Here is a 115343-nt window from a genome sequence, read left to right as displayed (position 1 = left end):
CATCTACGACGCCGTGACGCTGTACGACGGCTTCAACGCCAACTTCTCGGACATGTGGAACCGGCGGCACTACTCCGGCAATGACTACTACGACTCCGCCAGCGGCCGCGGCTACTACCTGGCCAACCCGGCGGACGCCTACGCCTCGCCCGAGGGCGTGAACCAGACGGACACGATCGTCACCCGCCTCAACGATGTGACGCCCGACGCGAACTGCCGGCTGCGCATCGGCATGTCATTCGTCACCACCGGGCGCCCGGAGCTCCTCGCGCAGGTGAAGCGCTACCGGGCGGGAGGCTGCGCCGTCTGGATGGTGGTGGGTGGGAACTCGACCGACGGCATCAGCATGCCGCAGTCGGTCTACAACGAGCTGCTGGGCGCCGGCGTCAACATCCGCAGGAAGGACAAGGTCCACGACAAGTTCTTCCTGGTCTACGGCAAGTACGGCACCAGCTACGCCTACCGGGTCTACAGCGGCTCGCAGAACTGGTCGCAGGACGCGCTCAACGAGAACGAGGAGATCTTCGTCAAGATGGCGCCCGAGACGGGCACGGTGCACCCGCTCTACGACGGGTTCTACAACCACTTCAACGACGCCTATAACAGCGGCGTCACGTGCACCAAGGCCAACTTCCCCTGCCGGTAGCGGGCATGCGCTGACACCCGCGGCCATCAATTCCCCCCGCAGCCATTTCCCCCGCGGCCATTTCCCCTCTCCCTCCGGGAGAGGGACGGGGTGAGGGTGTCGGGTGAACCCGGGTTGAACCCCCTGCCCCCACTGCGGGCCACGGATTGAAGAACGGGCCCGGGCACCCTCACCCTGACCCTCTCCCGAGGGGAGAGGGGACAGAGGGCACAGAGGGGCTTAGATGCGCCCTTCCGACTTCTGCTGGCGCTCGATGCTCTCGAACAGGGCGCGGAAGTTGCCGCCGCCGAAGCCCTGGTCTCCCTTGCGCTGGATGATCTCGTAGAAGAACGGGCCGGCGTGCGGGTCCTTGTAGAGCGCCGCCGCGTCCTTCATGAAGATCTGCAGCAGGTAGCTGTGCTCGCCCCCGCCGTCCACGAGCACCTCCAGGTCGCGCAGCACCTGGATGTCCTCGTCGATCTTCTTGATGCCCAGGTCCTGGATGCGCTGGGGCAGCGCGTCGTAGTACGTGCCCGGGGTGGGCATGAAGGAGATGCCCGCCTTCTCGCGCATCTCCTTCACCGCGGTGAGGATGTCCTTCACCACCAGGGCCAGGTGCTGCACCCCGTCCCCCTTGTGGTCCTCGTTGAAGATGTTGATCTGCGAGGCCTTGAAGAAGGGCCGCAGCGGCTCGTTGTTGGCGAACTTCACCCGGCTCACCGGGTCCCACATCACCTCGGAGCGCAGCCCCGAGCCGTGCGCGCGCTTCTGCTGCGCGGCCACGTCGTCGGTGTGGAATTGAATCTCCCAGAACTTCTCGAAGCCCATCACGTGCTCCATCCACAGGAGCATGGGCTTCATGGTCTGGAAGTTGGACGTGATGTGGTCGATGTGCGTGAAGCCGTAGCGGTTGCTGCCGCCACGCGGCTTCTCGTGCTGCACGAAGCCCGGGAAGAGGGCCTTGTAGCCATCGCGCTGGATGAAGCGGAAGGTGGTGTCACCGAAGGGCGTGGTGATGGAGAACTGCGCCAGCTTGCCGCCCTTCTCGTCGGTGTGGCGCTGGATGTCGGTGATGAAGGTGGCACCGCGCTGCTCCAGCAGGCGGTACGTCTTCTCGATGTCCTCCACCTGGTAGTTGAGCGTGCCCACCCCGTCCGGGTGCTTGCGCAGGAAGCGCCAGGCACGGCCGCCCTCGCCCACCGGCTGGCTCACCACCAGCACGACGTTGCCCGCCTGGAAGACGGCCGACTTCTGCCTGCCCTCCTTCTCCAGCTCCGGCGAGGACACGCCCTGCTCGGCGAAATCCAGGCCCTCCACGTAGAAGCGGCGGCTGCGCTCCAGGTCGTGCACGTACCAGTGCACGCTCTCCAGCCCCTTGATACCCAGCGACTCGAGCTTCGCCATTCGTCGACTCCCTCCGTTCAAGCCGGCACCGCGTCGGGCTGCCGGTCCGCATGTGCCGCCTGGAAGGCGGGAAGGTTGGCGCACGCCGCTTCGATGCGGGTGAGCAGTGCGTACCGCTCCAGGTCTACCCCGAAACGCCGCGCCCCGTAGAGTTGGGGCACCAGACAGATGTCGGCGAACGACACTGCCTCGCCCAGGCAGTACGTGCCCGCCGTCTCCTGCACGGCCGCCTGGAAGGCCGTCAGGCCCCGGTCAATCCAATAGGCGCTCCAGGCCTTGTCGTCCGCCTTCAGCTCCCCCTTGATGCGCTGCATCACCGACAGGTTCTGCAGCGGTTGAATCCCCGAGTTCACCATCTCGGACAACATCCGGCAGCGGGCCCGGAGGAAAGGATCGCCCGGTAGCAGGGCGGGCGAGGGGTAGCGCTCCTCCAGGTACTCGAGGATGGCCATCGACTGGCCCAGGTGGTGCACCTTGCCGCCCTCGCGGAGCTCCAGCGTGGGCACCGTCCGCATGGGGTTGATGGCGCGGTAGGCCTCCGAGTGCTGCTCGCCCCCGTCCTTCACCAGGTGCACGGGCACGTACTCGTAGAACAGGCCCTTGAGGTTGAGCGCGATGCGCACCCGCCAGGAGCACGACGAGCGCCAGTATCCGTAGAGCTTCATGGCTTCACCACCTTCTGGGAAATACGTCCGAAGAGGCTCTGGCCTTCCGGACCGAACATCTCCACCTCGATGGTGTCCCCCACCTTCATGAAGGGCGTCTGGGGGGAGCCCGTCTCGATGGTTTCGATCATCCGGCGCTCGGCGAGGCAGGAGATGCCGCGGGCACGCTCCTCGTTGGACACGGTGCCGCTGCCGAGGATGGTGCCGGCGGTGAAGGCGCGCGTCTTGGAGATGTGCTGGAGCAGGTCGAAGAAGGAGAAGTGCATCTCCGGGCCGGCGTCCGTGTCCCCCACCACCTGGCCATTGAGGGTGGAGCGCAGGCGCAGGTGCACGCGGCCGTCCTTCCACGCGGGGCCGAGCTCGTCCGGGGTGAGCGCGAAGGGACTGAAGGAGCTGGAGGGCTTGCCCTGGAAGAAGCCGAAGCCCTTGGCCAGCTCGTTGGGGATGAGGTTGCGCAGGGTGACGTCGTTGCAGAGCATCACCAGCTTCACGTGCTTCTCCGCGTCCTTCGCCTGGGTGCCCAGGGGCACGTCGCCGAGGATGACGGCCACCTCGGACTCGAAGTCCATGCCCCAGGCCTCGTCCACCAGGGGAATGTCCTGCGTGGGCGCGAGGAAGGTGCCCGAGCCGCCCTGGTACACGAGCGGATCCGTCTTCAGCGTGGGCGGGGGCTCGGCGTTGCGCGCCTTGCGCACGAGGATGACGTGGTTGAGGTAGGCGCTGCCATCCACCCACTCGTAGGCACGGGGCAGCGGCGAGAGCAGGGCACTCACGTCCAGGGGGCGGCTCTGCACGCGGCCGGCCTCGAGTTCCTCGGCCAGGGCGCGCAGCCGGGGCTCCAGCTCGTCCCACTGGTCGAGCGCGGCCTGGAGCGTGAGAGCCACGTTGGTGGCGAACGCGTAGGCGGAGTTGTCGCGCTTGACGACGATGAGCCGTCCATCGCGGGTTCCGTCATTGAGGGTGGCGAGCTTCACGCGTCGGACTCCAGGTGGCCGAGGGGAAGAAGCGAGGCGGGCCGGCGCCTTGGCCCCGCGCTTTTCGGTGCCGGAGCAGGGGGTGTCAAGCGAAGGCTGCCCCGCACCGCGTCATGCCGGGGCCCCCACCCCGAGTAAAGGTTGGCTACTCAGCCCCTACCCGGAGTCCCGTTTTCTCGACCCGGCGGGTGGTACCGGTAAGCTGTCACTCCAGCCATGCCCTCGAACAAGACCGAGCTCGCCGCCCGCATCGCCCTCACCCGGCCCACCGACTCCGTGCGGGGGCTGTTCTTCCGGGTGGTGTTCGACCTCATCGAGCGCAAGGGAGGCGCTCAGGCGCTGCGCCAGGTGCGTACCGGGGCGCTCGCCAAGGACATCGCGGACCTCCGCACCTACCCCGCCTCGGACTACCTCACCATGCTCTACGGCGCGGCGGACGTGCTCGAGCAGCAGCTCGGCGGCGAGAACACCGTCTTCAACGCCTGTGGCAGGGCGTGCGTGCAGAACTTCTCCAAGGGCCCGGGCCAAGTCGTCTTCGGCATCCTCGGCAAGGGAGACCCGCAGCGGCTCTTCGCCCAGACGCGGGTGGCCTTCAGCACCGTGGTGACGTACGGCAAGCGCGAGCACCGCGCCGCGGGGCCCAAGGCGTGCATACTCAGCTACCGCGGCGACATGCAGCCGCCGGCCTACCACGTGGGCATCTTCGAGGGTGCGCTGGAAGCCCTGGGCTTCAAGGGCTTCGTGAGTGCCCACACGCTCGGCCTCGACTCGGTGGACTACGAAATCTCCTGGGAGTGAGGCTCACTCCAGGCAGGTGAGCGTCAGCTCCATCACGCCCACCAGGCGCTCCCCCACCGAGGCCCAGCAGTAGAAGCGGTGGTCCTTGCCCTCCACGCCGTGGAGGTGGGAGCCGAACGTCACCGACTCGCCGGCATAGGCCAGGCTGTCGGCGCGCACCTCGCCGTGCTTCACCAGGTAGCGCGCGGACGGGTTGCCCACCAGCTCGCGCAACAGCGAGCCCGCCAGCCCGGACAGGCCGCTCATCACCACCGCCACCGGCATCACCGGGTGCAGCGCGAAGTGGCCCTTGCACAGCTCCGCGCTCACCGGGCCCAGGGTGGCCTTCAGGCAGTCCCCGTCGCGCACGTAGCCATGGAGCGGCGGCGGCTCGCGGTGGGGGTTCGTCCGCAGGGCGGCGAAGTCCGCGGACGTGTTGCGCGGACCGCGCTCGGCCCGGGGCTCGCGGCGCATGTCCTGGCGTGCCCCCTGGAAGAGGCGCAGGAAGGCCGCCGCGGACAGCACGTTGTAGTCCACCTCCAGCGAGAAGAGCGCCTGGCCCCGCTCGTCCGTCAGCCGCGTGTGCGCCGTCGCGGTGCGCTTCTCCCGGAACTCCGCCCGCGCCGTCCCGAGCAGCAGCCCGGTGGCCCGGGGCAGCGGGCCCGCGTGGAGCCGCTCCAGCCGCGCGCGCCGCGCCAGGTAGTAGTGCTGCCCCTCCTTGGGGTTCACCTGCGCCGCCGCACACGAGCCGAGAATGGCCAGGTGCCTGCCCACCTCCGCGGCGTTGATGGGCGAGGCCTCGCCGCCCGTCTCCTGCTCCACCGGCACCCGCGCCGTCAGCTTGCCCTCTCCCGCCACCCGCACCTCGCTCAGCGCGAAGTACGGGTCCCTCACGCAGATGCGCGCGAACAGCTCCGGCCGGCTCAGCTCCTCGCCCAGCCGCGGCTCCTCCTGGACGACAGGGGCCCGGTCTCCCCAAAGGGTGGTCAGGGCCGGCGTGGCCAGGGCCGTGATGGCCGAGGAGGAGGATCGCGCCGACCGGGGGGGGACGGCCACGAACGACTGCAGTGCGTTACCCATGCGTCTTCCCTCGTGTTGGAGCCTCCAGGGGGCGAGAGGACTCTTGGGACACAGAGAGGTGTCGGTTCCGACACACCATGGGTGCACCCTAACCCACTCCCCTTCGGTCAGGTAGGGGGAAACTTTCCTGTGACTGCGAATCTCGTTGTAGTCCACACAGCAGGTCGGGAAAGCTGCTGGGTTCTCGGAGCTTTCCCGACCTGGTGTCACATGCCGGACATCACGGCAGGGAGATGCCGGCGCTCACGCGGATGCCGAAGCCGCACGAGGCGGTGTTGCCGGAGCTGTCCGTGGCGGTGCAGGTGACATTCGTCAGCCCCAGCAGGAAGAGCGAGCCGGAGGGGCGCGAGCAGGTGACGGTGGCCGGGCCGCAGTTGTCGCGGGCCGAGACGGCGTAACGCACGGAGACCCCGAGGCTGCCGAGGCTCAGTCTGGCGTCCACGGACAGGGGGCAGGTGATGGTGGGCTTCGCCGAGTCCACCACGGTGACGATGCCCACGCACTGCGCGCTCGCCTCGCCGTCGAAGGCCGTCAACGTGACGGGGTGGCTGCCCGGCCCGAAGGACGCATCCGGAGACTGCGACACGGAGAGCGGTGCCGGGCCGTTGTCCGGGTCATGGCTGCCGTTGTCCACGCTGGCGCGGCCCTGGCACGAGGCATCCGCGGGGACGGTGACGTCACGGCAGAGGGCCACCGGCGGCAGGTTGCCCACGGGCGCCTCGCACGTGAGGTCCACCGTGGCGGAGGCGGTGTTGTTGTCCTCGCGGCACTCGGTGTCGCGGCCCGTGCCCGTGCCATCGTCGTCCACGCGGGCGAAGAGCTCGGCGGTGCCGGAGCCCGGGGAGGTCACGAAGAGCGAGACGAGGACGTCCGCGCCCGCGGGCAGCGCCTCGGCGAGCCGGGCCACGCCGAGCAGCGTGCCGCCCGAAGCCGGGTCACCCGAGTAGAAGGCCACCTTCACGCCCGCCGCCGCCACGGCCTGCCCCTCGTTGCGCACGCGCGCGGAGAGCCCGAGCGTGCCCTCGCCGTCACACGTGGCGGACACCTCGGACACGGTGAGGTCCGCGGCGGAGAAGGGGCCGGGGCCCTCGCCGAAGTAGTTGGCCACGTTGGCGTGGAAGGCGTTGAGCTTCGGGTGCAGCCAGTGGCTCGCCGGGCGCGCCGGGATGGTGCCGTCGTCGTTGACGTTCGTCACCGCGTAGGCGTGCTGGTTCCAGATGCGCCGCGTGCCGGCCCAGTCCTCCTCCCGGTCGTGGAACACGCGCAGGCCGTGGGTGCCGCCCGGCGACGCATGGTTGTTGGAGACCACCACGAGGTCCGCCGCATGGTCCCCATCCACGTCCGCGATGACGGGGTTCTCGTGCGTGGTGGACGAGCTGTTGGGAATCTCCCAGCGCACCGCGCCGGTGGCGGCGTCGTAGATGCGCAGCGCCAGCTCGTCGGCGAAGACGACCTCGAGCCGGCCATCGCCCTCGAAATCGAAGGTGGTGGAGCCGGTGCGGCCGGAGCTGTAGTCCTGGATGGGGCTGGACCACTTGACGCTCCCATCGGCCTCGAAGACGGAGTAGGCCCACTCCCCGGGCAGGCCGATCTCCAGCTGGCCGTCCCCATCGAAGTCCGCGATGTTGGGCGAGCCGCCATGGCCCCCGCCGGGGACGTCGACGCTCCACACCAGCGAGCAGTCGTCATCGAGCAGGCTCACCTTGCCGTGGCCCGCCACCACGACCTCACCGGCCGCGTCGCCGTCGAAGTTGGCCACCCCGGCGAAGCCGTGGGGAATCTCCGTGTTGACGCACTTGAGCGTGCCGTCGGCCCGGTAGATGGCCCGGTCGTTGATGACCTCCTGAATCCCGTCCTGGTCGATGTCCGCCGCGAAGGACACGGGGCCCGTGTACAGGGCACCGCCCATGCCATCCGAGCCCACCCACTTCAGCTCGCCGGTGTGGCTGTAGACGCGGTTGCCGTCGAGGATCTCCACGGTGCCGTCGCCGTCCAGGTCCGCCAGCGAGGGGCCGCCCCACTCGTTGTAATCGTACGCGCCCTCGGCCGAGCGGAACTTGAAGGTGCCATCGTTCTCGAAGCAGAGAATGCCGCGGCCGTTCTCGGGAATGCCGCAGAGCTCCACCAGACCGTCACCGTCGATGTCTCCCGCGGCGAGGCTCGCGGCGGGCTTCACCCGGGCCTCGGGGTCGGTCACGCTCCACAGCTCGCGCCCGTCATCCCCGCTGACGGCCCGGAGCACCCCGTCCACGCTGTAGTGGGCTCCCGCGAAGGTGCTGAAGACGATGTCCGGAACGCGGTCCCCGTTCACGTCCACCACCACGGGCGTCATCATCACTTGATTGTGCCCGGGCATGACCTCGCTGCCCGTCCACGCCCACTGCAGCTCCGGCTCGAAACCACCCGTGGCGGGCGGCCGCACCTCGCAGCGCTCCGAGAGGTGACCCTCGCCCCGCGTCTTGGGGTCGTCCTTCGAGTCCGTGGTGCCGCACGCCCCCGCCCCGGACAGCACGCCCAGCGCGATGAACAGCCGTCCACACCGGAACCTCGTTCCACCCACACGGCCCTGCATGCCGCCTCGCGTCTTCATGTCGCGTCTTCCTCCACTCGAGACCCGAAACCCCCATGCCTGGTGGGGGCTCCTGGACTGGAATTGAGGGGAAGACCGGGGAGTGGATCTTCGAGTGCTCACTTCTTCCCGGGCAACCGCAGCCAGACGCCCCGGAAGCGCTTCTTCGCCGCCTCCGGCAGCCGCTTGCACTCGACGCCGTCGATCAAGCTGCTCCCGTCATCGCTGAGGACGAGGATCTCCTCCTTGTCCTCGAACGTGACGAAGGCCTCGGGGTTGAGGCCGGTGAAGTCGGCGCCCGCCACCGCCTTGGGCTCTCCGGACCCGCCATCCCAGGAGAACAGGCGCGAGCCTCCGTGACCGGAGATGGGACCTCCGATGAAGAGGTACTGCCCCCGCCACCAGGAGATGGCTCGAATCCCCAACCCACCGAGGTCCAGCAGCCGCGCGGGCCCCAGACGCGCCCTCTTCCCCTGCAGCAGCTCCGTGGGATTCAAGAGCACGACGGTGAGGGCCTTGCCCTGGGGAATCGGATTGCGGAAGCCGATCAGGATGGACGTCCCGTCCTCCATCGCCGTCATGCCCTCGATGTTGAGGCCGCCCTCCTCCTTGGGCGCGCGCGTGGCGGCCGGGGACAGGCCGAACCCCTTGAGCTGCGGGGCCGCGAGGAGGTCATCGAGCAGCCACGTGTAGGGCTTTCCCTCGAGCCGGGTCGTCCCATCCTCCAGGGTGCGGGTCGCGAAGAAGCGGAAGCGGTTGGCGTCCAGCTTTCCGGAGCTCTTGCGTCCATGGGAGGTCAGCCAGAAGGAGAACGGGGGAGCTCCGTCGCGGCCTCGATGTCCGTCTCGGGAGCCCGCTTCTTTCCCGCGGGAAGCGCCAGCGCCGCGGACAGGTCGGAGGTCCTGACCGGGCCCCCTCCGCTCTTGCCATCGTAGACGCGGATGACGTTGTCCTCGTCATCCGCGACGGTGAACATCCACGGGCCCTGCACCACGGCGCCCGACGCGTCACACGCGCCCTCGAAGGTCACGGTCTTCATGGCCGGGGCCGGAGGGGGTTGCGTGTTCTGGGGAGAGGAGCCCAGGAGGGCGGTCACGACCCATGCGGTCTTGAACATGCCGCGAATCATAAACAGCCGGGCCTCTGCCCGGACCCGCCCGTGTCCGCTCGGAAATATTTCGTCATCCCACCGAAGCACTCCGTTAACAACTGGTGGGCATCTTCCAGGATGCGACCCGGGAGCAAGCGTCCAGCCTTTCCGTACCCCTCCAATTGCGCCCGGGTCGTATCTTCTAGCGCTGAGCCTCTTGGGGCGGACGGCACAGCGGGAGGAGAGAGACGCGCATGGACCCGACGACACACTCCACCACGGACGAAGGAACCATCCAGGTGTTGCTGGTGGAGGACGACGAGCGCCTGGCCCGGCTCACCAGCCGCTACCTGCAGGAGCACGGCATCATCGTCACCGTCGCCCGCACCGGCCCCGAGGGACTGGCGGAGGCGAGCCGCCATGCCTACGACGTGCTCCTGTTGGATCTCATGCTCCCCGGGCGGGATGGGATGGAGGTGTGCCGCGAGCTGCGCACGCGCAGTGATGTCCCCATCATCATGGTGACGGCGCGCGGGGAGGAGGCCGACCGGGTGCTCGGCCTGGAGTCGGGCGCGGACGACTACCTCGCCAAGCCCTACTCCTCGCGAGAGCTGCTCGCGCGCATCCGCGCCCAGGTGCGCCGGGCCCGCGGGCGCACCGGTCCCTCCTCGCAGCCCATCCAGGCGGGCAAGCTGTCGATGGATCCCCGCAGCCTCAGCGCCACCCTGGATGGCAAGGTGCTGTCGCTGACCTCGTACGAGTTCGCGCTGCTGCGGGTGCTGGCCGAGCGCGCCGGACGGGTGCTCAGCCGCGAGCAGCTCCTGGACCTGGTGAAGGGCAACGCGGACGAGGTGTTCGACCGCTCCGTCGACGTGCACATCTTCCGCATCCGCCAGAAGATCGAAGAGGACCCTCGCAATCCGAAGCTGCTCAAGACGGTGCGCGGCGCGGGCTACCTGCTCGCCACCGGTGACGAGACATGAGCACCCGGCGCACCCGGCTTCCCGGCCGCCTGCTGCTGCGCATCTACCTGGTGGGGCTCGCGCAGTTGCTGCTCATCACCTTCGCGTTCAACCTGGCCCGCCGGTACGCCGAGGAAGGAAACCGGCCGCGATACTCCGAGCGGGTCGCGGCCTACGCCGTGTCCAGCTGGGCCCTGTTCCTGGACCAGCCCGGGAAGTTGCAGGAGGTGGTGGACCAGGCGGGCCAGCAGCTCCGAATGCAGGTGACGCTGCGCGCCGCCGATGGCCAGCTCCTCGCCTCCAATGTCTCCCCGCCCCACCCTCCCCTGTCCGCCGAGGAGCTGCGCCGGCTCGAGCAGGAGCGCATGCGGAGCAACCCCGAGCCGCCCCACCTCGTGAGGGTGGCCATCCCGGAGACAGGCGCGCCGCGGGCCTACGCGATCATCGACCTGCCCAAGCCGCCCGGGCCTCCGCGCGATCTCGGGATCATGCTCGCCGTGGTCCTCGGGTGCACGGCCATCACGTCCATCGTCTTCGCCCGTTCCCTGGCCTTGCCCCTCCAGAAGCTGGCCGCGGCGGCGCGGGCCTTCGGTGCGGGCACGCTGAGCGCGCGCACGGGCGTGCGCCGGCGCGACGAGCTGGGACAGGTGGCCGAGGCCTTCGACGAGATGGCCGAGCGCCTCACCCACCTGCTGCGCTCGCAGAAGGAGCTGCTCGCCAACGTCTCGCACGAGCTGCGCACTCCGCTCGCCCGCATCCGCGTGGCGCTGGATCTGGCCAACGAGGGGGACGCCACCCTGGCACGCGAGTCCCTCGCGGACATCGCCGAGGACCTGAACGAGCTGGAGCGGCTGGTGTCGGACGTGCTCACCGCGGCCCGGCTGGATCTCACCGCGGAGCAGACTCCCGGCTCCACCCCACCGCTGCGCCGGGAAGCTCGTGGAGGCCCAGACGTTGTTGGACAAGGCCGCCGCGCGCTTCCGCTCCACCCACCCGGCGCACCGGCTGGAGGTGCACGTGGACGCGGGGACGATGCCCGTGCTGGAGGCGGACCCGGTGCTGTTGCGGCGCGCGCTCGACAACCTGCTCGACAACGCGGGCAAATACTCCGAGCCCCAGAGCACGGTACGGCTGCTCGCCCGCCCACTGGAGCACGGCCTCCAGGTGGAGGTGCGCGACGAGGGCATTGGCATCGAGGCGAAGGACCTGCCCCATCTGTTCACCCCGTTCTTCCGCAGCGACCGCAGCCGCGCCCGGAAGACGGGCGGCGTGGGGCTGGGGCTCGCGCTGGCGCGCCGGATCGTCGTCGCCCACGGGGGCACGCTCACGCTGGAGAGCCAGCCCGACCAGGGCACCACGGTCCGGGTCACGCTCCCCTCGGCTCCGGAGGCAGGGCAACCACTGACTGGCACGTAGGGCTCGCGTCCTCCGGGCTCTGTGCAGTGGGCGCCACTCGCGTGCATGCGGCTCGCCCCTGTCGAAGCCATGGCAGCTACCGTTTACGCGAATGTCTGTACCCCTACCGCTCCGCCTGTCCCTCGTGGTGCTGCCCGTTCTCGGGGGATGTACCATCAACCACTATCTGCCGCGTCACTTCGACTTCGTGACCGTCGTGGAAAAGACCGAGCCAGGACCAGACGGCTGGCGTGCGGCCTGCCTCCATGTGCCCGTCATCCACACCCCCAACCTGGATTCGTTTGTTTGTAGATTTGGTGTCGAGATGCCCATCGAGACCAGGGTGGATGGATATATTTCCGTGACGCTGGCACAGCGCATCGCCGCCGACTGCGCCAACGAGGCCGGGAGAATCGTGCTCAGCGCGCCCTCTTCTCCGAGTCCCGGCCTCGTCTGTGAGCAATTCAAGACGAAGTTCAACGAAATCCTGGATCGTGCCGTACGCGGCTCGATGGTCACGAAGTCGTGTCACAAGAAAACAACACCCACGATCATCAACTTCAACCTGTAGCCACATGCCCCATTCAGCGGAAGAACTGCTTTCCATTGTCCGGAACTATTTCCGTCCGGACAAGGACTTCAACTACAGGCCAGAAAACAGCCCCGAGGAAGACAGGTTCTCGGAGCAATGGGAGCAGGAAATCAAGAAGATGGATCAATGGCGGGCGTTCCTGCGTGAACTCAGGGGAGCGCTACCGGACTTCGACATCGGCAACGCCACGGCAACGTGCACTCCCAGTTTCCGCTGCGCCGCTTATCCCAAGACACAGCCCGCAGGCGCGGCGGTCGTCGGCTGTCTCAGTATTCTGGCGCCCGTCTACACCGTCTACGGCGTGCAATACACCTACAGGGGCCGGGAGCGGAGCCACCAGGTCTTCCTCCATTCGCTGCCGCCCGAGATGCAGGGACCCGCTTCCCTCATCGCCAGGGGAATCGAGGCGGCCTTCGGGGCCGAGCCCCTTCCTCGTGAGCTCGCCGAGATTCGAATCCCGCTTATCGTGGAGCCGCAGGAGCCGCCCGATACCACCCTGTTTCATGCCCTGTTCATCAGTGAGCCGCACAAAGTTCCCTGAGCAGAGAGGCCTGCCTCGGCCGCCCTGACGCAGGGCAAGCGGCCATGATGGCGGACCTGTCCCGTCATCTTTCGTAATAGAGACGAGATTCATCGAAATGTCGCGGGGCGTAGATCTGGGCCCATGAGGTCAACGACCGAGTTGCCGCGACACGAAGAGCAGTCCCGTCCCCTCCAGCCCAGGCCCGTGCCGGTGGAAGCCACCCGGCGCTGGCACCTGCCCGCCCGGTGGCCCCTGTGGCTGACCCTCATCGCCGCGGTGGTGGCCGCGGGCGTGTGGCTGCTCCGGCCCAAGGCGAAGGACCCGGCCGCCAGCTTCGAGACGGCGGCGGTGCAGCGGCGGGATGTCGAGTCACGCGTGACGGCGACGGGCACGGTGTCCGCCCTGGTGACGGTGCAGGTGGGCAGCCAGGTGTCCGGCCGCATCCAGGAGATCCTCGTCGACTACAACTCGCCGGTGAAGAAGGGCCAGGTGATTGCCCGCATCGACCCGCAGCTCCTCCAGGCGGCGGTGGAGCGGGCCCGGGCCAACCTCACCGCCGCGAGGGCCAACGTGCAGAAGGCGCGTGTGGAGGCGGAGAACTCCCGCCGCCAGGCCGAGCGCTCCAAGACGCTGCGCGACCAGCAGTTCATCTCCCAGTCGGAGCTGGACACCGCCGAGTCCGCCGCCCAGGTGTCCCAGGCCCAGGTGACCTCGTCCGAGGCCTCGCTGGCCCAGGCGCAGGCGGCGCTCAACGAGACGGAGGTGAACCTGCGCTACGCCACCATCGTGTCGCCCACCGACGGCATCGTCATCTCGCGCAGCGTGGACGTGGGCCAGACGGTGGCGGCCTCGCTGCAGGCCCCCACCCTGTTCACCATCGCCGAGGACCTGCGCAAGATGCAGGTGAACACCAGCGTGGCCGAGTCCGACGTGGGCCGGTTGCAGGACGGCATGCGCGCCACCTTCACCGTGGATGCCTGGCCGGGCGTGAACTTCGACGGCTCCATCCGGCAGATCCGCAACGCCTCCCAGACGGTACAGAACGTCGTCACCTATGACGCCGTCATCGACGTGGAGAACCCGGAGCTGAAGCTCAAGCCGGGCATGACGGCCAACGTCACCTTCATCACCGCGCACCGGGAGAACGTGGTGACCGTGCCCAACGCGGCGCTGCGCTTCCGGCCCCCGGAGCCCCCCGCGGGCGCGGCACGGCAGGGCCCCGGCGTGGGCGGCTCGGGAGCCCAGGCGGGCGCGGGTGCGAGGGAGAAGCCCGCGCCCGGCACCAAGACGGTGTTCGTCCTGCGCGAGGGGCAGCCCCGGCCCGTGCGCGTGAAGCCCGGCGTGACGGATGGCTCGTACACGGAGGTGGAGGGCGAGCTGCGCGAGGGCGATCAGGTCATCACCGCCACGGCCGCGGGTTCGCAGTCCTCGCAGGGCGCCAGCTCCGGTCAGAGACCGGCGGCGGGTGGCACCAGGGCCGGTGGCGGATTCCGTCCCCCGGGGCCCTTCTAGGTCGGTGGGAGGCGCGACATGGGTGTTCAGCGAGAGCAGATGCCGCTCATCGCCCTGCGGGGCGTGAGCAAGATCTACCAGACGGGAGACGTGGAGGTGGCGGCCCTGCGGGGCGTGGACTTCAACGTGGAGACGGGCGAGTTCGTGGCCATCATGGGCTCGAGCGGTTCGGGGAAGTCCACCCTGATGAACATCCTCGGCTGCCTGGACCGGCCCACCGCGGGCCAGTACTTCCTGGACGGCCAGGACGTGTCGCGCCTGGACCGCAACGGCCTGGCCATCGTGCGCAACCGCACCCTGGGCTTCGTCTTCCAGAGCTTCAACCTGCTGGCGCGCACCAGCGCCCTGGAGAACGTGGAGCTGCCCATGCTCTACGCCGGGGTGCCCGCGCGCGAGCGCAAGCGGCGGGCCCGCGAGGCACTCGAGCGGGTGGGCCTGGGCGCACGCCTGGACCACCACCCGCGCCAGCTCTCCGGTGGCCAGCAGCAGCGCGTGGCCATCGCCCGGGCGCTGGTGAGCCAGCCCCGCGTCATCCTCGCCGACGAGCCCACGGGCAACCTGGACTCGCGCACCAGCGTGGAGGTGATGGCGCTCTTCCAGGAGCTCCGTCACGAGGGAATCACGCTCGTGCTGGTGACGCACGAGCCGGACATCGCCAGCCATGCCAGCCGCGTGGTGGTGGTGAAGGACGGGCGCATCATCTCGGACAAGCGCCAGCAGCCCGTGCCCGCCGAAGTGCCCCCGCTCGAGGAGGCCGTGTCATGAACGTGCTCGAAACGATGTCGCTGGCGATGCGCTCGCTGCTGCGCAGCAAGATGCGCTCCTTCCTCACCGCGCTGGGCATCATCATCGGCGTGGGGGCCGTCATCGCCATGGTGGCCATTGGCGATGGGGCCCGGGCCAGCGTCCAGAAGGTGTTCGACTCGATGGGCACCAACCTGCTCATCCTCAGGTCCGGCTCCACCAACTCGGGCGGCGCGCGGGGAGGCTCTGGCAGCCAGCCCACCCTCACCTGGGATGACCTGGAGGCCATCCGCACGCAGGTACCGAGCGTGCGCGCCGCCGCCCCGGAGATGCGCACCAGCTCCCAGGTTTTCTCCGAGGACCAGAACTGGTCGACGAGCGTGACGGGCACCACGCCCGACTTCTTCGACGTGCGCGGCTGGACCATCGCCACGGGCCGGCGCTTCACCGAGGCGGACGTGGAGGCGGGAGCCAAGGTGGCCGTCATCGGCCAGACGGTGGTGGAGATGCTCTATGGCGCGGGCTTCGACCCGGTGGGCCAGGTCATCCGCATCAACAAGACGCCCTTCACCATCGTCGGCATGACGGCGCGCAAGGGACAGTCGCCCATGGGGCAGGACTACGACGACAGCATCCTCGTCCCCGCCACCACCTTCCAGCGGCAGCTCCAGTCGCAGAGCCTGGGCAAGTACCTCACCGGCATCATCTACGTGCAGGCGGATGCCACCGCCGGCACCGCGAAGGCCCGGCAGGACGTCAGCGCGCTGCTGCGCGAGCGGCACCGGCTGGGCGAGAACGCCGACGACGACTTCGACGTGCGAGACCTGTCCGAGCTGGCCAACAGCCGCCAGCAGAGCACCGAGACGCTCAGCCTGCTGCTGGCCTCCATCGCCGCCGTGTCCCTGGTGGTGGGGGGCATCGGCATCATGAACATCATGCTGGTGAGCGTCACCGAGCGCACCCGGGAGATTGGCGTGCGTGTGGCGGTGGGCGCGAGGCCCCGGGACATCCTCGCCCAGTTCCTCATCGAGGCGCTGGCGCTGGCACTGCTCGGAGGGCTCATCGGCGCGGCGGTGGGACTGGGAGTGGCCCGGTTCCTCGCCACCCAGTTCCAGTGGCCCCTGTTGGTCCGCCCGGATGTCATCTTCATCGCGCTCGGCTTCAGCGCGCTCGTGGGCGTGGGCTTCGGCCTCTACCCCGCGCGCAAGGCGAGCCAGCTCGATCCCATCGACGCCCTGAGGTACGAGTGATGCGAACCCTTCTGCCCCTTCTCGCCCTGTTGCTCGCCGCCAGTCCGGCGTGGGCCCAGCCACGCGTGCTCACCCTGGAGGAGGCCCTGCGCACCGCCGCCGAGCGGCAGCCGCAACTGCGCCAGGCCCAGGCCACCACCTCCGCGGCCAACGCCCGCGTGGACCAGAACTTCGCCCCGCTGCTGCCCCAGGTGAGCGCCAACCTCTCCTACCAGCGCTCGCTGTCCGAGGGCGAAACCGTGAACACGGCGAACCCCTCCGGCTTCATCAGCCGCGAGGGCTTCAACATGGGTGCGTCCGTCAGCCAGCTCCTCTGGGACTTCGGCCGCACCACGGGCCGGTGGCGCTCGGCCCAGCAGTCCGCCCAGGCCCAGCGGGAGACGGAGAACCAGACGTTGGTGGACGTGATGGCCAACGTGCAGACCGCCTACTTCAACGTCCTGGCGCAGCAGGCGCTGGTGCAGGTGGCCCAGGAGACGCTGGAGAACGAGAAGGCGCGCCTGGGGCAGGTCAACGCCCAGGTGCAGGTGGGCACCCGGCCGGAAATCGATCTGCTGCAGCAGCGCACGGCGGTGGCCAACGCCCAGGTGCAGCTCATCCAGGCGCGCAACAACGCCGCCACCAGCAAGGCGCTGCTCAACCAGGCCATGGGCCTGGAAGGCCCCACCGATTACGCCGTCCAGGAGGCGGTGGTGGGCCCCGTGGACGGTGAGGCCCTGGCCGTGGACGCACTGGTGGACGCGGCCATCCAGGGCCGGCCCGAGCTGGCCGCGAGCGAGCACCAGCTCCGTGCCCAGGAGCATCAGATCTCCGCCACGCGCGGCGGGTACTGGCCGAGGCTCTCCGCGTCCGTGTCGGGCTCGCAGGCGGGCGCGGACCCGGCGAAGCTGCAGTGGGGGCTGAGCGGTCAGGTGGGGCTGAGCTGGCCGCTGTTCGAGGGCGGCATCACCCGCGCCCAGGTGCGCGAGCAGCAGGCCAACCTGAGCAGCATCGAGGCCCAGCGTGACGCGCTGCGCCAGCAGGTACGGCTGGAGGTGGAGCGCGCGCAGCTCGCGGTGAACGCCGCGCAAGAGAGCGTGTCCGCCGCGGAGGAGGCGCTGACCAATGCCCGCGAGCGGCTGCGCCTGGCCGAGGGCCGCTACCGCGCGGGCGTGGGCAACATCATCGAGCTGTCCGACGCGCAGCTCTCCGCCACCAACGCGGCCGTCCAACGTGTCCAGGCCACGTACAACCTGGCCACCGCGCGCACGGAGCTGGCGCGCGCCCTGGGCCGGCAGCCTGGCCCCACCGGGTGAACAGTCACCCCGGTTTTTGATGGTGTGTCTGTATTAAGCGGGAATTCTTGGTGGTAGGGTTTTCGCTCGCCCTCCCGGCGGACGGGCGGGCGTGAACCCCCATCCAGGAAGTCCCCATGAACATCCGTACGGCAGTCCTCGCGGCGACGGCCACCGCCGCCCTCCTCGTGGCCCCCGAGGCCTCGGCCACCAACTACACGCTGTGGATCCACGGCAAGAACGGCGGCGGCACCCAGCGCGGCAACTACGCCGACTTCTCCAACTGGGGCCCGACCACCGCGGCGGCCGGCGTGAACAAGAAGGCCGTCAACTGGGATGGCCGGCAGCGCATCTCCGTGGAGAACTTCCGCGTGCGTGACGCGCTCGACTGCTTCTGCACCGGCACCAACTGGTGCTACATCGCCGTGCACAGCGCGGGCGACCTGCAGATCGGCTACGCGCTGTCCATGTACGGCGGCTCGGCGCGCTACAAGAAGAACGCCGTCCCCAACGCCTCGGGCGTGTGCGGCAACACCGACGGCACCACCCAGGTGGGCTGGAACATCAAGTGGGTGGACGTGGCCTCCGGCGCTGGCGGCGGCAGCGAGCTGGCCGACAAGGGCGAGTGGGCGACGAGCGACCCCATCGTGGGCGACCTCGTCACCTCCACGGCGCGCGGCATGTACAACCACAACACCACGCGCGCCATCTGGTTCAACATGTTCGCTGGCGCCAAGGGCACGGCCTACTCCGGCATCCTCTCCGGGCAGGACGACGAGGCCGTGGCCTACCACTCCACCGGCGGCGTCTCCGTCAAGGGTGGCTTCTGCAACCCGGGCGACTGGTTCTGCGACGGCACCCTGAACACGGGCACCGCCGCCACCAGCAACGGCAAGGCCAAGTGGAGCTACCACACCGTGAAGTTCCGCGATGACGGCGAGAAACACAACCACTACCAGAACGGCAACTGGGAGAACATCGTCGGCGTGGTGCGCGCCGACGTGGCCACCTACGCGTACTGAGTTGTCCTGAAGCTCAGGCCACCTCGCGCCGCTCGCCGGTCCCCGCGGCTCCCGCTAACGGAGCCGTGGGGGCTGGCTCGGTGAGGTGCTCGCGGAACGTCTCGGCGGAGAGGTACACGGAGACGAGGGTGACGAGCGCCAGGCCCACCATGTAGAGCGACACGGGCCAGGGCTTGCCCCCGGACTGCGACAGCAGGAAGGTGGCGGTGAGGGGCGACAGGCCCCCCGCGAACACGGAGGCGAGCTGGTAGCCCAGCGAGGCGCCGCTGTAGCGCACGCGCGTGCCGAAGAGCTCCGAGAAGAAGCTGGCCTGGGGCCCGTACATGGCCGCGTGGGCGATGATGCCCAGCGTGATGGCCACCACGATGAGGGCCGTGGAGCGGGTGTCGATGAGCCAGAAGAAGGGGAAGGCCAGCAGCGCGCAGCCCGCGGCGCCCGCGAGGTAGACGGGGCGGCGGCCCACCACGTCCGAGAGGGCCCCGAAGACGGGGATGGCCACCAGGTGCACGGCGGTGGCCGCGAGCACGCCGTTGAGCATGGTGGCCTTGTCCAGCTTGAGCTGCTCGGTGCCGTAGGTGAGGACGAACGTGGTGACGATGTAGAAGAAGCCGTTCTCCGCGAAGCGCGCCCCCATGGCGAGGAGGATCTGCCGGGGGTAGGTGCGCAGCACCTCGAGGATGGGGAGCTTCTCGCCAGCGCTCGCGGCCTGGGGCGCCTTGTGGGCGGCCTGCTGCGCGCGGAAGGCGGGGGACTCGGCGACGCTCACGCGGATGAAGACGCCGATGCCGATGAGCACCACGCTGAAGAGGAAGGGCACGCGCCAGCCCCACGAGACGAACTGCTCCTCGGGCAGGCGGGAGAAGAGGGAGAACACGGCGTTGGCCACCAGCAGGCCCGCGGGCGCGCCCATCTGCGGCCAGCTCCCGTAGAAGCCGCGCCGGTGGGCGGGGGCATGCTCCACGGCCATCAGCACCGCGCCGCCCCACTCGCCGCCCAGACCGAAGCCCTGGAGGATGCGCAGGAGCACCAGGAGGATGGGCGCCCACACGCCGATGGTCTCGTAGGTGGGCAGCAGGCCGATGGCGAACGTGGCCAGGCCCATGATCATCAACGTGGCGCTCAGCATGGACTTGCGCCCGAGCTTGTCGCCGAAGTGGCCGAAGATGATGCCGCCCAGCGGCCGCGCCACGAAGCCCACCGCGAAGGTGGCGAACGCGGCCAGCGTCCCCATCAACGGATCGAACGACGGGAAGAAGAGGCGGTTGAAGATGAGCGCCGCCGCCGTCCCGTAGAGGAAGAAGTCGTACCACTCCACGGCCGTGCCGATGAAGCTCGCGGCGGCCACCTTCCAGATGTTCGTGTGCTGGACCTGCTCGGGCGCCTGGGAGGCGTTGGGTACCGTCACGGTGTTTCCCCTGTCATGAAGTGGTACGGGTGCTGCGTCTCAGCGGGCCGTCCAACCGCAGTCCATCACCTGCGCGGCCCCGGTGATGCCACCGGCGGCCTCCGAGCACAGGAAGGCCACGTAGGCCGCGACTTCACTCGGCTCCAGCAGGCGCTTCACCGCCGCCGGGGCCAGCATGATGCGCTCGATGACCTCCGTCTCGGTGAGGTTGTGCACGCGGGCCTGGTCGGCGATCTGCTTCTCCACCAGCGGCGTGCGCACGTAGCTGGGGCAGATGGCGTTGACCGTCACGCCCTTGTCCGCCGCCTCGAGCGCCACCGTCTTCGTCAGCCCCATCAGCCCGTGCTTGGCGGAGATGTAGGCCGACTTGTACGGCGACGCCACCAGCCCGTGCAGCGAGGAGACGTTGATGATGCGTCCCCACTTGCGCGCGTACATCAGAGGCAGGGCGTACTTCGTCAGCAGGAAGGGCCCCACCAGCATGATGCGGATCATCTGCTCCCAGCGATCCTCCGGGAACTCCTCCACCGGAGACACGTGCTGGAGCCCGGCGTTGTTCACCAGGATGTCGAGCCGGTCCCACTCCTTCCCGGCCCGGTCCACCAGCGCCCGGCACTCCTCGCGCGAGGACACGTCGGCCCGCTGCGCGACGGCGCCCGGAATCCCCGCGGCCACCGCGCGCGCCCCGGCCTCGTCCAGGTCCGACACCAGCACCCGGGCGCCCCGCGCGCCCAGGTCCTCGGCCACCGCCCGGCCGATTCCACTCGCCGCGCCCGTGACGAGCGCGCTCTTCCCAGTCAGCTCTCCCATGGCCGTGCCTCTCAGAGAATCATGCGCAGCGTGAGGAAGCCCGACAGGTCGCGCTCCTTCAGCTCGGGCTTGCCTTCGATGTCACGGGCGTAGGTGGCCACGCGCGCACCCAGCGCCACCTGATCGAACATCCACCACGTCGCGCCCACGTTGAAGTAGGTCATGTCCGTGCTGGTGACGGGCTCGCTGGCCTCGGTGCCGCCGGTGCCGCCGGTGCCGGGAACGTAGTAGGGCGTCTGGTCCGCCACGCGCACGACGTTGAACCCCACGCCCGAGCGGCCGAAGAGGAAGACATCCAGGCCACCCGACAGGGTGAGCGCATTGAAGGGCGTCTGCAGCCGCTGGTTGGCGATGACCGAGTTGAGAACGTCGTTCTCCACGCGCGCCACGTTGAAGAAGGGCCTCACCTCGAAGGGCAGCGCCGGCACCATGCCCTTGAGCTTGAGCATCACGCCGCCACGCAGGTTGTAGCCCTCGAGGGGCGGATCCTGCGTGGAGGTGGTCTGGTAGTTGACGCTGAAGAGCTGGGCCATGGCCTTGGCCTCGAACCAGGGATGCTCGTAGGAGAGCGAGGGGCTGATGACCCGGAAGTGGTAGTCGTCATCCGGCTGGCCGTTGCGGAAGTTCCCCAGCGGCCGCTCCCAGAAGCGGCTGTTGCCAGCCAGGGAGCCACCCACCATGTAGGAGGCCGAGGAGCTCAGCGGGTTGGCCTCGGTGTAGCTCAGGCCGGCGGTGAAGCCCCAGCGCGTGTAGCGCGCCTGCACGCCCTGGCCGCGGTTGAAGCCGCTGTAGAGCAGCGGATCACGCGTGTACTTGTCCGCCAGGAGCACGTCTCCCATGTGCGCGGAGAAGTAGTCCACGCTGGCCGGGTCCAGGATGATGCCCGCCTCCACCGTGGCGCCCCACCGCTGCAGGCGCAGCACCTGGTCGCGCACCGACATGGAGGCCGTGCCCTCCCAGATGCCCGAGCCGTGGCTGCGGATGTTGCGCTCGAACTCGCTGCGGAAGGTGACGTAGGGGCCCAGCCGTCCCTCGGCGCCGAAGCGCGCGAGCGCCACCGTGGTGATGCGGCTCTCCCGCTCCGGGTTGGGGTTGACCAGCAGGTTCTCCGAATGGATACCACCCGCGATGGAGAGCACCGGGCTGATGAAGTACGTGTCGCTGCCCAGCGCGAAGAGCGGCCGGGTCGCGGGCGTCGGCGCGCCCAGCACCAGCGCCTCCGGGTCCTGCTTGGCCTCGGCATCGGGCTTCGCGGGAGCCTGCGGGGTGAGGGCGGGAGCGGCCTGCGCGACGGGCGCGTCACCCGGGGCCGGAGCGGCGGCCTCGGTGGTCTGGGCCCCGGCGGGAGCCGACAGCAGGGCGGAGGCCAGCGTGCACACGAGCGCCACGCGGGACGCGGTGGGGAAGGAGGGGGTCATGGCGGGGGGAGACTTTCTTGGGCTGCTCTTCCAGAAGGGAACCGCCGCCCGCGCAGCAGCCACGGGCGCGGGCGGCGGAGCAAGACTGCCAGCAAGCGCGGCTACTTCGCCAGATACCCCATGACGAGCTTCAGGCCCGCCGCCGAGCGCAGGGAGCCGAAGTGGTTGGCGATGAAGCCCTTGTTGAAGTAACCGCTGGTGTCGTAGTCGTTGAGCGTCGTCAGCTTGTTCACCGAGCAGTCCGACAGGTCGATGCGCGAGGCGTTCTCGGACACGTAGAAGTCCTGGTAGTTGGCGCCCTGAGCGATGTCCGTCATGGTGATGGTGTAGTACTTCACCACGTTGCCACCGCACTGGCCCGTCTTGCCGAAGGCGTAGTCACCGTCCGCGCACGGCGTGGCGAACAGGTCGCGAGGGCCGTTGAGCGGCTTGTGGAAGTACGTCTGCGTGTAGTTGGAGCGGCTGCCCATCTCACAAACGATGGTGCCACGCATGGTGGGGTTGGCCGTGCACAGCCCGCTGTCGTAGGTGGACACGCCGTGGTTGGCGCCCGAGCCGAGGATGACGTGGCTCACCCGCGTGAAGGGGTTGACGGACTCCGGCTTGCCGTCCACGTGCTCCACGTACAGCCGGCGCAGCGCATCGCGCACCACCGTCACGCCCAGCGAGTGGCCGATGAGGGCCACCTTGCGGTCGGGGTTGTTGAGCATCACCGCCTTGACGAGGGACTGGAGGATGGGCGTGGACCAGCCGTGGTCGATGTTGCCCGCCGCGTTCTCCGTGCCGCTGTTGCCGGTGGGGTCCACGGTGGCGATCAGGTCCGTGCGGAAGTCCACCGCGATGACGCGGAAACGCTCGGCGATCAGCGCCTCGGCGAGCTGCTGCCGGGCCTCGGTGTCCGGGCTGAACTGCACCTTCTCGACGGAGGAGTCGATGGAGGAGCCCAGCGGCAGGAGGAACTTCTCCCAGGAGTGCGGCCGGGTGGAGTTGCCGTGGACCAGGATGACGATGGGCTTGCTGGTGTCCTCGTTGGCCTGGGCGTACTCCTTGGCGGCGCAGGGATAGCCGGGGATGCGGGCCACGTCACCGTCGATGTGGTTGGCCGCCCGGTTGGGGCCACCGAAGACGCCCGCACCGGTCCACTTGCCGTCGTTGTTGCCATCCTTGTACGGCGTGGTGCCGGTGGTGTTCGCCTTGTCGTAGTAGAGGTTCTCGATGGAGCAGCCGGGGTGGTTGCTCAGCGGGCGGTACTTGCCGTCGTACAGCTTGTACGTCGCGGGCGTCTGGCGCTCGGTGAGGCCGGGATCCGCCATCTCGGGCGCGTCGCGGAAGGACCAGTTGGCCACGTCCACTCCGGCGGCCACCAGCTCGTCCTGCCGCGCGGCGACCTGCTTGCGGCACTGCTCCGGCGACACGACCTGCTCCTCCTCGTCGGGGTTGCCGTTGCCGCCGCCGTTGGGCTTCTCGCACGCGAGCAGCGCGCACGCCGCGAGACCGGTCGCGTAGAAGCGGAGGGAGAACTTGGACATCCTCATGTGTGGCTCCTGTGGGGAAGACGAGAGGCGCTGGGGGACTGCACGTATCGGGAGGCGCCTGCTCTGGGCCGGCCATCGGGGCGGCGGCGGCATCCTACCGTAACATGAAGCCGGACTCATGTTTGTATGATGCCGGGTTCATGTTCTCCCGGCCGAAGCCGCCTTGACGTCGCGCGTCATACCCGGTGGCGCCACCTGAAGCCGGGTTCATGTCTTCATGATGCTAGCTTCATGTTCGCGCGGGTTTGACCTTGCGCGTCATGTTCAGCGCGATTCCCTTACACAAGTCCGCATAAGCAGCATTCAATGCATCATGGTAAGGGATTACCTCCCCTTTCCCAGGCAGGACCCCATGATGAAGCGTCGTTTCGCAGGAGTAGCGGGAGCACTTCTCACGCTGACGGTGCTCGGGTGCGAGGGCATGGCGCCCCCCGAGGAGGCGCTCCCCCTGGAGGAGCTGGGCGTGGCCGAGAGCCCGTTCACGCAGGTGACGAGCTTCGGCACCAACCCCGGCAACCTGAGGATGTGGAAGTACGTGCCCGCCAACATGCCGGCCAATGCCCCGCTGGTGGTGGCGCTGCACGGCTGTACCCAGCAGGCCAGCGCCTACCCCAACACCGGCTGGAGCGCGCTGGCGGACCAGCTCAAGTTCTACGTGCTCTACCCGGAGCAACTGAAGGAGAACAACCAGAACATCTGCTTCAACTGGTTCGAGCCGCAAGACATCGCGCGCGGCCAGGGCGAGGCGCTCTCCATCAAGCAGATGGTCGACAAGATGAAGCTCGACCACTCCATCGACGGGCGCCGCGTCTTCGTCACGGGCCTGTCGGCGGGGGCCGCGATGACGCTCGTCATGGCCGCCACCTACCCGGACGTCTTCGCCGGGGCCGCCCCCATGGCCGGCGTCCCGTACAAGTGCGCGATGACGATGACGGATGCGTTCTCCTGCATGGCGCCGGGCGCGGACAAGACGCCCGCGGCCTGGGCGAACCTGGTCCGCAACGCCTACGCCGGCTACACGGGCCCCTATCCGAAGATCTCCATCTGGCACGGCACGGGCGACTACGTCGTGAAGAACACCAACCAGACGGAGGCCGTGGAACAGTGGACGGCGGTGCACGGCATCGACCTGACGGCGGACGTCAACGACACGGTCGCCGGCTACCCCCACAAGGGCTACAAGGACGCCGCGGGCAACGTGCTGGTGGAGACGTACGCCCTCACCGGCATGGGCCACGGCACGCCCATCGACCCGGCCACGAAGTTCCCCGGCGGCACCGCGGCGTGCGGCACGGCGGGCGCGTACATCCTGGACACGGACATCTGCTCCACCTGGCACGTGGCGAAGTTCTTCGGGCTCGACAACTCCGACACGGTTCCGCCCACGGTGAGCCTCTCCGCGCCGGCCAACGGCGCCACCTTGAGCGGCACGGTGAACGTGACGGCCACCGCCACGGACAACATCGGCATCGCCAAGGTCGAGTTCTCCATCGACAACACCCTGGTGGGCACCGACACGGCTTCGCCCTTCGTCTATAGCTGGAACACCTCGGCGGCCACCAATGGCACCCACACCCTGGTGGCCCGGGCCTATGACGCCGCGGGCAACACCGCCACCTCCAGCACCGTCTCGGTCACCGTGACCGGCGGCATCTCCGACACCACGGCCCCCACCGCGGCCATCACCTTCCCCACCGCCGGTGCCACCGTGGCCGGCGCCGTCACCATCGCCGCCACCGCCTCCGACGACACCGGAGTGACGAAGGTCGAGTTCCTCATCGACGGCCTCGTGGTGGGCCAGGGCGTCGCGTCGCTGCAGGCCGGGCCGTACACGTATAGCTGGAACACCACCGCGTACTCGATGGGCGTCCACAACCTCCAGGTGAAGGCCTACGACGCCGCGGGCAACACGGCCACCTCGGCCACCGTGTCCGTCACGGTGGACCAGAACTCCGTGCGCTTCACCGAGCGCTTCTCCAACGCCGGCCCGGACAACGCGGGCTGGAGCATCACCGAGTGGGCGCTGGACCCCACCGACCAGACCGGTGTCACCGGCAGCCAATCCATCCTGGGCTCGGCCACCCCGGCCTTCAACACCGTCACCCGCACCGCGAGCGTCAGCGTGACGCTCACCTCCAACCCCCGGCTCACCTACTGGCGCAAGTTGGACCTGTACGGCGCCAACACCATGGCCTCGGCCAGCTTCAAGGTCGTCGTCAACAACGGCACCGACAACGTCGTGGACTCCGTGACCAGGACGGGCATGGGCACCATCACCGAGGCCAACTGGACGCAGCGCTCCGACATCGACCTGTCGGCGTATGCCAACCGGACCGTCATCCTGAAGTTCATCGTCACGGCGACGGACACCGGCTCGAACATCAGCCGCGCCAAGGCGTGGGTGGACAGCATCTCCGTGGGCCCGCTGAGCGCCTCCACCGACACCACGCCCCCCACGGTGAACGTGACCGCCCCGGCCAACGCCGCCACCGTCAGCGGCACCGTCGACGTGACGGCAAGCGCCTCGGACGCCACCGGCGTGAGGAAGGTCGAGTTCTACATCGACGGCTCGCTGGCCGACACCGACACGGCGGCGCCCTATGTCTTCACCTGGAACACGGCGGGCGTGGCCAACGGCAGCCACTCGCTCATGGCCAAGGCCTATGACGCCGCCAACAACGTGAGCACGGACAACGACACCTCGGTGACCGTGAGCAACACCACCGGCGGCACCACCAGCATCTCCTTCCCCAGCATCGCGGCGGATGACGGGTACGTGAAGGCGAACGCGGATGGGACGCTCCCGGCCGTGGGCACCATCAGCACCCCGGCCATCGGCAAGGGCACGGACGCGAAGCTCAACCGGGCCTTCTTCTCGTTCGACACCTCGTCCATCCCGGACACCGCCACCCTCGTGCGCGCCTCGCTCAAGGTGACGCTGTCCTCCGCGGGCGGTGACCCATGGGCCGACCCCGCGGCCGGCAACACGCTCGTCATCGACGTGAAGAACGGGACGTTCGGCACCGCCGCCATGGAGACCACCGACTACGCCGCGGCCGCCACCGCCTCCGCCATCGCGGAGATCATCAAGTTCACCACCGGCAGCCAGAGCTCGGCCGACTTCAACGCCTCGGGGCTCGCCTCCATCAACAAGGTGGGCAAGACGCAGGCCCGCCTCCAGTTCAAGCAGAACCCGTCGGGCACCTCCTACCTCTTCCTCACCGAAGGCACCGGCGCCGTCCTGACGGTGGAGTACAAGTAGACCGTACCGCGGTACGTGAGCCCCTCTCCGGGTGACGCCGCTGTCTCCCGGAGGGGTGGCCCGCCCGCTCCTCTGCTCTCCAGACGACAGCACGGGCCCCCGTGCCCATACCCGGGGGGATGCGGAAGTGAGCCCGCCTGCTCATTTGAAGCACCCTACCCTTTGGCGCATGAGCCGCCTCGCCCCCCTTGGCACCGCACTCTGCGGTCCCAAGCTTGTCGATGACGCGCCGACCCCACCACCATCGGTGGTGCGACCAGAGGGGGAGGGCATTGATGGCGGAGGGCTACGAACAGGCTGGACCCTCTCTGGAAGGGGCGCATCCCGGCAGGCGGCTGGGCAACCGCTTTGAGTTGACCCAACGCATCAAGCAGGGCCGTGGCATCACCACGTGGCTCGGGGTGGACCTGCACACGGGGGCCCGGCTCGTCATCAAGACGACATCCGCCGTCTCCCTGGTGCCCACCGCGCGCCAGCGCCTGGAGCACGAGGCCGGGGTGCTGCGCTCCCTGCACAGCCCCTACCTGGTGCCCGTCCTGCACTTCGGGAGCGGGGGAGACCTGCTCTTCCTGGTGACGCCCTTCGTGCCCGGAGTGTCGCTCCAGGAACGGCTCGCCAGTGGCACCCTGTCCGTGCCCGAGGCGCTCATCGTGGGCCAGTGTGTGCTGGCCGCGCTCGCCGAGACGCACGCCCACGGCATCTTCCACCGGGATGTGAAGCCCTCCAACATCGTCGTCGAGGGCCGCCCCACCCTCACCCGCGCCACGCTGGTGGACTTCGGTCTGGCGCGCAGTGAACGGTTGGACCCGTCCCTGCGCGACCTGCCCGTGGGCACCGCGCGCTACCTGTCGCCCGAGCAGGCCGGGCTCCTCAACCGCCCGGTGGAGGCCACTTCGGACCTGTACGCGGTGGGCGCCGTGCTCTTCGAGGCGCTCGCGGGCCACCCGGCCTTCGACGGCGCCTCCGTGGGCGAGGTGCTGCGCCAGCACCTCACCACGCGGCCCCGGCTGCGCACCACCGGCGTGGAGGTCCCCCGCGCCTTGGAGGAAGTCGTCGCGCGCCTGTTGCAGACGGATCCGCAGGACCGCTACCAGTCCGCCGAGTCCGCGCGCGAGGACCTGCGTGCCATTGAAGCGGCCCTGGCCCGGGGCGAGCAGGATCCGGAGCTGGTGGCGGGCGCCCATGACATGCGCCACAGCCTCACCGAGCCCTCCTTCGTGGGCCGTCATGAGGAGCTGGCGCTGCTGGAGCGCGAGCTGGAACGCGCCCGCCATGAGCCGGGGCGGCTGCTGGTGGTGGAGGCCGAGAGCGGCGGCGGCAAGAGCCGGCTGCTGGAGGAGTTCGCCACGCGCGCCCGCCAGCACCGTGCCTGGCTGTTGCAGGGCCAGGCCGTGGCCCAGTCCGCGCAGCGGCCCTTCCAGCTCTTCGCGGACGTGGCCTCGGGCATCGCCTCGGCGGCCCTGGAGCGGCCCGCGCTGGCGGAGCTGCTCAGAGACCGGCTGCAGGAGCAGGCCGCCTCGGTGTGCACGGTGCTCCCGCAATTGCAGCCGGTGCTGCGCCCCGCGCAACAGGGCCTCGGCCCCGAGTCGCTGGGCGAGAGCCGCGGCATCTGGGCCCTCACCACGCTGCTGGGCGCGCTGGGCACGGAGACGGAGCCGGCCGTGGTGCTGCTCGAGGACTGCCAGTGGGCCGATGAGCCCACGCTGCGGTCCCTGGAGACCTGGCAGCAGGCACGCCGCAGCGTGGGCGGCCACGTGATGATCGTCGTGTCCTTCCGCAGCGAGGAGGCGGGCCCCGGGCACGTGCTGCGCCGGCTCAACCCGGCGGCGCACCTGCGGCTGACGGCCTTCGGGCCCGCGGACGTGGCGCGCATGCTGGAGTCCATGGCCGGCACACTGCCGCGCGAGGCCATGGAGCTGGTGGTGCGCCTGTCCGAGGGCAATCCCTTCATGGCCTCGGCGGTGCTGCACGGACTGGTGGAGGACGGCGCGCTGGTGCCGGGCCCGCGGGGTTGGCAGGTGGACCCCGAGGCCATGGCGCACGTGCGCTCCTCGCGCCAGGCGGCCTCCTTCCTGGTGCGCCGGCTGAAACTGTTGCCGCCGGAGTCCCTGCGCCTGCTGTCGGTGGGCGCGGTGCTGGGCAAGAACTTCGACCTGGAACGGGTGACGAGCCTGTCGGGGACGCCGCGCGAGCGGGTGGTGGCGGGGCTGGTGGAGCCGCGGCGCCGGCACATGCTGTGGGAGGGCAGTGGCGGCCGCTACACCTTCGTCCACGACAAACTGCGCGAGGCGCTGCTGGGCCTGCTCAAGCCCGAGGAGCGCCGGGAGCTGCACCGGCTGGCGGCGCGCGCCATCGCGGCCAATCCGCCGGCGGACCCCTTCGAGCTGGCCTACCACTTCGACGCCGCGGGCGAGTACGCCCAGGCGCTGCCCTACGCGCTGGTGGCCGCCGAGCGGGCCCGGCAGCAGTTCGCCCTGGAGACGGCGGAGCACAACTACCGCATCGCCGAGCGCGGCGCGGCCGGGGCCGACCCCGGCATCCGCTTCCGCATCAGCGCCGGCTTCGGCGACGTGCTCATGCTGCGCGGCCGCTATGACGCCGCCCAACAGCAGCTCGCGCTCGCCCAGTCGCTCGCTTATGACCGTCTGGAGCAGGCTCGCACGCTGGCCAAGCTGGGAGAGCTGGCCTTCCGGCGCGGCAACGTGGACGAGGGCAACGCGGCCATGGAGCAGGCCCTCCGGCTGCTCGGCCGCTTCGTCCCGCGCTCGTCCGCCGCCCTGACCGTGGCGGCCCTCTGGGAGGCGGGCATCCAGGCGGGCCATACCCTGCTGCCGAAACTGTGGCTGGCACGCCGTCCCCTCGACAAGAGCGAGGAGGACCTGCTCGCCGTCCATATCTACAGCCGGCTGGCCTACAACTACTGGTACCTGCGCGGCCGCATGGCCGTCATCTGGGCGCACCTGAGAGACCTCAACATCGCCGAGCGCTACCCGCCCACCCCCGAGCTGGCCCAGGCCTACTCGGAGCACTCCCCCGCAATGACCACCCTGCCCTGGTTCCGCCGGGCCAATGCCTACGCGGAGAAGTCCCTGGCCATGCGCCGGCAGATGGGTGACGTGTGGGGACAAGGACAGACCTTGCACTTCTACGCCCTGGCCCTCTACGCGGAGAGCCGCTTCGAGGAGAGCATCGAGAAGTGCCGCGAGGCGGTGCGCCTGTTGGATCGCACCGGCGACCGCTGGGAGGTCAACAACGCCACCTTCAACACCATCATGTGCCTCTACCGGCAGGGGAAGTTGAAGGAGGCGCTGGAGGCCAGCCAGCGGCTGCACGGCGAGGCGCTGGCCATTGGTGACCGGTACGCGGTGCGGCTGGCACTGGAGGCCTGGGGCAAGACCTCGGGAGGCCGCATCCCCCGGGGCCTGCTCGAGGGGGAGATCTCCAACCCGGAGGCGGATCCCCAGTCGCACTCGGGCGTGCTCCAGGCGGAGGCCATCCGCCAGTTGCGCGAGGGAGATGCCGAGGGCGCGGTGCTCACGCTGGAGGAGGCGCAGCGCATCGCCGAGGCGGCGCACCTGCATTCGGAGTACGTGTCCCCTATTCCGGGCTGGCTGGCCACCGCCCTGCGCCAGCGCGCCGAGCAGGTGTCGCCGCTGGCCCCGCAGGAGCGCAAGGCGCTGCTGAAGCGGGCCGAGCACGTGGCCCGGCGCGCCCACGACGTGGCGAACACCTACCGCAACAACCTCCCCCACGCCCTGCGCGAGCGGGCCCTGCTGGCGGCCATGACCGGCCACCCGCGCCGCGCTCGCCGCTGGATGGAGCAGAGCCTGAGCGTGGCCGATGAGCTGGGCATGCGCCATGAGCGCGCCCAGACGCTGCTCGCGCGTGGACAGGTGGGCCGGGCACTCGGCTGGCCGGGCTCCGCCGTGGACCTCGAGACGGCCACCCGCGAGCTGCAGGAGCTGGAGCAGGGACTGGGACAGGAAGGGCCTGGGAAGCTCGGAGCGCTCGGACACCCTGTCCCTGGCGGATCGCTTCCCCCGCGTGCTGGACGCGGGCCGGCGCATCGCCTCCGCCCTCACCCGCGAGGCGGTGTTCGACGCCGCCCGGCGCTCCATGATGGAGCTGCTGCGCCCGGAGCACTGTGTGGTGTTCGACCCGGAGGCGTTGCTACCCGAGGACGAGCTCGCGGCGGCGGGCGTGGGCCGCACCGCCATCGGCCGGACGCTGGAGACGGGGCGCCCGGCCGTGATGGGTCAGGGCATGCCCGGCGGGGTGAGCGAGAGCATGGAGCTGTTGGGCGTGCGCTCGCTGCTGTGCGCCCCCATCCAGGTGCGCGGCAAGACGGTGGCGTGCGTGTGCGTCAGCCACCGGCAGGTGGGGAGCTCTTCGGCGAGGACGAGGAGCGGCTGGCCTCCTTCGTGTGCATCCTCGCGGGCGCCGCCCTGGAGAACGCCGAGGGTTTCGAGCGCATGGCCGCCCTCTCCGAGGAGCGGGGCCGGCTCTACCGCGAGGAGCAGGAGGCGGTGCGCCGCCGCGACGACTTCCTCTCCATCGCCGCGCACGAGCTGAAGACGCCCCTCACCTCGCTGCAGCTCCACATCCAGGGCCTCATGTCGCAGTTGCGCCAGGGCCTGGAGCGGCTGCCCCCGGAGCGGCTCGGCGCCAAGCTGGAATCGGCCAACCTCCAGACGCAGCGGCTGGGCAAGCTGGTGAACGAGCTGCTGGACATCTCGCGCATCGCCCAGGGGCAGTTGCTGGGCAAGCTCGAGAACGTGGACCTGGTGCATGTGGTGCGCGGGGTGGTGGAGCGCTCGCGCGAGTCGCTCTCCCGCGCCGAGTGCGATCTGCGGCTGAACCTGCCGCCCACGCTGGTGGGCCACTGGGACGCCATGCGGCTGGAGCAGGTGGTGGTCAACCTGCTCACCAACGCGACGAAGTATGGCGCGGGCCGGCCCATCGAAATCACCGTGGAGGGCGACGCCGCCCTCGCCCGGCTGCGGGTGCGCGACGAGGGCATCGGCATCGCCGAGGAGGACGCCTCGCGCATCTTCGAGCGCTTCGAGCGCGCCGTGTCCGTGCTCCACTACGGTGGCTTCGGCATCGGGCTGTGGATCGTCCGGGAAATCATCCAGGCGCTCGGCGGCACCATCGAGGTGGAGAGTGCCCTGGGCAAGGGCGCCACCTTCACCATCACCCTGCCCCGCCGCGGCCCCGAGGAGCCGCGGGAGATTCATGAAACCCACTGACTCGAGGGGATGACCCTCACCCCCCGCCCTCTCCCAGAGGGAGAGGGAGCATGCGCAACACGCGGCTAGCGGCGGGTGAGCGACAGGTAGATGACGTTGTCCACGCTGTCGCGGAACAGCTTCACCTCGGCCAGCTCCGAGGGAGCGATCTCCGCGGTCAGCGCCCTCATCTGGGGCTCGTCGCGATAGACGAGCCACCAGTCCATGAAGGCCTCCATGTACGCGGACTCGGGAGGGTAGACGGCGAAGTTGGCCACCAGCAGCTTCCCGCCCGAGCGCAGCATGTGGAAGAGCAGCCGGGTGAGCCGCGCGGCCGTGCCCTCGGCGAGGTAGTCATACAGGCCCGCCGAGTAGACGAAGTCCATGTCCCGGAAGGACGTCTTCCCCAGCAGCATGGAGCGCACCGAGCCACACACCGTCCGCACCGGGCCGGTGGGGAACACCCGGGCGATCTCCGCCAGGCAGAGCGGATCCTGATCGAAGGCGATCAGCTCCCCGAGCCGGTGGTCGCGCACGGCGGTGGACAGCTCCGCCTCACGCAGGTGTCCGCACGCCACGGAGAGGATGCGCGGCAGGTGCACACGATCGGCGGTGGAGTCGATCTCCGCGGCCAGCAGCTCGCGCCGCTCGCGCACGCTGCGGGCGCTCGGCTGATCGTGCATGTAGCGGTAGATTTCCCGCGCCTGGTGCTCCAGGCCATCCACGTGCGCGTGGTCGTTATAAAGGTAGTCGATGAGCTCGGCATCTCCCGCGTAGCCGCGGGGACGCTCGAAGGCATGCCGGGTGAAGGGACACTGGTGGATGGCCTCGCGCAGGGGGTGGGTGCGCACGGCTTCCAGACAGAACCGGCGCCACTCCTCCCGGTCCCACTTGCGGCGCAACGTCCGCAGCCCCCGGTGCAGGGACTCCATGCCGGACTGCACGTCACCACCTTGGGTGATTTGCGCGTGGATGTCATCCAGCCACGACGTGGCCCGGACGAAGGCATCACTCCAATCGACCCACTCCATCACAGGCGAGGCCAATTTGTTCCGCGGGGTTGGGGCATGACCAGGAGAAGCAGCATCGCTCGAAGAGGAGGGAGGTCCTTCCATCGCCACCAAAACGAAGAGGCCTTCCACTCCCTTCCCTTGGAGAAGGCCACCGGCCCAGCGCTGGTCTGGAGGGCAGGAGGGCGGGTGATCCAAAACCGCGCGTGCGACAATCACCCAGAACGTTCTACATCCATGGGGGTTTCAGGGCCGTGAACTTCCCGCCGAAGACTCAGAGCGCGAAGTAGTCCCGGGTGATGCGCAAGCGCACGTGCGCGTCCTCGGGATTGAGTTCGATGGAACGGGTACGCGTGGAGAGGATGCCCAGGCGCCGCAGCAGGTGCTCGATGTCGTCGGCGAGCGCGAGCACCGGGCGCACCGTGCAGCCGGTGGCGAAGGCCATGTCGTCGAGCAGATTCAGGTTGCCCGGCTCACTGGTGGCCACGAAGACGGTGCCGCGCGCCTCGTCCCGCCACTCCACCCGCAACGGGCACATCCGCAGGCGCTCGAGCACCCGCGGCGGCACGCAACGCACCATGCCTTCCGGCACACGCTCCAGTCCCTCGCGGCGGATGAAGGGCACCTGGAGCTGCCTGGACAACGAGATGAGAAGCTGCTCCGGCCCGAGCAGTCCCATCCGCACCGCGGCCTCCCCCAACCTGCACCGCCACCGCGCCTGGAAGGCGAGCGCCGTCTCCACCTGCGCCGACGCCAACAGCCCGCTCGCCACCCACAGCTCGCCCAGCCGCATCCGCCGCACGCCCACGACCCACCCCCACGCCACTCGCCCCGACAAACAACACGCGCTCGGGCGCCCCCCGACCCCCCCGCCACCCCGGCCCGCCCGAGCGCTCCCGGCCCCAACCCCCTCAACCCACCCCCGACACCCCACCCGGGCGCTTCCCATTGCGCCTCGCGTGCCAGCGCCCTCCTCATGGATTCCAGGGGGTTGGCCCCTCTGACCCGCGGGGCCCTGCCGGAATGCGGGAAGAAATTCAGGGGTGGGACGTGCGAAGGTGCACCCGCCCCGGGGCGCCTGCCTGCTCTGGGCGATTCCTCTTCAACACGGAGAATCCATGCAGCAGCCCAGGTCCATCCTCCTCCGAGTGCTGGCGGCGGCCGCGCTCGTGCCCACCCTCGCGCTCGCGGCGCCCAAGGCGGCACCGGTCCCCTCCCGGCCCTCGAAGCAGTACACCGTCGAGCAGTTCATGGCGACGACGAAGCTCTCCGGCGCCTCCTTCTCCCCGGACGAGAAGCGCATCCTCTTCTCCTCCAACGAGAGTGGCATCTTCAACGCCTACACCCTGCCGCTCACCGGCGGGAAGGCGAAGGCGCTCACCCAATCCAAGACGGATTCCACCTACTCGGTGGGCTTCTTCCCCAAGGACGAGCGCATCCTCTTCACGCGCGACCAGGGCGGTAACGAGCACAACCACCTCTACGTGCGCACTCCGGACGGCAAGGAGCGGGACCTCACGCCCGGCGAGAAGCTCAAGGCCTTCTTCGTCAACTGGAGCCAGGACGACTCGGCCTTCTACGTCCTCACCAACGAGCGCGACGCGCGCTTCTTCGACGTCTACCGCTACGACGCGAAGACGTACGCGCGCACGCTCGTCTACCAGAACGACCAGGGCTTCAACTTCGCGGACGTCTCGCTCGACGGCAAGTGGCTCGCCTTCAACAAGCCCCGCACCAACTACGACACGGACATCCACCTCTACAACGTGGAGACGAAGGAGCTGAAGCACCTCACCCCGCACCAGGGGGACGTGTACTTCTCCGCGAGCACCTTCGATCCGGGCTCCACCGCCCTCTACTTCCTCACGGACCAGGGCTCCGAGTTCAAGCGCGTGGCCCGCTACGAGCTGGCCACCGGCAAGGTGGAGGACGTGGAGCGCGCCGACTGGGACGTGATGTACACCTCCTTCTCGCGCAAGGGCGGCTACCGCGTCACCGCCATCAACGAGGACGGCCGCACCGTCATCCGCGTGCACGACGTGAAGGCCGGCAAGCCCCTGGCGCTGCCGCAGCTTCCCGCGGGAGACATCACCTCCGTGAGCATCTCCCGGAGCGAGAAGCGGATGGCCTTCTACCACAACGGTGACCGCTCCCCGTCCAACCTCCACCTCTATGACTTCGGCACGAAGAAGGTCTCCCGCCTCACCGACACGATGAGCCGGGCCATCGACACGCAGGACCTCGTCGAGGCCGAGGTGGTGCGCTTCAAGTCCTTCGACGGGATGGAGATTCCCAACATCCTCTACAAGCCGCACCAGGCCACCGCCACCGCCAAGGCGCCCGCCATCGTCTGGGTGCACGGCGGCCCCGGGGGACAGACGCGCAAGGGCTACTCGCCGGTGCTCCAGTACCTCGTCAACCACGGCTACGTGGTGCTGGGCATCAACAACCGCGGCAGCTCCGGCTACGGCAAGAGCTTCTACACCGCGGATGACCAGAAGCACGGCCGCGAGCCGCTGCTCGACTGCATCGAGGCGAAGAAGTACCTGGCCAGCCTGCCCTACGTGGACGCCGAGCGCATCGGCATCGCCGGCGGCAGCTACGGCGGCTACATGACGCTGGCCGCGCTCGCCTTCCACCCGGACGCCTTCAAGGTGGGCGTCGACATCTTCGGCGTGTCCAACTGGCTGCGCACGCTCAAGAGCATCCCGCCCTGGTGGGAGAGCCAGCGCGAGGCCCTCTACAAGGAGATTGGAGATCCGGCGAAGCAGGAGCAGATGCTGCGCGACATCTCACCCCTCTTCCACGCGGAGAAGATTTCCAAGCCGCTGCTCGTCCTCCAGGGCGCCAACGATCCGCGCGTCATCCAGCCCGAGTCGGATGAAATCGTCGAGGCGGTGAAGAAGAACGGCGTCCCCGTGGAGTACGTCATCTTCCCGGACGAGGGCCACGGCTTCACCAAGCGCAAGAACGAGGTGGAGGCCTACTCGCGGATGCTCGGCTTCCTGGACAAGCACCTGAAGGCCGCGGGCCCGGCCCCGGTGAACTGAGGGCTGGCGGGCCGGGCCGTCACCACGTCACGCCGAGGTTGAGCGTGCCGGAGTAGCGGCCCGCCCTCCCGATGGTGAGGGCCGCCGGCTCGCCCACGTTGGACACGGGCGCGCCGGTGGCGTAGCGCTGATCGAAGAGGACGTTGTAGTTGAGGCGCGCGTCGGCGGTGAGGCCCTTGTAGGACGCGCGCACCCCCGCTCCGAGCGGGACATTGCCCACCAGGTGATCGCCGAAGCCCCGCACGGCGCCGCGGATGTTGTAGACGCTGAGGCCCAGGCCGCCCATGACGTAGGGCCGCACCACCGAGGGCAAGAGGCCCACGGTGGCCGCCGCGTAGGCGCCATGGCGCACCAGCTCCACGCCGTCCGCCGAGGCCCGGGGATCTCGCGTGTCGAGCCCGTTCACCGCGCCCGAGTAGCCCGCCTCCAGGCCCACATCCAGCAGGCCCAGCAGCGGAGGGGGCAGGATGCCCACCGCCACCCCGTACGTGACGCCCGGGTCGATGCGCGGCGCCAGGTCCAGGGTGTAGCCCTCCACGCCGCCGCCCGCGGTCACCGACAGCTCACGCAAGTTGGACCAGGGCGCCGCCCGCGCCGTGGAGCTCCCCACGCAGAGCGCGAGGAGCACCCACCCCATCCGTCTCATTCCCACTCCCCCGCCCCGTCGTCTGGGCCGCGCTCTACTGGCCGAGGAGCTCGGCCTTGTTCTTCACCTCTTCGGCCTCCTGGCCCGTGAGGAGCTCGACCTTGTACGTCTTCTCGGCACCCGCGGCCGGCTCGAAGCTGACGCGCACCGGCGTGCCCTCGTCGAGGTCATCCCAGGTGACCATCTGCCCGTCGCGCTCGAGCTTCGTGTCCACGGTGAGCGCGAACCACACCTCCTGCGCGGCCGGCTCGTTCACGGTCTTCACGGCGATGCGGTGGGCGTCCTTGTCCACGTTCGTCACCACGCCCTCCTGCTTCTGCGAGAGACCGGGCACCGCGGCCTCGACGTCCCGGGCCGCCTCCTTCGTTCCCGCACAGCCCACGCCGCCCAGCACCGCCGCCAACACGACCGCTCCCCATACCTTCACACGCGTCCCCATGTCAGGACCTCCCGGACACAGGCGCGGGGCGTGCACGAGCCACACCCCGCGCCTGAGCGAAGCTAGGGACTGGGAAAGAGGGGCGCCAAGAAGGTCCGCCCCCCAGGCCGCGCGGCTCGGCCACCCGGGCGTGGAACAGGCAGGCCGCCGGGCCCTGGAGGCTCCCCCCTGGCATCCCTTCATGCCCTGAGCGGCTTCACGTTCTCGGGGCAGTGCCACCAGGTGTACTCGCACGTGGCCGCGGCGGGGTCACACGGCACCTGCATCACCGTGATGAGCTCGCACGGGTGCGACGGCACACCGGGCTCCAGGCCCGGAGCCTCCCGCGGGGAGGGCGGAGCCCCGGCCTCGCCGCCGATGAACCGCTCCGTCCGCCGCGACGCCCCGCCCCGCGGCTCGTCCTCGCGCTTCTGCCCGGCAGGTGCCCACGGGGAGCACGTCACCGGCAACAGGGCCGGCACCGCCCCCAACACCGCGCCCAGCACATACAGCTTCGTGTTCATGACTCCCCCTCTCTGGCCGGGACCACCGCCACGCCCCGGGCGCACCGGTTCCGGGCCACCCCCAGGGACGAAGGCGGCGGGGAGAGCTGACAGGGGTTTTCGACCTGGGCCGCTCTGAGGCTAGAGTGCGCCGCGCATGCCCTTTCAGATCACCGTCCACGAGGCAGACCGCATCATCGACGTCGTCTACCCCCCGCAGCCCACCGCGGAGGACGTAACGGACTACCTCAAGCGCATCCGCGAGGCGATTGCCCGCATGGGCGGTCCCTGGAGCGCGCTGGTGGACCAGGGGCAGTTGCGCGTGATGCCGCCGGAGATGGTGGCCACCATGGCCAGCCTCAACGCCTTCGCGCAGCTCCACGGGATGAAGCGCTCGGCGCGCGTGGTGACCGATGCCGCCTCCGGCCTGCAGGCCTGGCGCATGACGAAGCAGGCCATGCTCACCATCCCCACGCGCACCTTCGAGACGCGCGACGCCGCCCTCGCCTGGCTGCGCAACCCCGACGACGAGTAGCCCCGCTCCACCCGCGGGCCGTCCTCCCGCGCACGCTCCGTCAAATGTTCGCCCCGAGAGGGTTTATTTGGGGCATCATGGGGTGGCTGGACTTCCCCGTCTGGCGTGTTTTTCCACCCCCTAAAGAAGACAGGAGCGAATCCCCATGCGACAACCCCGGTTCGGGCTGGCCGCACGTCCCCTCGTGGGCGCGCTGATGTGCACCCTCACGCTCGCCGTGGGCTGTGAGCCGGCGGAGAAGCTGGACGCGGCCAAGGGCGAGCAGTTCACGGATCTCGGCGAGAAGCAGAGCGAGGTCGTCTACGGCACGGACAACCGCCAGGACGTCTACGCGCACACGAACGCCACGCTGCGCCTGCGCGCACAGCAGGCCACGGTGGCGCTGATGAATCCCTCGGACTTCAACGCCACCAACCCCAACAACGTCACCTTCCCCGGCTCGACGCTGGGCGCCTCCTACAACCTGTGCTCCACCGAGCGCTTCCGGGATGATCCGACGGGCGCCTTCTGCTCGGGCACGCTCATCGACGACGACCTGGTGCTCACCGCGGGCCACTGCGTCACCAGCGCCTCGGCCTGCACCAACACGCGCTTCGTCTTCAACTACTACCGCCCCGCGGCGGGCACGCTGCAGCCCGTCACCACGGCGGACATCTATAGCTGCACCTCCATCGTCGCGCGCCAGCAGGCGACGGTGAACGGGCGGAACCTGGACTACGCCGTGCTGCGGCTGGACCGCCCGGCCACGCCGCGCTTCACCCCGGCCCCGGTGCGCGCGGCGAACACCGCCCTGACGGTGGGACAGAACGTGGCCGTCATCGGCTCCGGCAGCGGCATCCCGTTCAAGATCGACTCGGGCGGCACGGTGCGCGACACGCGCTCGAGCACGCTGGACTACTTCATCGCCACCACGGACACCTTCGGCGGCAACTCGGGCTCGGGCGTGTACGAGACGAGCGACTACACGGTGGCCGGCATCCTGGTGCGCGGCGAGACGGACTACGTCACCAGCGGGAGCTGCCGCGTGGTGAACGTGTGCAGCGAGACGGGCTGCCGCGGCGAGGACATCACCTACGTCTACCCGGCCATCGCCGCCTTCTGCACCGCGACCAACAACGGCAGCACGCGGCTGTGCGCCGGCCTGCCGCCCCCGCCCCCGCCGCCTCCGCCTCCGGCCAACTCGTACGCCTACACCGCCACCAACACCAACAGCGCCCAGCAGAACACGGTGAACAAGACGCTCACGTTCGCCGCGGGCGACATCGTCGAGGTGGGCACCTGCGGCCTGGAGGGCGCCACCGTCGACGGGGACTCCTTCCTGCGCTTCAACAACGCCACCGCCGAGGTGGCCTCCAATGACGACTCGTGCGGAGGCCGTGGCTCCTACATCAAGTACACCGTGCCGGCGGCCGGCTCCTTCACCATCCGCGGCGGCTGCTACAACACGGGGAGCTGCGGTGGCACCGTGGTGTGGAAGGTGACGCCGGGCACCCCGGGCGGCGGTAGCACCAGCGGCTCGTTTGCCTTCAGCGGCAGCAACACCAACAGCGCCCAGCAGAACACCACCAACCACAACGTGACGCTCGCGGCCGGCCAGGTCATCAAGCTGGGCACCTGCACGGTGACGGGCGCCTCCGGCACCGGTGACACCTACCTGCGCCTGTACGGCGTGGGCACCTCGGGCCCGCAGGTGGCCGCCAACGACGACAGCAGCAACTGCGGCACCCTGTCGTACCTCACGTACACCGTCCCCGCGGGCGCCGGTGGCACCTATCAGATCCGCGCCGGCTGCTACTCCGGCAATAGCTGCAGCGGAACGGTGGCCTACACCATCCAGTAGGTCACACGGCGGACGTCCAGGCAGTACCGGGCCGCTCGCCCTCGTGGCGGGCGGCCCCCGTGTGGGAGTAGCAGACGCTTGACAGCCCGGGGAGCGGGATCTAACGCAGTGCTCCATATGAGCACGCCCAAGTTCCCGTCGCCTTCCACGCCGGTGTCCATCGAAGGCCCCCTGAAGGTTCTGCTGCTGGAGAACATCCACGCGTCCGCCGAGGAGATGCTCGCGGCGGAGGGCTTCCAGGTGGAGCGGCTCAAGGGCGCGCTCAAGCCCGAGGAGCTGGAGGAGAAGATCCAGGGCGTGCACCTGCTGGGCATCCGCAGCAAGACGAACGTGTGGGAGCCGGCGCTCGCCAAGGCGCCCAACCTGCTGGCGGTGGGAGCCTTCTGCATCGGCACCAACCAGGTGGACCTGAAGTCGGCCAACGTCCACGGCGTGCCCGTCTTCAACGCGCCCTTCAGCAACACGCGCAGCGTGGCGGAGCTGGTCATCGCGGAGATCGTCATGCTCACGCGCCAGCTCGGAGACCGCAACCGCGAGGTGCACCTGGGCCAGTGGCGCAAGGTGGCCACGGGCAGCCACGAGGTGCGCGGCAAGACGCTGGGCATCGTCGGCTACGGGCACATCGGCACCCAGGTGGGCGTGCTGGCCGAGTCCATGGGCATGCGCGTCGTCTTCTATGACGTCATGACGAAGCTGCCGCTGGGCAACTCGCGGCCCACGGCCTCGCTGGGCGAGCTGCTGGAGCATTCGGACTTCGTGACGCTGCACGTGCCGGCCACGCCGTCCACCGAGTGGATGATTGGCGCGGCCGAGCTGTCGCGGATGCGCAAGGGGAGCTGCCTCATCAACGCGAGCCGTGGCACGGTGGTGGATATTCCGGCGCTGGCGAACGCCCTCAAGTCGGGCCACCTGGGCGGCGCCGCGGTGGACGTCTACCCGACGGAGCCGGAGACGAACAGCGACGGCTTCGTCACCGAGCTGCAGGGCCTGCCCAACGTCATCCTCACCCCGCACATCGGCGGCTCCACGGAGGAGGCGCAGGCGGCCATTGGCAAGGAAGTGGCCACCTCGCTCATCAAGTTCGTGCGCAGCGGGGCCACCACGGGGGCGGTGAACTTCCCGCAGGTGGAGACGCCGCTGATCGCCAACACGCACCGCATCCTCAACGTGCACCGCAACACGCCGGGCGTGCTCCGCGACATCAACAAGATCGTCTCGGACCTCAACGCCAACATCCACGCGCAGGTGCTGAGCACGGACGCGAACATCGGCTACCTGTTGATGGACCTGGACCAGGACGTGGCCGACCCGGTGTGCCACGCCATCGCGGGCCTGACGACGGACATCAAGACGCGCATCGTGTCCTGAGCCGGAGGTGCTCCGAAGCCCGGTGATTCAACCGGGCTCGGGCGACTCGGAGAACCAGAGGGCCTCGAGCTTCCAGCTCGAGGGCCTCGAAGGGCTCGGCACGGACGCGGACGTTGCCGCTCCAGGAGCCCCGCTCCAGCCATCGGCCCTCGTGGCGCTGGAGGACTTCCAGGATGCGGAGCACCGGGTCCACGAGCCAGACGAACTCCACCCCCTGCCGGGCGTAGATGCGCTTCTTGACGGTGCGGTCGATGCGGGCCGTCGAGGGGGAGAGCACCTCGCAGACCCAGTCCGGAGCGAGGGTGAAGTTGGGGACATTGGAGCGCGTGGGCATGCGCGAGTGCCGCCAACCCGCCAGGTCCGGTACCAGCACGCTCTTGCCGAAGTGCAGCTCCGGCTCGGTGAAGAACCACCAGCCGCCCGGACCGCCCCGGCCACGCTGGAAGGGACCACCCAGCTCCATGGCGAGCGCGAAGCTGGCGGCCGAATGAGGGCTCGCGGGCCGGGGTGACGCAACGAGCTCCCCATCGAGAAGCTCCCCCACCACATGGGAAGGAAGAGCCAGGAGCTCCTCGTAGGTGGCTTCACGATGAGGGGGCTGTTTCTCCTCCGCCATCCCAGCGCGTCCTCTCCAGTCCGTCGATTCAGTCCAGTTCGTCGCTCCAGGACTCAGCATCTTCCCTCCGCGTCCGCCCCGCCAGTCCCCCGGAGCCCCAAACCTCGGGAATGCGGGGCCGTGGACAAGCATGGCGGCCTGCCCACCCGGTATCCGGGCAGGAGGCACGTTGTCTCACCAGAAGATTACTTCCGAAGTCACCCGGAAGCAACCTACGTGAAACATCACGTCTACACGTCGAGGATCTTCCCCGGATTGAGGATGTTGTTCGGATCCAGGGCCCGCTTGAGCGTGCGCAGCATCTCGAGCTCGGCCGGGGAGCGCGAGAAGGCCAGGTAGTCCTTCTTGAGCAGGCCAATGCCATGCTCGGCCGAGATGCTGCCGCCGTGCTTACGCACCAGCTCGAACATCGTCGGGTCGGCCTTCTTCGTGTGCGCGAGGAACTCGGCCTTCTCCATGCCCTCGGGCTTCATGATGTTGATGTGGAGGTTGCCGTCGCCGATGTGGCCGAACAAGGCGATCTCCCAGCCCGGGTAGCGCTCGCCGAAGACCGCGTCCATCTCGGAGCAGAACGCCTCCAGGTTCGCCACCGGCAGCGACACGTCGTTCTTGTGCGGCAGCCCCGTGGCCGACAGGCTCTCGCTGATGCTCTCGCGCAGCGCCCACAGCTCGCTGGCCTGCGAGGGACTCTGCGCCATGGTGCCGTCCGTCACCAGCCCCTTCTCGAAGAGCGAGCCCAGCCAGCCCTCCACCTCGGCCGCGTCCTTGCCCTCGGCCTCCATCAGCACGTAGCAGCCGCTCGGGGCCTCGAAGGGCGAGCGCAGCTTGCGGTGGCGCTGCACTCGCGCGAGGCACTTGTCCGTGAAGAACTCGTAGGCGCTCAGCAGCAGCGGGGCGCGGCGGGCCTCGCGGAACAGCCGCAGCACGGCGGCCACGTCCGGCACCGCGAAGAGGAACACGTCCTGCTTGCCCGGCAACGGCGTCAGCTTGAGCGTGGCCTCGGTGATGATGCCCAGCGTGCCCTCGCTGCCGATGAAGAGCTGGCGCAGATCCGCACCCGTGTTGTTCTTCTCCAGCGCGCCGTTGAGCTCCAGCACCTGCCCCTGCGCCGTCACCACCTGCAGGCCGAGCACCCACTGGCGCGTGAGGCCGTAGCGGATGACCTTCACCCCACCCGCGTTGGTGGCGATGTTGCCACCCACCTGGCTCGAGCCCTTGGAGGCGAAGTCCACCGGCCACGTGAGGCCGTGCTCGGCGCAGTGGTGGTGCACGGCCTCGGTGACGGCTCCCGCCTGCACACGCACCGTATTGCCGAGCAACTCCACCGGCTCCATCCGGTTCATCCGCTGGAGCGACAGCACCAGCTCGCCACGCGCGGCCACCGCTCCGGCCGCCAGGCCCGTGCGCCCGCCCGAGGGCACCACCGGCACCCGGTACTGGTTGCACAGGGCCAGCAGCCGCGCCACCTCGTCCGTGGTGCGCGGAAAGGCCACCGCGCTGGGGGCGGGGGGATGGACGCGCGTCCAGTCGCGCCCGTACTCCTGGAGCTCGCTGGACTCGCGGGTGAGGAAGTCCGCGGGAAAACCATCGGCAACAGCACGGAGGAACGCCTCGGGGAGCACGTCGGCCATGACGGGAGCACTAGTGCAGGGGCTCGCCCATGGCAAGCCAGCGAGCGAGGCACGGAGCGCTTTCATGCCCTGGCGCCGCGTCCGCGCCTGGACAGACGCGGCACCCGCGCCCAGCCGGTCCATGCCCCCGTGCTTATCCTCCGCGCGGCTCGTGGCGGCTTGCCGCGAGCGGGGGGAGCCAGCATGGAGTTGCGCAAGCCTCTGTTCATCGCGGCACTGGTGTTGCTCGGCCTCTGTGTCCTCGTCGAGGTGGGCGCCTCCATCGTGCTGCCCCGCCCCGTCGCCAGCCGCGCGGACATCGAGGCCAACCTGCGCAGCGAGGGCGCTCAGGATGATGTGAGTGTCGACGAGGTGCTCGCCATGCAACGCGAGAACCCTCCCACTCCGGGCCTCGGCATTCCCTACCTCGCGCTCGTCGACGGGCTGCTGCTCCTCACCCTCGGGCTCATGGGCGCCAGCCTCCTCATCCCCGAGCGCGTCCACGGCCAGGTGCAGGGCGTGGTGTCGCTCGTGGGCGCCATCGTGGCCCTGCTGGCCGGTATCGCCATGCTCGTGGGCGCCATCGGCCTGCTGCTGCTCATGGTGTCCCTCTTCACCTCGGTGCCCTTCGGCACCATCGCCTACCTGGCCATCTGGGGCTTCTTCAACCGCGGCGGCGCCTCCGCCACGCTCGGCCTCCTCATGGCCTTCAAGGTGGGCGCCGGTGTCTGCCTCGTGCTCGCCCAGCCGCGCTTCCTCCAGAACAAGGGGCTCGTGCTGCTCTTCCTCACCTCGCTCCTGGCCGGCGCCCTCCTCAGCATCCTGCACGGGTGGGTACCCATCATCCTCGTGAGCATCACCGACGCCGTGGGCGCCATCATCGTCGCCATCCTCGGCCTCGTCTGGGCCGGAGTCCTCTTCATCGGCGCGCTCGTCTCCATCCTCCGGGTGCTCAAGCTCAAGCGCACCACGGCCTGAAGTCTCAGCGCAGCTTCACCGGGCACTCGGAGGTGTTCCCCACGCCCCGGGTGCACGTCAGCGACAGCGTGGCTCCCTCCTCGGGCACATCCAGCCCCCGGCGCTCTCCCAGCCCATCGATGGAGGCGGGGATGGCGGGCCCGCCCTTCGGCTCCAGCCTCACGTCCACCTGGCTCCCCGACAGCGGCTCCACATTCACCGTGCGCACCCGCGCCCCCGCCTTCGCGATGTCCACCCGGCACGCCAGTCCCCGCGCCACCCGCACGGTGCCGTCGGACAGCACGCAGCCCGTGGTCTTCAGGTCCTCCTCCGCCACCGGCCGCGGCTTGATGAAGCGCTCGCGCAGCCGCTGCCGCTCCTCTTTCGACATCGGGTTGGAGCCCTTGGAGGAGCGGTCCTGCGCGCCCAGGCCCGCCCCCAGCACGTACATCATGATGCAGGCGAACACCGCCAGGATGAGCAGGAGGGTGGAAGGCTTGGGCTGCTCCATGGCACGCGCTCCTCAGGGACTGGGAACCGAGCGCCTCGGCTCGAGTTGCATCTCCTGGAGGAGGCGGTGGTCCCGGATGATGGCCGGCCTCACGCATTTGCCCTCGACGCACACCGTTCCGAGTGGGCATCGGGGGCAGAGCACGGCGACCTGATTGCATGTCCCGTTGCAGGCGCCGGAGACACACTGCGAGGGGTGGGTGCACTTCTCCCCCACGGGAATGAGGCAGAAGTTCTGGTGGCACGTCAGCGGAGAGCGGCAGTCATCGTTGCTGTCGCAGGTGTCTCCCAGCGAGATCTGCTCCTGGCACGTGCCCTCCTGGCAGCGGCCCGTGACGCACTGCTCGGGCTTCTCGCAGCCACTGAAACCCGCGAGCCCCCGGCAGGCCGCCTCGTGACACGCCAGGGGCTCCTGGCAGTCATCCACACTGTCGCACTTGTCCGTCAGGGCCACGCGCTCCTCACAGCGGTCCCCCTCGCAGCGGCCCGTGGCGCACTGCTCGCCGCTCGCGCACCCCTTGAAGCCCGCCGTGCCGACGCAGAGGTTGCCCGTGCCGCAGGTGAGGTCCTTCCCGCACCGCGGCTCCTTCTTCGCGCAGGCCACCCCGAGCCCGGGCCCCTCCTCTCCCCCACCCGACGCGAGGATGGCCACCACGATGCCCACGATGAGCAGCACCCCCGCGGCGAGCGCCACCAGCCACCAGGGGAAGGGCTTCTTCACGGGCACCGCCGCTTCCCGCACGGTGAAGGCCACCGAGGGTCCCCGGTCATAGTGCTCGTCCGGGTTGGAGATGCTCGCCACCACCAGCGTGAAGCCATACGAGCCCGGTGGTGTGCCCGCGGGGACGGAGATCCTCACCGGGATGACCGCCGTGCCATCCGCCGACAGGGTCCGCTCCATCCCATCCGGGAACTTCATCCACTCGGGCTGGACGTTGGCGGCCGGCTCCACCGTGGCCCGGACGCTCACCCCCGTTCCCAGCTTGTTGGAGATGGTGAAGGACACCTCGCCGTGGCCCGCGGGGTCCAATGGCACGCTGCTCGTGGTGGCGGTGATGTCGAAGGCGCGCGGCATCAGCTCGCTCCTGGTGTGGGCTGCCCGAAGTGCAGCTCGTAGGTGACGTAGGCGGGCTTCTCCCGCTCGATGATGGCCTCCACCATGGGCCGGTGCGCGGCCAGCTCCGCCGGGGCGCGCACGCGCAGGTGGAAGGGCCGGGGACGCCCGTGGGGGCCGGGCACCTGCTCCTCGATGACGAAGTCCTCGCTGCCGGTGGCCGTCCGCAGGAAGAGCAGCAACCCCCGCGCCGTGCCCCGCCAGCGCGACAGCTCCACCGCCTCGGCCACCAGCTCGCGCATCCGTCCCAGGCCCGTGGTGACGGGCACGCCCAGGTCCACCCAGTGCGCCAGGAAGGGCACGAAGCGCTCCGGCGCGCGCAGCGGGTGGAAGAGCGCCGGCAGCTCGGCCAGCAACGCCTCGGAGGGCGCGTGCAGCGCCTCCATCACATCCATCAGTGCCACCAGCGGGCCGTTCTCGTGGAGCGTCCGCTGGAAGACGCCGGGCAGCAGCCGGGTGATTTCATTCCGCTTCATCGACGGTCACCACCTCGAGCTCATGCGGGCCCGACACCAGGAGCCACGAGGGAGGCAGCGTCACCTTCTCCGTGAACTCCTGCGTCGAGCAGTTTCCGTACTGGCCCCCCGGCTCGCGCTGGCGATGGACACCGGCCGGGCCTCCCGCGAGCAGCAGCCCGCCCCCGGGCGGCGCCGCCAGGGCGAACACGGGCTGGAAGAGGCGCTCGCGCTCGCGCAACGGCAGGCCGCTGTCCACCCCGGGGCGGCTCCACGAGGACTCGCGCCGGCTCGCGTCCATCCACAGCACGCCCGCGCGGTGCGTGGCGGCATAGGCCATGGCCCCGTCGAAGGCGAGCGCGAGGCAACTGCCTCCATCCCAGTTCTTGTCCAGGGGGCGCCACCCGTCCGGCGGGTCCGCCGAGCCGAGCAACTCCCAGCTCGAGCACCCCTTGCCCGGGTCCGCGCCGCTGGCCGCGGCCAGTCCCGCCCAGAGGAAGGAGCGCGGCCCGTCCCGCTGCACCTCCAGCACGCGCACGTCCTGGTTGCGCAGGCCGATGTGCCGGAAGCTGTTGCCGCGCCCGCCACTGCTGGAGAGGTAGACACCGCGCAGGCTCATGCCCGACACCGCGACGCTCACCCCGCCGCGCGCGTCCGTGGAGGCGGCCACGGAGAGGAAGCCCAGGTCATGGTCCGAGGGGTCCACCAGCACCTGCAACGGGGTGGCGCCCTCCTGCACCGCCAGCTCGAAGAGGCCCACGCGCGTGGCCATCAGCAGCACGGGCACGCCGTCGCGCACCATCCACGCGAGGTCCTCCACATGGTCCAGCGTGTGCGTGGTGCGCGCCCACGTCTCACCGCTGTCCAGAGAGAGGTGGATGCGCGAGCGCTGGGGCTCGTCCGTCAGCCGCGCGGCCACGGCCACCAGCCCCGCGCGCTGCGGATGGGCCTCCACCACCTCCACCTGCTGTCCGGGGAAGCGGCCCACGCGCTCCCAGCCGTCCGCGTCGGAGACCGTCCGGAAGAGGGCATCGCCCCCACCCGCGTAGAAGGTGCGCGGCTGGAAGGTGTCCTCGCAGAGCGTGCGCACGTCCTTCGGCACCTCGTCCACCAGCAGGCGCACCTGGTCCACGTAGCTGACGCCGGGCTCGGCGAGCAGGGTGTCGTAGACGTGCGAGACGCGCAGCGACTGGCCGAAGCGCCACCCTCCCGGCTGGAGCTTCGTGGGCAGCGGGTTGAGGGCCTGGTGCAGCCGCTCCAGCGAGCGCCGCTTCAGCGCGGCCGGGTCCTCCGCCCGGTGCACCACCACGCGCGCCCGCACGCGCACCGTCTTGTAGCGCGCCCAGCCCACCTGGCACGTGGTGCCCAGGGGCCGCCGCTCGTCCAGCGCCCGCTCGATGCGGGCCCGCGCTTCCTCCGTCTCGTGCTCGCGCAGCGACTCCTGGGTGACGCCCTCGCCCGAGGGCCCCTGGACGTTGGGCGGCAGGTAGGGCACCAGCAGCACCTCCACCGAGCCCGGCAGCGCGTGCGCCCAGAGCTGGGCCTGGGTGAAGGCCTTGGCGCGGGCCACCGCTCCCGAGCTGCGCAGCGCCAGCCGCTCGTAGTCCTGGGCGGTGATGGCGCGCCCCAGCGAGTGCAGCTCCTGCGGACCCCGGACGAGCGCGTTCTCCAGCGTCTCCGCCGCGCGGCCTCCCACGGCCGGCGAGGGGTTGGTCACCTTCACCCCGGGCAGCGCCGTCTTGAGGGTGTCCAGCGTCCCCGAGGCCACGTTGCCCGTGAGCCCTCCGCCGCGCAGGTACCACAGCATGATGGACCGGCCCGCCTTCGGCACCGCCGCCAGGGCGCGCGGCTCGGTGGACAGCGCGCCGTCCTCTCCCGTCATGTGGGCCGCGGGTGCGAAGGTGATGGTGCCCGTCATCCGGTCCACCACATAGGCGGGCTCGTCCGGTGGCAGGTTGGCGAAGCTCTCCACCTCGCGCCAGATGCGGTACGTCTTGTCCCCCAGCTTGCGCGCGGGCACGCGTCCGTCCAGCTCTCCGGGCAGGGCCTCCACCCCCACCATCAAGTCCCGGCCATCCCCCGTGGGCGACACGATGGGCGGGCGGCGCGCCGTCACGGACAGGCCCGGCATTCCCGTGCCCACTCCCGCCAGCTCCGCCTCCACCTGCTCTCCGTGGTGGGCGAGCACCTCCACCTCCGTGCCTCCCAGGGGAATGCGCACGGGCTCGGCGGTGAGGAAGATGACGGGCTCGGCACCGGCCTCGGCTCGCGAGGTGGTGACGCCCGTGCCGCGCGGAATCTCCACCAGGCTCGTGGCGGGGCGCGCGAGGCTGAAGCGCAATCGCACCGTGGCGGCGCTCGGAGGTTGCAGCCGCACGCCGAGCAGGCGGAGGAACTCGACGTAGGCCTTCTCCGGCAGCCGGTTGAGCCGGTAGAGCATCGTCTCCGTCAGGTGGGCGAAGACCTCCAGCAGCACCATGCCCGGGTCATGCGGGCTCAGGTCGGTCCACTCGGGGCTCACCCGCGCGATGCGGTTGCGGGCCTCCTCCAGGAGCTGCTGGAAGCTGCGGTCATCCAGGTTGGGCGAAGGCAGCGGCATCAGGCGGGCCCTCCGGCGAGATCGAGGCCGAAGCGCAGCCGGTCCGTGCGCTGGGTGGTGCGCACGCGGTACTCGAGCGAGATGTCGAGCCGGAAGGGCTCCTCGGCGCTCCGGTTGGCGTCCAGGTCGAGCAGATCGATGCGGGGCTCCCAGCGCTCCAGCGCCCGGCGCACGTAGTGGATGGCGAGGCCCGCGGTGGTGTCGTCGTTGGGCGCGAAGACGAGCCGGTGCAGCTCGCAGCCGTAGTCCGGGCGCATGACGCGCTCGCCGGGCACGGTGGACAGCAGCAGGAGGATGGCCTGACGCACCGAGGCCTCCTCCTGCACCATGGCGATGCCCCCCGAGGGGGACAGGCGCAGGCCGCCGGGCCCGACGCCGACGAGGTCCAGGTCCGGGTGGAGGAAGCGCCAGGCGCGGTAGCGGGGAGCGTTCATCGGCCCTCCGACACGAAGGGCTGACCGGGCGCGGTGCAGTGGTACTTCACCACGCCCGGCGGCGTGCCATCCGTGAGCCCGGTGACGATGTCGAGGACGACGGGTTTGCCGTCCACGCGAATCCACGCGGAGTAGCCCGCCTGCACCTTCAGCGTGGTGGTGCAGGGTTTGATGGTGGGCCCGATGTTGGGACAGCCCGCGATGGGCCGGCCCTCGGGGTCCGCCTGGACGAGCACCGGGCGGCCCTCGATGGTCACCCAGGACTGCGCCGCGGTGAGGCCGATTCCGCCCAGGTGCGCGCACTGCAGCGATGCGTCCACGGTCACCCAACGCATTCAGTCCCTCCTCCGGAAATCGATGGTGGCGGCTTCGATCGTGATGGACTTGCCGGGGGCCTCGATCTCGAGCGCCGTCTCGGCGTGCAGGCGGACGACATGGGGAGACAGTTGCAGGTAGCTGCCCTGCGGGTCCTCCAGCCGGAGCGTCTGCGTCTCGTCGTTGAAGCGCAGCTTGAGCCCCCCCGGGGTGAGCAGGTTGAAGCGGCGCACCGCCGCGCCGGAGACACCCGGGTCCGGCGGCCCGTTCGTCCCGTAGAGGCCGCCCACCACCACGCCCCGGGCCGGGTCCTCTCCCGGGAGGATGAGCAGCACGGTGTCGCCCACGTCCGGCAGCATCACCAGGCCCTTGCCCGCGCCAGCCCCCGCGCTGAGCACCTGCATCCAGTCCGTCTCCACGTCGCCGCAGGTGGGCAGCGAGACGCGCACCCGGCCCTTGTTCTCCGGGTCATCCACCCGGCTCACCACGCCCGGCACCACCGAGGAGGCCCGCGGGCGGGTGCGCCGGGACGGAGGCGCGGAGGACAGCTCGGAGAGGAAGCCGTGTTGCGCATCCAGGGTGTGCGTGACGGAGGTGAGGACGTACTGGCCCGCCACCACCGGCACCACGCCGCGCACGTCCACGCGCGTGCCGGGACGCAACCGGGGGTCTCCCTCCGCCAACCCGGTGAGCACCACCTCGCGCGCCAGCCGGTGGTCCAGCTCCGCCCGGGCCAGTGCCTCCACGTGCGCGGTGTCCTCCGCGTTCTCGTTGACGAGCGCCCGCTCGCCGCTGCCCCCCACGCGCTCCGGGGGCACGGAGGCCTCCACCCGCCGGCCCACGCGGCCTCCGGAGGGGCTCGCCTTGTAGACCTCGCCTTGCAGGGCGTTCCAACCCGCCGAGGACACCGAGCGGCACGCGGGGTCTCCATTCACTTCCACGCTCGCTTCCAGCAGCGACTCGCCCATCACCAGCGGAATGGGGTCTCCGTGCCCGTCCAGGGACAGCACGCGCAGCACGCCCTCTTCCAGCACCAGCCACAGGCCGCAGCGCTCCGTCTGCTCCACGAGGAACTCGAGGTCCGACTGTCCGTGCTGGATGAGGTGGTGGGAGAGCGGTCCCGGCTCGGAGGCCTCGATGGTCAGGCCGAGGTCCGAGACCAGCTCGCGCGCCAGGTCCCTCGGCGTCACCTGCGCGTGCACCCGTACCGGTTGGCGCTTGCGCAGGCGGTGGAGCAGGTCGTAGCCCCGGACGCGCACCTGCCGTGTGCCGGAGGCGCCATGGACGTACTCCACCGCCGTCACCTCGCCCACGAAGAGCGGGTTGCGCCGGGCGGCCACCGAGATGCGCAGCGCACTGCCCGGAGGCAGGCCCCGCGTGGCCAGGGGCCCTCGCGGGTCCGTGAAGGTGAGCTCGCACTGCGCGGGCAGGGACAGGTGCTGCTGCACGCGCACCGACTCCAGGGTGCGCAGCTCCTCGGGCGCCATCGGCGTCCCGTCCAGCTCCACCCGCAGCTCGGGCAGTCCCCGGACGGATCTCATGTCGTCCCCCGAATGGCCGAGGCCGGTGGCAGGCGGAGCACCGTGCCCGTGCCCAGGTGCATCGGGTCGGCGATGCCGTTGAGCGAGGCGATGAGCCTCCACAGCGACGGGTCCCGGTAGCGCTCCCAGGCGATCTCATCCAGGCGCTGGCCCGAGCCCGGCTCCGGCCCACCCCCGAGGACGGATTGGGTGTCGAAGGCCTCGGGCGGGAGACTCGAGGCCACTTGATTGGCGAGCTGCTCGCTCTCGGCGCCGACGCCTCCCGGGGGAACGCGCGGGGCCTCCACCTGCCGGGCGATCTCCTCCTCCACGCGCAGCAGGCGCAGCGAGAGCCAGGAGCGCCGGGGCGCACCGGTGGGGGTGAAGTGCTCCAGCCGCTCGGCCACCGAGGCCACCACGCACGGCATGTTCAGCACCTTGCCCCAGACGATGCGCAGCAACGAGGGGCGGCCGTACCCCTCCTCGGCATGCGCGTTCTCCGCGAGCTGCCACAGGGGCCGCGTCAGGTCCCTCACATCCTCCGACGCCACCGAGGAGCCCGCCAGCGTCACATCGAAGAGGAGCCTCCAGCTTGAGCTCGGTGGTGCCGCCTCCGGTGAAGAGGAGCGGGTCATCCATGAGCCCGGCCCCCGAGAGCGGTACGCCCAGCGCACGCCGGGGCCGCACGCCCGCCGTCCGGCGCACCACGAGCGTCTCGGGGTTGAGCAGGGCGCCCAGCCGGATGCCCTCGGGCTCGATGAGGAAGGCCACGCGCTCCATCACTCTCCTCGCTGCTCGCGCTCCAGCCGGCGCAGCCGCTCCCAATCACGGAGCACCGACAGCGGGTCGCCGGTTTCAGGGGAAGGAAGCTCGGGGGGCTCCGGCCACGGGTGCGAAGCGTCGAAGGAAAACGCCACACCGGGCGCGGGGGATGGCTCGGCCCTGGCCGTCTCCCGGGGGCGCGACGTCTCCCGGGAAGAGGGCTCGGGCATCGGGAATGGAGAGGACCGCGCCGTAGGCGATGAGCCCACGCCCGCTGCGTGACCTGGAGTCCTCACTCCGCCCATCACCCCTATCCCCCTGGGAGAGGGACGGGGTGAGGGTGTGAAAGATCCTGGGTTCCCCTGCTCAACCGGACGTGTCCCGAGAAAGAACGTGGGCTTCTGGCTCTCCGAGGACGACGAGGTCTCGGGAAGCGAGCGGAGAGAGAGCCCTCGGGTCCGGGTGAAGCGCGCTCCTTCCTGAGTACCCATTCGGGGCACCGTGGGAAGAGAGCCACCGTCACGAGGCGCCGCCGGGGCGTCCACACGCGCGCTGCCGGACACCGGAGCGTCAGTCCCGCGCTCCGGCGGCGGACGAGGCGAAGGCCCGCCCGTGCGCGGTCCGGTGCTCAGCACGGACGTGGGAACGGGGTGCCCCACGGCAGTCGCCGCGCTCACCCGGGTCTGGGGAACGGAGGGCGACACCGGCCGGGTGCTCTCGGGCTCCTCACAGCCAGGGGGTGAGGGTCTCGACAAACGGACACGGGGCCGCGCCTGGGGCGCGGGCACCACGCTGGCGGCGGGCACGGGCTCCCGCCGGGAAGCGGCGGCCGGAGCCCGAAGCGCTGGAGGCGGCACGGCCTCGGGAGGCGCCTCGGGCGGGACTGGCTGTGACTCCTCCAGCTCCAGTCCCTCGAGCAGATGCGGTGCCCCACGGCGCACGCGCTCCACCCAGTCCGCGGTCGGGCCTCGCCGCGTCGACTGCACCAGCCGCCGCCAGTGCTCCGGTGGGCCTCCGTCCGGCGGCGGGACGACCCTCACCCCACCCCTCTCCCAGGGGGAGAGGGAGTCTTCCACGGGCAGCTCCACGGGGGGCTCGTTCAGGACGGACTCCGCCCAGCCCTTCACCCACCGCGCCACCGCGCGCACCAGGGCTTTGCCCCGGCTCTTGCCGCTCCCCTCAGCCGCCACGGTTGATGGACTCGAAGACGAGCGTGACGGACTCGATGGCCACCATCTGCCCGAGCGCATCCAGGGCCGCGCCCTTCCACCCCGAGGGCCACGCATCCACCAGGTTCCAGCGGAACACCTCCGTCAGGCCGTCCGGCCCCGTCATCAGGATGGAGACGTTCTTGCGGCTCGGCGTGCCGTTCACCGACTCCATGAACCAGTTCCACAGCTCGCGCGACGTCGTCAGCCCATAGCGCAGGGTGACGTCCCCGTAGGACACCGGCCCGGCCAGCCGGCGCACCACCGCGCCCGCCCCGCCCTCGCGGTAGCGCAGCGCGTTCACCTGCACCTCCAGGCCCTGGCACTCGGTGAAGTGCCCCTCGTTCACCCCGTTGATGTCCAACTTGAAGTTGTACGCGCGCAACGGGTCCACCAACGTTCCCGGCTGCGCACCCGCCTCCTGCGGGGGTGGAGTCTCCGCCTGCTTCGGATCAGCCACGGGCCGCCTCCTCCGTCTGCTCCACACCGCCCGAGTGCTGGCCGATGCGGAAGATGATGAACTCCGCCGGCTTCACCGGCGCGATTCCGATGACGCAGATCAACTGCCCCGCGTCCACCACCTCGGGCGGATTCGTCTCGTCGTCGCACTTCACGAAGAACGCCTCCTGCTCCGTCCGGCCCACCAGCGCCCCGTCCCGCCACAGCCGCCGCAGGAAGGCGCTCACGTCGCGGATGACGGCCCGCCGGAGCGACAAGTCGTTCGGCTCGAACACCACCCAGCGCGTCCCCTGGCCGATCGTCTCCTCCACCATGCAGAAGAGCCGCCGCACGTTGAGGTAGCGCCACTCGGGGTCACTCGACAGCGTCCGCGCGCCCCACACCTTGATGCCGTCCCGGGGGAAGAAGCGGATGCAGTTGACGCCGCACTGGTTGAGCACGCCCAGCTCCTCGCGCGTCAACGGGGTCGCCAGGCCCTCCGCCGCGTTCACCACCTCGTTGGCCGGGGGTTTGTGCACCCCGCGCGTTCCATCCACCCGCGCGTAGATGCCCGCGATGTGTCCGGACGGAGGCGCGTTCACCAGCCGCTTCCGGTCGAACGGGTCGTACATGGAGACCCACGGGAAGTAGTACGCGCCATACTTCGAGTCCCGCGCCCGCTCGCCCCGGGAGCGCCGTGGCCCCGCACCGCCCTCCCCCTCCTTGCCCGCCGGTGCGGCCGAGACCGTGCCCACCTCGCACAGCCGCTCGACGGTGGCGTCCTCGGGCGCGTCCAGCACGGCCACCCGGTCCATCATCTGCTCGGCGTGCGTGAGCAGCGCGTTGTAGGAGCCCGGGTCCGTGTAGCCGGGCGCCGCGACGATGGCCACCTCGTCCACCTCGCGCAGCACGTCCAGCCCCTCGCGCTTCGGCCCGCTACCCAACAGACTGGGACTGTCGCCGATGTTGACGACGAAGCAGCGCCGCCCGCCGTTCTCGAAGAAGCCGTAGACGGCCAGCGACAGCGGCGTGCTCTTCACCTCCTTGCCCTGGCAGAACTCCTTCACGAACTGGGACCAGTTGTTGATGGCCACCGGCTCGTGGAGCCGCGCGCCGGCATTGGGCGCCCTGCCCACGAAGCCCGCCGTGCTCGTCCCCGCGGCCTCCAGGGGCTTGGGTCCCCCCAATATTTCCTCAACGTAGATACCGGGTGTCAGATAGCTCGTCGCCACGTCATCCCTCCTTCAACGGCAGGCGCACCAACAGCGCTCCCTCCTCGGTGGGCAGCTCCTCGGCACGCACCGCGAGCATTGCTCCCTTCGCACGCACCTCCAGCCGTCCGAGCGGCGTGTCGGCGGGCACCGAGGCGATACGGAAGCGGCCCTTCGCGTCGGTGCGCGCGTTGAGGCCCATGGACGGCAGCTCCACCTGGGCATCCGGAATGGGGATGTCCCCGGGTCCCACGACCCGGCCCAGCAGCACCGTCCCCGGCACGGTCCGGGTGATGAGCGGCACCCTCACACGAGGAACGGCTGGCACCGGGCGCTCGCGCTCGAGCGGCACGCGCAAGCGGAAGGCGGGCCGCGGAGGCACTCCCAGCGCCGCCCACAACGGCACCGGCACGGGCGAGAGGTCCACCTCGAAGCCCGGCTCCTCCATGGCCGCGAAGACGAGCTCGCCCAGCAGGTGGTGGGCCCGCTCCGGAGAATCCCCCCCGGCGGTGACGAGGTAGCAGAGCGACACGCGCAGCGGAGGCCGGCGCGACGTGCGGGGCGGAGGCGCCGGAGCGAGCTCCAACAGATAGAGCCCCACGAGCCGGTCCACGGAGTCGCGGTCCGGCACGGCCAGGGAGACGGGCGCATCACCGAGCACCCGTCCCACCCAGGTCTTCAATCGCTGATCGACTTCGTCGATCATGGGCCCTTTCGCCGAGGTTTCGGGGATTTCGAGAGTTGGCTCTCGCACCCTTTGTCGGAGTGCCCGCGAGACTGGCCATGTGCCAGGGTCCAAGGAACTGGTCCCCGGGGAGGTGAGGGCGTCGGTGCCCGGACACTCGGGTGGCGCGGCGGAGCGCGGCGCTCAGCGCTTCGGCCAGTCCGCCAACAGCCGCAGGGCCTGCATCTGCTGGCTCCAGCCCACCTTGCCGCTCAGCGTGCCCCCGTGCTCGCCGGGAGCGGTGATGCGGATCTCCTTCCACACCGGCTCACTCGCGTCGTAGCGGGCCTCCCACGCGCTCCAGCGCACGCCCCCCGAGGCGGCCACGGCGCGCTCCACGCACGCATCGAATTCGGCCTCCGAGGACAGATAGCGGAGCTGCTCGATGACGTGCGGGAGCTCGCCCGCCCTCGCCTTCAAGGAGGAGCGCGAGCCGGTGATGGCCCGCAGCACCTCCCGGCCCTGGTTCTTCGGCAGGAAGGCGGCATAGCCGGGACGGAGCACCACGTAACCGCTCCACGAAAAGCCGTTCCGGAGGGTGGCCTCGTAGCAGACCACGTCGGCCAGCCGCTCGGCGCGCGCGGAATCCCGCAGCGGCGGCTGGCGGCGCAGCTCCAGCAGCACCGCGAGCAGATGGCCCTGGTTCACATCCTGGAGGAAGAGCTTCCGGTCTCCCACCACGCGCACGCCGAACAGGGTGGGCCGGATGCCATCCTCGGGGATGGAGCGCAGGGGAATCTGCACCGGCTCGCCCCTGTGGGGCTTCCACACGAGCCGCTCGTTGGTGAGCCAGTACTTGCCGGAGCGCAACACGCCATGAACGATGTTCGCGACGAGCAGCACCACGAGCACGAAGGCACCGGGGTCTCCCCCGAAGCGGGAGGCGATCAGCCCCAGGATGATCGACGCATACATCCGGAGCACGAACCACAGGTCCGCCGAGTCGCCCTCCAGCAGGCGCACCTCGCCCGCGGCGAGCTCCAGGGGAATGGCTTGGAAGACGAGCCCCTCGAGCCGGGTCAGGTCATCCACCAGGGACGGCGGACCGGAGACACCGGCCAGCTCCCCGAGCCGCTTGCGGACGAGCGCCTCCAGCCGACTCCGGAGCGCCCCCACGTCCCGGAGGGTGACGAGTACCCGCGAATGCTCCGGCCACTGGTCCGCCTGGGCCCGGCGCTGGATGCGGTCCAGGGCCTCATGGAACGCGGGCTCGTGACGCAGCACCGAGTGGAGGGCCTCGGGCTGCCCGCGCAGACGGCGCTTCCACCCTCTGCCCGAGAGGAGCGCCTCCAGCGCGGCATAGCGCTCGCGCGAGGCCTCCACCATTTCGACACGGCCCTCGAGCTGACGGCGCACGTCCTCGAGGGAGGGAGCACCCACCCAGGCGCCCGGGGGGACCTCTGTGCGCACGCGCTCGGACATACTGGCCGGGCAGCATAAGGGGGGCGAGGGCCCGCTCCACCCACGCGCGCCCCACGCGTGTCAGGTCGGCGACGCCGATTCCCCTGCGGCCGGAGCCGGAGCCGGGGCGGGAGTCGGGGCCGGAACAGTCGGCGAGGCCTCCGCGGGAGCCGGCTCACCGGAGGGGGCCGCCGTGCCCGGGGCCGCATTGCCCTCGGGTGCCGGGGGCACGGCCGCCGGGGGCGCCACCTCGCCCGCATCGGGCACCTGCGCGGCCTCCACCGGAGGAACGGCCACGGGCGGAGTCTCCTCCACGGGCGCGTCGGGTGCCGGAGCGCCCACCACCGCGGGAGGAAGCTGCTCGGGAGCGGGGGGCTGCACGGGCGCCCCGGCCTGCTCCTCCGGAACCGGAGCGGGCACCGGCTCGGACTGGGAGTCCGCCGGAAGGGAGCCCGTCTCCACCCGCTTCGCGAGCCCGGCCAGGCCTTGCTCGAGGTAGCGGCCGAGTCTCGAGCGGATGAAGGGAACCAGGTAGTGCGCGAGGGGGTTGCCGCCGATGTCGCCCTCGTCCACCCACGTCACGCGAGTGCCCTGGCCCTCGGGCGCGAAGGAGATGCGGCCGCGCATCAGGTACCGGCCGTTCTCCACCGACGTGGCATAGGCCACGCCCGTCTTCGGGTCCGCCTCGGTGAGGGAGAGGGTGCCATCGCCGATGCTGCCGCCGCTCCAACTGTGCACGGCGCCCACGCCCGCCTCGGGCCCGCCGAACATCCACTCGCTGCCCGGGTACTTCTCCGCGCGCCACGGCCCCCACTCCCGCCAGCGCGCGAGGTGGGCCACGTGGGGATAGATGGCCTCGGGCGGGGCCTGGATGGCCGCCGAGCGCTCGACGCGGAACTTCGACGGCAGCACGAAGCCGATGGCGAACAGCAGCCCCACCAGCGTCGCGGAGGCGATCAGGATCTTCTTGAGCATCGAGCGATTCCAGGAGCCAGATGCACCCGGAGAGCCCACCGTAGCAGACCCCGCCGATGGGTCGAGCCCTCCCCGGGGGGCAGGCGGATGTCTCCCCCCACCGGCCTGGCCCGTCCGCCTGACTGCCCTGCCCGGAAGTGAACCGTGAAATGATGGGGCCAGCGATGACCACGACACTCAATCCGAGGAGTGCCCTCGCGCTCACCTGCCTGCTGATGCTGGCGGTGTCACCGGGCGCCCGGGCGCAGCAGGAGCCGGAGGACGCGGACCTACCGGACTCCGAGCTGGAGGGCACCGTGACCACGCCCTCCCCCACGGACCCCGACGCCGCGCCCCCGTGGAAGACCCGGTTCGGCGTGAGGCTGGCGGCGGGCGCACCCGAGGGCGTGGGCCTCTCGGCGCTCATCCATCCCCGGCGCTGGCTGCGGGCCCACGTGGGCGCGACGAGGAACAGCCTGGGCTTCGGGGCGCGCGGTGGGGTGAGCCTCCTGCCCCTCGCGCTGACCATCTCCCCCGTGCTGGAGCTGGAGTATGGCTACTACTTCCGAGCGGACTACGAGAAGCTGCTGACGCAGTTGCACGGCCAGCCCACCACGGCGGCCACGGGCATCCGCGACGTGGGCTACCACCAGGTGAGCGGCAGCGTGGGCGTGGAGTTCTCGCCCTCGCGCTATGTGACGTTCTTCGGAGGCGTGGGCATCAGCTACTGGTTCATCGAGGTGGGTGACGCGAAGGCCTTCATCCGCGAGGCCGCCGATGACCCGGAGCTCACCGCCCGGCCGCTCAGCATCGGCCTCTCCAGCCCGGTGGCGAAGCTGGGCCTCCTCATCTATTTCAACTGACAGGCTCCTCCATGCGTGCCCTTCCCCGCGTCCTGCTGCTGACCGCCACCACGCTGCTCGCTCCCGGCTGCCGGAGGATCGCCGACACCTTCTTCGTGGTGAACGCCGAGACGGAGGAGATCTGCACGGCCCAGCGGAGCCTCGAGTTCCCCGCCGCCGCGCCGGGCACCACGACGCTCGCGCGGACCTTCGAGTTTCCCCTGGGACAGATTGGAGCGGACATGCCCGCGGGGCGGCTCGAGACGGAGTTCCGGCTGAAGCTGTTCGAGCTGGACGTCACAGGGGGCGATGCGGACCTGAGCGGGCTGGAGTACGCGAAGGTGTCCTTGAAGCGGCCGGCCGCGCAGGAGGTCATCCGGACGCTGCTCGAGTTCCAACAGCCCTCGCAGGCGTTCTCGCCCACGCGGCTGACGCTGCGCGGGGTGGAAGCGGCGAGCGTGGCGGAGCTGGCGCGCGAGGACCGGGTGGAGCTGGTGTTCGAGGTACGGGGCACCCTGCCCGCCCAGGCGTGGACGGCGGACCTGCTGACGTGTGCCGGGCTGAGGACCGAGGTGCACTACTTCGAGCTGCATCTTCTGACGGAGAGGCCCACCAGCTTCTCCGCCCATTCGCGCGCCCGGGCGTTCTCCTTCATCAGGAAGTCGAAGCTGCCGGCCCGGATGGCGCGCACCAATTCCGCGTCCTGGGAGATGGCCCCGGAAGCGCTCCAGGGAAAGGTCCGGAGCGGAGGGGTGTGCTCCGCGTCTCCGGAGTCCTCGGGAGCGGCCTCCAGGTGGCGGGCGTAGGTGGCGAAGAAGTGGTCGACGCACGAGGCGACGGGGACGGCGTACAGCGCCTCGTAGACGTCCACCCACACCACGGGCTGCAGGCCGCGCGCGTCCGCCAACGACGGCACCGTGGCGTAGCAGTAGGCCAGCCGGTCATCCTTCGCGAAGACGAGCAGCGAGCCGAATGGCTCCACCCAATCCTTGCGCCAGTGCGCGTTCACCCGGTGCAGGTCGGGCCGCCGCTCGTGCCGCGCGGGGAAGAGGTAGAGCTCATCCCTCACCCAGAGGTAGCCCGCGCGCGCATGCACGGCCGCCAATTGGGGGTCCATCGGCTGCCCCGCCACGGACGCCGCCACCGGGCCGGAGGACGGGAGCGGCGGCTCCCACTTCAGGGGATGGGCACGGCTCCGGCACACCTCCAACAGGCGCTCGAAACCGGGCAGCGCGGTCGCGGACTGCATTCCTGGGACTCCTCTCGGGTGTCTTCTGCGGTCACCTCACTCTAGATGACCGCCCGGGTCATGTCACGGACGCAGACGCCGCGCGCCGAACAGATGGGGTCCACCGCCAGCACATCGCGCCTCCGGGCTGGCCGAAGCCTTGTTAGCTTGAGTCCCGAGACCCCACTGAGGATCGCCATGACCCATGTCGTCGATGACTTCATGACTCGCAGCGTGCACACCATCGGAGCGCAGAGTCCCCTGACCGAGGCGCACCGGATCATGAACGAGCACGCCATCCGCCACCTGCCCGTGCTGGAGGGCGGGAAGCTGATGGGCGTGGTGTCCATGAGGGATCTGCACCTCATCGAGACACTCAAGGGCGTGGACCCCAAGGAGGTCGCGGTCGAGGAGGCCATGGCCCAGGAGGCCTATACGGTGCCGCCGGGGACGCCGCTCCTCGAGGTGGCGCGCACCATGGCCATGCACAAGTACGGCTCGGCCGTCATCGCCCGCGATGGCAAGGTGGAGGGCATCTTCACCACCATCGACGCGCTGAAGGCGCTGGAGGAGGTCCTGTCCTCGCCCGGGGCGGCGCCCACCCGCAGGCGGAAGACCACGCCCAGGCAGTTGGGCAAGAAGAGCGCCCCCCGGAAGGCCGCGGCCCGGAAGGGAGCCGGTACCGCGGCGAAGCGCCCGGCGGGGAAGAGCGCGGCGAAACGCCCGGCTCGCAAGGCGGCTCCGGCTCGCAAGCGCGGCGGACGCTGAGCGTCAACGCCACGCGCTCACAGGGTCCGGAGCAACCGGCTCACGCCGCGCGGCGCTTCGGCAGGGCACCGCGCAGCACCTCGTGGGCGCTCAGCAGCATCTCCTCGGTGGTGTCCCAACTCACGCAGGCATCCGTCACCGAGCAGCCGTAACGAAGCTGCGAGAGGTCCGCGGGGATGGGCTGGGTGCCCGCCTCGAGGAAGCTCTCGATCATCACGCCGACCACCGAGTGGTTGCCCTCGCGGATCTGATGCACCACGTCGCGCATCACCAGCGGCTGCAGCTCCGGCTTCTTCCACGAGTTGGAGTGCGAGCAGTCGACCACGATGTTGCCCGGCAGCTTCGCCTTGGCGAGTGCCTGCTCGGCGAGCGAGACGGACACCGTGTCGTAGTTGGGCCGCCCGCCTCCGCCCCGCAGCACCAGGTGCCCGTAGCTGTTGCCACGGGTCCGGATGATGGCCGACTCGCCCTTCTCGTTGAGCCCCAGGAAGCTGTGCGGGCGCGAGGCGGAGAGCACGCCGTTGACCCCCGCCTCCAGGGAGCCGTCGGTGCTGTTCTTGAATCCCACCGGCGTCGACAGCCCCGAGGCCATCTCGCGATGCGTCTGGGACTCTGCCGTACGCGCGCCAATCGCGGTCCAGGAGATCAGATCGCCGTAGTACTGCGGCGCGATCGGATCGAGCGCCTCGGTCGCCGCCGGCAGGCCGAGCTCGGCCACGTCCAGCAGGAAGCGGCGGCCACGCTCCATGCCTTCCTCGATGCGGAAGGAGTCATCCATCCGGGGATCATTGATGAAGCCCTTCCAACCCGTGGAGGTGCGGGGCTTCTCGAAATACACCCGCATCACCACGTGGAACGTGTCCTTCACCCTGTCGGCGAGCTGGCGCAACCGCCGCGCATAGTCGAGCCCGGCCGAAGGATCATGGATGGAGCACGGGCCCACGATGATGAACAAGCGGGGGTCCTTGCGGTCCAGGATGTCCATCAGCGCCCCGCGGCCAGCGAGGACGGCCTCGGCTGCCCGCTCGGTCAGCGGCACTCGCGTCTTGATCTGGGCGGGAGAGGGCATCTGGTCGATGCCGACGACATTCAGGTTTTCGGTACGAGCGGTCATGGAACCAAGGCCGTGGGGGGGGACGCGGGGGGCGGCGAATCTCCTACGATAGTAACGCCGGAATGCGCCGGACACTTCGCCCAGATGAAGCCCGCTCCCCATCGGTCGGGCGAGCGGGGGAGGGCATTGACACCGTCACGAACTTCCTGGCGAAGCGCGCGCGTGTCCGGGCGCGGCTCGTGGTAGGCAACGGCGGCAATGGACCCTGCACAGACAGCTCCCCGAGTCCTCGTCGTCGGCTGTGGTGGAATCGGCGGCGTCATCCTGTCCCGACTGCTGGAGGCGGGCGGGAAGGCGGCCGCGGTGGCTCGCCGCGAGGAGATCGCCAGCGTGCTCCGGACGCGCGGCCTGGTGCTGCGCGACGAGAAGGGCGAGCGCACCATCCGCGGAGACCTGGAGGTCTTCGTCCAGCCGCCCCGGGAGGGGGCCTACGACTTCATCCTGCTCGCCACGCCGCCCAACGGGGTGGAGGCGGCGGCCCGGGACACGGCCCACCTGCTGGCCCCCCAGGGGGCGATGGTGGTGCTCCAGAACGGGCTGTGCGAGGAGCTGGTGGCCCGGGTGGTGGGCGAGGACAAGGTGCTCGGCGCCATCGTGGCCTGGGGCGCATCCTCCCCGGAGACGGGCGTCTACGAGCGGACCTCCTCGGGGGGCTTCGCGATTGGCGCGCTCTCCGGCCAGCAGGACCCGAGGCTGTCCCGGCTGGCCGAGGTGCTGGGCGCGGTGAGCCAGGTGGCCTTCACCGGGAACCTGCGCGGCGCCCGGTGGAGCAAGCTGGCGATCAACTGCGCCATCTCCACCCTGGGCACCGTGGGAGGAAGCAGGGTGGGCCCGCTCCTCCGGCACCGCTTCGTCCGGAGGCTCGCGATGGAGGTGTTCACCGAGGTCTTCCAGGTGGCCCGCGCCGAGAACGTGCGGCTGGAGAAGGTGGCCTCCACGGTGGACCTGGAGTGGCTCACGTTGAAGGAGTCCGAGCAGCACGCGCGGGGCTCCCTGTCCCTCGTGGGCCGGCACGCGATGCTGCTGGCCATCGGCGCGCGGTACCGGCGGTTGCGCTCGTCCATGCTGGCGGCCATCGAGCGGGGGCGCGAGCCGCCCGTGGACTTCCTCAACGGTGAGGTGGTCCAGCGGGGCAAGGCCCACGGCATCGCGGTGCCGGTGAACGAGCACCTGCTGCGGGCCGTCCACGCGATGTCCCGGCGTGAACTGACGCCGGGCGTTGAGACGCTCCGCCACATCTACGAGCAGACGCGGCCCCAGCGCCACCCGTAAGGCTGGAGCAGATACCCACCTGGGTTCATCGGGGGGCCGAGAGGGGGGTCCATGGGGGAGATGCCCCCCTGGGCGCGTGCACCCCGCGAGGTTCCCGTTGAAGGCGACCCCATTTCGTTTCATGGTTTCGGTCACCGGCCGATGGCGGCGGCACGAGGTGAACCTCGGCGCGCTCGCCGATGCGGACCGGGAACGCGATGTGAAGTCCCCAAGGGGTGCACAACCATGGCGATGAAGAAGGCCACGAAGAAAGCAGCGGAGCGGATTCGGACGGCGGCCAAGAAGGTGGCCAAGAAGGTGACCAGCAAGATCGCGGCCCGTAAGGCGGCGCCCGCGAAGAAGGCCAAGAAGGCCCAGCCGATTCCGAAGGGCTACCACATCATCACGCCGAGCATCGTGGTGCGCGGCGCGGCGGAGGCCCTCGAGTTCTACAAGAAGGCCTTCGGCGCGAAGGAAGTGTACAAGTCGCTGACGACGCCGGACGGGAAGATCCTCCACGGAGAGTTCCGGATCGGCGACTCCATCGTGATGTACTCGGACGAGTTCCCCGACATGGGCTCCCGCTCGCCCCTGAGCGTCGGCGGCACCTCGACGAGCCTGCTCATCTACACGCGTGACGCGGACGCGCTGTTCAACCAGGCGGTGGCCTCGGGCGCGAAGGTCATGATGCCCATCGGCGACATGTTCTGGGGAGACCGCTACGGCATCGTCACCGATCCGTTCGGCCACCAGTGGCAGATCGCCACCCACAAGGAGGACCTCACCCCGAAGGAGATGGCCCGCCGCGCCGCGGCCGCGATGAGCGGCCCTCCTCCGGAGCAGGCTCCTGCTTCGCCGGCGACGCAGACGCCGAAGGCCTGAAGCGCCTCCAAAGTCCTCGAGACCCTCTCCCCGTTCTCCGCGGGAGAGGGCTCTCTCAGGCGGCGGGGACCCGGGCCTCGGCCAGCGTGGGCGTCCCCAGATACTTGCGGCGCGTTCCCATCACGTAGTCGAAGAGCGGGTACGTCACGCACCAGTTGGCGTTCTGGTCCTTCCCCATGTGGTGCTCGTAGTGCCAGGGCAGGTGCTCGCGCGCCCAGTTCTCGTCCAGGTGCGCCCGCCGGTGCACCACGTAGTACAGCACCGTCGAGGCCCACACCGTCGCCACGAACCACGGCGCCCACTTGAGCAGCGGGATGTGGCCCACCACGATGGCCGCCAGCCCCAGCACCTCCTTGCTCTGGGGCGCCCAGCTCCACAGCGGCCCCCGGTACTGCTCGTCCACCATCTCGTGCCGCCGCGAGCGCCGGTGGTGCTCGTACCAGTGGAAGCCCCAGAAACTCCCGTGTCTCTTGCCCAGCCCGTGCAGCACGTACCGGTGCAGCAACCACTCCCCGAAATTGGAGTACGCCAGGCCCAGTGGAATACCCATCATCTTTCCCTCTCCTCGCGGAATACCCCGGGCCCCCGCGGCACCCCGCATGAAATGCTGACCACCTGGTCACGTAAAGAATGACCATCCAGTCACGCTTTGTGAGGTGTACGCGCCCATGAGCCCCAGGAAGCCCCCAGAGCGGCCAGCCGAGAGGAGCCCGCCCGCCTCCACGTCCCAGCGCCCCGGCCCCCAGGGCGGCGTCCGGGACACCAACCGCCGCGAGCGGGAGAAGGCCCTCGGCGACGCGGCCCTCCAGCTCTTCGTGGCACGCGGGCTGGATGGCGTCACCATCGACGACATCACCCAGGCGGCCGGCGTGGCCAAGGGCACCTTCTACCGGTACTTCGAGGACAAGGCGGCCCTGGTGGACTTCCTGCTCGAGCCGGTGCGCCGCGAGCTGCTCCAGGGGCTGGTGGCCTGCGGCGAGGCCCTGGAGGCCGCACGTGACGTGGAGGCCATGTTCGAGGCCTACCGTGCCGTGGCCGCCGTCATCGCCGGGGCCATCCTCCAGCACCCGGGGGTGGTGCGGCTCTACCTCCAGGAGTGCCGAGGGCCCGCGCTGGGCGCCCGGGTGAAGCTCGTCGAGGTGGCCCGCCTCATCTCCCACCACGCGGTGGACATGACGCGCCGGGCCCATACCCACGGGCTGCTGCGCCCCATCCGCCCCTCCGTCAGCGGGCTGGCCGTGGTGGGGGCCGTGGAGCGCCTGCTGCTCGCCGTCCTCAGCGAGGAAGAGGACGTCGGCAACCCCCTGGAGCTGCCGGACGCCCTCACCACCCTCATCCTCGATGGGCTGCGCGTGCCGCCCCAGGGCCCCCGGCCCGCCCGCCGGAAGTTGGACGGGAAGCCCGGCCGCCCGTAAGGAAGGGGGCTGTGCGGCGGAGACGGGACAGCGGGTTTCCTTGGGTGAAGGTGGCGCTGTGCGCCGTGTTGCCGCTCGTGCTGCTCAACCTGGCCGTGGCCTTCTTCGGCGACACCCACGTCTCCCCCCTCTCCCTGTCCTTCCTCCGGCAGAAGGCCCACGCCCTCGCCGCCTACGCGCGCCACCGGCCCTCCTGCCTGCTCGAGGGCCACCCGGAGCTTCGCCCCCCTCATCCGCGACACCGAGCGCCGCCACCGCCTCCCCACCGGCCTGCTCGAAGCGCTCGTGGAGGTGGAATCCAACACCCAGCCCCACCGCATCTCCCCCGCGGGTGCCATGGGCCCCGGCCAGCTCATGCCCGGCACCGCGAGCCTGCTGCGTGTGGAGGACCCCTTCGACCCGGCGCCCGCCATCGATGGCAGCGCACGCTACCTCGCCGAGCAACTGGAGCGCTTCCGGGGCAACGTGCGGCTCGCGGTGGCCGCCTACAACGCCGGGCCCGGCAACGTGAACGGCCGCGTCCCGCGCAACGGCGAGACGGAGTTCTACGTGGACAAGGTGCTCACCCGCTACGAGCGCCTCCGGCCCCGCCCTCCGCCCCGGCCCTCCAAGCCCGCGCCTCCCGCGAAGCGTCAGGCCCGTCCGGTGAGCACCACTCCCCGCCATCCGCCCGTTGACCGACCCTCCACCGGATGACCGACCTCCTCCGGATGACGGACGCGAGAACCCCGGAGACCGTGCGATTCCCGTTCGCATGAAACGATTCGCCGGCCTCTCGAAGCTCGCCTTCATCACCCTGGGCGTCCTGGCCCTCCTGGTGGCCTCCCTCAGCCTCTTCGGCAACAACATCCGCAAGCTCTTCGGCGCGAGCGCGGAGGCCCTCGGCTCGGCGGAGGTGGCCAACAACGGCACCCCGCCGACCCGGCACCTCCAGCGCAAGTCGCTGAAGACCTTCGGAGAGAACTCCGAGGGGGACTCGTACGCGGCCCCGGCCCCGGCCCCTGTCAGGGTGTCGGCACCGCCCCCGGCCCGGGAGCGCGCCGAGCCCGCCGCCACCGGCAACACCCACGCCTCGCAGCGCCCCAACCCCTACACCCTCACCAGCGAGGACCGCTTCTCCACCTTCGCGGTGGACGTGGACACCGCCTCCTATGCCCTCTTCCGCCGCCAGGTCGACGAGGGGGGCCTGCCCGCGCGTGACTCCATCCGCCTCGAGGAGTGGGTGAACTACTTCCGCTACCCCTACCCCGCTCCCGAGGAGGGGGACTTCCGGGTGGACCTCGAGGGCGCGCCCTCGCCCTTCACCCCCGGCCGCCACCTCCTCAAGGTGGGCCTGCAGGGCCGCCACATCGCCAAGAGCCAGCGCAAGCCCACCCACCTCGTCTTCCTCGTGGACACCAGCGGCTCCATGTCCCAGCCCGACAAGCTCCCGCTCGCGCAGAAGGCCATGAAGCTGATGGTGGATGGCCTCAACGAGGCGGACACCGTGGCGCTCGTCACCTACGCGGGCCGCGTGAGCGACGTGCTGCCCCCCACCCCCGCCGTCGAGCGCGACAGGCTCTTCGCCGCCATCGACTCGCTCACCAGCGGCGGCGGCACCGCCATGGGTGACGGCCTGGAGACCGCCTACCGCCACGCCGCGAAGAAGGCCAATCCCCGGAGCGTCTCGCGCGTCATCGTCCTCACCGACGGCGACACCAACCTCGGCCGCAACCTCACCGCCGACGCCATGCTCGACAGCATCCAGGGCTACGTGAAGGAGGGCGTCACCCTGTCCACCATCGGCCTGGGCATGGGCAACTACCGCGATGACTTGATGGAGCGGCTGGCCAACAAGGGCAACGGCAACTGCTTCTACATCGACAGCGAGCGCGAGGCCCGCCGCGTCTTCCAGGAGCGGCTCGCCGGGACGCTGGAGGTCATCGCCCAGGACGTGAAGGTGCAGGTGGAGTTCGACCCCGCCAGCGTGCGCGGCTACCGGCTGCTGGGCTACGAGAACCGCGCCATCGCCGACCGCGACTTCCGCAACGACAAGGTGGACGCGGGCGAGATTGGCGCCGGCCACACCGTCACCGCCCTCTACGAGGTGGAGCTCGCCGGCGAGGGCGCGAACGTGGCCACCGTGCGCGTGCGCGCCAAGCGGCCCGGAGGCGTGGAGGCCGCCGAGCAGCGCTTCTCCCTGGCGCGCGCGGGGCTGCACGGCTCGCTGCACGAGGCCTCCGCCAACCTGCGCTTCGCCGCCGCCGTGGCCGGCACCGCGGACATCCTCCGGGGCGCGCCCCAGGCCGGGGACTGGAGCCTCGCCACCGCCGAGTCGCTCGCCGAGGGCGCCGTGGACGGCATGAGCGACCGCGCCGAGTTCCTCGAGCTGCTCCAGAAGGTGCGCGTGCGCCATGCCAGGTCCATGGCGAGCGGCGGCCCCTACTAGCGCGAGCCGTCCAGGCCCCGTCCGGCCTCGGAGTCCACCCAGACCTCCACGTTGCCGTGGAGCTGGAGGAACGAGGCCGGCCACAGCGGGGTGATGGGGCCGCGCACCATGGCCGTCACCGCCGCCGCCTTGTTCACCCCGAAGGCCAGCAGGATGACGCGGCGCGCCTGAAGCAGCGCCGACATGCCCAGGGTGAGCGCCGCCGGGGGCACCTTCCAGACGTCATCCCCGAAGAGCGAGGCCACCGTCTGGCGGGACTCCCGTGACAGGCGCGCCCGGTGGCTCGCCGCCTGGAGGCTCTCCCCCGGCTCGATGAAGGCCACGTGCCCGTTGGGCCCGATGCCCAGCAGCAACAGGTCCAGCCCTCCCGCCGACGCGAGCTGGATGTCGTAGCGCACGCATTCGCGCTCGGCCCGCTCCGCGCTCCCGTCGAGGAAGTGGATGCGCTCGGATGCCAGGTTGACGTGCTGGAAGAGGTGCCGCTCCATGTACGCCCGCATGCTGCTCGGATCGTCCGGCGGCAGGCCGAGGAACTCGTCCAGGTTGAAGGTCGTCACCCGCGAGAAGTCCACCCGGCCCTTCTGGTACAGCGCCACCAGCTCCCGGTAGACGTTGAGCGGTGTGCGGCCGGTGGGCAGCCCGAGAACCAGGGATGGCTTCTCACGCACCGCGTTAGCGACGAGGGCCGCACAGGAGGAGGCGGCTTCCAGCTCGGAGGCGAAGACGCGGACGTTCAAGGCATCGGCCAGCATAACCAAAGCCCTCCTGCCGACAAAGCCGCGCGTCACCTGTTGGATCGGTTCCGGGCCCGGAGGTGGTCCGGGTAGGGTCCAGGGCCCTGGGAGGCCCTGCCCGCCCGCTCCCGCTCCAGCCGCCACTCATCTTCCTCCGGCCGGATGCCACCGTTGCTGGCGAGCGGTTTGGGCAACTTCGCGCATGAATCGCCTCGGAGGTGGGTTAGAAGGGCTACCTCATGAAAGTCGCCGTCCTTACTGGCGGGGGTGATTGCCCCGGCCTCAACGCGGTCATCCGCGCCGTCGTCCGCCGGGCCAGCGCCCATGGCTTCGAGATGATGGGCCTGCGCGACGGTTGGAAGGGTCTCCTTGAGGACAACCACTTCCGCCTCACGCGCGAAACCACCTCCGGCATCCTCCACCGGGGAGGCACCATCCTGGGCACCTCCCGCGTCAATCCCTTCAAGGTCGAGAACGGCCTGGAGCGCGTCAAGCGCGCCATGGAGCGGAATGACATCCACGCCGTCATCGCCATCGGCGGTGAGGGCACGCTCTCGGCCGCCACGCGCATGTCCCAGGAGGGACTGCGCATCGTCGGCGTGCCGAAGACGATCGACAACGATCTCAACGGCACGGACTTCACCTTCGGCTTCGACACGGCGGTCACCATCGCCACCGAGGCCATCGACCGGCTGCACTCCACCGCCGAGTCGCACAAGCGCGTCATCGTGTGCGAGGTGATGGGCCGGCACGTGGGGTGGATCGCCACCTACGCGGGCATGGCCGGCGGCGCGGACGTGATTCTCGTCCCCGAGGTCCCCGCGGACCTGGTGCGCGTGGCCGAGCACATCAAGCACCGGCACTCCACCGGGCGCTCCTTCTCCATCGTGGTGGTGGCCGAGGGCACGCGCATCAAGGCGGCCGAGGACGAGCAGGAGCGCCTGGTCACCTCGGGCGCGCTGGACGAGGCGGGCCGGCCCCGGCTCGGTGGCGTGGGTGCCATCGTGGCCAACGAAATCGAGCGGCGCACGGGCTACGAGACGCGCGTGTCGGTGCTGGGCCACATCCAGCGCGGCGGCGCGCCCACGGCGCATGACCGCGTGCTGGCCACGCGCTTCGGCGTCCACGCGTGCGACATGGTGTCCCGGGGCGAGTTCGGCAAGATGGCCGCGCTGCGGGGCAATGAGATCCTCAGCGTGGACCTGTCGGAGGCCACCCGGGAGCTGAAGAAGGTGCCCCGGGAGTTCTTCGAGGTCGCCCAGGTCTTCTTCGGTTAGGCCGGGGCGGGGGTAGAGTGTCCCCTGCCATGGACCTTTACGCGGAGATGGCGGCCCTCATCGCCGAGGGCCGTCCGTTCGTACTGGCCACCGTCATCGAGAGCTCCGGCAGTACGCCGCAGAAGCCGGGCTCGAAGATGGTGGTGCTCGGAGACGGCGGCCTGCGGGGCACCGTGGGCGGTGGTGCCATCGAGCATCAAATCATCCACGCCGCGCGGACCCTCCTGGAGTCCTCCGAGCACACGCGCGTCATCGAGACGCACCTCACGCACGAGCTGGGCATGTGCTGTGGGGGCCGGATGAAGGTGTTCCTGGAGAAGCACGGGGCTCCGCCTCGGCTCACGGTGTTCGGCGCGGGGCACGTGGCGCGCGAGCTGGCCCTGCTGGCCCACCGGGTGGGCTTCCGGGTGACGGTGGTGGACGCCCGGCCCGAGTGGGCCAACCCCGAGCGCTTCCCCGGCATCGAGCTGGTGCTGAAGGACCCCGCCGACCACGCGCGGACGCTGAGCGGAGGCACCGGACACTGCTTCTGCATCACGACGCACGACCACCCGCTGGACCAGGCGGTGGTGGAGGCGCTGCTGGACAAGCCCTCGGCGTACCTGGGCGTGATTGGGAGCCGGCGCAAGGCCGAGCGCTTCCGGATGCGGCTGCGGGCCGCGGGTTTCTCCGATGAGGCCGTGGCCCGGCTGCGCTCGCCCATGGGCGTGGACATCGGCGCGCTCACACCCGAGGAGATCGCCGTCTCCATCGTGGGAGAGCTCATCCGGGTGCGGCGCCAGGGTGCCCCGGCAGAGTAAAGAGGGGCCATGACGCTGAAGGTGATGACGCTCAACGTCCTCTTCGGAGGGCAGGATCGCTTCGAAGCCCTCCTCGCCCTGGTGGCGCGGGAGCGCCCGGACCTGCTGGTGCTGCAGGAGTGCCTGGGCTGGGACGATGGCGAGCGCCTGCGCCAGGTGGCCGCCACGCTCGGGCCCGAGGGCGCCATCCACGCGCATCTGGGCGCCGCCCGCCCGCGAGGCAGCGGCAACTGCTACCACGTGTCCGTCCTCAGCCGCACGCCCCCGCGCTCCCTCCGCGTGCACAACGACCCGCACTTCATCGGGCACGCCCTGGTGCAGTGCGAGTTCGACACCGAGGAGGGTCCGCTGACCTTCTTCGGGACGCACTACGACGCGCACTACGAAACCCTCCGCTTCGTCGAGGCCCGCTACCTGCGCTCGCTGCTGGACCCCGAGGCCTTCCGCCAGGGCTTCTATCTGCTGGCGGGGGATCTCAACTCCCTGTCCCGCAAGGATCCCTACCCCGTGGACCTCGCCGACCAGTTGCGCCTGGCGGGCGTGGACAAGTACGGCCACCCGCCGCGCTTCGACGTCATCGACGACGTGGAGGCCTTCGGCTGGGTGGACACCCTGCGCCACCGGCCCGCCTCGCCCGCCTGGGTGACCGCGCGCCGCGTCCGCAACGGCGTGACGATCGACTATCGGACGGACTACATCTACGCCTCCCCGCGAATGGCCGAGCGCCTCATCAGCGCCGAGGTCATCGACGTGGGTGAGGCCACCGACCACAACGCGGTGGTGGCGACGTTCCGCACCCGCTGAGACCAGACGGACCGGAAGGGCCGTCCGTCCAGGAGCGCACAGCGGCCCGGACCCGCGGCCCACTGACGCGTGCACTCGCCGCCCGGCCGGGCTTGCCAGGGCCCCCGGGAATCCCAACCCTCCAGAATGGAGGGGCTGGCCGTGATTTCACACTTCCGAGCACCGTTCATCGTCCTGCTCGCGCTGGCCATGGGCTGCCTCGACCTGCCCTCCATTTCCTCCGGGGACGCACCCGCGATGGAGGAGCCCGCGGGTGAAGCGCCTCCGCCCGGGACCGTGCCGCCCCGGGAGCCGGAGCCCGTGGAGCTTCCGCCGCCCACGGACTCCGGGTCGCCCAAGGAGGTGCCCCATGATGACTTCGGGACGCGCAACCTCTACCCCTCCGCGCCCAATGGCCGGAAGTGGGCCGCCCGGTGGCACGAGCACCCGCGCACGCTGAAGGTGGGGCAGGTGGACCCGTATGACCCCGAGTTCCAACTTCGGGGCTCGGGACACACGCTGGAGCTGCCCGGCGATGGCACGGCACGGAGCTCGGGGTGGCTCATCCGCTTCTACATCGGCAGGCCCGACAAGAAGTGGCTCAACACCGAGGTGACGCTGTACGCGATGCGCGTGTCCGAGCTGGAGCGGGACGTGGGCTCGTCCGGCTTCGAGTTCCAGACGCGCACCTCGGACGGCCACCTGGACGGCTCGCTGCGCAACGAGGCGGGCCTCGACCGGCAATGCGACGGGCACGCCTATTCGTACTCGCTGCGCTTCGATGGCCGGGCGGTGCTCCAGAAGGAGCTCAAGCACCCCCTGTATACGTCCCAGGTGACGAAGTCCCTCTGGGGCGGCCGCGCCCTGCCGCGCGACAAGTGGGTGGGCATCAAGGTCATCACCTATGACCTGCCCGGGAGCCAGGTGAAGCAGGAGCTGTGGCTGGACCTCACCGATGGCGAGAACGGGGGCACGTGGAAGAAGGTCCACGAGCACGTCGACGCGGGCGGCTGGAGCATCTCCCCCGAGGTGGCCGCCACCTGCCGCATCGCCGCGGACCAGCGCCTCACCCGGCCCGAGCCCCTCATCATCCTGCGCAACCACGGCATCCGCGAGCAGCGCTACAAGAAGGCCACCATCCGGGAGATCCAACCGCCCGTGCCATGAGCGCGGGCTGCATGGAAGACGACACGGTGCACCTCTTTCCCGAGGTGTCCGCGAGTCCCCCTGCTACAAGCCCGGCACGTGCGCCACGTCCGGCGCGGCAGGTCTGGAGGAGACACATGGTGGTGCTGACGGATGAGGGCTCTCGCGCGGAAATCGTCCCCGAGCGCGGGGCGCTCGTCAGCCGCTTCATCGTCGAGGGCGAGCCCATCCTCTTCCTCGACGAGAGCACCCTCGCGGACCCCACGAAGAACGTGCGCGGCGGCATCCCCGTGCTCTTCCCCGCCCCCGGCGTCCTCCCCGGTGGCAAGTACACGGCGGACGGCCGCGAGTACCCCATGCGCCGCCATGGCTTCGCCCGGGACCTGCCCTGGGAGGTGCGCTCCCAGGAGACCTCGCGCGTGGTGCTCGCGCTCGGGCACTCGGAGCAGACGCTGCGCGAGTTCCCCTGGCGCTTCGAGGCGCTCCTCTCCGTAACGCTCCTGGGCTCCGCGCTCCACCTGTCCTTCAGCGCCGAGAACCGCGACTCGCGGCCCATGCCCCTGCACCTCGGCTACCACCCCTACTTCCACGTCCCCCAGGCCCACAAGGCCGCCGCCAGCGTCGAGACCGATGCCTCGCGCGCCTGGGACAACCGCAAGGGTGCCCATGTGGCCCTCACCGGGTTGGAGCTCACCGGGCCCGAGGTGGACATGCACCTGCTCGACCACTCGATGCACGGCACCACGCTGGAGCGCGGGCCCGGCCTGCGTCCGGTGGAGCTCGCCTGGAGCCCCGCCTTCACCACCCTGGTGGTGTGGACGCTCGAGGGCCGTGACTTCGTCTGCGTGGAGCCCTGGACCGCCCCCGGTGGCGCCCTCCAGACGCACCAGGGGCTGCTCACCGTCGCGCCCGGAGAGACCTTCACCTCCGAGTTCGAGATCAGCGTCGAGCCAATGGCCCGCTTCGTCCGCTAAAAGGAGGCCATGTCCTTCCTTTCCCACCTGGAGTGCTCCCGCTGCCGCAAGACGCATGACGCGGACCGGGTCCAGAACCTGTGTGACTGCGGCGGCCCGCTGCTCGTACGCTATGACTTGAAGGCCGTTGCCAAGGCCGTGCGCCCCGCCGACCTCGCCGGCCGCGTCTCCTCGCTCTGGCGCTACCGCGAGGTGCTGCCCCTCCGCGATGACAAGAACATCGTCACGCTCGGCGAGGGCATGACGCCGCTCTTTCCGCTTCCCCGGCTGGGCGCCGAGCTCGGCCTGCCCGACCTGTGGTTGAAGGACGAGGGGTTGAATCCCACCGCCACCTTCAAGGCTCGCGGCGCCGCCACGGGTGTGAGCCGCGCCCTCGAGCTGGGCATCAAGGCGCTCGCCATGCCCACCAACGGGAATGCCGGAGGTGCCTGGGCCAGCTACGGCGCCCGCGCCGGTATGTCCGTCACCCTGGTGATGCCCACCGACGCTCCCGCCATGAGCGTCCTGGAGGCCAGCGCCGTGGGTGCCAACGCGTACATGGTCCGCGGGCAGATTACCGACGCCGGTGCCATCATCGGCCGCTCGGCCAAGGCCCATGGCTGGTTCGAGGCCGCTACCCTCAAGGAGCCGTACCGCATCGAGGGCAAGAAGACGATGGGGTATGAGATCGCCGAGCAGCTCGGCTGGAGCCTGCCGGACGTCATCCTGTACCCCACCGGCGGCGGCGTGGGCATCATCGGCATCTACAAGGCCCTGCTGGAGATGCGCGAGCTGGGCTGGCTGCCCGAGAACGTCCGCTTCCCCAAGCTCGTCGCCGTCCAGGCCGAGGGCTGCCAGCCCATCGTGAAGGCCTTCCACGAGGGCAAGGACGTCTCCGAGAAGTGGGAGAATGCGTCCACGGTGGCCCAGGGGATTCGCGTGCCCAAGGCCCTTGGGGACTTCCTCGTGCTCCAGGCCGTGCGCGAGACCGGTGGCACCTGCGTCGCCGTTTCCGACGCTGACACCCTGTGGGGTCTGGAGCGCATCAGCCGCCAGGAGGGCGCGTTCATCTGCCCTGAAGGTGCGGCGCTCGTGGGCGCGGCTCGGATGCTGCTTCGCGATGGGTGGTTGAATGCCGGTCAGCGCGTGCTGCTGCTCAATACGGGCGCCGGTATCAAGTACCCGGATGTCATGAGCCCCAAGCTGCCCGTGCTCGAACTGAACGCCACGCTGTGATTCGTGGCGTGGGCCACGGGCGCAATCTGGGGCCCGTGGCACCCTCACCCCGTCCCTCTCCCGAGGGGAGAGGGGTTGTTGGCGAGGGTGTTGGCGAGGTTATTGGGACTTGGGAGCCTCAGACTCCTTCGTGAATGGCACGTCCAGTACCGGCAGCTTCGTCGCTCCCGGCAGGTCGTAGTGCCACCACTCCATCGCGTTCCTCTTGAAGCCCGCTCCCTCCATCGCCTTCCGGAGGATCTCCCGGTGCTTCCGCGACGCCTCCGTCCCGCCCTTGTAGCTGTGGTGCGCCTTCGGCTCGAACGAGTCGAACTCCGTCGGCATCTCCACTTCCGTCCCGTCCATCGTCGTCAGCGTCAGGTCCACCGCCGCCCCACGATTGTGGTTGCCACCCTTCTTCGGGTTCGCCACGTAGCCGGGCTTCGGGAGGATCTTCCACATCTGCCACTGCACCGCGATCGGCCGGTAGCAGTCGTACACCTTCAGCCGGTACCCCTGCGCGCGCAGCGTCTCCGCCGCCTTCGCCAGCCGCTCGGCCGCCTCGTGCCGCAACATGCAGCGCGCCCCGTCCGGGTACACCTTCTGCTTCAGGAAGTTGTCCGGCGTGGCGTACTTCATGTCCACCACCAGGTCCTTCACCACCTCGGTGGCGTCCACCACCGGCGAGTTCCCTGCCGCCAGCCACAGCCCCAACGCCACGCTTGCCACTCCAGCCATCTCAGGCTCCCTTCACGTAGGGCGTCGGGTCCGCGACCCCCGCCTGCTCGAATCCCCGGCGCCGCAGCACACAGCTATCGCACCGCCCACACGCCCGCCCCTCCGGGTCCGGGTCGTAGCACGAGTGCGTCATCGAATAGTCCACGCCCAGCTTCACCCCCGCCCGGATGATGTCCGCCTTCGTCATCCCCGACAGCGGCGCCCTCACCTCGAAGCGCGTCCCCTCCACTCCCGCCTTCGTCGCCAGCGTCGCCATCTGCTCGAACGCCCGGATGAACTCGGGCCGGCAGTCCGGATAGCCGCTGTAGTCCACCGCGTTCACGCCAATGTAGATGACGCTCGCCTCCACCACCTCCGCCAACCCCAGCGCCAGCGAGAGGAAGAGCGCGTTGCGCGCCGGCACGTAGGTGATGGGGATGCCGTGCGACAGCTCCCCCTCGGGCCGGTCCTTGGGCACGTCGATGTCCGCCGTCAGGGCCGAGCCGCCCACCTGCCGCAGGTCCACCGTCACCACCCGGAAGTCCTTCACCCCCATGGCCTGCGTCACCCGGCGCGCCCGCTCCAGCTCCACCGCGTGCCGCTGCCCGTAGGACACCGCCAGGCACACCGGCTCGAAGCCGTCCGCCTTCGCCATCGCCAGCACCGTCGTCGAGTCCAACCCGCCCGACAGCAGCACCACCGCCTTCTTGCTATTGCCCGCCATTGAAGCGCCGCTTTCCTTCCAGGCCGTACACCGCCGTGCACGACACCGTGCACTTGCACCGCGTGCTCTTCCCTGCCGTCATCTCCCCATCAAACTTCTCAGAATCATAGCAGTTAAGCCTCAAAAAGGAGAGCACCATAGTGCTTCCAAAACGAATCGGAGTCAGCCGGGAGCGTGACCATCGCCTGAAGACACTACGTCTGGAAATGTTTAGTCAGCCCACCACATGACCTGCGCTGCCCTTATACTTCAAACTCAAATCATTCGGGCCAATCCTGCGGGATGAGCGCATGGCCGCCAATCCAGCGCTCCCGTGTTGCACCAACATATCGCGCATCATCAGAAAAGTAGGCATGCTCCAAAATAAGCATCTGGAGAGATTCGCCACGCTCCACTTCGTCAAAGAGCGTATCGAAATACCTTTTAAGACTCACGACATCTGGTTGACCAGAACGAACAACCTCCTCACTCTTGGGGTGGTTCGGATCTGGTGGGTAGTAAGGGCGGCTTAGTTGGTCAAAAAGCAGGAAGCCCGGCACTGGGCGCGCCCGTTCCGCGAAAAGGCGATGGAATGACAGCAAAAATGCCACGTGGAGCGTAAGGTAATTTTCATCAGAACCAACATCGCGCATGTCTTCACGACGCCTCGACGTTATAATTCCAACAGAAAGGTTCCGCAAATTTATATCAAATGGGCTTCGCGCATATCGCGCATCTAGCGGGAGGCGTGCAGCAATTTCCGTGGCCATCGCATTCAACCTCGCCTTGGCGAGATCTAGACCATCGAGCTTGGTGTCAGGGTCGAGTTCACTCTCAAGGGCCTCGATTCGCGTCCGCAAATCAGGGACTATGTTCGGAGCGTCGACTCCCGTGACGAGCACAGGCTCAGCAGCCTCAAGATACATGCTGATCCTGCCAAGCACTCGGAAACGCCTCTCAGCCAGCTCTTTTACTGTACGCTGAGACTCGGACTCGCGAACCAACGCCCCGATTTTCTCACGAACTACCGCAATCCTGTCGGTGTACTCGGCCAACTTATCTTCAAGTTCCGAAATGACAGTGTCGAGCTTTGGGCGCTCTCGCGTAACCTCACGAAGCTCGCCCTGCACACGCTTGAAAGCTCCAAGCACATCTTCAACAGAATCAATCCGCCCATGAATGGACTGAGCACACAGTGGACATGCGTCTTCCAGTGCGCCTTCCGGGATAATTTTCACCACACTTAGCCGCCGCTCCTCCACCTTGCCCGCCTGCTCAAAGCGCTCCGACGCATGGATTGCTCGTTTTGCAGCAGCAATTTGATTACGAATTGCAGAGCCCTCTGCAGAGAGCCTCCGCTCCTCTCCGTACAATCGCGCCAACTGCTCATTCGTAGCAAACGTACTGGGCAGGATCGGAGGATTGAGGTCAATGGTGCGCAACATGTCGCGCGCGCCCTGAACTGAGAGTGCATCGGGCACATCTCTCAAGAGCCCAACCTGAGCTGCCTCATTGACCAAGGAGATTGGTATTGCACTACCATCAGCAACAATAGATTGCCGTGCTAAACGCTTACGTTCCTCAGCCGCCAATGCCCCCTTAAGGCGACGCAACTCTGCCTCTCGCGCCACAGTATCTTCATCAATAACACCAACAACATAAGGAAGCGCATCAATAACATATTGCTCCCTGCGATCAGACGCAGACGTCCTCAGCAGAGCGTTTTTATTAATGATGTGCTGATCATCCTGTAGGAGATACGGCACCACACTACGAATCGAAACACGAACAGAAGATCGCGCTCTTGCACCGAAAAGCTCAGTTTGAACCTGACCGATTCCAAGTAGTTGTTCAAACCGCCGAAGCGCAGTCTCTGAATCCATTGTCCGCCTCAATTGCGAAGCAGACGCCGGAACCACAACATTTACTCCCACATCAAAATAAACATCATTCGATACGACTTTCGGACCGGGCGGCATTTTTCGGCAGATCAAACATTCAGTCTGCCCCTTCACCCAAACCACTCCGACCCAAGAACATGCGTCTCGCACGCGCCCAGGAATATGACATTCGCTCGCGCCCATCACATAATCTATAACTTCCGCGATAGCCGATTTTCCGGTATGCGAATCACCCGTAATGATGTTCACCGACTCAGCAACAAGATTAACGTCTCGTCGCCGGTCATCGTGACTATAAAACAGAATGGATTTCAGATTCCAACGTTTCATAGCGTGAGCCCAAGAGTGTGCAAGACCATCCGTGTTGACCCCACATCCGCCACCCACCGACCAAAACGCCGCGCAACACCAAAACAAGAGCGCAAATCGCCACCAAGCGCCTGAATTTGGCTGTCGCGAACTTTCACTTCGGGGCGCATGCCACCATAACCATCTCCAACAAGCAGACGATAGCGAGCACCAAAAAGAATTCCTTCACGAGAGTACGTAGCGGTACGCTCAACCCTCTCTCCCAATCCAATGGTAATCTCGGGATTCCGCTGTACCCAATCATAAAAGCTAGTGCGTGCGTTAGTTCCCTGAAACTTCGCTCGCAGGTCATCTGAAAGAACAAGTGGAATCGGTAAAAAGAGGAGCGGGAATTCTGCACCTCGCCCATCCATCGTTCCATGCCCCGAGAGAAATGACCATAAAACCAAGCTACACAACGCTGGGTTGGTCATTGCGTACACGTCGAGCAGGCGGCTCATTGCTCAACCTCCTCAGTCTTCGTCGCGGCATCAACCACCGGAACAGCACTGGATTGGACATCGCCAGAAATGCCGTCTTGGCCATGATCCTGTTGCGTGCTCCCGCTACTCATTCCAGCCTTCAAGCGCCGTTCATAATCGGGATGCCACCCCACGCGGAGCTCATCAGCCAGTTGCTGATAGCTACCTTGCACATAAAAGGGCTCCCTCCACTCAGGACGTACTGGGGGAACTTCATTGGGCGCATTCAAATGCGACCAGTCGAGTAGCTTTAAACCTTCCGTACATGCCAGTTCTTCTGAGCCGCCTGCACAATCGTTGCACATCGGCCCATGCCGATCACCCCAATATTCCTCAAGGCGATCGTCATATTCCTTCAATAGGGTAGCAAGACTTACATCATGCAGCATCCAACGATTCCGCTGTTCGCGTGCCCGCCACTTCGCCACTAGCGCGCGGCCGATACGCGAATCCCCTCCATTTACAAGCGTGATTTGACGCTCCCAATTGCCCCCGCGTTCTTCTTCGAGCTTGCCCGGCTTACGCATGCTGAAATCATTAGGCAGCGTGCTCTCAAGATGTTCCGCTGCAAGCTCTTGGAGCCTAGAAACCAGTTCCCCCTTATGCATTTCACGCGCCCGCTTGCCAAGCAGGGCGAGCGCGACCTGCCGATCCCACCATTCAATTAATCGCTCTGCGACCTGGCGACGATGTTCCTGCCGAATGAAGTTACGAAGCCGCTCAATCACCCGATCAGGTATATCAACGATAGACCCAATGCGCGGATGAAGGGTGATGCGGCGAGTAAGTTCCACGCGTGCGGGCAGAGACAAATTAATGAATGCTTCGCACCCTTCGGCACGTTCGCCGTAAGGTAGTTTGATATTCTTGCTTGCCGCTTCTACACGACTGTTGTGTACGCGTTGCGCCTCATTCAGTAGAGCATCGACCAGCTTACTTCGGTCGCCTTTAGGGTCCGCCAAGACTTCCAAGCGATCATTTTCGACCACCCTAGCGCTAGTCACGAAGTAAAACTGTACGGATGGATCATTCACTCGCGCGGACCAATTCCGAATTGCCTTCCAAAATCCATCGTTCTTAATACTCAATGCCGATGGACTATCCAGGCTGTGCTTCAATTGGTGCAACGCCACATTTGCGGTAGTCGTGAGCCTAACATCATCACCAGACTCGATGCAGACAGAGGCAGCGTCATCATGCGCCTCTAGGAGCACCATTAGTGCGTACAACCCCTGGTAGACGTAGCCTAGATAGGAATCGCCTGCGTCAAATTGGCTGTGCCCCGCCATTTCCGTCTCCATGCAGTTGTCGATGTGCCAACTGAGCCGGAAAGATGCTCAGAAAGGGGCTCAAAGGAACACCACCGCCTTCTTGCTATTGCCCGCCATTGAAGCGCCGCTTCCCTTCCAGGCCGTACACCGCCGTGCACGACACCGTGCACTTGCACCGCGTGCTCTTCCCCGGGAGGAAGGTCACCCGCAGCTCACCACAGGCCCTCTCCGCGTCATAGCCATTCGCGGTGGGGCCCGGCACCGAGCCATCCGGCAGGCCCGCATCCGGCATGTTGTTGCACCGGCTTCCAATGGCCCGGTCCTGGCTGTCGCTCAGCACCACCACCGACATCGTCTCGTCGATCTCCGCGCCCTCGCAGCCCTCGCCACAGCTCGCGAGCTGCGCCGCGGCCCGGTGCGTCGTCGCGTAGCGCTGCGTGGGCGCATCGAAGGTCGCCCTGCGCGAGAAGCCCTCGATGGTGAACCACACCCCGCCGTCCGTGCTGTCTCGCGAGAAGGTGCCCGAGAAGTCGAAGCCGCCGTCCACGAGCCGGTTGAAGTCCCCTCCGTCCGCCTTGCAGTCCGTCCGCGCCCAGTTGGCCTGGGCATGGAAGTCGAACATGCCAATGGTCAGGTCCCCCGGGTACACCGTCTCGGACACGCATGCGGCGACGAGGGCGAGCACGGGGAGCGACACGAGCAGCAGACGTCTTGTGGCGGGCATAGGGTCTCGAAAGGTTACACGGTCTCCAAGGCCGCGAGGGCCACCGCGCGGAACGCCGTGCTGGTCCGCAGCACCGTGCCCACGTCCACCTTGGACGGGTCGGAGCCGCGCACCTCGGGCGACAGATGGGCCAGCACGCGCGACGCGGCCAGCGACGTGGGCACCGCTCGGAACGCCGCCACCGCCGCCTCGTCGAAGCCTTCCACCAGGCCAGGACGGCTCAGCGCCTCGCCCCGCGCGCCCAGGCACAGCGCCAGCGCGCACAGGTAGCCCAGCTCCACCGGGCCGAAGCAGGCCAGCGTCCCCGCGCCCAACACCAGCTCGTCCGGCGAGGCGAGGTACGCCTCCACGCCGCCCGCCGGATTCAGGAAGACGTGCACCGCTCCCGCGCCCAGCTCCTTCAGCGTGGGCCGCAGGGCCGCATGCAGGCGGGGCATGCTGTCCTCCGTCACCGGCACCACGTCCGGAGGCAGCGCGTGGCGGAAACCCTCGGACAGGGCCACCGGGGAGATGGTCGCCGTCGAGGCACTCGCCGTGCTGGAGACGAGCGCCGCGCCGAAGCCGTCCACGCGCGCCACCTCCATGGCCACGTCATCGCAGGCCGCCAGCGCCTCGGCGTACAGCGTCCACCCGTCCGCGTCCACCGGCTGCTGCCGCAGCAGCTCGGGCCAGAGGTGGATGGCCAGCGCCGCGCCCTCGTACGTGGGCGACAGCCGCTCCGCCACCAGGCGCTTCGCCGGCATCGAGAGCTGTCCGGCCTGGAAGAGCCGCTCGGCCAGGCGCACCGCGAACACCACGAGCTGCCCGTCCAGGTACTGGCGGAGGATGTCCTCCAACTGCTCCGGGTCCTCCGTGAGGCGCTCGCGGAGCTGCAGCGCCTCGCCCGTGAAGCCCTGCGCCTCGGCGACCCGCGCACGCCGCTCCAGCCGCTCCGGCGTCTCCGGCAACAGCTTGAGCTGCTCGGCCGCCTCGGGCAGCCGGCCCAGCGCCTCGTACGCCTCCGCGAGCCGCTCGCGCCACAGCCCCATCGCCGCCGGGCCCGCGAGCATCGCCGCGAGCTGCTCGGCCACCACCACGAAGCGCGCGTGGTTCTTCGTCTCGTCGTAGATGGGGAGCAGGAACTCCAGCGCGCGGATCGTGCCGGGCGCGTCCTCGAGCGCCTTCTCGAAGGCCTCCAGCGCGCGCGGCTTGTCGCCCGCCCACATCAGCATGTCGCCATGCTCCACGTGGAGGCTCGCACGGGCCTTGGGGTCCGTCTCCAGCAGGATGAGCAGGCCCAGCGTGTCCGCCGCGTCCGCGGTGAGCCCCGCGTCCCGCTGCAGCCGGAAGCGCTCGCGCAGCAGCTTGCCCCGCCGCTCCGCCCAGTTGTCCGCCGCCTCGGCCAGCGCCTCCAGGCGCTCCTCCAGCGGCAGCGCCCGGACGTGGGTGAGCACCGCCTCGGACAGTGCCTCGGGGAAGCCCCCCAGGCCCGGCAGCAGGCCTCGCAAGCGCTCGGTGAAGCCCGGCACCGCCGCGAGCCACTCCATGGCGCGCAGGCGGGACTCGGCCGACGCACCGTCCGCGCGCAGCACCTCGCTCCGCAGCTCCGTGGCCAGGGCCACGTCCCACTGCGTGAGCAGGTCCGCCAACCGCAGCAGCCCGTCCCAATCACCCTCGGCGCGCAGGCCGGTGGCCAGGTCCGTGACGTGCGAGGCATCCACGTCCGGCCGCGACACCAGTGCCCAGAGCGCCTCGCGGACCCGGGCCGTGTCCCCGGCACGCTCGGCCAACGCCAGGGCCCCCGTGAGATCGCCCGCCTCGAGCGCGGGCCCGAAGCCCACCTCGACGGCGCGCATGGGAGAGCCCAGCCGCTGGAAGCGCCCGGCCAGCTCCGCCGGGGCCAGCGTGTCCGGGGCCTCCGAGGCCACCCGCTCGAGCACCTCGAGGGCCTCGGCGTTCTCGCCCGCGGACTCCCACAGGCCCGCCGCCTCCAGCAGCAGCGCCGGCCGCTGGGCGGAGTACGCCAGTCGGGCCGCCTGCAACAGCGCCTGCGCCGCGCGCCCGGGCTCTTCCGCCGCGGCGTGCAGGGCCGACACCCACTTCAGCGCCTCCACATCGGGCTCGCTCGAGACGGCCTCACGGGCCGCGCGCAGTGCCTCCGGAATGCGGCCCGCGGCCTCGAACTCGCGCGATGCGGCCAGCAGCAGCTCCCGGCGCTCCGCGTTGGAGAGCAGCTCTGCCCGGGCCAGACGCACCTCGGCCAGCCGGCCCGGCTCCGTGGTGAGCAGCGGCTCCAGGGCCTCCAGCGCCTCGGCGTAGCCCGCACCGGACGTGCCCCGGGCCACCACCGCCTCCAGCATCTCGCGGGCGAGCGGCTCGCGGCCGGCGGCACTGGCCAGGGACGCCAGCTCCAGCCTCAGCAGCGAGGCCTCGTCCGCGTCCTCCGTGGCGGGCACCAGCCGCTCCAACGTCTCCAGCAGCGTGGCCGACTCGCCCCGCTTGCGCAGGCCCACCACCCGGGCCTTGAGCGCGGCCACGTTGGCCGGGTCGGCCTCGGCGGCGCGCTCCACGAGGGCCTCGGCGCGCTGCGGATCATCGAGCTGGCCCGCGGCGACATCGGCCGCGGCCAGCAGCAGCTCCGCGGCACGCGAGCCACCGGCGGCCAGGGCACCCGCCTCGTACACGGCGAGCAGGTCCGCGGGACGGCGCAGGGCACGCAGGCCCGTCACCGCCCGGTCGATGATGTTCGCATCCGCGGGACGCAGGCGCGCCAGGTGCAGCAGCGCGTCGATGGACTCCTTGGGGTCTTCGAAGAGGTCCGCCGCGCGGCGGTACAGCACCTCGGCGGTGGCGGCGTCCGCCTTGCGCGCGAGCTTCAGGGAGGCGCGGTACAGCCCCTTGGAGTCCCCCGTCTTGCCGTACACCTCGGCGAGGAGCGACAGGGCCTCCTGGCCCCGGGCGCCCTCGGGCTCGAGCGACACCACGGCCTCGAAGGACTCGGCGGCGTCACGGTACGCGCCGGAGGACAGCGAGGCATGGCCGAGCCGCAGGTGCGTGCGCACGCGCACCGGCACGGGCAGCGACTCACCACCCGCGGCGAGCAGGCGCCGGTCATAAGGCTGGGCCGCACCCGGGCCACCGCCCTCGGCGGCCAGCTCCGCGCGCGTGGCGAGCGCGTCCACGTCATCGCCCGCCTTGCCCAGGTAGTCGTCGAAGGCCTGGGCGGCGAGCAGCACCTCTCCCGCCTTCAGCAGGCTGTCCGCGCGCTCGCGCAGCAGCGGCAGCGCCTGCTCGGGCGGCACGGCGGCGGCACGCAGGGAGAGCAGCTCCGCCAGCCGGCGCACGTCCCCGGCGGCGCGGGCGCGCAGCACGTGGAAGGCCTCGGCGCTGGAGGGGGCCAGCTCGAAGGCCTGGTCCTCGCACAGCAGCGCACGCTCCAGCGCACCGGCCTCGCGGAAGGCCTTCGCGGCGGCGAGGTAGCTCTCCGCGGCCTGCGCGGGCGGCTGCTTCTGGGCCCGGCGCAACAACAACGCGGCGAGCGCCTGCGTATCGCCCGTCTCCGTCAGCCACGCGCGGTGGCGCGAGTAGAGCGGCTCCTGGAAGGGGTCCGCCTCCAGCAGCAGGGCGTCGAATTCGGCGGCATCCGCCGAGCGCCCCATCTCGTGGAGCAGGTCCGCCGCCTGGCGCGTGAGGTCCAGGTCATCCGGCAGCGCGGAGCGTGCCGCGAGCAGCGCGATGGTGGCGGCATCCGGACGCCCGGCGCGCTCACGGTAGAGGGTGGCGGCACGCAGCAGCAACTGCGCGCGGCGGGCGGCGTCCTCCTCGAGCGAGGCGGACTCCTCGAACCAGGCGGCCAGCTCGGCCACCCGGCCCTCGCGCTCCAGCAGCTCGCACAGGAGCGTCTCGGCCTCCTGGAGGGAGCGGTCCTGACGGAGCGCCTCGCGCAGGAAGCCCTCGGCCTTCTCGGAGTCACCCAGGACGCCGAGGTGCAGCTTCGCCAGCCGCAGCGTCCACGGGCCCTTCTCGCGCGTGCCGGTCAGCAGCGGCAGGGCGCGCTCCAGCCAGCGGGCCTCGGCGGCGGTGTCGTCCCGGCGCACGGCCAGCTCGATGCCCATGCGCGCCGTGTCGAGCTGCGTGCACAGCGTGAAGGCCCGCTCCAGCGCCAGCTCGGCGGCGGGCAGGTCCAGCTTCGCGTCGCGCAGCATCTCCGCGCGGTGACGCTCGCAGTCGGCGGCCTCGTCCGTCCGCCCCTCCTTCTCCAGGAGGAAGCGCAGCGCCTCCAGCGAGCGCAGGGACTCGTCGACCCGGCCCGCCTCCTCGGCCAGGAGCGCGTGCTCCGAGCAGGCCGAGATGGCGCCGTCGAGGTCTCCCGCCTCCTGGCTGAGCGCGGCCACCACCTGGAAGCTCGGCCATCAACTCGGGGACGCGGCCCGCGTTGCGGTAGAGCGTGGCGAGCGACTGGTGCAGCGGCAGCGGCTCCTCCGCCATCTCCGCCGCACGGACCAGCAGCGCGGCGGCGAGGGTGGAGTCGGCCAGCGAGTCCCGGGCGCGCTCGGACAGCGACACGAGACGCTCCGCGGTCTCCTCGGACGGAGGCAGGGCGCGCGCGTGGGCGACGAGCACGTCGAAGGCGGCGCGGGGCTCGTCCTTCTCCAGCAGCGCGGCGAGCCGGTGCACCGCCACTTCATTCAGCGGGCTCTCGGCGAGCAGGCGCTTGTACGCGGACACCGCGCGCCGCGAGTCCCCGAGCTTCTCGGCCAGGGCCCCCAGGCGCAGCCAGGCCTTCTCGGCGCGCTCGGGCTCGGAGGAGAAGTCGGCGGCGGCGGCGAGCTGCTCCTGCAGGGGCAGCGCCTCCTTCACGTCACCTTGCAGGAAGAGGAGTTCGGCCAGCTCGGCGAGCTGCGCGTCGCGCGCGGGCACGAGGGCATGGGCGCGGCGGGCGAAGTCCAGGGCCCGGGCCATGTCCCCGGCAGCGCGCGCATGCACGGCGCCCTCGCGCAGGAGGGCGGCGGCCTCGGCCGGAGGCAGGTGGCTGGTGCCGACGTCGAGGAGCTTCGCGGCCTCGGCGGAGTCACCCCGGCCGGCGACGAGGGCCACCAGGTGGCGGCGCACGTCGATGTTCTCGGGAGCCAGGCGCACCGCCTGCCGCAGCGCGGCCTCGGCGGCCTCGGGCTGCTCCAGGCGCTCCAGGTGGAGGGTACCCAGCTCGGCGTAGAGGGCGGCGGCCTCGGGAGGAGGCGCGTGCGAGGCCTCGGCGGCGAGCAGGCCCGCGAGACGCGTCCAGTCCTCCTGGTCGCGCAGCACGCGCTGGAGCGCGGCGGTGGCCCCGGCATGGCGCGGGGCGAGGGAGAGCGCCGCCTCCAGGCTGTCCGCGGCCTCGGCGAGCTTGCCCGTCTTCTCGAGCAGGCTCGCGCGCGCCAGTTGCGCCTCCACGCGGCGAGGCAGGGGCCCCTGGCGCGCGGCCTCGGCGAGCGCATCGGCCTCGGCATCGGTCTGCCCATCGCGGCGCGCGAGCGTGGCGAGGGCGAAGAAGGCATCACTGCGCTCGGCCGGAGACAGCGGCAGCGCCACGGCGGCGAGCAGGGCCTCGCGGGCCGGGGTGCGCGCGTCCTTCTCCACCAGCACGGAGGCAAGCGCGAGCAGCCGCGTGCGGGCGCGCTCGGCGAGCTTCCGGCTCGGAGGCCACCACCTGACGCCAGGCCTCCAGCTCGTCCACGTCGTCGCCGGCCTCGCGGGCGAGCGCGGCGATGGCGAGCCACAGGGGCGCGGGCCGGTGGGAGAGCTTCGTGGCGGCGAGGAAGTCGTCGCGCGCGGACTGGGAGCGGCCCGCGTTGCGGTGGAGGGCGGCGCGGCGGGAGAGCAGCTCGGCGCGGGCATCCCCCGAGGCGGAAGTAATGAGGGTGCCCAGCAGTGCGAGGCGCTCGGCCTCCTCCTGGGGAGTGCCGGTGCCCGGCGGGGGCAGCAGCTCCAGCAGGCCCTGCGTGGCCCAGGTGTCGTGGGGCTCCTCGGCGAGGATGCTGCGCAGGGCGTCTGCGGCCTCGGCGGGACGGCCCAGGGCGAGGCACAGCTCGGCCAGCTCGCGGCGCGCGGAGCGGCGGGCGTCACCGGAGAGGCGCGGCCACAGTGTGGCGAGCAGGTCCGCCAGCGCCTCGCGCGCCCCGGCCTTGCGGTGGAGGCCCGCGAGCTCCGCCTGGGCCTCGAGGTCCTCGGGAGCCAGGGTGCAGTACTGCGCGAGCAGGCGGCGGGCGGAGTCCGGGCGTCCGGCGCGCACGGCGGCGGCGGAGGCGCGGCGGGTGAGCTCCAGCAGCTCGTCCTCGCGGGGCGCGTCCGGGTCCACCGCGGGCAGGGCCAGCACCGCCTCGAAATCCTCTAGGGCGGCGCGGGGGTCGGCCTGCATCCGCAGCTCGCCGCGGCGCATGCGCGCGGGGGCGAAGGAGGCCTCGCGCTCCAGGGCCTCGGCGAGGAAGGCTTCCTCGCGGCTGGTGCCCATGGCGAGCACGGAGGCGCGATAGAGGAGCTTCGCGCCCGCGCGTGCGTCCGTCACGAGGGCGGCCTTGCGCGCGAAGAGGCGGGCGGCCTCCAGCTTCTCGCCGCGCTCCAGCTCCAGCTCGGCGAGCGCATCGAGGGCCTCGGCGGCCAGCGGGCCCGAGGGGCTCGCATCCAGCGCGGCGGACAGACGCAGGAGGGCGGGGCCCTTCTCCCCGCGCTCCAGGAGGACGCGGGCGCTCTGCAGGAAGAGGGGCGCGGCCTCGGCGGCGCGCTCGGCGGCGACGAGGGCCTGGGCACGCGCGGCCCACAACTCGGCCAGCTCGCGCGTCTCTCCGGCCTCGGTGTAGAGGGCCTCCAGCCGGGAGGCGAGCGCATCATCCAGGCGGCGCAGCGGGAAGGCCTGGGCGTAGGCGGCGATGGCGGCCTCGCGGTCTCCCATCAGCTCGCACGCGCGGCCCAGACGCGAGCGGATGTCCGCGAGGCGCTCGGGGGCGGTGGTGCGCGGCAGGGAGGACAGCAGCGACTCCAGCGCGCGCCGGGCGTGCTCGGGACGCTCGCAGCGCAGCGACAGCTCCGCCAGCTCCAGCAGCACGGCCTGCTCCGGAGACAGGCGCGCGGCCTTCTCCAGGGCCACCAGCGCCTCGCCCAGACGGCCCAGTCGGGCCTCCAGCACGTTGGCCAGCTCGCGCAGTGCCGCCGCCGCGAGCCGCTTGTCGCCCTGCGCCTCGGCCACGCGCGCCCGCTCTTCCAGGGCGGTGGCAAGGCCCGCCATGTCCGAGCGCTTGCGCTGGAGGGCGCACAGCTCGCCCAGGGTGGGCAGGTCATCCGGCTCCGCCTTCAGCACCTCCTGGAGGGCGGTGGCGGCGAGGTCCAGGTCGAAGGCCAGGTCACGCGCGGCCACGGAGAGGCGGCGGTACTTCTGCGCGCGCTCCTTGGGCTCGGGGGTGAGACGCGCGAGGGCGGAGAGGCAGCGGGTGAGCAGCCCTCCGTCGCGGCGCGCCTCGGCGAGCGCCAGCATGGACTCCAGCGCGAGCTTGTGATCGGAGTCGGCCTCCAGCGCGGAGGTGAGGAGGCGCTCGGCCTTCTCGGGCTGCTGCAGGCGGCCGCGGTACAGCTCTCCGGCCTCGGCCCAGAGGGCGGCGCGGCGGCCGGGCTCCTCGTGGACGGCGGCGGCCTTCTCCAGCGCCTCGGCGAGCTCCTGGGTGCGGCCGGTGGCGCGGAAGTACGGAATCAGCTCGTCGAGCGCGGCGGAGTCGCGCGGGTCCAACGCGAGCGCGGCCTCCAGGTGCTCACGGGCGCGGGCGGGGTCGCCGAGCTTCGTGCGGTACAGGCGGGCCAGGGCGTGGTGGCTCTGGTGCGCGGCCTGGCGGATGGACTCGGAGCGCGGCGCGGGGCCGGCCAGCTCCAGCGCCTGCTGGTAACCGGCGAGCGCCTCCTGCAGCTTGCCCAGCTTCTCGGCCACGCGCGCGGTGGAGAAGAGGGGCTCGGGCTCGCCGGGCAGCAGCGACGTGGCCTCACGGTAGCGCAGCAGCGCGTTGTCCGGCTGCTGGAGGCCCTCTTCCCAGATGCGGCCGGCGAGGAGGTTGGCGCGGCCCACTCGGTCCAGCTCGTGGCGGGCCATGGCCACCTCGCGCAGACGGTCCAGGGCCTTGAGGGCGCGCAGGTGCTCGCCGCCGCGGTGGCACAGCTCGCCCAGCAGCAGCAGGGCGTCCGGCTGGTCCGGCGCGAGACGCAGCGCGGCCTCGCAGTGCAGGCGGGCGCCGGCGACATCGTCCTCCGTCTGGGCACACAGCCGCGCGAGGTGCACGTGGGCGTCCGCGGCCTCGACGGGGTCTCTCGCGAGCGCGGCGATGCGGCGGTAGGCGCGCACGGCACCGGCGCGGTCGCGGCTCTGGTCCGAGGCGCGCGCGAGGGCCTTGAGGGAAGGCAGGTGGTCCGGCTTGAGGCCGAGCACCTCATGGAGGGCCTTCACCGCCACCTGGGGCGCATGGTCCCTGGCGGCGCGGGCGGCGGCCTCGGCGGAGAAGAAGGCGGCGGCCTCCTCGGAGGCGCGGCGCGACAGGGTGCACAGGGCGAGGTAGCGCTCGGCGGCGCGGGCGTGCTCGTTGCGGCGCTCTCGCACCACGGCCTCGCCCCAGAGGGCGGCGGGGCTCTTCTCGCGGCGGCGCAGCAGCGTGGCGGCCACGTCCAGGGCCAGGTCGTGGGCCTGCGGGTCGGCCACGAGGAGCGACAACAAGCGCTCGGCGGCGAAGGGGTGGGCGTCCTGGGCGTCACCGGCCTGCAGGTACGCGTCGCGGGCCTCGGCGAGCTTGCCCTGGGCGAGCAGGGCCTCGGCGTCGGCGAAGGCGCGGGAGCCCTCGAGGGCCAGCAGCAGCTCCTCATCGGGCGGGGCCGGAGGCGGCAGGCCCCCGGAGGAGAAACGCAGGCGCAGGCCCGCGCTGCTCACCTCGGCGGAGGACAGGCGCGCGGTGTCCAGCACGGGCATCTTGAAGCCCCGGCTGACGGCGGCCTTCTGGCAGAGCGCGGGCAGCACGCGGGTGGAGAAACCGGTGGCGCCGCGCACCTCCACCTCGGGCAGCAGGCCCAGCTCGGCCACGGTGGCGGCGAGGAGGCCGGGCACCTGCACCGACGGCGTGGAGGCGAAGCCGTACAGGCGCACGTCGTAGAGGTAGAGGGCGAGCCGCTCGCCATCCGCGTCGAAGGCCACCTTGAAGGTGAGCGGAGTGCGCTCCGGGGCCTGGAGGAAGGCCTGGCCCTCGAGGTAGCCGGGGCGGAAGTGCAGCTTGAGGCCCTCGAGGCCGGCCACGCGTCCGGCCAGCTCCGCCACCTTGCGCGCCACCAGGTCCGCGTCGACGTTCAGCTCCAGGAAGCCGAAGAGGAGCTTCTTGCGCTGGTAGCGCGAGGCTCCCGCGCTGACGTTGAAGGGGAAGGTGACGTCGGGAATCTGCAGCGCGAAGTCGGCGATGGACAGGCCGGGCGCCAGCTCGAGGGGCGGAAACCCCACGAAGGCGCGCCTGTCCAACAGGCGCAGCTCGGGGGCGGCGGCTTGCGCTTCGGACGCGGTCTTGGGGGAGTCGCTGTCGGTGGCCATCGGGGGGCTGCTGTCGAGCACGGGAAGGTACCACGTGGTCCAACCCCCCGGAATTTTTGCTGTTACCCCGCCCGGAGGGCAGGCGACGAGCCTCTGGCGCGAGCGCCCGGCTGTGCCAGAGTCGGGCCCCCTTTCAGGAGGCCCTTCCACCCCATGAGCTCGACGGTTTCGACTTTTCTGATGTTCGAAGGCAAGAAGGCCGAGGAGGCGATGACGTTCTACGTGTCGCTCTTCAAGGACGCGAGCATCACCCACATCCAGCGCTATGGCCCCGGCGAGCCCGGCGCCGAGGGCTCGGTGGTGCAGGCGGCCTTCACCCTCAACGGCCAGCGCTTCATGTGCATCGACAGCAGCGTGAAGCACGGGTTCACCTTCACACCCGCCACGTCCATCTTCGTCCACACGGACTCGGAAGCCGAGCTCGACATGCTGGCCGCGAAGCTGGGCGAAGGAGGCCAGGTGCTCATGCCGCTGGGCGAGTACCCCTTCAGCCCGAAGTTCACCTGGCTCGCCGACCGGTACGGCGTGTCGTGGCAGCTCAGCCTGACGAAGGTTTGAGCGGACTCAAGGCAACCTGCCGCATCGCCCACGGCGAAACAGCCCGTCAGGGTTGTTCACCGAAAAACCGCTCCCAATCGAGGTGAGTGGTAAGCGCTTACCACTCACCATCCCGGTTTTCGGACGCTGCGCCTCACGTCATGGACTGCGCCAGAGCGCGCTCTCGCCGTAAGTCGCGGTAATGCGAGCCCCTGCCCATTGGCCCGCCGCATGCTCTCCCCATGGGCGGTCCGCAACTCAGCGGTCCAAACCACCCAAGAGGGGGAGACAAATGGCGACGCAGAAGATGATGGCTGTTCCCGCCAAGGCGATGGCCGCTGCTGGTGTCGTGACGCCGCTCGAAGATTTGTCGCTCGACGAGATCAAGAACGTCATCAACGACCTGGCCCGGCAGGGCAGCACCTTCCAGTACCAGATCGGCGTGCTGTACAACCACATCGTGAACAGGAAGCTGGCGGAGCTGGCCGGTTTCGGGACCGCGCAGGCGTACTTCAACCAGCACGTGAAGGCCCTCTCGCAGTCCACCCTGGGCAACTACGGCATGGTGGCCCGCAACTTCACGGTGGATACCTGCACGCAGTACGGCATGTACCGCCTGCGTGTCCTGCTGCGCTACCTGGAGGCGATCGGCGCGGTGGTGCCCGAGGACCCGGGTCCCCTGGTCATCGATGTGCCGCAGGATGATGGCAAGGTGGTAGCGAAGCCCTTCGCTGAGTGCAGCATGGACGAGGTGGAGCGGGCCACGCGGGCGAAGCGGAGTGGACCCACGGCGAGGGTGCCCGTGGCGGACCAGGCGCGCCTGCTGTTCCTGGCGGACAGCATCCACACCCGGTTCGAGGGGGTGGCGGAGGTGCGCTTCACCTCGCGCAGCAAGGAGGGAAAGACGCTCATCAGCCTGCAGGACGTGCCCATGACGGAGCTGGCGCGGCTCACGCAGGCGCTCCAGGATGGCATGGACGCCGAGCCCACCCTCGCGGTGCCGGAGAAGCACGCCGCCGCGTGAGGTGAAATCACCGGGTGGGGAGGGACCTCAGCCGGACAGAGCTGGCGCTCCCTCCCGCTCGCGCGACACCGACATGAGGCTCCTTCTGAAGTTCAGTTGCCCCATCTGTCCAGCGCGTACCCCCGCGCCGTCGCGAGATTCAGCAGGAGCAGGGTCAGCACCAAGGCACTCTGGAAGAAGAGCAGCGCGAAGACGACGGTGCCGAAGCGGAACACGCTGATGACCTCGCCCTGGAGCAGCATCACGCCCATCGAGAGCGCGGCGTAGAGCCCCAGGGCGGGCTGCCGGAGCGCCAGGCAGCCCGCCCCCCCCAGGAGGAACGACAGAGCGGCCGCCGTGCCACGCATGGAGCTGCTGCAGTGGCTGGCGCGGCGTCACCTCCGCCCAGGCAGACCATGTCGGGCACGTGGGGAGCGGGAGTCGATGAAAGCCCCGCTCACCCGAGCGATGTCCCTGGCCACTGCCCTCCCGGCTCCGGCGCCTGCACGGGTGCGAGGAGTGGAGCAGAATGGGGCTGCGGTTCGCCTCACTTCTCCCGAGAAGCTCTCGCCATGGCAGCCTCCCTTCGCCTCCCCCGCCCCCTCCCCCCGCTGCGCCGGGGCCTGGTGCTGGGGGTCCTCTCCCTCATGGTGGCCGAGGTGGTGGGGGCCACCCTCTTCGCCCTCCAGCAGGGGCTCCCCCTCGCCGTGGCGGAGGTTCCCCCAACCAGCGCCGGGTGCGCGACACAGGCCCAACGATGAACACGTCAAGCGAAGCCGGCACCGCCGCGCAACCCGAGCTGGAAGCACCGCTCCTGCCCGTCCGGGACATGGTCCTCTTTCCAGGAGAGCTTCGCCCAGCTCTACGTGGGCAGATGGACGTCCGTACAGGCCCTCGTCGAGGCGTACCGCGCGCCCAAACGCATCCTCGTTGTCGCGCAGCGGACCCCCGAGCAGGCCATGCCCGGAGAGGATGACCTCTTCGGCATCGGCACGCTCGCCACGCTCATGGACTGTCGGCAGCACCCGGATGGATACCTCGTCGTGTCCGCCCGTGGAGACCAGAGGGCGCGCCTGCTCGAACTGACGCAGCGGATTCCCTGCCTGACCGGGCGCGTCCAGCCGCTTCGAGAGCCCAGCGCGCGGGGCGTCCTGCCCGAGCTCGAACGCGTGCTGGCGCTGGCACAGCGGGTGGCACGGAGGTCACCTCATGTTCCGATTGAGTCGCTCCGCGCGGCGCTCCAGCTCGAAGACCCCGCGCGCCTCGCGGGCGCCCTCGCGGCCTCCCTCCTGAGCGATGTCGAGCAGCGCCAGCAGGTGCTCGAAGCCGTGTCGGTCAGCGAGCGCACTGAGCGGCTGATGCTGGGACTCGCATCCGAGTCGGCTGCACCGCCGGAGAACCACGCTGTCGGCGCCCGCCTGAAGTCGCTCTTCCACCGGTGGAGGGTCGATCGGCTGCGCTGGAACGGCTGAGGCCCACCGGGCACTGTGGGCTTGCCCCGGTTGCGTGGCTCTCCCGCAGTTTGCGTGAACCCTGAGCGCATACTGATGGCCGCAAGAGCAAGGCTCGACTGCTCGCTACCGCTGAACCACACGAAGTGCGGGAGAGCCGATTTCGTGGATGGGGACAACTGGCACCAGCACCCCGAGCTACCGGACAGCTGGCCGTCGGGGCAACCTCCCGCCCGGCTCGGGTTGAGCCGCCGAGGGCCACCCGAACCCGCCTTGCGAAACGCGGGCTCCGGCTCATCTCAGTGGTAAGCGCTTACCAGCAATGTAGTCAAAAACCACACACCACTGGTAAGCGCTTACCACCGAAGCCGTCTCCAAGCCGCTGGAAAGAAAACAGGCTCGGAGCGCCAACCCGCGCCCGGCTCAGGCCTGGCCCAACCAGGGGCGCAGCAGCGCCTCGGCCCGCGCCCGGTTCGTGAAGAGCAGCGCCAGCCCCACCATCGTCCCCGGGCCCTCCTGGGGCGGAAACACCTGGGCCACCTGCGCCTCCAGCTCCACCACGCGCCCGGAGAACTCCAGCACCAGGCTCACGATGACCTGCGTGTCCCGGGGCAGCTGCTTGGAGGTGGAGATGAAGACCGCCCCCATGCGCAGCTCCCGCTCGTAGGCCTGCTGGAAGGCGGCGCGCGTGGGGTAGCTCAGCTCGAAGTGCGGGATGCGCAGCTCCTGGTCCAGCGCCGAGGTGAGCACCTCCCGGGGCGAGAGCAGGCGCACCCCGAAGCCACCCCGCTCGATGGTGCGCAGCTCGGCCGGTACCAACTTGTGCCGGCGCACCTCGCCCTCGAAGAACAGGCAGCGCTCCGGCTCCACGAAGAGCTGGATGTGCAGCCGGGTGTCCAACGGGGGCATCGACGCGGAGATGATGAACAGCCCCGTCGTCGACACATCGCCCGTGAAGCCGGACTGGGAGAGCTCCCGCTCCCCGTACTTCACCATCAACCGGCGTTTGATCCGGCGTTGCTGGCGCTTCTCGGCCATGGCCGCACTCCACCCCCTGACCCGTGCCCCGGAACACTCCACCCGGGACGGGCCTTCGTTGCGGGGCACCCTACCACGCCCCCTGTAACGCCCTGCCGCCCCCCCACGGCCCCACACGGCCCCACACCCCACCTCGCCGCCAGCACGCGGTGTTCACTGCGAGTCCCTTGGAGCCCCCTCTCCGCACACGCGCACGCGAGTTTTCCTGTTCCGCTGCTTGGGGGGCGAGTAGATGAGCGTCCCCGCTTCACGCAAGGCCCCTGCCCGCGACACCCGTTTCCGGCGAAGATGAAGCGCCCGTGATTGATACCGGTACCCTTGTCCTCGATGGCCGATTCCGTGTGCTCCAACTGCTGGGAGCAGGCGGCATGGGCGAGGTGTATCTCGGTGAGCAGGTGTCGCTGGGGCGCAAGGTGGCCATCAAGGTCCTCCACGCGGACCTGATGGTGCACCCGAGCATGATCGAGCGCTTCAAGCGCGAGGCGCGCATGCTCTCCGCGGTGGAGCACCCGGCGGTGGTGCACGTCATCGATTACGGCCAGGCGGAGGTCGGCGCGTGCCTGGTGATGGACTACGTGGAGGGTGAGAACCTCTATGACGTGCTGCAGGTGGGGGCCATGGCGCCGTCGCGCGCGCTGCCCCTGCTGTACCAGCTCGCCGAGGGCCTCGCGGCCATCCACGACAAGGGCATCATCCACCGCGACCTCAAGCCGGAGAACGTGCTCCTCACCAAGGGGCTGCGCGGGGAGCAGGCGCGGCTGTTGGACTTCGGCATCGCCCGGCTGGTGGAGCCGGACGCGTCGAGCAGCAACCTCAGCCAGGTGGGGCTGGTGGTGGGCACGCCGGAGTACCTCTCGCCGGAGCAGGCCGTGGGCGCGCCGGTGGATCCGCGCAGCGACCTGTACTCCTTCGGGGTGCTCGCCTACCGCATGCTCTCGGGCCAGCTCCCCTTCCCCGGCCCCGGGCCCACGCAGTACGTGGCCCAGCATGCCGCCGCCGAGCCCATGCATCTCATCGAGGCCGCGCCCACGCTCGCCGCCCACGCTGCGCTCGTCGCGCTGGTGATGCAGCTGCTGCAGAAGGCGCCCACCCACCGGTTGCAGAGTGCCACCGAGCTGGTGGATGCGCTCGGCGCGCTGGCGGCGGCTGGAGCCCAGGCCGTGATGAGCATGCCCGTGGCGATGGCGGCGGGCACGGCCTCCCCGAGCATCTCGGCCTTCCTCGTCCCCGACACGTCCGCCCCCGGCGGGAGTGGAACGGCCGCCTTCGCCGCGCCCCAGGAGAAGCCGGCCGAGTCCCCGTCCTCGGGCACGTCCGTCTTCGGCCCTCTCCCGCCCGTGGCCGCTCCGGTGCCCGCTCCGATGCCCTCGCCGGTGGCCGTGCCCGCGAGCAGTGGCCGCTCGCAGTCCCAGGCGCCGACCCGCGCCGAGCGGAACATGCCGCTGCCCGAGGGCGCGGCCTCCCCCTCGCGCGCGCCGACCCGCGCCTCCCAATCGGCCATCGCGGCCGTGGTGTACGAGAAGCACGTGGTGCGCGCCGGCACCGTCGTCCCCGCCCCGAAGCCCGCGGGCACGGTGGCCCCCATTGGCAGCGGGACGCTCTCGGGCAGCAAGCCGCAGAACCTCACGGTGATGCTCACCGACCTGGAGGGCTACACCGAGCGCACCTCGCGGCAGACGCACGAGCAGAACGCGCGGATGCTGGAGACGCACGACGGGCTGCTGCTGCCGCTGGTGCGCCAGTACGGCGGGCGCCTGGTGCAGAAGCGCGGAGACTCACTGCTGGCCGTCTTCCACTCGCCCACCCACGCGGTGCTGTGCGGCATGGCCATGCAGGACCGGCTGTGGCGGCACAACCAGACGTGCGGCCCGGACGAGCAGCTCCCCGTGCGCATCTGCCTCCACACGGGCGAGGTGCTCGTCACGCGTGACGCGGTGCTCGGCGAGCCGGTGGAAGTGGTGAAGGCGGTGGAGCAGGTGGCCGCGGCCGGCGAGGTCATCTTCACCGAGTCGGTGAACCTCGCGCGCAACCGGGTGGAGGGAGATGCCGAGCCCTGCGGCAGCGTGCCGATGCCGGGCAATGGCGAGCCGCTGCGCATCCACCGTTGCCGCCGCTCCCCGGAGGGCCTGCCCTTCGGTGGCCAGGACGAGGTGTCCCTCACCCCGCCCATCGAGGAGCAGCTCGGCCCGATGATGAAACCGGTGCGGGCGGTGGCGGACCTGGCGCGCACGGCGGCCGAGCGCACGGTGGCGCTCGTACGGGCCTGGCCGCGCCAGACGGCGGGCTTGGGCCTGGGGCTGGTGGCCGTGCTGGGACTGGGCTCCTACGAGGTGTCGCGCCGCGGTGAGCCGGTGTACCAGGCCCGGGAGCTGATGGAGGCGGGCAAGCCGGAGGACGCGCTGAAGCTCCTGGCCGAGGTGCCGGCGGAAGCGAAGAAGGACACGGCGGTGCTCCAGCTTCGCGCGCGGGCGTTGCACGGGCTGGAGCGGCACGAGGAGGAACACTCGGTGCTCGCCGGGATGGACGACGCGGCACGCGGGGCGCTCGAGACGCCGGTGCTGGACGGGCTGGCCGAGGACTTCGGAGCGAACGAGGCGGACAAGGGGCTGCGCAAGCTGCTGTCCTCGCTCCCGGAGGAGCCGCTGAAGAAGCACCTCGAGGAGCTGGCGGACGAGGAGTCCTCGCCCAGGCAGTGGGGCGCGCTGCGCTACCTGGAAGCCATGCTGTCCACCGACGGGATCGACCTGGTGGCGCTGTACACGCGCTCGCTCGAGTCGAAGAACTGCGGCGTGCGCGCGCGCTCGGCGCGGCGGCTCGCGGGACTGGGAGACCCGAAGGCGGTGCCCGCCCTGGAGCAGCTCAGCAAGCTGCCCAAGGACAAGGCCGGGGTGAGCTCGAAGAACTGCGGCCAGGACGAGGCGAAGGACGCCCTCGCGACGCTGTCGAAGAAGTGAGCCCCGGGGCCTCAACGCCTCTCAGTCATCATCGTGCTTGGAGTGGCCCTTCTTCTTCCCACGGCCACGGCCATGCCCGCGGCCGTCATCGTCGTCATCCCAGTCGTCCCGGTCGCGGCCCCTGTCCCTGTCCCGATCCTTGATCTTCTCGTCGACGCGCAGGAGCTCGCGGCTATAGGCGTGGTACTCGAGGTGCAGGTGGCCCCGGGCCCCGGGGGCGAAGGCGTGGAACTTCACCTTCCATACGTCACGGCCCGTGAGGTGGGCTTCCTTGAGCTCGCACCGGAGGCCACGGGAGCGGCACTCCGAGAAGCCCACCGACACGGCCTCGTTGTACGACATGGCACGGGGGGGCGGCGGACGCGGCTCATGCCGGGGGGGGTGGTAGCCCCGGACGATGCAGCCGGGTGCGAGACAGAGCAATCCGAGGAGTAGAGCGGTTCGCATGCCCCCACTGACGCACGAGGGGCGCTTCGCTTCAAACCCACACGGGCGCCGCGCTTCCCACCTACAGCGCCAGGGGGGAGGCGAAGCCGACGAAGAGCTCGCCGGTGAGCCAGGCGCGCTGGCCCTTGGCCGCGGCGCGCAGGAAGTCGTTGAGGACGGGCCCGCTCTGGCCGGCGCGGTGGGTGCGCGGAAAGAGGAGGTTCATGCGCGAGCGGGCAATGCCCTTGCTTCCCCGGTGGATGAAGGTGACGGTGCCGTCCAGCTCCATGGTCTCGACGACGGCGATGTGGGTCATCCCATCGTTGCGCTTGCCGTCGCGGTTGCGGTCGTAAGTCTCCTGGAAGAAGGCGAGGTCGCCGGGACGGGGGCGGCGCTGGTGGATGGCGCCGCGGTCCTGCGCGCGGCGGTAGATGGCGGAGACGGCGTTCTCGCCGTTGAGGAAGCCATGGTTGACCAGGTCGATGCCGCCCTCGAGGTAGGCGAGCCGCACGAAGCCGGAGCAATCATCCGGGACGCTGCGGTCCACGCGGCCGAGCTGCTTCACCCCCACGAGCTGCACCGCGCGCTCGACGATGAGGGCCGCTGCGCCCGAGGGAGTCCCCGCGAAGCCCGGGCGCGAGGCACGCAGGCTGGAGGCCCCGGCCACGAGCCGTGCGACTTCCACCGTGGTGCTCAGCGCCCGCGCCACCTCTTCCGTCGAGGCGGCCCTGGACTCCACGAGCCCTGAAGACGGAGCCGGAGTGGCGGGACGGCGCGCGGGCGCGGAGCCAGCGCAGGCGACGAGGAGACACACCGGAACGAGGAGCACACAGCGCATGCACGGTTCCCTGCCGGACGAAGGGGGGGCGACATTATCCACCTCCGCCGCCGCCTGCACCCTCTGCGTCCAGGCGCGTGCGCCTTCCCGGCCGCTCCTCAGCCGGCCTGGAGCATCGCGGGCAGCCGGAAGGTGAAGGCACTGCCCTTGCCCACCTCGCTCTCCACCGAGAGGTCCCCTCCGGCTTCCTGGAGGATGGTGCGCACCACGGGCAGGCCCAGGCCCGTCCCGCGCCCCGGAGGCTTGGTGGTGAACCACGGCTCGAAGATGGAGGTGAGCTTCTCCTCGGGAATGCCCACCCCGGTGTCCTCCACGCGGCAGCAGGCGAAGCCCGACGCGCTGTCCTGGAAGAGCCGCACCCGCACCTCCGCGGGCCGGTCCCGCACCGCCTCCACCGCGTCGGCCGCGTTGCTCACCAGGTTGAGCAGCACCTGCTCCACCCGCGTCCGGCTCGCCTCGACCCAGAGCGGCGACTCGGGCACCGAGGCCGATACCTTCAAGTGCTTGGTGATGCCCGCGGTGCGCAGCATGGCCAGCGCGCCCGCCACCAGCTCGCGCAGGTCCATCCGCTCCAACGTCGAGCGCCCCGGCCGGCCCAGGTCCATCAGGTGCCGCCCGTGCGTGGCCACGTGCTCGCACGCCCAGCCCAGCTCCTCGAGGCCTCCTCGGCATCGGGCGGGGTGCCGCGCCGCGCGCACTCGTGGAAGGAGGTCCTCAGGCTGTTGAGCACGGTGGCGATGTTGCGCAGCTCGTGCCCCACGCCGGCCGCCAGCGTGCCCAGCGTCGCCAGCCGCTCCACCTGCAGCAACTGGTTGCGCGTCCGCTCCAGCTCCGCTTCCAGCATCTCGTGGTAGCGCACGCGCTCGGTGACATCCAGGGCGAGGCCCGTGATTCCCGTGAGCGTGCCGGCCTCGTCGAACACCGGCGAGTAGCGCGTCTCGTAGTGGATGCCATCGAACGAGATGTAGCCGGTGACGGACTCACCGGCCAGCGCCCGCCGGGCCTGCGCGAGGATGTCGGGGTGGCCCGCGTAGATCTCGAAGATGGAGTGGCCCACCAACCACCCCGGCGAGAGGCCCAGCGCCGTCAGCGCGCCCCCATCCGCGAAGGTGAAGGTGCCTCGCGTGTCCAGCGCCCAGAGGGTTATCTGCGCGCCACGCACCACCGTGCGCAGCCGCATCTCGCTGAGGGCCAGGGCGCGCTGCATGGACTCGCGCTCGATCACCTGCGCCTTCAGCATGCGATTGGCCGCCTCCCCCGCGGCGAGCGCCACCTGGAAACGCTCCTGCGCCTCGCGCCGCTCGGTGACGTCGATGAGGATGCCGAGCACCCCGAAGACGGCCCCCTGCTCGTCCCGCAGGGGCACCTTGCTCGTCTGCGTCCACCGCTGCAGGCCGTCACTGCCCCGCACGGGCTCCTCGCACTCGGGCAGCGGCTGGCCCGACGTCAGCACCTGCTTGTCGCACGCGCGGTAGAAGTCCGAGTCCTCCTTGCGCCAGGGCAGCTCGTAGTCGGAGCGCCCCACCACCGCGCCGGGCTCCGCCAGGCCGGCGATCCTCGCGAAGGCGGCGTTGCACCCGAGGTAGCTCAGGTCCCGCCCCTTCCAGAAGATGGGGTATGGCAGCGCGTCGAGGATGAGCCGGAACAACTCGGCCTCCTGCCTCACCGGTGCCTGCACCACGGCTTCGCGAGCCCGCATGGGTCTTCCCCCCTGACCCCACGAGAACAGGGCCGTCTCGAACATAACTGTCTGTCAGGAAAGGTCAGGAAGGCATGATTCGGGGGTGTTTGCCTCCGGACGTCCGGGGCACATGCCCTACACGCCGCTTGGACGGGAGCCACGGCCCGGCGGATGTATCGTCCCGGGAGAGGAGGACGTGTGAATCGCCTCGTCGTTGGCCTGCTCGCGGGTGCGCTCGGAGGGGTCGCGGGAGTCTGGCTCGCCCGGAGGGGTCCGCGACGCGAGGGGCCGGACGGCCCGGCCCATCTGCGCGCGGAGGTGGGGGCCGCGCTCGCCCACCCGGGCACGCTCCAGGAGATGCTCCAGCCGTGCGCGGAGGCGATGGTGCGCCACCTCGGGGGAGCCTTCGCGCGCATCTGGGTGCTGCCTCCAGGCACGCAGGTGCTCGAGCTGCGGGCGAGCGCCGGGCGCTATACCCACCTGGACGGCGAGCACGCGCACATTCCCCTGGGCCATCTGAAGATCGGGCAGATCGCCCAGCAAGGCAGGCCCCTGCTCACCAACGACGTGACGAACGACCCGCGCATCCAGGACAGGCAATGGGCGCTGCACGAGGGCCTGATGGCCTTCACGGGCTACCCGCTCCTGGCCGATGGGCAGGTGGTGGGAGTGATGGCGATGTTCGCGCGCCACCGGCTGGAGGACGACACCCTGGAGGCCCTGGCCTCGGTGGCGGACGCGCTGGCCCAGGGCATCGCGCGCAAGTACGCCGAGGAGCGGCTGCGCCAGAGCGAGGAGCGCTTCCGGCTGCTGCTCGACTCCACCGGCGAGGCCATCTACGGCCTGGACCTCGAAGGGCGGTGCACCTTCGCCAACCGCACCTGCGCGCGGCTGCTGGGCTATCCGGACGCCTCGGCGCTCATCGGGCGGCAGATGCACGACACCATCCATTACAGCCACGAGGACGGCAGGCCCTATCCCCGTTTGGAGTGCGTCGTCTACGAGGCCACCACCCGGGAGGGCATCCACGACGACAAGGAGTGGCTGTGGCGCGCGGACGGCACGGGCTTTCCGGCGGAGGTCTGGTCCTATCCCATCTGGCGGGGCGACGAGCGGCTGGGCGCGGTGGTCACCTTCGTGGACATCACCGAACGCCGCGAAGCGGAGGCGGAACGGGCGCGGTTGCTGCGCGAGACGCAGGAGGCGGTGCGGGCCCGGGACGAGTTCCTGGCCATCGCCTCGCACGAGCTGCGCACGCCCCTCACGCCTTTGCGGCTGGGCCTGCAGATGGCCCAGCGGATGATCCAGGGCGGGCAGGCCACCTCCGAGGAACTGCTGGCCCGGCTGGTGGTGACGGACAGGCAGGTGGTGCGCCTCACGCGGCTGGTGGAGAGCATGCTGGACCTCTCACGGCTGACGCGGGGCACGCTGCAGCTCGACACGGCGCCGTGTGACCTGGCGGTGCTGGTGCGCGAGGTGTTGGAGCGCTCGCACGAGGTGCTCGCCCAGGCGGAATGCACGCTCGACGCCCAGGTGGAAGGGCCGCTCCCGGTGCTGGGAGACCGGCTGCGGTTGGAGCAGGTGCTGGAGAACCTGCTGTCCAACGCGATGAAGTACGGGGCGGGCTGTCCGGTGCACGTGCGCTGCCGGGCCGAGGGAGGCCGCGCGATGATGAGCGTGGAGGACGAGGGCATCGGCATCCCGCCGGAGGACCAGCAGCGCATCTTCGGACGTTTCGAGCGCGCCGCCTCGGTGCGGCACTACGGCGGCTTCGGGCTCGGGCTCTACATCCTGCGGGAGATCGTCGAGGCACACGGCGGGAGCGTGTCGGTGGAGAGCCAGCCCGGACAGGGCGCCCGCTTCACCGTGTCGCTCCCGCTGTTGGACGCACCGGGCTGAGCCTCACGGAGCCTGCTGGGGCGGCACACCGTTGGCGCGCAACACGCGCACCACCTCGTCGGCCATGACGCGATGGCCGGCGGCGTTCGGGTGGACGCCGTCCTCGTCCAGCCCGTCGATGAAGTGGTGCACGTTGTCCGGCGCGTGTGTCACCGCCTCGAAGTCGATGATGTCCGGCTGCCGGTGGGTGCGAATCCAGCCGTTCATCACCAACCGGCTCGCCTTCACCTCTTCGTACTTGCCGTTGTTGGCGTACTCCTTGGGCAGCAACGTGCCGGTCCAGGTGCGGCAGAAGGGCTTCAGCCGCTCCAGCAACTCGCTCATGTCCGCCTGCAGCTTGCTGTCCGGGACGCCACTCAGGTCATTGGTGCCCAGCAGGACGATGCAGTCGGTGATGCCCGACAGGACGAGCGCCTCGCCGTCCAGCATCCGCAATCCATCGTAGAAGCCCTGGCCGGAGACACCGGCGTTGACGATGGGCACGCCCAGTTGGGCGCCCGCCCGGAAGGCCCAGGTGTCACGGATGTCGTCATGACCATCGATGTAGCCCTTGGTGATGCTGTCGCCCAGGGCGACGAAGGCCCGCGAGGGAGGGCCCTCGACCTCCACGGTGGCCAGTCCCACCGGGAAGGCCCAGGACGTGCCGCCCAGCGGACCCGGCGTGGTGGCCCAGGAGCCCGGGCGCATGGCACTGCCAGGGAGCAGTTCGATGGCACTGGCCGCCAGCGCGCCCTCCACCTCGAAGGACACGGCCAGCTCCTCACCGAAGTGGACGGGAAAGGACACGGGGTCGGACACCACGCGCGTCCTCGTCGCCACGGAGGCGCCGGGTGAGCCGGAGAACGTCACGGGCACGGGCGCGGAGGCCAGTGAGCCCTCGTTCCCGGCCCGGGCGACAGTGACCCGCCGCAGCACGAGGGAGCCATCCCCGGAGCGGAAGGCGAGCCGCACCCGGGCTCCCGCCCGGTTCACCGGCACGCGCAGCCGGAACGTGGTGAGGCTGCCCACGCCGTGGGACGAGCGCAGGGCCAGATGGAAGCCCGGTTGGAACATGGGAGCCACCGGACGGGGCCGGGCCGGGTCGTGCCCGGTGCGTACGGGCGCCACCTCGAGCCCACCTGCGGGCAAGGCTTCCCAGGAGGAAGCCGGAGCGGAGTCCGCCGGTGGGAAGAAGAGTTCCCTCTCGTTCCCTGCCGGTCCACACCGGGTCATCAGGATTGCCGCCAGACACACCCGCAGTGCCACGCCTCGCCGGCTCCCCATCACTCCTCCCCTGATATGGAAAGGCGTTGCACCCGCCGGACCATCTTGACGGGGGGCCCCGGCCGCTCCGTGAGCCTCCGGACCTACCGTTGACCGGGTTGCGGACGCACGCGAGGCCCTGGGGTATTACGGCGAGACGCTGGACATCCGCCGCGCATCGCTCCAACACCTCGGCTACCTGGCCCACCGCGGCGGATTTCGCCAGTGAGCAGGCACGCCATGCTCAGGCCCGCGCGCACGTCCACCTCCGGCCGGACCTGGAGCTCGACACTAACAGCCCGACTCCACGGCGCCGATGTCCGGAGCGGCCCCGCAGAATGGGAGGCCCAGGTTCTCGCCCCGGTCGACGGCGGCCGGTGCGGGCACCAGGGTGCTGGTGCTGTTGAGCAGGGTGCTGGACTCGAGGGAGTTGGTATCGAAGCCCTTGGCCTTCCACTGGGACAGGGTCGAGCCATTGAAGGTGGCACCGGGCCGGTAGAGGTTGCTGCCCATCTTCAGCCCCGGCGCCTGGGTGCCCAGCTTCAAGACGTAGGCGGCGTCGATGATGTTGTTCTTCACCACCAGGTTCTCGGTCGGCCCGCCGGTGCCGCTGCCCACGCTGAGCGCCGGGCCCTGCAGCCGGGTGAAGGTGTTGTTGTACACCTGCGTCCCCGTGGAGACCGCGAGCTGCAGGCCGCCGCCCGTCATGCCGTCCAGGGTGATCATGTCCCGGATGCGGTTGCGGCGGATGACGATGCCCGAGGGATACGGGCCGTAGCGGTTGCCGCCCACGCCAATGGCCAGCCCCGCGTCGTAGAAGTCATTGTCCTCGATGAGGACGTTCCTGGCCGACATGTGCACCACCATGGCGCCATTGCCGCCCAGGGTCGGATGGCGCCGAGCGAGGTGCATCTTGTTGCGGCGGACGATGACGTTGTGACAGGTCTTGATGTCCAACGACTGCTCGATGTTGCCGTACAGGTCGTTGCCCTCGATGAGGACACCATCGGCCGGAGCGCCGGGGACGGTGCCATCCTCGCTGTAGCACTGGATGGCGTCACCCGAGTTGTCATGGATGACATTGTTGCGCACGGTGATGTTGCGCGCCGTGGGTTGGATGACCACGCCGTGCGCGTCATCCCCACTGATGAAGATGTGGTGGATGTGATTGTTCTCGAGCGTGGCCCCGTTGGCGCTGTAGTGGAAGCTCACGCCGGCACCGTACTGGCCGTGGTGGATCTCCGAGTGGGAGAGCTTCGTCCCCTGCAGGTTGCCGGTGAAGGCCACGCCGTAGGCCTTGCGGTTCTGGAGGTCGATGTTGAAGCCGCTGATGAGCCAGTACGGCTTCTCCACCACCATCAGCGCCCCGTTCACCGCGCCCAGGACGATGCGCGGATTGCCCTCGCCCTGGAGGGTGATGGGCGCCTCGGCCGTGCCGCTGCGCACGGCGCCGGAGATGAGCACGCGCTCGGTATAGGTGCCCGAGCGCACCCGGATGAGCTCGCCCGGACCGGCCAGGGTGATGGCGCGGCTGATGGTGCGCAGGGGCGCCGTCTCCGAGCCGCCCGCGGTGTCACTGCCCGTGGGGCTCACCACCCAGACGCGCTTGTACGTGGGCGGGGTGACCGGCGCCTCCCCCGGGGTGGGGCTGCCCGGCTGAGGGGCCGGCGCGGGAGGTCCCGTGTCCTCGTCCGAGGTGGGAGTGTCCGGCGCCTCCGAGGTGGGCGTCTGAGCTCCCCCCTGCCCCGGCTGGGAGGTGCCCGGAATCCCGAGGGGGGGCGTCTCCACGGGGGGCACCCGGGGCTCGCTCTCCCGGGCTCCACCCACTCCGCCAGGGGACCCACAGGCAGTCACCAGACAGGCCAACAGGGATGAAATGAATGCGGAGCGCTTGTTGAAAGTTCTCACCGTGAACACCCTCCTGGGCCGGGGTGTTCTGGACAGTGATTGCCTCCTCGCTATTCCTGCCGGAGGGCCTGTCTGCCCGCTCTCTGCTCAAGGGCCGGCGCGCCTGCTCCCCCGGCTGCTTCAGGAAGCGTGAGGACCGGCCTGGTACGAGGCGCGCGGCTCGAGCCCGGCCTCTGGGAACGGCGGGGCCGTGGTGAGCCGGACGGGAGGCTGGGAGACATACCCGGCCGCCTCCTCGCACCAGTCCACGTGGCGCCGCACCGTCTGGGTCAGCTCGAAGGACTCACAGGCCCGCTGACGCGCCGACTCGCCGAGCTGACGCCTCAACGCCGGGTCGTTCAGCAGGCGTTCGAGCGCGGCGGCGAAACCGGCCTCGTCTCCGGGCTCCACCAGCAGACCGGTCCTGCCGTGTTGGATGAGCTCGGGGATGCCGCCGACCCGGGAGGCCACCACGGCGCAGCCGCAGGCCATGGCCTCCGCGACGGTGAGCCCGAAGGCCTCCGCCAGCGCGGGCTGGATGCAGATGTCCGACGTTCCGAGCAGCTCCTGCACGTCGTTGCGCAACCCCAGGAACTCCGTCTGGTGCTGCAGCCCAAGCCGGGCCGCGAGCGCGCGCAGGGACGGCTGCGCCGGGCCATCTCCGACGACGCGCAGGCGCACCCGGGGCGAGCGCAGGCGCCCGAGCGCGCCCAGCAGGTGGTGCACGCCCTTGTTCTCCACGAGGTTGGCGACGGTGATGAGCTCCACCGGCCCCCCCGGCTGCGGGCGCGCGTGGGGATGGAAGCGGCGGGTGTCCACGCCGTTGAAGATGGTGCGGGAGCGGTGGGGATGGAGTCCGAAGCGCCGGCCCTCCTTCACGCGCACGTGCTCGGAGACCCCCGCCAGGCTGTGCACCCGCACCATGGTGGCCTGATTCACCGCCCAGCGCAGGCCGCGGCGGACCACGTCCTCGTCCTCGTCGGTGATGTCCGAGTGGGCCGTGTACAGTACCTGGGTCGGCCACGCCGCGTAGGCCGCCATCGCGAGGCGGCTGCGCGGGGCCAGGAAGTTGAGGTGGATGACGTCCTGGCCGGCCAGGCGCCGCGTCATGGCGAGCAGCCCCGAGCGCTCGAACTCCACCAGGTCCTCCACCCGCGCGCCGCTGGCCTTCAGCTCCGCGACGAAGGACGGAAGCATGGGCTCGCGCAGCCAGGCATCCACCACGTGGCCACGCCGCGCGGCCTCCCGGCAGAAGGCGAGAATCCAGTCCTCCAGCGAGCCCTGCTTGCGTGGCGCCAGGCTCATCAGCAGTGCGATGCGAAGCCCCTTCATCCGCCCCCCCTGCACACACGCATCCCCGGCCGGAATGCGTACGCAGGCCCTGGTCCGAGTCCGGACCTCACTCCTCTTGCTCCCCCGCCGGCAGCGAACGGCCCACTCCCCATTGCCTTGTGATGAGGTCAGGACTGGAGCTTCGCAAGGTCTACTGACCCGAGGCGTTCATCAACCACCGGACGCCAACCACGCGGATGTCCGGTCCCGCACCTCAGGACTCTTCCGCGCACGGAGATGTTGCGCACCGTGGGCTGGATGCGCACCCCATGCCCACCCTCGTTGGGGATGGAGACGAGAACGCCCGAAGATGATGGTGCTCGCCGTACGGAGTGCACAACGTGGGCACGCGGTGCCAGCGAGCCGGCTCCACGAGGGGGAAGGTCCGGGGATGGGAATGGGAAGCAAGGCGGTGCAGAGCCAGGATCGCTGGGCCTTCGGCTTCCTGCTCGCGTTCCTGGCCGCCATCTACATCAGCCCCGGTGAGTGGATTCCGGGGCTCGCCCGGTTCCGCCCCGCGCTGGTGCTGTCGGCGCTGGCCACCGGCCTGATGCTCCTCGGACGCCTGGGCCGCCGGGAGAAGCTGTGGGTGGATGGGCAGCGGGGTGTGCTCCTCATCATCTTCTGTGGCCTGGTCTTCGCGTCGCTGAGCTGGTCGCTGTACCCGGCCGCCACGCAGTTCGCCGCGATGGAGCTCCTCAAGTGGGTGCTCCTCTACCTGACGCTGGTGAACCTGGTGACGACGGAGCGGCGGCTGCTGTGGGCCTGCCTCGCGCTCATCGTGGGCTCACTCGTCACCTCGCGCGGCGTCATCGCCTGGCACCAGGCGGGCGTGGACATGGTGGAGGGCTACCGCGCGCGCTGGGTGGGCGTGTACGCGGACCCCAACCGCATGGCGATGAGCGTGGGCATCATCGTGCCCCTGGCGGTGGCCTTCCTCGTCCGCAAGCAGAGTGCCTGGCTGGTGCGGCTGACGTGTGGCCTCGCGGCGGCGCTGGCCATCACCGCCATGGTGTTGAGCTACTCGCGCGGCGGCTTCCTCGGGCTGGTGGCGGCCGCGGGCACGTGGGTGCTGCTGGAGCGCAACCTGGCCCGCACGCTGGTGGTGGTGGTGGCGGCCGGGGCCATGCTGGTGCTCTCCCCGCAGAGCTTCTGGAACCGCACGCGCACGGTGGGCACCTATGAGGCGGATGCCTCGGCGATGAGCCGCGTCGAGGCCTGGACGGTGGCCTCCCGGGTGAGCCTGGAGCACCCGCTGCTGGGCGTGGGCGCGGGCACCTTCCCCTATGCGTGGCGGCTGTATGGGCCCCAGGGCTCGACGCGGGTGTACGCCGCGCACAACGTCTTCCTCCAGGTCATCTCGGACCTGGGCTTCGTGGGGCTGGGGCTCTTCCTGGCCTTCATCGGCGCGGCGCTCGGGCCGCTGTGGACACTCGCGCGGGACAGGGAGCGCGGCTGGCTGGTGCGGGCGCTCGCGGCGGCCGTGGTGGGCCACCTGGTGTCCTGCCTCTTCGCGGGCTTCCTGGTGGCCGTGCACTTCTACGTGCTGTTCGGGCTGGCGGCCTGCGCGGACCGGCTCGCCCGCGCCGCCCAGCGGGTCCCCGTGGAAGGGGACTCCAGCCAGGCCCAGGCGCCTTCGCCGGCCGAGGTGCCTCCCGCCTGGACACCCGGGACGGGGACCGCGTCCGGAAGGATCTCCGGCCAGCACCGGTGAGTGCGGTGGAGCCGCCCCCGGCCCCTCGTCCTTCCTAGGCGCGAGGAGGAATCGGCTTCTTCTGCTTGCGCAGCTCGTCGTAGAGCGAGACGCGGCCGGCCACCGTGCCCGCCACCGCCTGCTCCAACGGGCGCAACACCTGTGGCAGCGGAAGCACCGCCCTCAGGCGCCGCCGCACCTCGTCCTCCACCAGTCCGCGCAACACCTCGGACTGCACCCGCGCCATCGGCGGCGGCCACCACGTGGGGGACTCCTCCACGGGCGCCTGATCCGGCCGCACCACCTTCATGTGGTGCACCGCCACGTCGTAGAAGCTCCGCCGCGCGAACTCGCTGTCCTCGAACGGGAACTCGCCGCCGAGCGCCTTGCCCACCGCCAGCCCGGACGTGAACGCCATCTCGTGCCCCGAGATGAATCCCACGTACTCCCCGCAGAACCAGGTGCGCCGCTTGCCCTGGATGCGGTGCAGCTCCGCCGAGCGCACCGGGTGCATCCCGTCGCACACCAGGTGCTGCCAGCGCATCGTCTTCACCACCTTCGCCGGGTCGATCAACCCCTCGGGCGGGTTGCACGTGGCGAACAGATCCTCGCCCCCCACCCAGTCCTGCAGCGCCGGCAGGTAGTAGTTGTAGTGCGCCCGCGTGAAGGGCCCTCGCGCCTCGCTCGTCACGTACGTGTACGCCGCCCACAGGCTCCGGTCCTCCGGCATCACCCGCGCGTCCGTGTGCAACACGATGCTCGCCGGCTCGTACTCCACCTCGCCCAGCAGGATGCCCTCATCCGAGGAAGGATCCTCCAGCAGCTTCAGCGCCGTGCCCGCCTCCGTGGCCAGCACCACCTGATCGAACCGGTGCACCGCGCCGTCCGCGCTCGTCACCGTCACCCCGTCCCGCTCGCGGCGGATGGAGCGCACCCCACAGCCCGTTCGCACGCTCGAGGCGAAGCCCGCCGACAGCCGGCGCACGTACTCGCGCGAGCCCTGCTTCACCGTGCGCCAGGAGGTGGGCCCTCCCATCGAATAGCCACTCACCGGCCCGAAGGTCGCCGCCACCATGAACATGGACATCCGCAGCAGGCCGATGCGCGTGACGAAGAGCACCGACAGCAGCGGCGCCACCACCTTGTGCTTGAAGTCCTCCGAGTAGCCCTCCTCGTCCAGGTACTGCTCCACCGTCAGGGGCATGTACTTCTTCGGGTGGGAGACGATCTCCGGCAGCGCCTGTTGGAAGCGATCCACCTCGTGGCGCACGGACTCCCAGAACGCCGAGTCCCGGCCCGTCCGCCAGTGGCCTCCCTGGAAGTGGATGGACAGCTCCAGGCCCGGCCGCAGGGGCTGCGTCTCCACGCCCAGCCGCCGGAAGAGCGCCGACAGGTTCGGGTACACCCAGTCGTGGTAGATGAGGAACCCGATGTCCACCGGCACCGTGCGGCCTTCGCGCGTCACCTCCACGGTGTGCGCGTGGCCTCCCAGCACCGGCGACGCCTCGAAGAGCGTCACCTCGTGCTGGCGGTGCAGACTGTAGGCGGCCCCCATCCCGGCGATGCCGCCTCCCACGATGGCCACCTTCATGCAGCTTCCTCCGCGACCCCCTGCAGGCCGCGCTCCAGGTACGCGCGCTTCGCCGCCTGGCGCTGAATCTTGCCGCTGGACGTCTTCGGCACGCTCCCCGGCTTGAGGAACACCACGTCGTGCAGCCGCAACTGGTACGCGTCGTTGATGGCCTTGCGCACCGTGGCCGCCGCCGCCTCCAGGTCCAGCGCCGCGCCGCCCTGCTGCTGCTTCGTGTCCACCTCCGCCACCACCACCAGCCGCTCCTCGCCCTCCACGTCCACCGAGAAGGCCGCGCCGCACCCCGGCCTCACCGCCGGCAGCGCCGCCTCCACCGTCCACTCGATGTCCTGCGGGTAGTGGTTCTGCCCGCCGATGATGATGAGGTCCTTCTTGCGGCCGGTGATGTACAGCAGCCCGTCCCGGATGAAGCCCAGGTCCCCGGTGCGCAGCCACTGGCGCGAGTCATCTCCGCGGATGCGCGCGTGGAACGTCTCCTCGGACAGCTCCGGCTTGCGCCAGTAGCCCTGGGCCACACTGGGGCCGTACACCCAGATTTCCCCCACGCGCCCGTCCGCCAGTGCCTCGCGCGACTCCGGGTCCACGATGGCCAGCCCGTACCCCTCCTGGGTCTCGCCGCAGGAGACGATCTCCATGGCGTTGGCATCGCCCGCGGACAGCGGCACCACGCGGTCCTCCTTCAGGGCCTCCTTGTCCACGCTCAGCGTCACCACGCCGCGCCCCTGCAGGCCCGGCGCCTTGAGCGTCACCTCCGCCAGGCCGAACACCGGGAAGAGCGCCGAGGCGGAGAATCCCCGGGGCGAGAACGTCTCGATGAAGCGCCGCATGGTGCCTGCGCGCACCGGCTCGGCACCGCAGTACGCGCTGCGCCACGAGGACAGGTCCAACGCGGCCAGGGCCTCGGGCGTCGCCTTGCGCACGCACAGCTCGTAGCCGAAGTTGGGCCCGCCCGAATGCGTCACCTTGAAGGCCGTCACCGCCTGCAGCCAGCGCAGCGGGTGCTTGAGGAAGTCCGCCGGGGACATCAGGTACACCGGGTAGCCCGAGTAGAAGCCCTCCATCAGCCCGTCCACCAGGCCCATGTCGTGGAAGGAGGGCAGCCACGTCACCGAGCACGAGTCCTCGCCCAGCGCCACGCTGCCCCGGATGTGCGCGAGGTTGGCCAGCAGGTTGCCGTGGCTCACCATCACGCCCTTGGGCGCCGAGGTGGAGCCCGAGGTGTACTGGAGGAAGGCGAGCTGCTCGCTCCGGGCGTCGGCCGGCGACTCCAGCGCCACCACGCCCAGGTCCTCCGCGTCGGTGGCCAGCCACTTCAGCGCCGCCAGTCCGGGCACCTGCTCGGCGAAGGCGGCCGCCATGTCGCGGATCTCCCGGGTGGACAGCACCACCTTGGGGCGGCAGTCGGCGATGATGCCGAGCAACCGGCCCAGGGTGCGCTCCAGGCGGGTGGGATCCGGCGGATAGGCGGGCACCGCCACCGTCCCCGCGTAGAGGCAGCCCAGGAAGGACTCCACGTACTCCGCGCCCTGGGGGTAGAGCAGCAGCGCGCGCTCGCCCTCCATGCCATGGGCCTTCAACAGCGCGGCGATGGTGCGGGCCCGCTGATCCAACCCGGCGAAGGAGTACGCCTTGCGCTCCTCGGTGCCGCGGGTGATGTAGGTGAGGGCCCTGCGCTCCGGGTGGCGCCCGGCGCGGCGGTGAAGGATGTGGGCGAGCGACGTCGCGCCCGAGATGCAGTCAGACGACATGGGAGGCTCCAGGGGCTGGGGTACTGTGGGGGATTCGTTCTCTACGGACGCTCGGGGAGGGGAGTGCCGTCGTTGCCATCCTCGATGCCGGTGGCGTTGGCGAAGGCCTCGTCTCCGGCGGTGGGACGTACCGCCTTGCCCGCGGCGAGCTGCTCCCGGAAGCGGGGCACCGCGTCCACGTAGGACGTGACGATGCCCACCGCGTGCAGCAGGCGGATGATGAGGAAGGCCGTATCCATCTGCGCCGGGATGAGCCGCAGGTTGGCCGAGCGGGGGAACTTGTGGTGGTTGTTGTGCCACTCGGAGGCGAAGACGCCATAGAAGACCTGGTTGAGGGCGAGCGTCCGCTCGTCGAACTCCCAGCCCTCGATCTTCGCCCGCGGCCTCCGGCCACCGTGGCCGAGGTAGTTGAAGTCGCGGATGAGGAAGGTGACGAAGGACACCGCGCCGTACCAGGCCAGCACGCACGGCACGCCGCCCACCGCGTACGCCAACCCGCTCCACAGCACCTGGGAGACGGCCGTGCGCACCGCCAGGTGCCCGGCGTGCTCCACCGTGCCCGTGCGGCGGAACTGCTCGTACGTGCTGACGGGAAAGCCGATGTGGCTCACCGTCTTCGTCAGGTGCTCGTACTGCTCCGGCGTCATGTCCGTGTTGAACTTCGTCACCGACTCGATGGCCAGGTAGCTGCCGAGGCGTCCCAGGTGCGGGCCGTACGGGTCCCCCACCCTGTCCGAGCGCTGATGGTGCACCCGGTGGGGAATCGCATAGGTGTCCTCGCGGATGGTCATGCCGTTGAGCAACAGGAAGACGCGCGCCAGCCACGGGCTGCGGAACTCGAAGGCCCTGTGCGAGCAGTAGCGGTGCAGCCACATCGTGTGCGTCACCGTGGCCATGAAGAAGGCGGACACGGAGAAGTACAGGGCGCTCGTCCACGACAGGTGCCAGCCCACCAGCGCCACCAGACACCCCAACGTCGCCAGGTGGAAGGCAGCATGTAGCGCCGTCGGCAGCCGCCGGCGGTCCGTGAGGAAGTCCACCGAGCTCCACCACTCGCGCAGCGCCTCGCCGGCCGAGGGCTCCTTCGGCCTGCCATCCGCGGTGGCCCATCCGAAGACAGGCTCCTGGAGGACCCAGCCCGCCTTGTTGCCCACGGGCGAGGACGGCTCACGCTCCTCCTGACTCCACTTCCGGGCTGCCTCAGCCATTGGACCACCCCTCGCGAATTGCGCGCCTTCCGAGCCTACAGGGGGGCGATGTATATCCCATTCGTCCCTGGGAGGTACCCCTGCCCCTCACCCTTCCCAGGTGTCCATCATCGCGCGCACCCGCTCGTAGCGCTCCAACAGCTCGGCGCGCTTGGCGGTGAAGAGCACCATGAAGCCCACCACCCCCACGCCGAGCAGCGAGAGGAAGGCGGCGCCCATGCGGTGGTCCCGGATGCCGAAGCGCGCCAGATTGGCCAGCACGCACGTCACCAGGAAGGCACTGCCCAGGTACACGTAGGAGCGGATGCGCAGCGCCATGCCGGCCGCCACGCCCACCAGACACAGCACGACACACAGCAGCATGGCCCGGCCGTCCTGGAACATGAGCGGCTTCCATGCCCCGGCCACGTAGACGAGCGTGATGGCCATCGCGCGCAGCTTCGCCCGCGTGTCCGGCTCGAGCGCCTCGTGGAAGACGCGCAGCAGCACCAGCAGCGAGAGGCCCGCGGGAATGACGTAGTACTGCGGCTCCCCGGCGCCGGTGCCCACCCAGACGAGGAAGAGCGCCGCGTTGAAGGCGCCCACCGAGACGAGCGAGGACACTCCGCGCTGCGAGGGGTGCGCGGCCAGCGCGGCGAAGTGGGCCGCGTAGCCCACCAGCAGGGCCGCCACGTACAGCGGCTGGCCCCACGGCGCGGTGAGCAGGCCCGCCATGGGGAAGAGGAAGGCCGCCCACAGCGCCGGCCGGCGGAAGGCGGGCAGCCGCGAGCCCTCGCGCATCGCGAAGACGTAGAGGCCGGAGAAGAGCGCACCGCCCACCAGCGCCACCAGGCTGTCCGCCGTGCCCAGCCCCGAGGCCAGCGCGTGCAGGCGCACCGACAGGTAGCCGAGCACCACCGTCCACACCGCGAGGAAGGCGGAGGTCTCGTCCTCCTCACGCACGGCCCGACGCACCAGCGCGAAGAAGAGCACCGCCAGGCACGCGCAGTCGACGAGCGCCGCCACCATCACCCCGGCCGCTCCGGGCACCAGCACCAGGCCGCCGAGCACCTCCACCAGGGCCACCACCGCGAAGGAGTGTCCCACGCCCCGGCGCACCCGGTCGCTCGCGAGGAACAGGGCCGCCGTGGCCAGCAGCGCGCTGAGCGCCCCGAAGAAGGGGAGGATGAAGGCCGCGCCCCGGCCGGTGGAGAACAGCGCGCCCACGTGCGCGAGCAGCGCGTGCAGCCCCACCAGCGAGGCCACCCAGCCCACCACCGCGCGCTCGGGGCGCCGGTACACCACCGCCCAGGCCGTCACGATGCCGGAGAAGAAGCAGACCGCCGTGCCCGGGTGCTTCAAATCCCGGAGGCCGAAGATGGACAGGAGCGCCAGCACCCAGCCCGCGTGGTGCAGCGCGGCGCCCACCGCCACGTCCCGGTCATCCAGCCAGGTGCCCACCATGCACAGCACGAGTCCCGTGACGCTCACCATCGCGGGAGACCAGAGCGGAGGCACCGCCGCGATGACCACGCCCGCGAGCAGCGCGGCGGCCACGTTGGCCATCTCCCGCTCGCGCGACACCATCAGCACCAGCGAGGCAAGCCCGGCCAGCAGCGCCACCGGCAGCGGCAGCGCACCCGGCCCCTGATTCAGCAGGTGCACCACCACGGGCACCGCCGTGGTGAGGGCGCCCGCCGTCCACAGCGGCTCGCTCCACGTGTCGGGGAGCCCCGGCGACAGGCGCTCGGCCAGCCGCGTCAGGGCGCGCTGGATGCCTCCCACCTGGCACAGGGCGGACAGCACCGCCGCGCCGAGTGCCACCGCGGCGAAGGCCAGCGCCGCCTCCGGACGCCACTCGAGGAAGCCATGCTCCGCCGTCCTGCCCAGCGAGGCGCCGGCGAGCACGAGCACCGAGGCCGTCAGCATCCACCGCCGCGAGAGGAGGAAGGCCCCCACCAGCAGCACGCCCGCCAGCAGG

The 115343-nt window shown here is 70.0% G+C and carries 93 protein-coding genes and 3 pseudogenes (2 of these 96 only partly in view); 42 read left to right on the top strand and 54 right to left on the bottom strand.

Translation table 11 applies throughout. The annotated features are described in order from the left end of the window. Positions 1 to 646, top strand: partial view of a phospholipase D-like domain-containing protein gene (locus ACN28I_RS37550; protein ID WP_420946708.1) — the 3' portion only. Its footprint begins 617 nt before the window's first position; only the last 646 of its 1263 coding nucleotides appear in the window; the start codon falls outside the window, past its left edge; its stop codon occupies positions 644 to 646. A gap of 219 nt (positions 647 to 865) precedes the next feature. Here ACN28I_RS37550 and hppD read toward each other — a convergent pair whose 3' ends face one another. The 3 genes from hppD to ACN28I_RS37535 are packed head-to-tail and all read right to left on the bottom strand — an operon-like array spanning position 866 to position 3668. Next, on the bottom strand, positions 866 to 2029 hold the full coding sequence (hppD, locus tag ACN28I_RS37545; protein WP_420946707.1) for a 4-hydroxyphenylpyruvate dioxygenase: 1164 nt from the start codon (positions 2027 to 2029) through the stop codon (positions 866 to 868). Between the two features lie 17 nt (positions 2030 to 2046). Then, positions 2047 to 2694, bottom strand: coding sequence for a maleylacetoacetate isomerase (gene maiA / locus ACN28I_RS37540; protein WP_420946706.1), 648 nt, complete (start codon positions 2692 to 2694; stop codon positions 2047 to 2049). Next, positions 2691 to 3668, bottom strand: coding sequence for a fumarylacetoacetate hydrolase family protein (locus ACN28I_RS37535; RefSeq protein ID WP_420946705.1), 978 nt, complete (start codon positions 3666 to 3668; stop codon positions 2691 to 2693). Before ACN28I_RS37535 ends, maiA begins: the two co-directional genes overlap by 4 nt. Before the next feature lie 216 nt (positions 3669 to 3884). On the opposite strand from ACN28I_RS37535, the gene ACN28I_RS37530 reads away from it, so the two are divergent. Further along, positions 3885 to 4466, top strand: coding sequence for a TIGR02265 family protein (locus ACN28I_RS37530; RefSeq protein WP_420946704.1), 582 nt, complete (start codon positions 3885 to 3887; stop codon positions 4464 to 4466). A gap of 3 nt (positions 4467 to 4469) precedes the next feature. On the opposite strand, the gene ACN28I_RS37525 is transcribed toward ACN28I_RS37530, so the two are convergent. The 4 genes from ACN28I_RS37525 to ACN28I_RS37510 all read right to left on the bottom strand — a co-directional run bounded on the left by ACN28I_RS37525 (position 4470) and on the right by ACN28I_RS37510 (position 9211). After that, positions 4470 to 5525 carry a hypothetical protein gene (locus tag ACN28I_RS37525; RefSeq protein WP_420946703.1) on the bottom strand — a complete coding sequence of 352 codons (1056 nt, stop codon included), beginning with the start codon at positions 5523 to 5525 and terminating at the stop codon, positions 4470 to 4472. A 220-nt stretch (positions 5526 to 5745) separates the two neighbouring features. Next, entirely contained in the window at positions 5746 to 8115 is a 2370-nt protein-coding gene (locus ACN28I_RS37520) for an FG-GAP-like repeat-containing protein (RefSeq protein WP_420946702.1), read from the bottom strand. Positions 8116 to 8213: 98 nt separating this feature from the next. Continuing rightward, positions 8214 to 8675 carry a hypothetical protein gene (locus ACN28I_RS37515; protein ID WP_420946701.1) on the bottom strand — a complete coding sequence of 154 codons (462 nt, stop codon included), beginning with the start codon at positions 8673 to 8675 and terminating at the stop codon, positions 8214 to 8216. Positions 8676 to 8890: 215 nt separating this feature from the next. Next, positions 8891 to 9211: a hypothetical protein gene (locus tag ACN28I_RS37510; protein WP_420946700.1), complete on the bottom strand. Its 321-nt coding sequence runs from the start codon at positions 9209 to 9211 to the stop codon at positions 8891 to 8893. A gap of 227 nt (positions 9212 to 9438) precedes the next feature. Between ACN28I_RS37510 and ACN28I_RS37505 the strand changes: the two genes are divergently transcribed. From ACN28I_RS37505 to ACN28I_RS37460, 10 genes and pseudogenes are all read left to right on the top strand, one after another. Further along, a complete protein-coding gene (locus ACN28I_RS37505; RefSeq protein WP_420946699.1) occupies positions 9439 to 10167 on the top strand; it encodes a response regulator transcription factor in 729 nt (242 codons plus the stop codon). Beyond that, positions 10164 to 10973, top strand: a pseudogene (locus ACN28I_RS37500) (HAMP domain-containing protein); the annotation flags it as partial. The gene ACN28I_RS37505 and the pseudogene ACN28I_RS37500, both read left to right, overlap by 4 nt. A gap of 127 nt (positions 10974 to 11100) precedes the next feature. Further along, positions 11101 to 11562 (top strand): sensor histidine kinase, encoded by a 462-nt coding sequence (locus ACN28I_RS37495; protein WP_420946698.1) that lies wholly within the window; start codon positions 11101 to 11103, stop codon positions 11560 to 11562. A gap of 124 nt (positions 11563 to 11686) precedes the next feature. Next, positions 11687 to 12112: a hypothetical protein gene (locus ACN28I_RS37490; RefSeq protein WP_420946697.1), complete on the top strand. Its 426-nt coding sequence runs from the start codon at positions 11687 to 11689 to the stop codon at positions 12110 to 12112. Positions 12113 to 12116: 4 nt separating this feature from the next. Next, the gene (locus ACN28I_RS37485; protein WP_420946696.1) at positions 12117 to 12674 is read left to right on the top strand and encodes a hypothetical protein; all 558 of its coding nucleotides are present in this window, start codon (positions 12117 to 12119) and stop codon (positions 12672 to 12674) included. Between the two features lie 123 nt (positions 12675 to 12797). Next, positions 12798 to 14168 carry an efflux RND transporter periplasmic adaptor subunit gene (locus ACN28I_RS37480; RefSeq protein ID WP_420946695.1) on the top strand — a complete coding sequence of 457 codons (1371 nt, stop codon included), beginning with the start codon at positions 12798 to 12800 and terminating at the stop codon, positions 14166 to 14168. An 18-nt stretch (positions 14169 to 14186) separates the two neighbouring features. After that, positions 14187 to 14933, top strand: a complete 747-nt coding sequence (locus ACN28I_RS37475) for an ABC transporter ATP-binding protein (RefSeq protein ID WP_420946694.1) — start codon at positions 14187 to 14189, stop codon at positions 14931 to 14933. Further along, positions 14930 to 16162, top strand: a complete 1233-nt coding sequence (locus tag ACN28I_RS37470; protein ID WP_420946693.1) for an ABC transporter permease — start codon at positions 14930 to 14932, stop codon at positions 16160 to 16162. Before ACN28I_RS37475 ends, ACN28I_RS37470 begins: the two co-directional genes overlap by 4 nt. Continuing rightward, positions 16162 to 17457, top strand: coding sequence for a TolC family protein (locus ACN28I_RS37465; RefSeq protein WP_420946692.1), 1296 nt, complete (start codon positions 16162 to 16164; stop codon positions 17455 to 17457). The genes ACN28I_RS37470 and ACN28I_RS37465 overlap by 1 nt, the downstream gene beginning before the upstream one ends. A 116-nt stretch (positions 17458 to 17573) precedes the next feature. After that, positions 17574 to 18458 (top strand): hypothetical protein, encoded by an 885-nt coding sequence (locus ACN28I_RS37460; protein ID WP_420946691.1) that lies wholly within the window; start codon positions 17574 to 17576, stop codon positions 18456 to 18458. A gap of 13 nt (positions 18459 to 18471) precedes the next feature. Here the strand turns inward: ACN28I_RS37460 and ACN28I_RS37455 are convergent, their stop codons facing one another. From ACN28I_RS37455 to ACN28I_RS37440, 4 genes are all read right to left on the bottom strand, one after another. Next, positions 18472 to 19863: an MFS transporter gene (locus tag ACN28I_RS37455; RefSeq protein WP_420946690.1), complete on the bottom strand. Its 1392-nt coding sequence runs from the start codon at positions 19861 to 19863 to the stop codon at positions 18472 to 18474. Positions 19864 to 19902: 39 nt separating this feature from the next. Continuing rightward, positions 19903 to 20673, bottom strand: coding sequence for a 3-hydroxybutyrate dehydrogenase (locus tag ACN28I_RS37450; protein ID WP_420946689.1), 771 nt, complete (start codon positions 20671 to 20673; stop codon positions 19903 to 19905). A gap of 11 nt (positions 20674 to 20684) precedes the next feature. Next, entirely contained in the window at positions 20685 to 22091 is a 1407-nt protein-coding gene (locus ACN28I_RS37445; protein ID WP_420946688.1) for a hypothetical protein, read from the bottom strand. Positions 22092 to 22192: 101 nt separating this feature from the next. Then, entirely contained in the window at positions 22193 to 23626 is a 1434-nt protein-coding gene (locus ACN28I_RS37440; RefSeq protein ID WP_420946687.1) for an esterase/lipase family protein, read from the bottom strand. 352 nt (positions 23627 to 23978) lie between these two features. On the opposite strand from ACN28I_RS37440, the gene ACN28I_RS37435 reads away from it, so the two are divergent. From ACN28I_RS37435 to ACN28I_RS37420, 4 genes and pseudogenes are all read left to right on the top strand, one after another. Next, positions 23979 to 26888 (top strand): PHB depolymerase family esterase, encoded by a 2910-nt coding sequence (locus ACN28I_RS37435; RefSeq protein ID WP_420946686.1) that lies wholly within the window; start codon positions 23979 to 23981, stop codon positions 26886 to 26888. A 221-nt stretch (positions 26889 to 27109) separates the two neighbouring features. Then, positions 27110 to 28642, top strand: a pseudogene (locus ACN28I_RS37430) (serine/threonine-protein kinase); the annotation flags it as partial. A gap of 2086 nt (positions 28643 to 30728) precedes the next feature. Next, on the top strand, positions 30729 to 31460 hold the full coding sequence (locus ACN28I_RS37425; RefSeq protein ID WP_420948790.1) for a GAF domain-containing protein: 732 nt from the start codon (positions 30729 to 30731) through the stop codon (positions 31458 to 31460). Next, positions 31361 to 32137, top strand: coding sequence for a sensor histidine kinase (locus ACN28I_RS37420; protein ID WP_420948789.1), 777 nt, complete (start codon positions 31361 to 31363; stop codon positions 32135 to 32137). The genes ACN28I_RS37425 and ACN28I_RS37420 overlap by 100 nt, the downstream gene beginning before the upstream one ends. A 65-nt stretch (positions 32138 to 32202) precedes the next feature. On the opposite strand, the gene ACN28I_RS37415 is transcribed toward ACN28I_RS37420, so the two are convergent. Both ACN28I_RS37415 and ACN28I_RS37410 read right to left on the bottom strand, forming a co-directional pair. Further along, positions 32203 to 33147 carry a class I SAM-dependent methyltransferase gene (locus tag ACN28I_RS37415; protein ID WP_420946685.1) on the bottom strand — a complete coding sequence of 315 codons (945 nt, stop codon included), beginning with the start codon at positions 33145 to 33147 and terminating at the stop codon, positions 32203 to 32205. Between the two features lie 253 nt (positions 33148 to 33400). Next, positions 33401 to 33934 (bottom strand): pilus assembly protein PilB, encoded by a 534-nt coding sequence (locus ACN28I_RS37410; protein ID WP_420946684.1) that lies wholly within the window; start codon positions 33932 to 33934, stop codon positions 33401 to 33403. 310 nt (positions 33935 to 34244) lie between these two features. Here ACN28I_RS37410 and ACN28I_RS37405 point away from each other — a divergent pair, with 310 nt between their 5' ends. Then, the gene (locus tag ACN28I_RS37405) at positions 34245 to 36176 is read left to right on the top strand and encodes a prolyl oligopeptidase family serine peptidase (RefSeq protein WP_420946683.1); all 1932 of its coding nucleotides are present in this window, start codon (positions 34245 to 34247) and stop codon (positions 36174 to 36176) included. 19 nt (positions 36177 to 36195) lie between these two features. Here ACN28I_RS37405 and ACN28I_RS37400 read toward each other — a convergent pair whose 3' ends face one another. The 3 genes from ACN28I_RS37400 to ACN28I_RS37390 form a co-directional block, all read right to left on the bottom strand. Then, a complete protein-coding gene (locus ACN28I_RS37400; protein WP_420946682.1) occupies positions 36196 to 36822 on the bottom strand; it encodes a hypothetical protein in 627 nt (208 codons plus the stop codon). 34 nt (positions 36823 to 36856) lie between these two features. Then, complete coding sequence (locus ACN28I_RS37395; protein WP_420946681.1) at positions 36857 to 37261, bottom strand: hypothetical protein; 405 nt, start codon at positions 37259 to 37261, stop codon at positions 36857 to 36859. A gap of 179 nt (positions 37262 to 37440) precedes the next feature. Further along, positions 37441 to 37764: a hypothetical protein gene (locus ACN28I_RS37390; protein ID WP_420946680.1), complete on the bottom strand. Its 324-nt coding sequence runs from the start codon at positions 37762 to 37764 to the stop codon at positions 37441 to 37443. A gap of 136 nt (positions 37765 to 37900) precedes the next feature. Here ACN28I_RS37390 and ACN28I_RS37385 point away from each other — a divergent pair, with 136 nt between their 5' ends. The 3 genes from ACN28I_RS37385 (at position 37901) to serA (ending at position 41486) form a co-directional block, all read left to right on the top strand. Next, the gene (locus tag ACN28I_RS37385; RefSeq protein ID WP_420946679.1) at positions 37901 to 38278 is read left to right on the top strand and encodes an STAS/SEC14 domain-containing protein; all 378 of its coding nucleotides are present in this window, start codon (positions 37901 to 37903) and stop codon (positions 38276 to 38278) included. Between the two features lie 145 nt (positions 38279 to 38423). Then, entirely contained in the window at positions 38424 to 40118 is a 1695-nt protein-coding gene (locus tag ACN28I_RS37380; protein WP_420946678.1) for a trypsin-like serine peptidase, read from the top strand. 117 nt (positions 40119 to 40235) lie between these two features. Further along, on the top strand, positions 40236 to 41486 hold the full coding sequence (serA, locus tag ACN28I_RS37375) for a phosphoglycerate dehydrogenase (RefSeq protein WP_420946677.1): 1251 nt from the start codon (positions 40236 to 40238) through the stop codon (positions 41484 to 41486). Here serA and ACN28I_RS37370 read toward each other — a convergent pair. Next, complete coding sequence (locus ACN28I_RS37370; protein WP_420946676.1) at positions 41464 to 42102, bottom strand: Uma2 family endonuclease; 639 nt, start codon at positions 42100 to 42102, stop codon at positions 41464 to 41466. The genes serA and ACN28I_RS37370 overlap by 23 nt on opposite strands. Before the next feature lie 230 nt (positions 42103 to 42332). Beyond that, complete coding sequence (locus ACN28I_RS37365; RefSeq protein ID WP_420946675.1) at positions 42333 to 43733, bottom strand: FAD-binding oxidoreductase; 1401 nt, start codon at positions 43731 to 43733, stop codon at positions 42333 to 42335. A gap of 183 nt (positions 43734 to 43916) precedes the next feature. On the opposite strand from ACN28I_RS37365, the gene ACN28I_RS37360 reads away from it, so the two are divergent. Continuing rightward, complete coding sequence (locus ACN28I_RS37360) at positions 43917 to 44690, top strand: hypothetical protein (RefSeq protein ID WP_420946674.1); 774 nt, start codon at positions 43917 to 43919, stop codon at positions 44688 to 44690. 4 nt (positions 44691 to 44694) lie between these two features. Here ACN28I_RS37360 and ACN28I_RS37355 read toward each other — a convergent pair whose 3' ends face one another. The 13 genes from ACN28I_RS37355 to ACN28I_RS37295 all read right to left on the bottom strand — a co-directional run bounded on the left by ACN28I_RS37355 (position 44695) and on the right by ACN28I_RS37295 (position 58335). Further along, the gene (locus ACN28I_RS37355) at positions 44695 to 45180 is read right to left on the bottom strand and encodes a hypothetical protein (RefSeq protein WP_420946673.1); all 486 of its coding nucleotides are present in this window, start codon (positions 45178 to 45180) and stop codon (positions 44695 to 44697) included. Positions 45181 to 45192: 12 nt separating this feature from the next. Further along, positions 45193 to 46254 (bottom strand): hypothetical protein, encoded by a 1062-nt coding sequence (locus ACN28I_RS37350; RefSeq protein ID WP_420946672.1) that lies wholly within the window; start codon positions 46252 to 46254, stop codon positions 45193 to 45195. Further along, the gene (locus ACN28I_RS37345) at positions 46254 to 46769 is read right to left on the bottom strand and encodes a phage tail protein (RefSeq protein ID WP_420946671.1); all 516 of its coding nucleotides are present in this window, start codon (positions 46767 to 46769) and stop codon (positions 46254 to 46256) included. The genes ACN28I_RS37350 and ACN28I_RS37345 overlap by 1 nt, the downstream gene beginning before the upstream one ends. After that, positions 46756 to 49347 (bottom strand): putative baseplate assembly protein, encoded by a 2592-nt coding sequence (locus ACN28I_RS37340; RefSeq protein WP_420946670.1) that lies wholly within the window; start codon positions 49345 to 49347, stop codon positions 46756 to 46758. Before ACN28I_RS37340 ends, ACN28I_RS37345 begins: the two co-directional genes overlap by 14 nt. Beyond that, entirely contained in the window at positions 49347 to 49781 is a 435-nt protein-coding gene (locus tag ACN28I_RS37335; RefSeq protein ID WP_420946669.1) for a GPW/gp25 family protein, read from the bottom strand. Before ACN28I_RS37335 ends, ACN28I_RS37340 begins: the two co-directional genes overlap by 1 nt. Beyond that, the gene (locus ACN28I_RS37330) at positions 49778 to 50116 is read right to left on the bottom strand and encodes a hypothetical protein (protein WP_420946668.1); all 339 of its coding nucleotides are present in this window, start codon (positions 50114 to 50116) and stop codon (positions 49778 to 49780) included. The genes ACN28I_RS37335 and ACN28I_RS37330 overlap by 4 nt, the downstream gene beginning before the upstream one ends. Continuing rightward, the gene (locus ACN28I_RS37325) at positions 50117 to 51637 is read right to left on the bottom strand and encodes a phage baseplate assembly protein V (protein ID WP_420946667.1); all 1521 of its coding nucleotides are present in this window, start codon (positions 51635 to 51637) and stop codon (positions 50117 to 50119) included. Beyond that, positions 51634 to 52251 (bottom strand): hypothetical protein, encoded by a 618-nt coding sequence (locus tag ACN28I_RS37320; protein ID WP_420946666.1) that lies wholly within the window; start codon positions 52249 to 52251, stop codon positions 51634 to 51636. The genes ACN28I_RS37325 and ACN28I_RS37320 overlap by 4 nt, the downstream gene beginning before the upstream one ends. Positions 52252 to 53557: 1306 nt before the next feature. After that, a complete protein-coding gene (locus ACN28I_RS37315; protein WP_420946665.1) occupies positions 53558 to 54046 on the bottom strand; it encodes a phage tail protein in 489 nt (162 codons plus the stop codon). After that, positions 54039 to 55256 (bottom strand): phage tail sheath family protein, encoded by a 1218-nt coding sequence (locus ACN28I_RS37310; protein ID WP_420946664.1) that lies wholly within the window; start codon positions 55254 to 55256, stop codon positions 54039 to 54041. The genes ACN28I_RS37315 and ACN28I_RS37310 overlap by 8 nt, the downstream gene beginning before the upstream one ends. A 1-nt stretch (position 55257) precedes the next feature. Next, positions 55258 to 55941, bottom strand: a complete 684-nt coding sequence (locus tag ACN28I_RS37305) for a carboxypeptidase-like regulatory domain-containing protein (RefSeq protein ID WP_420946663.1) — start codon at positions 55939 to 55941, stop codon at positions 55258 to 55260. Positions 55942 to 56103: 162 nt separating this feature from the next. Further along, positions 56104 to 57369, bottom strand: a complete 1266-nt coding sequence (locus ACN28I_RS37300; protein WP_420946662.1) for a hypothetical protein — start codon at positions 57367 to 57369, stop codon at positions 56104 to 56106. Between the two features lie 72 nt (positions 57370 to 57441). Next, positions 57442 to 58335, bottom strand: coding sequence for an SRPBCC family protein (locus ACN28I_RS37295; RefSeq protein WP_420946661.1), 894 nt, complete (start codon positions 58333 to 58335; stop codon positions 57442 to 57444). A 164-nt stretch (positions 58336 to 58499) separates the two neighbouring features. Here ACN28I_RS37295 and ACN28I_RS37290 point away from each other — a divergent pair, with 164 nt between their 5' ends. The 3 genes from ACN28I_RS37290 (at position 58500) to ACN28I_RS37280 (ending at position 61152) form a co-directional block, all read left to right on the top strand. Then, positions 58500 to 59177, top strand: a complete 678-nt coding sequence (locus ACN28I_RS37290) for an autotransporter outer membrane beta-barrel domain-containing protein (protein WP_420946660.1) — start codon at positions 58500 to 58502, stop codon at positions 59175 to 59177. 11 nt (positions 59178 to 59188) lie between these two features. After that, complete coding sequence (locus ACN28I_RS37285) at positions 59189 to 59962, top strand: hypothetical protein (protein WP_420946659.1); 774 nt, start codon at positions 59189 to 59191, stop codon at positions 59960 to 59962. Between the two features lie 620 nt (positions 59963 to 60582). Next, a complete protein-coding gene (locus ACN28I_RS37280) occupies positions 60583 to 61152 on the top strand; it encodes a CBS domain-containing protein (protein ID WP_420946658.1) in 570 nt (189 codons plus the stop codon). Between the two features lie 40 nt (positions 61153 to 61192). On the opposite strand, the gene ACN28I_RS37275 is transcribed toward ACN28I_RS37280, so the two are convergent. Continuing rightward, positions 61193 to 62266 carry a 3-deoxy-7-phosphoheptulonate synthase gene (locus ACN28I_RS37275; RefSeq protein ID WP_420946657.1) on the bottom strand — a complete coding sequence of 358 codons (1074 nt, stop codon included), beginning with the start codon at positions 62264 to 62266 and terminating at the stop codon, positions 61193 to 61195. 198 nt (positions 62267 to 62464) lie between these two features. Between ACN28I_RS37275 and ACN28I_RS37270 the strand changes: the two genes are divergently transcribed. Continuing rightward, positions 62465 to 63538: a ketopantoate reductase family protein gene (locus ACN28I_RS37270; protein WP_420946656.1), complete on the top strand. Its 1074-nt coding sequence runs from the start codon at positions 62465 to 62467 to the stop codon at positions 63536 to 63538. A gap of 225 nt (positions 63539 to 63763) precedes the next feature. Next, a complete protein-coding gene (locus ACN28I_RS37265; RefSeq protein WP_420946655.1) occupies positions 63764 to 64399 on the top strand; it encodes a VOC family protein in 636 nt (211 codons plus the stop codon). A gap of 55 nt (positions 64400 to 64454) precedes the next feature. On the opposite strand, the gene ACN28I_RS37260 is transcribed toward ACN28I_RS37265, so the two are convergent. Further along, positions 64455 to 64952, bottom strand: coding sequence for a sterol desaturase family protein (locus ACN28I_RS37260; protein WP_420946654.1), 498 nt, complete (start codon positions 64950 to 64952; stop codon positions 64455 to 64457). A gap of 115 nt (positions 64953 to 65067) precedes the next feature. Here ACN28I_RS37260 and ACN28I_RS37255 point away from each other — a divergent pair, with 115 nt between their 5' ends. From ACN28I_RS37255 to ACN28I_RS37245, 3 genes are all read left to right on the top strand, one after another. Further along, on the top strand, positions 65068 to 65814 hold the full coding sequence (locus ACN28I_RS37255; RefSeq protein WP_420946653.1) for a TetR/AcrR family transcriptional regulator: 747 nt from the start codon (positions 65068 to 65070) through the stop codon (positions 65812 to 65814). A 285-nt stretch (positions 65815 to 66099) separates the two neighbouring features. After that, positions 66100 to 66510, top strand: a complete 411-nt coding sequence (locus ACN28I_RS37250) for a lytic transglycosylase domain-containing protein (protein ID WP_420946652.1) — start codon at positions 66100 to 66102, stop codon at positions 66508 to 66510. Between the two features lie 58 nt (positions 66511 to 66568). After that, complete coding sequence (locus ACN28I_RS37245) at positions 66569 to 68242, top strand: vWA domain-containing protein (protein WP_420946651.1); 1674 nt, start codon at positions 66569 to 66571, stop codon at positions 68240 to 68242. Here ACN28I_RS37245 and nagB read toward each other — a convergent pair. Next, positions 68239 to 68994 carry a glucosamine-6-phosphate deaminase gene (nagB, locus tag ACN28I_RS37240; protein WP_420946650.1) on the bottom strand — a complete coding sequence of 252 codons (756 nt, stop codon included), beginning with the start codon at positions 68992 to 68994 and terminating at the stop codon, positions 68239 to 68241. The two genes, ACN28I_RS37245 and nagB, sit on opposite strands and share 4 nt — an antisense overlap. 221 nt (positions 68995 to 69215) lie before the next feature. Here nagB and ACN28I_RS37235 point away from each other — a divergent pair, with 221 nt between their 5' ends. The 6 genes from ACN28I_RS37235 to ACN28I_RS37210 all read left to right on the top strand — a co-directional run bounded on the left by ACN28I_RS37235 (position 69216) and on the right by ACN28I_RS37210 (position 75171). Further along, positions 69216 to 70253, top strand: coding sequence for a 6-phosphofructokinase (locus ACN28I_RS37235; RefSeq protein ID WP_420946649.1), 1038 nt, complete (start codon positions 69216 to 69218; stop codon positions 70251 to 70253). A 29-nt stretch (positions 70254 to 70282) separates the two neighbouring features. After that, positions 70283 to 71053: a xanthine dehydrogenase accessory protein XdhC gene (gene xdhC, locus ACN28I_RS37230; protein WP_420946648.1), complete on the top strand. Its 771-nt coding sequence runs from the start codon at positions 70283 to 70285 to the stop codon at positions 71051 to 71053. A 9-nt stretch (positions 71054 to 71062) separates the two neighbouring features. Continuing rightward, the gene (locus ACN28I_RS37225) at positions 71063 to 71857 is read left to right on the top strand and encodes an endonuclease/exonuclease/phosphatase family protein (protein ID WP_420946647.1); all 795 of its coding nucleotides are present in this window, start codon (positions 71063 to 71065) and stop codon (positions 71855 to 71857) included. Between the two features lie 141 nt (positions 71858 to 71998). Next, positions 71999 to 73003 carry a hypothetical protein gene (locus ACN28I_RS37220; protein WP_420946646.1) on the top strand — a complete coding sequence of 335 codons (1005 nt, stop codon included), beginning with the start codon at positions 71999 to 72001 and terminating at the stop codon, positions 73001 to 73003. A gap of 116 nt (positions 73004 to 73119) precedes the next feature. Continuing rightward, complete coding sequence (locus tag ACN28I_RS37215) at positions 73120 to 73956, top strand: aldose epimerase (protein WP_420946645.1); 837 nt, start codon at positions 73120 to 73122, stop codon at positions 73954 to 73956. A gap of 9 nt (positions 73957 to 73965) precedes the next feature. After that, positions 73966 to 75171: a threonine synthase gene (locus tag ACN28I_RS37210; protein WP_420946644.1), complete on the top strand. Its 1206-nt coding sequence runs from the start codon at positions 73966 to 73968 to the stop codon at positions 75169 to 75171. Between the two features lie 99 nt (positions 75172 to 75270). Here ACN28I_RS37210 and ddpX read toward each other — a convergent pair whose 3' ends face one another. The 7 genes and pseudogenes from ddpX to ACN28I_RS37175 all read right to left on the bottom strand — a co-directional run bounded on the left by ddpX (position 75271) and on the right by ACN28I_RS37175 (position 90855). Further along, positions 75271 to 75888, bottom strand: a complete 618-nt coding sequence (ddpX, locus tag ACN28I_RS37205) for a D-alanyl-D-alanine dipeptidase (RefSeq protein ID WP_420946643.1) — start codon at positions 75886 to 75888, stop codon at positions 75271 to 75273. Between the two features lies 1 nt (position 75889). Further along, positions 75890 to 76591 (bottom strand): 7-cyano-7-deazaguanine synthase QueC, encoded by a 702-nt coding sequence (gene queC, locus ACN28I_RS37200; protein ID WP_420946642.1) that lies wholly within the window; start codon positions 76589 to 76591, stop codon positions 75890 to 75892. Between the two features lie 260 nt (positions 76592 to 76851). Further along, positions 76852 to 78801 (bottom strand): DUF3732 domain-containing protein, encoded by a 1950-nt coding sequence (locus tag ACN28I_RS37195; protein WP_420946641.1) that lies wholly within the window; start codon positions 78799 to 78801, stop codon positions 76852 to 76854. Beyond that, positions 78798 to 79280: a three component ABC system middle component gene (locus ACN28I_RS37190; RefSeq protein WP_420946640.1), complete on the bottom strand. Its 483-nt coding sequence runs from the start codon at positions 79278 to 79280 to the stop codon at positions 78798 to 78800. Before ACN28I_RS37190 ends, ACN28I_RS37195 begins: the two co-directional genes overlap by 4 nt. Continuing rightward, positions 79277 to 80602 carry an ABC-three component system protein gene (locus ACN28I_RS37185; protein ID WP_420946639.1) on the bottom strand — a complete coding sequence of 442 codons (1326 nt, stop codon included), beginning with the start codon at positions 80600 to 80602 and terminating at the stop codon, positions 79277 to 79279. Before ACN28I_RS37185 ends, ACN28I_RS37190 begins: the two co-directional genes overlap by 4 nt. 73 nt (positions 80603 to 80675) lie before the next feature. Next, positions 80676 to 81296: a hypothetical protein gene (locus ACN28I_RS37180; RefSeq protein ID WP_420946638.1), complete on the bottom strand. Its 621-nt coding sequence runs from the start codon at positions 81294 to 81296 to the stop codon at positions 80676 to 80678. Positions 81297 to 81310: 14 nt separating this feature from the next. Then, positions 81311 to 90855, bottom strand: a pseudogene (locus ACN28I_RS37175) (flagellar hook-length control protein FliK). A gap of 153 nt (positions 90856 to 91008) precedes the next feature. On the opposite strand from ACN28I_RS37175, the gene ACN28I_RS37170 reads away from it, so the two are divergent. Further along, entirely contained in the window at positions 91009 to 91413 is a 405-nt protein-coding gene (locus ACN28I_RS37170; RefSeq protein WP_420946637.1) for a VOC family protein, read from the top strand. 271 nt (positions 91414 to 91684) lie between these two features. Further along, entirely contained in the window at positions 91685 to 92416 is a 732-nt protein-coding gene (locus tag ACN28I_RS37165) for a hypothetical protein (protein ID WP_420946636.1), read from the top strand. Positions 92417 to 92508: 92 nt separating this feature from the next. Here ACN28I_RS37165 and ACN28I_RS37160 read toward each other — a convergent pair whose 3' ends face one another. Continuing rightward, positions 92509 to 92763 (bottom strand): hypothetical protein, encoded by a 255-nt coding sequence (locus ACN28I_RS37160; protein ID WP_420946635.1) that lies wholly within the window; start codon positions 92761 to 92763, stop codon positions 92509 to 92511. A 204-nt stretch (positions 92764 to 92967) separates the two neighbouring features. Here ACN28I_RS37160 and ACN28I_RS37155 point away from each other — a divergent pair, with 204 nt between their 5' ends. Continuing rightward, complete coding sequence (locus tag ACN28I_RS37155) at positions 92968 to 93156, top strand: hypothetical protein (RefSeq protein WP_420946634.1); 189 nt, start codon at positions 92968 to 92970, stop codon at positions 93154 to 93156. Between the two features lie 105 nt (positions 93157 to 93261). Next, positions 93262 to 93867, top strand: coding sequence for an LON peptidase substrate-binding domain-containing protein (locus ACN28I_RS37150; RefSeq protein WP_420946633.1), 606 nt, complete (start codon positions 93262 to 93264; stop codon positions 93865 to 93867). A gap of 402 nt (positions 93868 to 94269) precedes the next feature. Here ACN28I_RS37150 and ACN28I_RS37145 read toward each other — a convergent pair whose 3' ends face one another. Next, positions 94270 to 94884: a PilZ domain-containing protein gene (locus tag ACN28I_RS37145; RefSeq protein WP_420946632.1), complete on the bottom strand. Its 615-nt coding sequence runs from the start codon at positions 94882 to 94884 to the stop codon at positions 94270 to 94272. Between the two features lie 299 nt (positions 94885 to 95183). Between ACN28I_RS37145 and ACN28I_RS37140 the strand changes: the two genes are divergently transcribed. Then, complete coding sequence (locus ACN28I_RS37140) at positions 95184 to 97838, top strand: protein kinase domain-containing protein (RefSeq protein WP_420946631.1); 2655 nt, start codon at positions 95184 to 95186, stop codon at positions 97836 to 97838. Between the two features lie 21 nt (positions 97839 to 97859). On the opposite strand, the gene ACN28I_RS37135 is transcribed toward ACN28I_RS37140, so the two are convergent. The 4 genes from ACN28I_RS37135 to ACN28I_RS37120 all read right to left on the bottom strand — a co-directional run bounded on the left by ACN28I_RS37135 (position 97860) and on the right by ACN28I_RS37120 (position 100801). Beyond that, positions 97860 to 98180 carry a hypothetical protein gene (locus ACN28I_RS37135; RefSeq protein WP_420946630.1) on the bottom strand — a complete coding sequence of 107 codons (321 nt, stop codon included), beginning with the start codon at positions 98178 to 98180 and terminating at the stop codon, positions 97860 to 97862. Positions 98181 to 98346: 166 nt separating this feature from the next. Then, positions 98347 to 99102 carry an NlpC/P60 family protein gene (locus ACN28I_RS37130; RefSeq protein WP_420946629.1) on the bottom strand — a complete coding sequence of 252 codons (756 nt, stop codon included), beginning with the start codon at positions 99100 to 99102 and terminating at the stop codon, positions 98347 to 98349. Between the two features lie 98 nt (positions 99103 to 99200). Next, the gene (locus ACN28I_RS37125; RefSeq protein ID WP_420946628.1) at positions 99201 to 99731 is read right to left on the bottom strand and encodes a sensor histidine kinase; all 531 of its coding nucleotides are present in this window, start codon (positions 99729 to 99731) and stop codon (positions 99201 to 99203) included. Further along, positions 99707 to 100801 carry a PAS domain-containing protein gene (locus tag ACN28I_RS37120; protein WP_420946627.1) on the bottom strand — a complete coding sequence of 365 codons (1095 nt, stop codon included), beginning with the start codon at positions 100799 to 100801 and terminating at the stop codon, positions 99707 to 99709. The genes ACN28I_RS37125 and ACN28I_RS37120 overlap by 25 nt, the downstream gene beginning before the upstream one ends. Before the next feature lie 180 nt (positions 100802 to 100981). On the opposite strand from ACN28I_RS37120, the gene ACN28I_RS37115 reads away from it, so the two are divergent. Continuing rightward, complete coding sequence (locus tag ACN28I_RS37115) at positions 100982 to 102682, top strand: ATP-binding protein (RefSeq protein WP_420946626.1); 1701 nt, start codon at positions 100982 to 100984, stop codon at positions 102680 to 102682. A gap of 3 nt (positions 102683 to 102685) precedes the next feature. On the opposite strand, the gene ACN28I_RS37110 is transcribed toward ACN28I_RS37115, so the two are convergent. From ACN28I_RS37110 to ACN28I_RS37100, 3 genes are all read right to left on the bottom strand, one after another. Continuing rightward, a complete protein-coding gene (locus ACN28I_RS37110; protein ID WP_420946625.1) occupies positions 102686 to 103789 on the bottom strand; it encodes an SGNH/GDSL hydrolase family protein in 1104 nt (367 codons plus the stop codon). Positions 103790 to 104215: 426 nt separating this feature from the next. Continuing rightward, positions 104216 to 105712 (bottom strand): right-handed parallel beta-helix repeat-containing protein, encoded by a 1497-nt coding sequence (locus ACN28I_RS37105; RefSeq protein ID WP_420946624.1) that lies wholly within the window; start codon positions 105710 to 105712, stop codon positions 104216 to 104218. A gap of 240 nt (positions 105713 to 105952) precedes the next feature. Further along, positions 105953 to 107143 (bottom strand): glycosyltransferase family 4 protein, encoded by a 1191-nt coding sequence (locus ACN28I_RS37100; protein ID WP_420946623.1) that lies wholly within the window; start codon positions 107141 to 107143, stop codon positions 105953 to 105955. Between the two features lie 391 nt (positions 107144 to 107534). On the opposite strand from ACN28I_RS37100, the gene ACN28I_RS37095 reads away from it, so the two are divergent. Further along, positions 107535 to 108857: an O-antigen ligase family protein gene (locus tag ACN28I_RS37095; protein ID WP_420946622.1), complete on the top strand. Its 1323-nt coding sequence runs from the start codon at positions 107535 to 107537 to the stop codon at positions 108855 to 108857. Between the two features lie 34 nt (positions 108858 to 108891). Here ACN28I_RS37095 and ACN28I_RS37090 read toward each other — a convergent pair whose 3' ends face one another. From ACN28I_RS37090 to ACN28I_RS37075, 4 genes are all read right to left on the bottom strand, one after another. After that, entirely contained in the window at positions 108892 to 110427 is a 1536-nt protein-coding gene (locus ACN28I_RS37090) for an FAD-dependent oxidoreductase (RefSeq protein ID WP_420946621.1), read from the bottom strand. Then, positions 110424 to 112175 carry a fatty acyl-AMP ligase gene (locus ACN28I_RS37085; RefSeq protein ID WP_420946620.1) on the bottom strand — a complete coding sequence of 584 codons (1752 nt, stop codon included), beginning with the start codon at positions 112173 to 112175 and terminating at the stop codon, positions 110424 to 110426. Before ACN28I_RS37085 ends, ACN28I_RS37090 begins: the two co-directional genes overlap by 4 nt. A gap of 41 nt (positions 112176 to 112216) precedes the next feature. Continuing rightward, positions 112217 to 113383: a hypothetical protein gene (locus ACN28I_RS37080; RefSeq protein WP_420946619.1), complete on the bottom strand. Its 1167-nt coding sequence runs from the start codon at positions 113381 to 113383 to the stop codon at positions 112217 to 112219. An 87-nt stretch (positions 113384 to 113470) separates the two neighbouring features. Then, positions 113471 to 115343: the final stretch of a hypothetical protein gene (locus tag ACN28I_RS37075; RefSeq protein ID WP_420946618.1), read on the bottom strand. The gene runs 3593 nt beyond the window's last position; the window shows 1873 of its 5466 coding nt (coding positions 3594-5466); its start codon lies beyond the right edge, outside the window — the gene reads right to left on this strand; its stop codon occupies positions 113471 to 113473.

Origin of the sequence: Archangium gephyra (assembly GCF_049060025.1) — a bacterium.
GTDB lineage: Bacteria > Myxococcota > Myxococcia > Myxococcales > Myxococcaceae > Archangium > Archangium gephyra_A.
The sequence above is the reverse complement of the archived record's forward strand: the minus strand, read 5'-3'. Positions and strand labels throughout refer to the sequence as shown.

Bases quoted from the DNA above. Each gene is read 5' to 3' on its own strand.
- hppD (WP_420946707.1), bottom strand. From the start codon at position 2,029: ATGGCGAAGCTCGAGTCGCTGGGTATCAAGGGGCTGGAGAGCGTGCAC.
- maiA (WP_420946706.1), bottom strand. From the start codon at position 2,694: ATGAAGCTCTACGGATACTGGCGCTCGTCGTGCTCCTGGCGGGTGCGC.
- ACN28I_RS37530 (WP_420946704.1), top strand. From the start codon at position 3,885: ATGCCCTCGAACAAGACCGAGCTCGCCGCCCGCATCGCCCTCACCCGG.
- ACN28I_RS37525 (WP_420946703.1), bottom strand. From the start codon at position 5,525: ATGGGTAACGCACTGCAGTCGTTCGTGGCCGTCCCCCCCCGGTCGGCG.
- ACN28I_RS37520 (WP_420946702.1), bottom strand. From the start codon at position 8,115: ATGAAGACGCGAGGCGGCATGCAGGGCCGTGTGGGTGGAACGAGGTTC.
- ACN28I_RS37515 (WP_420946701.1), bottom strand. From the start codon at position 8,675: ATGACGGCGATGGAGGACGGGACGTCCATCCTGATCGGCTTCCGCAAT.
- ACN28I_RS37510 (WP_420946700.1), bottom strand. From the start codon at position 9,211: ATGTTCAAGACCGCATGGGTCGTGACCGCCCTCCTGGGCTCCTCTCCC.
- ACN28I_RS37505 (WP_420946699.1), top strand. From the start codon at position 9,439: ATGGACCCGACGACACACTCCACCACGGACGAAGGAACCATCCAGGTG.
- ACN28I_RS37485 (WP_420946696.1), top strand. From the start codon at position 12,117: ATGCCCCATTCAGCGGAAGAACTGCTTTCCATTGTCCGGAACTATTTC.
- ACN28I_RS37480 (WP_420946695.1), top strand. From the start codon at position 12,798: ATGAGGTCAACGACCGAGTTGCCGCGACACGAAGAGCAGTCCCGTCCC.
- ACN28I_RS37475 (WP_420946694.1), top strand. From the start codon at position 14,187: ATGGGTGTTCAGCGAGAGCAGATGCCGCTCATCGCCCTGCGGGGCGTG.
- ACN28I_RS37470 (WP_420946693.1), top strand. From the start codon at position 14,930: ATGAACGTGCTCGAAACGATGTCGCTGGCGATGCGCTCGCTGCTGCGC.
- ACN28I_RS37465 (WP_420946692.1), top strand. From the start codon at position 16,162: ATGCGAACCCTTCTGCCCCTTCTCGCCCTGTTGCTCGCCGCCAGTCCG.
- ACN28I_RS37460 (WP_420946691.1), top strand. From the start codon at position 17,574: ATGAACATCCGTACGGCAGTCCTCGCGGCGACGGCCACCGCCGCCCTC.
- ACN28I_RS37450 (WP_420946689.1), bottom strand. From the start codon at position 20,673: ATGGGAGAGCTGACTGGGAAGAGCGCGCTCGTCACGGGCGCGGCGAGT.
- ACN28I_RS37445 (WP_420946688.1), bottom strand. From the start codon at position 22,091: ATGACCCCCTCCTTCCCCACCGCGTCCCGCGTGGCGCTCGTGTGCACG.
- ACN28I_RS37440 (WP_420946687.1), bottom strand. From the start codon at position 23,626: ATGAGGATGTCCAAGTTCTCCCTCCGCTTCTACGCGACCGGTCTCGCG.
- ACN28I_RS37435 (WP_420946686.1), top strand. From the start codon at position 23,979: ATGATGAAGCGTCGTTTCGCAGGAGTAGCGGGAGCACTTCTCACGCTG.
- ACN28I_RS37425 (WP_420948790.1), top strand. From the start codon at position 30,729: ATGAGCTGGGCATGCGCCATGAGCGCGCCCAGACGCTGCTCGCGCGTG.
- ACN28I_RS37420 (WP_420948789.1), top strand. From the start codon at position 31,361: ATGGCCGCCCTCTCCGAGGAGCGGGGCCGGCTCTACCGCGAGGAGCAG.
- ACN28I_RS37415 (WP_420946685.1), bottom strand. From the start codon at position 33,147: ATGGAGTGGGTCGATTGGAGTGATGCCTTCGTCCGGGCCACGTCGTGG.
- ACN28I_RS37405 (WP_420946683.1), top strand. From the start codon at position 34,245: ATGCAGCAGCCCAGGTCCATCCTCCTCCGAGTGCTGGCGGCGGCCGCG.
- ACN28I_RS37400 (WP_420946682.1), bottom strand. From the start codon at position 36,822: ATGAGACGGATGGGGTGGGTGCTCCTCGCGCTCTGCGTGGGGAGCTCC.
- ACN28I_RS37395 (WP_420946681.1), bottom strand. From the start codon at position 37,261: ATGGGGACGCGTGTGAAGGTATGGGGAGCGGTCGTGTTGGCGGCGGTG.
- ACN28I_RS37390 (WP_420946680.1), bottom strand. From the start codon at position 37,764: ATGAACACGAAGCTGTATGTGCTGGGCGCGGTGTTGGGGGCGGTGCCG.
- ACN28I_RS37385 (WP_420946679.1), top strand. From the start codon at position 37,901: ATGCCCTTTCAGATCACCGTCCACGAGGCAGACCGCATCATCGACGTC.
- ACN28I_RS37380 (WP_420946678.1), top strand. From the start codon at position 38,424: ATGCGACAACCCCGGTTCGGGCTGGCCGCACGTCCCCTCGTGGGCGCG.
- serA (WP_420946677.1), top strand. From the start codon at position 40,236: ATGAGCACGCCCAAGTTCCCGTCGCCTTCCACGCCGGTGTCCATCGAA.
- ACN28I_RS37370 (WP_420946676.1), bottom strand. From the start codon at position 42,102: ATGGCGGAGGAGAAACAGCCCCCTCATCGTGAAGCCACCTACGAGGAG.
- ACN28I_RS37365 (WP_420946675.1), bottom strand. From the start codon at position 43,733: ATGGCCGACGTGCTCCCCGAGGCGTTCCTCCGTGCTGTTGCCGATGGT.
- ACN28I_RS37360 (WP_420946674.1), top strand. From the start codon at position 43,917: ATGGAGTTGCGCAAGCCTCTGTTCATCGCGGCACTGGTGTTGCTCGGC.
- ACN28I_RS37355 (WP_420946673.1), bottom strand. From the start codon at position 45,180: ATGGAGCAGCCCAAGCCTTCCACCCTCCTGCTCATCCTGGCGGTGTTC.
- ACN28I_RS37350 (WP_420946672.1), bottom strand. From the start codon at position 46,254: ATGCCGCGCGCCTTCGACATCACCGCCACCACGAGCAGCGTGCCATTG.
- ACN28I_RS37345 (WP_420946671.1), bottom strand. From the start codon at position 46,769: ATGAAGCGGAATGAAATCACCCGGCTGCTGCCCGGCGTCTTCCAGCGG.
- ACN28I_RS37340 (WP_420946670.1), bottom strand. From the start codon at position 49,347: ATGCCGCTGCCTTCGCCCAACCTGGATGACCGCAGCTTCCAGCAGCTC.
- ACN28I_RS37335 (WP_420946669.1), bottom strand. From the start codon at position 49,781: ATGAACGCTCCCCGCTACCGCGCCTGGCGCTTCCTCCACCCGGACCTG.
- ACN28I_RS37330 (WP_420946668.1), bottom strand. From the start codon at position 50,116: ATGCGTTGGGTGACCGTGGACGCATCGCTGCAGTGCGCGCACCTGGGC.
- ACN28I_RS37325 (WP_420946667.1), bottom strand. From the start codon at position 51,637: ATGAGATCCGTCCGGGGACTGCCCGAGCTGCGGGTGGAGCTGGACGGG.
- ACN28I_RS37320 (WP_420946666.1), bottom strand. From the start codon at position 52,251: ATGACCCGCTCCTCTTCACCGGAGGCGGCACCACCGAGCTCAAGCTGG.
- ACN28I_RS37305 (WP_420946663.1), bottom strand. From the start codon at position 55,941: ATGATCGACGAAGTCGATCAGCGATTGAAGACCTGGGTGGGACGGGTG.
- ACN28I_RS37295 (WP_420946661.1), bottom strand. From the start codon at position 58,335: ATGCTCAAGAAGATCCTGATCGCCTCCGCGACGCTGGTGGGGCTGCTG.
- ACN28I_RS37290 (WP_420946660.1), top strand. From the start codon at position 58,500: ATGACCACGACACTCAATCCGAGGAGTGCCCTCGCGCTCACCTGCCTG.
- ACN28I_RS37285 (WP_420946659.1), top strand. From the start codon at position 59,189: ATGCGTGCCCTTCCCCGCGTCCTGCTGCTGACCGCCACCACGCTGCTC.
- ACN28I_RS37280 (WP_420946658.1), top strand. From the start codon at position 60,583: ATGACCCATGTCGTCGATGACTTCATGACTCGCAGCGTGCACACCATC.
- ACN28I_RS37275 (WP_420946657.1), bottom strand. From the start codon at position 62,266: ATGACCGCTCGTACCGAAAACCTGAATGTCGTCGGCATCGACCAGATG.
- ACN28I_RS37270 (WP_420946656.1), top strand. From the start codon at position 62,465: ATGGACCCTGCACAGACAGCTCCCCGAGTCCTCGTCGTCGGCTGTGGT.
- ACN28I_RS37265 (WP_420946655.1), top strand. From the start codon at position 63,764: ATGGCGATGAAGAAGGCCACGAAGAAAGCAGCGGAGCGGATTCGGACG.
- ACN28I_RS37260 (WP_420946654.1), bottom strand. From the start codon at position 64,952: ATGATGGGTATTCCACTGGGCCTGGCGTACTCCAATTTCGGGGAGTGG.
- ACN28I_RS37255 (WP_420946653.1), top strand. From the start codon at position 65,068: ATGAGCCCCAGGAAGCCCCCAGAGCGGCCAGCCGAGAGGAGCCCGCCC.
- ACN28I_RS37245 (WP_420946651.1), top strand. From the start codon at position 66,569: ATGAAACGATTCGCCGGCCTCTCGAAGCTCGCCTTCATCACCCTGGGC.
- nagB (WP_420946650.1), bottom strand. From the start codon at position 68,994: ATGCTGGCCGATGCCTTGAACGTCCGCGTCTTCGCCTCCGAGCTGGAA.
- ACN28I_RS37235 (WP_420946649.1), top strand. From the start codon at position 69,216: ATGAAAGTCGCCGTCCTTACTGGCGGGGGTGATTGCCCCGGCCTCAAC.
- xdhC (WP_420946648.1), top strand. From the start codon at position 70,283: ATGGACCTTTACGCGGAGATGGCGGCCCTCATCGCCGAGGGCCGTCCG.
- ACN28I_RS37225 (WP_420946647.1), top strand. From the start codon at position 71,063: ATGACGCTGAAGGTGATGACGCTCAACGTCCTCTTCGGAGGGCAGGAT.
- ACN28I_RS37215 (WP_420946645.1), top strand. From the start codon at position 73,120: ATGGTGGTGCTGACGGATGAGGGCTCTCGCGCGGAAATCGTCCCCGAG.
- ACN28I_RS37210 (WP_420946644.1), top strand. From the start codon at position 73,966: ATGTCCTTCCTTTCCCACCTGGAGTGCTCCCGCTGCCGCAAGACGCAT.
- ddpX (WP_420946643.1), bottom strand. From the start codon at position 75,888: ATGGCTGGAGTGGCAAGCGTGGCGTTGGGGCTGTGGCTGGCGGCAGGG.
- queC (WP_420946642.1), bottom strand. From the start codon at position 76,591: ATGGCGGGCAATAGCAAGAAGGCGGTGGTGCTGCTGTCGGGCGGGTTG.
- ACN28I_RS37195 (WP_420946641.1), bottom strand. From the start codon at position 78,801: ATGAAACGTTGGAATCTGAAATCCATTCTGTTTTATAGTCACGATGAC.
- ACN28I_RS37190 (WP_420946640.1), bottom strand. From the start codon at position 79,280: ATGAGCCGCCTGCTCGACGTGTACGCAATGACCAACCCAGCGTTGTGT.
- ACN28I_RS37185 (WP_420946639.1), bottom strand. From the start codon at position 80,602: ATGGAGACGGAAATGGCGGGGCACAGCCAATTTGACGCAGGCGATTCC.
- ACN28I_RS37180 (WP_420946638.1), bottom strand. From the start codon at position 81,296: ATGCCCGCCACAAGACGTCTGCTGCTCGTGTCGCTCCCCGTGCTCGCC.
- ACN28I_RS37170 (WP_420946637.1), top strand. From the start codon at position 91,009: ATGAGCTCGACGGTTTCGACTTTTCTGATGTTCGAAGGCAAGAAGGCC.
- ACN28I_RS37165 (WP_420946636.1), top strand. From the start codon at position 91,685: ATGGCGACGCAGAAGATGATGGCTGTTCCCGCCAAGGCGATGGCCGCT.
- ACN28I_RS37160 (WP_420946635.1), bottom strand. From the start codon at position 92,763: ATGCGTGGCACGGCGGCCGCTCTGTCGTTCCTCCTGGGGGGGGCGGGC.
- ACN28I_RS37155 (WP_420946634.1), top strand. From the start codon at position 92,968: ATGGCAGCCTCCCTTCGCCTCCCCCGCCCCCTCCCCCCGCTGCGCCGG.
- ACN28I_RS37145 (WP_420946632.1), bottom strand. From the start codon at position 94,884: ATGGCCGAGAAGCGCCAGCAACGCCGGATCAAACGCCGGTTGATGGTG.
- ACN28I_RS37135 (WP_420946630.1), bottom strand. From the start codon at position 98,180: ATGTCGTACAACGAGGCCGTGTCGGTGGGCTTCTCGGAGTGCCGCTCC.
- ACN28I_RS37130 (WP_420946629.1), bottom strand. From the start codon at position 99,102: ATGCGCTGTGTGCTCCTCGTTCCGGTGTGTCTCCTCGTCGCCTGCGCT.
- ACN28I_RS37120 (WP_420946627.1), bottom strand. From the start codon at position 100,801: ATGCGGGCTCGCGAAGCCGTGGTGCAGGCACCGGTGAGGCAGGAGGCC.
- ACN28I_RS37100 (WP_420946623.1), bottom strand. From the start codon at position 107,143: ATGAAGGGGCTTCGCATCGCACTGCTGATGAGCCTGGCGCCACGCAAG.
- ACN28I_RS37095 (WP_420946622.1), top strand. From the start codon at position 107,535: ATGGGAATGGGAAGCAAGGCGGTGCAGAGCCAGGATCGCTGGGCCTTC.
- ACN28I_RS37090 (WP_420946621.1), bottom strand. From the start codon at position 110,427: ATGAAGGTGGCCATCGTGGGAGGCGGCATCGCCGGGATGGGGGCCGCC.
- ACN28I_RS37085 (WP_420946620.1), bottom strand. From the start codon at position 112,175: ATGTCGTCTGACTGCATCTCGGGCGCGACGTCGCTCGCCCACATCCTT.
- ACN28I_RS37080 (WP_420946619.1), bottom strand. From the start codon at position 113,383: ATGGCTGAGGCAGCCCGGAAGTGGAGTCAGGAGGAGCGTGAGCCGTCC.